This window comes from Ruegeria sp. ABF4_144 (assembly GCF_056160045.1).
In genome coordinates this window covers 171,813-287,155 of record NZ_JBSWWK010000003.1, presented here as the reverse complement: position 1 = coordinate 287,155, position 115,343 = coordinate 171,813, and the positions used below count along the sequence as shown (strand labels likewise).

The window sequence follows — 115,343 nt, the reverse complement described above, 5'->3', positions numbered from 1 at the left end:
GCCATGAGCGCAGCGGCTGTAGAGCAGGCCAAAAACGAGCTGGGCGTTAAGTTCATCGAGGTCGAAAAAGGCCCGTTCATCGAAGCGGTTCTGCCGATGCATGAAGAGGCTGCAGCCAAATCTCCGGTGGTGGCTGACCTGATCCAGCGCATCAAGGCAATGGCCCCTTAAGACAGGATCGGCGCGATGCTTGAACGGTCGGAATTGGCGGAAAACGCGCTTCAGGCGCTGCATGACGAGGCTTATGACGTGCCTCTGAACCCGCAGAACCTGAACGCTGACACGCTGTTGTTTGCTGGCGGTCGGGCATCGCGCCCCCTTGATGGGTTCTGGAATTTCTGTGTCGATCTGCTGGACACCGGGCTGCGCCAGAAATGGTATGAAATGCAGCCCTCGGCCCCCGAAGACCGGACCGAGCCCTGGGATTACGACCCGTTTGATGGTGAAACCGTGCGAGTTCCATCGAACTGGGCCATGCTGAAAGAAAAATGGTATTTCTTCGAAGGCAGCGCCTGGTACACGCGGGCGCTGGATATCGAAGAGATCGACCCCAAACGGCGACAATTCCTACGGGTGGGGGCTGCGGCCTATGCCTGTAAGATTTTCCTGAATGGAGAGTTTCTCGGTAATCACTACGGTGCCTCGACGCCGTTTTGCGTAGAACTGACCGGTAAGCTGCGGCAAGGGCGCAACTGGTTGATGGCATGCGTCAACAACACCCGGACGCTGGACCGCGTTCCGATGCGCAACACTGACTGGTTCAACTATGGCGGTCTTTATCGAGAAGTTGCGCTATATGAAACGCCTGCCACCGTGATCCAGAGGTTCGCCATTCATCTGGTGCCTGATGGCAGCTATTCCCGCATCAAGGTCGAACTGGAGGTAAACGGCCCCGACGCTGGTCTGGCACGTGTAGACATTCCTGAGCTTGACCTGTCGCAGGACATCACGATCCGGAATGGAAAGGGTGAAGCTGAGCTTTCCGCCCGTCCGGCGCTGTGGTCGCCCGAAAACCCGAAGCTCTATGATGTGAGCGTCACTTTGGACGCGGATCAAGTGACCGATAGGGTCGGCTTCCGACAGATCGAACGGCGAGGCACGGATATCCTGCTGAACGGAGAACCTATCTTCCTGCGCGGTATTTCCGTTCACGAAGACGATGCCACATTGGGCAAAGTCACGAATGAGGCCGACCTACGCCGTCGGTTCGACCACGCGCGCGAGCTTGGCTGCAACTTTCTGCGCTTGGCGCATTATCCGCATCATGAACGGGCAGCGGAAATTGCGGATGAGCTGGGCTTTCTGCTGTGGGAAGAAATTCCGGTCTACTGGGCCATCGATTTTGCCAACCCCGCCACCTATCGCGACGCAGAAAACCAACTGCGCGAGTTGATCTTGCGCGACCGCAACCGTGCCTCGGTCATCATCTGGTCGGTCGGAAACGAAAACCCCGACACTGACGCGCGTTTGGAGTTCATGCGCCGTCTTGCCGAAACCGCCAAGGCGCTTGATCCCACGCGCCTGACCTCAGCGGCATGCCTGGTCAACCACAGCCGGAACCGGATCGAAGATCGTCTTGCCGACCATATCGACGTGATCGGGCTGAATGAGTATTACGGCTGGTACGAAGAAGATTTCGAGGATCTGGCCCGGATCGGAGCCAACTCAGCGCCGGAAAAACCCGTGGTGATCTCGGAAACAGGCGCGGACGGGGTGATCGGCTCAAACGGCCCCAAGACTGGGCTGTTCAGCGAGGACTATATGGCCGAGGTCTATCGCCGCCAGATCGATACGCTGCGCCGTCTGGACTATATCAAGGGGATGTCGCCGTGGATTCTGTATGATTTCCGCGTAGAACGCCGCCAGAACAAGTTCCAGAACGGCTATAATCACAAAGGCCTGATCGCCGCCGACAAGCAGACGAAAAAGCAGGCGTTTCACATTTTGGCCGAGTATTACCACCAGATCGCCAACACGACCGACGACCACAATACGGAGACCGCATGAACGACGCCTCTAAACGCCCCTATCAGGAAGTTGCCGCGCAGCTGGTCGAACGGATCGCGCAGGGCGGCTTCAAACCGGGCGACAAATTCCCGACCGAGCGCCAGATCTCGAAAGAGATGGGGATTGGCCGGTCGCTGGTGCGCGAGGCGTTCATCATGCTTGAGATCGAGGGCTATCTGGACGTCCGCAAGGGCTCGGGCAGCTATGTGCGGGATCGTCAGCCTGGCCGTTCGGGCCTGACCGGCGGCGACTACGGCCCGTTCGAATTGTTACAGGCGCGGCAGCTGCTGGAAAGCAGCATCGCCGGGTTCGCGGCCACTACGGTGACCAAGGCCGATATTCTGTCTCTGCGTGAAACGCTTGAGTTGGAGAAACGCTCGATTGAAACCGGTCAAGACGACTATAGCGCGGATCGACAATTCCACTTGCAGATTGCCGAAGCGACACAGAATTCGGTTTTGGTCAACCAAATCGATACGCTCTGGCATTTGCGGGAATCCAGCCCGATGTGGGACAGACTGCATTCGAGGATTTTCGACATCAGCTATCGCAGTCAGTGGCTGGACGATCACGCAGCTGTCCTTGAGGCGCTGCGCCGCCGTGATGCGGAAGGTGCGCGACAGGCGATGTGGCAGCATCTTGAGAACGTCCGGCTGACGCTTCTGGACCTGTCGGATGTAGAAGATCCCGAATTTGACGGGTTTCTGTATTCCAAAACAGTTTCGGGCTAAGCGCGGGGAACAGGGGGCAGACATGCTGGAAAGTTGGCGTTGGTTCGGGCCGAAAGACCCCATTCCGCTGGCCCATGTTCGTCAGACCGGTGCAACGGGAATCGTCACTGCCCTGCATGAAGTGCCCAACGGGCAGGAATGGTCGGAAGTCGAGATCCAAACCCGGCGCGAGATGATTGAGGCGGCGGGGTTGCGCTGGGTCGTGACCGAAAGCATTCCGGTGCACGAGGACATCAAGACCGGCGCGTCGGGCTGGGAGCGTTACGCGCATATCTGGGCAGAAAACCTGCGTCGTCTGGCCCGTCAGGGCATCCGCAACATCTGTTACAACTTCATGCCGGTGCTGGACTGGACGCGCACCGATCTGAACTATGCACTGCCTGACGGGGCGCTGGCGCTGAGGTTCGATTTCGCAGCCTACGCCGCTTTTGATTTGTTTGTTTTGAAACGCGACAGGGCGCGCGACAGTTATACCCCAAAGGATTTAGCCGCTGCTGAAGATTGGTTTGCGCGGGCCGATCAGCAGAAGCTAGACCAGTTGACGCGAACGATCATCGCTGGGCTGCCGGGCTCTGAGGAAAGCTATACGTTGGATACGTTCCGGGCACGCCTTGCAGCCTATGATAGTTGCGATCACGCGTCGCTCAGGCAACAGCTTACCGCGTTTCTGGAGATCGTTCTGCCCGTGGCCGAGGCCGAAGGTGCAAAGCTGTCGATCCATCCCGACGATCCGCCCTTGGACCTGTTCGGCCTGCCGCGGATTGTCTCGACCCAGGCGGACCTGGAGGCCATTGCCGCGATCTCTGCGTCACCGGCATTAGGATTTACGTTGTGTACCGGATCGTTGGGGGCACATTCCGAAAACGATCTGGTGGCCATTGCGCGACTGCTTGGACCGCGCATCCATTTTGCCCATCTACGTGCGGTGAAACGGGAAGACGACTCCCGGAGTTTCCACGAAGACATTCATCTGGCCGGTGATCTGGACATGATCGGTGTTGTGCGCGAAATGATGCGCGTGGAGCGCGACAGCGGCGTTGAAATCCCAATGCGGCCGGATCACGGGCATCGTATCTTGCACGATCAGGAGCGGGACTCAGTCCCCGGCTATCCGGCAATCGGGCGACTGCGCGGGCTGGCAGAGCTGCGCGGAGTCATGCATACCCTGAATGCTGTCGGCATCTGACATGGTGCCCCCGTCCAAAACGCTTTTGTGCATTGGGGAATGCATGGTCGAGATGTCGCCACGGGGCGATGATGCGTTTCATCAGGGGTTCGCCGGAGACGTCTTCAATACGGCTTGGTACGCCCGCAAACTGATGGGCCAGGACTGGCGCGTTGCATTCTATTCGCGGGTCGGCAACGACGCCTTGTCTGACCGCTTCGTGGAGTTCACCAAGACCCATAGTATCGACCCCGGAATGATTGGGCGCGACCCGGACCGGACCATGGGCCTCTATCTGATTGAACTGAACGAGGGCGAGAGGAGCTTCATCTATTGGCGCGATCAAAGCGCGGCCCGGAAGTTGGCATCTGATCCGCAGCAGCTGGAACAGGCGGTAATGGGCAGCGACCTGATCTACTTTTCCGGGATCACGCTTGCCATTCTGCCTGAGCCGGATCGAAAAACACTGACGGGTGCGCTGGAAACTGCACGAGAACAGGGGCGGCAGGTAGCCTTCGATCCCAATATCCGACCAAGGCTTTGGCAAGACGAGGAGGAAATGCGCCACTGGACCGAGGCTGGAGCGCGGGTTGCGGATGTGGTTCTTCCATCCTTCGAAGATGAGCAGGCGGCGTTCGGAGATGCGGATCCCGAAGTTACGGCAAAACGGTACAGCGCTCTCAGCGGTGGCCTCGTCATCGTCAAGAATGGCAAGGGCGACGTCACTTGTCTTGAGCCGGGTTCCACCGTTGTCCGCGTTCCTGTGTTTCAAGTGCAGAAAGTTCGCGATACGACCGCCGCCGGCGACAGCTTTAACGGGGCGTTTCTGGCGTCGCGGGCAAATGGTGAGCCCCTGGAGCAATCTGTGCGTTTGGCTGCAGACAAAGCAGCGGAGGTTATCGGCAGCTTTGGCGCATTGGTTTGACGTCTCGACCTTGCGCGTCGCTTGACCTTGTCAGCGGATCAGAAGGACATCACACGCTCGACAAACCAAAAGGTTGCTACTGCGCCGATCCCATAGCTGACGGTGGTTGCGATCATATCGCCAGGACTGCGCCAATGCGCGGCGACACGCGGCAGAGCAAAGCGCAGGGCCATCGCGGTCACTAGGACAACGCCAACAAAGGCAAGCTGACCGGCCTCGACCCCCAGATTGAAGGCCAGCAGGGCAGTGGCGATGTCCTGTTCCGGTAAGCCGATTTCACGCAGGGCACCGGCAAAGCCCAGCCCATGCAACAGCCCAAAAGCGAACGCGATCAGCCATGGGTAGCGTTCCGACAGACGCAGTTCCCCGGCATTGGACTTGAGCGCCTCAACCGCCAGAAACACGATGGATAGCGCTATTATCGCCTCGACTGGCGGGCCGGGCACCGAGAGATGTCCCAACGCTGCAAGCGCTAGCGTGATGGAATGCGCAAGGGTAAAGGCCGTGACCGCCCCGACCAGACGCCAGAAATCTCGGATCAGCACCAACAGGGCAAAGACGAACAGAAGGTGATCCCACCCTTCGAGGATATGTTCAAAACCCAATGCCAGATAGCTGCCGAAAATGCTCCAATTTCCTGCCTGCGCCGGGATCAGGTAGTCGGGCTGGTCTGGTGTCAATCGAATGGTATCCGTCGCTCCGTCTTGCATCTGAACACGCACCAGAACGTCGGTACGCTGGCTGGAGAGGCCGTCGATAAACAGCTTGCCGTCGGTCAGTCCCTCGGGACAGTCCGCGACCCAGACCGAAATCCACGCGGACCCGTCGAACAAAGGCTCGGGCCCGGTTTGTGGCGTGCAAGCGTCGGGCAGCTGCAGCGTGATGGCCATGGGCTGGCCCGTGACGTCTGGCTTGCGCCAGAACACTTGCCAGGTTTGCGGGGTCAGTTGCCGGATATCCGCAAAGCCGGGCTCTAACGCGTGGCCAAAGGCCTGAAAGGCAGGCAGCAGAACCAGCAAAAAGGCCAGTAGCAGGCGTTTCGTCACGGGTTCAGCCTCCGGGCGATGTCATCCGGTGAGGGGGTGATCAGATCGTATTTCTGCTTCAACGCCTCAAATTGGGCCTCGGACAGGTCGGACTTCAGACTCCGGCGCCAATCGAACAGAACATCTTCGCGAATCTCGTCAAAGGCGGGAAGCTGGGCCGGTTCACGCGCGTCGATCCGCACAAGGTGATAGCCAAAACCCGATGGGATCGGGCCGACCCACTGGCCCAAAGGTAACTCGCTCAGTTCAGTATGAAATCCGCGCCCCATTGTGGCATCAACCGTCTGCGGCGGACTGAGCGGCACGGTAGCGGGCAGCAGGCTTGGCCCGGCAAACTGTGTCGGGTCCGTGCCCGCGTTCAAGGCGTCCAGGATCTGTCTTGTTCGGGCGGTGTCGGGCGTTGATCCCAGCGCGAGTTGCTGAAAGGCTACCCGCTCAGGGCGCAGGAAACGCGCACTGTTGTCGGCCAGATGGGCCTCTAGGGTGGCATCGTCCGGTTCCGAGGCCTGAGCCAGCGACAGGGTCAGAAACTCCATCTTTTGGGCCAGCCGATTGCGGATAATGCTGTCGCCCCAATCAAGGCCAAGCGCGCGGGCCTCGCGAACCAGAACTTCTTGGCGCAAAAAGGCGTCTTGAACCTCGGCCAGCTCTTCGGGTGTGGGCGGGCGTTGCCATGTGGTCTGAAACTGATCGATCAGACGGTTGATGTCCTGCATATCAACAACAATCTGATCCGCACTTTCGGGCTCAGCAGATGACGGGTTGAGATAGCTGAACCAGCCAAAGATCGCGACACCCAGCAGGAAGAAATGAAACAAGGGTTCTTTGAGAATGGACATGCGGAACCACGTATTGAAGGGCAGCGGGGGCGGATGCTAAAGACCTGCCCACTAGGGTTAACTTGTTGTGTCACAGATTGGCGGGATATGGGCGCGGTTTTGCACCGACACTGCACCATCTGAGCTCTTTATTATTCGCATGTTAGAATGAATTTACCACCCTGATGCTATGCCCCATCTCGGCGGGGGGCGAGATGGGGCGCATGGACTTGTTTAATCCGAGTTTAAACATGACCTCTGCGGAACGAGCAGGCCACCATCTTCTGCCCTGTAAGATGGGGGTCAGTTGCGTGTTAGCTAGTGGAACAGCGTATCCCCGGCGTCCGTTGAAATGGTCGTGCCTTTTTCCCCTTTCACAGCGGCGGGAACGTCGGCCAGAGCGCATATGACGGCCCGGCCACCGGTCGTACGCACGAAATCCTGCGCGGCCTGTACTTTCGGGCCCATTGATCCGGCTGGAAAATCATATGCATCCAAAGCGTCTGGCGTAATAGAACGGATACCTTTCTGGTCTGCCGATCCCCAGTTCAGGAACACGGCCTCGGCATCGGTTGCGACGACAAAGAAATCTGCGTCGAGGTTCTGGGCCAGCAGACAGGACGCGAAATCCTTGTCGATGACCGCTTCGACACCGATCAGTTTCCGATCGGCTTCCTTGTCGTACATCGTCGGAATGCCACCGCCGCCGGCTGCAATTACCGTAGCGCCCTTTTCCAGTATCCAGCGGATCGGCTCGACCTGAAAGATGCGTTTGGGCTTGGGAGAGGGCACAACCCGCCGCCAATAGTCGCCGTCTGGTTTCACCGTCCAGCCTTTGTCTGCGGCCTCTTTTTTGGCGTCAGCCTCGGAATAGACCTGACCGATGAACTTGGTCGGATTGTCGAAGGCCGGATCATTGGGGTCGACTTCAATCATCGTCAGCAGGGTGGCGATGTGGTGTTCGAAGGGCAGGATATTTCCCAGCTCCTGCTCAATCATATAGCCGATCATGCCCATCGTTTCGCCGACCAGAACGTCCAGCGGATATTCTTCGACATCGGTGTACATGATCTCTTGCAGGGCCAACATTCCGACCTGCGGGCCATTGCCATGGGTGATGACGGTTTCATGCGCTTCGCACAGCGGGGCGAGGGCTTTGGCGGCAATCTTGGCGTTCTTACGCTGATTGTCCGCCGTCATTGCCTCACCCCGTTTGAGAAGCGCGTTGCCGCCGAGGGCTACAACAACGCGTCCCATGGTTCAGGACCCCAGCGTGGCGACAAGGATCGCCTTGATGGTATGCATCCGGTTTTCGGCTTGCTCGAAGGCGATGTTCATATCGCTTTCGAACACCTCCTCGGTCACTTCCATCTCGGTGATGCCGAACTGTTCGTGGATGTCCTGACCGACCTTGGTTTCCAGATTGTGGAAAGCAGGCAGGCAGTGCATGAACTTGACGCCGGGGTTGCCGGTTTTCTTCATCATGTCCATGTTGACCTGATAGGGGCTCAGCAGCTTGATACGCTCGGCCCATACCTCTTTCGGTTCACCCATCGAGACCCAGACGTCGGTGTGGATGAAGTCCGCGCCCTCGACGGCCGAGGTGTCGTCGGTGATCGTCACCCGCGCGCCCGATCTTGCAGCGCGCTCCATTGCCAGTTCCCGCACATCGTCATGGGGCTGGGTTTCCTTGGGTGAGATCATTCGCACATCGCAGCCCATGATCGCGCCCAGCATCAGCAGCGAGTTGCCCATGTTCGAGCGGCAATCGCCAGAATAGGCATAGACGATGTCCTTGCGGGGTTTGTCGGCGTGCTCGATCATGGTCTGCATGTCGGCCAGCATTTGGGTCGGGTGCCAATCATCGGTCAGGCCGTTGTAGACCGGAACACCGGCATAGTCGGACAGGGTTTCAACCATGTCCTGACCGGCGCCGCGAAACTCGATCCCGTCGAACATGCGGCCCAACACGCGGGCCGTGTCCTTCATGGATTCCTTGTGACCGATTTGCGAGCCCGACGGATCGAGATAAGTGATGTTCGCACCTTGATCGTATGCTGCCACTTCAAAGGCGCAGCGGGTACGGGTCGAGGTTTTCTCGAAGATTAGACAGATGTTCTTGCCCTTCAGCGATTGCTGTTCCGCTCGGGCGTATTTAGCGCGTTTCAGGTCGCGGGCCAGATCCAGCAGATACAGCATTTCACGCTGGCTGAAATCGGCGATCTTCAGATAGCTGCGGCCTTTAAGATTGAATGCCATTTTTGTTTCTCCCTAACAAAAAGTCCTTGGGCGCAGGGGGCTGCGCTCATTGTAAAATCAATAGGCGGGGTCACGGTCGATCGGGCAGGTCATACAGTGCCCGCCACCACGGCCACGGCCCAGCTCTTGCCCCGAAATCTCGATCACTTCGATCCCAGCGGCCCGCATCTTGCCGTTGGTAAAGGTGTTGCGCGCATAGCCCACCACCACCCCGGGTGAGAGGGCGACGACGTTGTTGCCATCGTCCCATTGCTCACGTTCGGCTTGGAACTCGTTGCCACCGGTCGAGATGACATCCAACGAGTTCAGACCCAAGGCTTCTTGGTAGACATCGAACAGATGCCCTTTTTCCACACGGATATCCAAATCCCCGCGGTCGCCGGGGCGGATCGAGATGCAGGTGATCTGATCGGCGACCTCTTTGAATGCGGTTACCTTGTCGTGGTCGAGGCAGGTAAAGACCGTATCCAGATGCATTGCCGCGCGGCTTTTGGGCATTGCACAGGCCACTACGCGCTCGGCCCCGCCTTTGCGGAACAAGGCTTCGGCCAATTGAGCCACGGCCTGCCGCGTGGTGCGCTCGCCCATGCCGATAAAGACCGTGCCATTGCCAACCGGCTGCACATCGCCGCCTTCGACTGAGGCCATTCCAAAATCCCCGTCATTGTCGCCCCACCAGAACTCGAACTCGGCGTCCTTGAACATTTTGTGGTACCGATAGACGGTTCGCATGATTAGGGTTTCTGGCTTGCGTGCGGGCCAGTACATCGGGTTCGTTGTGACGCCATTGAAAATCCAGCAGGATGGGTCGCGCTGGAACTGGGCGTTCGGAATGGCGGGCAGGATGAAGTCGCCAAGCGTCACCAGATCGCCGAACTGCTCGTCGATCATGCCCTTGGGCAGGTCCGCAAAGATGATCCCGCCCAGCATATGGCGCGCCAGAAGTTTGGCGTCCATTTCATCCAGCCACGCGCGCATTTCGACCGAAAAGCCAAGCCCGACCATGTTTGGCGTGATCAGGCGGTCCAGCAGGAAGGCGCGCGCTGCCGGGTCCGTGGCAATCGCATCCGCAAGCAAGTCCTGAATGTCATACACCTCGACTCCGCGTTCGCGCATCAACGAACAGAACTCGGCGTGATCCTTGCGGGCCTGTTCAACCCAGATGACGTCGTCGAACAAAAGCTCTTCGCAATTGCGCGGCGTCAGACGATCATGCGCCAACGACGGGCGCGAAACGATCACCTTGTTCAGCTTTCCGATCTCGGAATGAACGCCGAATTTCATGGCTAATCTCCTTTCGAGGCATCATTTTTCTGAATGTCTTCTGCTTCCCTGGCCTGGTTCCATCGGACCCAGACATGGATGGGCACACCCGCCAGTAACAGGACCGTGCCGATCAATACGGTTTCGGCGCCAGATCCGATGAAGGCCCAGACGGAATAGATGAATCCCAGCGCACCAAGGATGATCACTTTGACTAGTTCGGGGCCTCGCAGCAGTTCTCCGCCCTTCAGGCGGATCATGATCTCGGCAACAGAACAGATGGCATAGGGAAGAAGGCTTGCCACCACTGCCAGCAGGATGACGAAATTGAACGCAGCGACCAGACCCTGGGCATAGTTCAGAATGATCAGCACCGAGGCCAGCACGTTTGACAGGATCAGCGCGTTCGCCGGTGTTCCAAACTTTGACTTCTGCGCAAACGTGGCGGGGAAGACCCGATCCAGCGCCGCGCCGTACGGGACTTGGCCGCTGAGCAATGTGAACCCGTTGAGGGTGCCGAACGTAGAGATCACCGCGCCGCATGCAATGAGAACGGCTCCGAACGGGCCGAACATGACCTCAGCTACCGCAGCCAGAGGGGCGGCCGATTCCGCAAGGAGATGGGGAGGCAGAACCCCCATCGAAACTGCGGTGACCGAGATATAGACCGCCGCGGCGATGATCACGCCGATGACGGTCGCCCGCGGGATGGTTTTTTCGGGCTCGATCACATCGCCAGAGGGCACCGTAGCGGATTCCAGACCCAGATAAGCCCAAAGCGTCAGCGCCGCCGCTGCCGAGATGGCCGAAAAAGCGGTTGTTCCGCTGTGGTTGATAGGAACGTAGTTTGCGGGTTCGATCCAGAAAACACCCAGAATGCCGATCAGAAGCAAGGGCGCGAGCTTCAGAACAGTGGTCACAATTTGCACTGCTCCGGCGCCTTCAACGCCGCGAATGTTGATCAGAGTGAGAGACCAGATCGCGACCAATGCGGTGGCCAGCCCGTACATCGGCACCTCAACGATGATGGGGAAAATGAACCCAAGATAACCAACCAGCGCGACTGCCACAGCCGCGTTTCCAGTCCAGAGGGCGATCCAATACCCCCAGGCAATAATGAACCCGGCGAAATCCCCGAAGGCTTCCTGCGAATAGGCATAAGGCCCGCCGGGTTTCGAGACGATACGGGACAACCGCCCGAAAATGATCGCCAGCACAAGAGCACCCGCCGAGGTCAAGACCCATCCGCCGATTGCAATCGGGCCAAGCGGGGCCAGCGAGGCCGGCAGCAAAAACACTCCGGACCCGATCATGTTCCCCACGACCAAAGCGATACATGCGGTCAGCCCGAGGGCGCCCGATGTCGTCTTGGCTGAGGATTGATCGGTCATGGCGAAACCTCAGTTCGCGGTGCTGTCCGAAGTCTCGGTCGCAGGTCCGTCTATGCCCGGGTCCACCATTGCGCCGACCGTCAGCGCTGCGCAGATGATTACGGCCAATACAAGCAACAGCGGAAACACGAAGCGCAGCCAGCGGTCATAAGACACGCGCCCAATCGCCAACCCGCCCATCACAACCGCAAAAGTTGGGTTGAACAGGTTCACCCATCCGTTTGCGGACTGATACGCAGTTACGACCAGATCACGCCCGACGCCCGCGAAATCGGCCAGCGGTGCCATGATCGGCATGGACAAAGTAGCCAGTCCAGAGGACGAAGGCACGAGGAACGACATCAAGATCTGAATGCCGAACATCGCATTGATAAAGGCAAACTCGCTTAGCCCGGCGACGAACCCTTCGGCGCTGGCAAGTATCGTATCGGTGATCTTACCCGCATCCATGATCACAACCACCCCACGAGCCACACCGATGATTAGTGCAACGGCCAGCAGATCGCGGGCGCCATCAACGAACGTGTCGACAAATGTCGCCTCATCCATCCGCGACCCTTCGTCCAGCTTGCCGACCCACCAGACGATGATCGCCATGACGAGAAACAGACCCGACATCTCGGCCATCCACCATCCCAGCGCGACAACGCCATAGATCATGATGGCGAATGTAAGGCCAAACAGCATCAGGATGACCGACCGGATGCGGGTCATCTCGGGGAAGGCGTCATCGCCTTGAGACCCTTTAAGGAAATGGGCCCGGTTTGATTCAGCCTGATCCGCAACAACGGACCGTGAAGGATCGGCCTTGACCCGTGAGGCATAGCGCATGACGAATGCGATCCCGGCACCCAGACACAAGGCAAGGATGATGAACCGTAGTACGATTCCGTTGGTGAACGGAATCCCGGCCCCTTGCGAGGCTACGACGGTGGCGAAAGCATTGAAGGTCGATCCCAGTGTGCCGATGCCCGCGCCCAGCATGATCACCGCGACACCGGTCAGTGAATCGTACCCCGCCCGGATAAAAACCGGAATGATCAGCGCGTAGAAGGCCAGCGACTCTTCAGCCATGCCGTAACTTGTTCCGCCAAAGGCAAAGGCGGTCATTAGGATCGGGATCATCAGGATCTCCCGTCCCGCAAGTCGGTGCAGCAACCACCCGATCCCCGCATCGATTGCGCCCGTTTTGGTCACAACCATGAGGAACCCGCCGATAATCAGCACAAAGAACGCAACATCGATTGCCGCGCTGGACGAGCTGCCAAGAAGGCCCGGGTCATACATCCCTGCGATGGGTGCAAGAATGACCGAGGTGATCCCTTGCGGGTTTGCTTCGACCTCGTGATAGGTGCCTGGGACCGGTGCTTCGCTGCCAAGCGCTTCGTTCATTTGACGTTCGTATTCACCGGCAGGAATGACCCATGTCAGGGCGGCCACAACGGCAATCAAGATGAATAGGATTGTAAAGGCGGTGGGGAATTTGAACTTCGACATAATAGACTCTCGCTGTATGGGAGCTATGCGGATTCTTCAAACATTCGAATTTTATGTTCTCAATTTAATACTAAAATGACAGTTTTTCATTCAGGTCAACAGTTTGTAGGGCTGACGTCGGAGAACATTGACGCCAGTACCTGCAACCGCAGGCGATTGCCTGAACGATGACGCATCACGCGCGAAATGCGCTGATTGGCCTCCCAAACTCTTTAGTGAACGAGCGCCCCAGTGCCGACGCGCAGGAAAAACCGCACCGCAAGGCAATTTGCTCGGTACTCAGTCGCGTTTCCTGCGCCAGATATCGCGCGTGCTGTAAGCGATAGAGCTTGTAGTACTTCCCGGTCGTCATCCCTAGTTCTTGTGCGAACGCCCGATTGAGGGTTCTTTCCGACAAGGAAACGCGCTCGGCCAGTTCAAAAGTGGTCAGTGGGTGTTCGACATTCTCCGCAATGATGTTCAGAGCATTTAGCAGTTTCGGCGACCCGCGGTCACGTAAACCCGCCGCGCCACGCTGTTGATCCTTCTGGCGGGCCGGATCGAAGAGGAACATGCTCGACGCATCGAAAGCCGCTGCCGGGCCAAAGGTGTCCTGAATGAGCTCCAGAACCATCTCCAACGCGGTGCTGGCCCCTCCGCACGTCATGAAGGACCCCGACCGCACAAATCGCGCATTGGAAACATCTACGTTTGGAAAGGCCTCGTCGAACGCATCCAGTTCTTGCCAGTGGATGGTCGCGCTAAGACCGTCCAAAACCCCGGCTTCGGCCAGCAGCCACGACGCGGTGTCTAGCGCCAGCACCCGCCGCGCGTTGCGGGACGCAGTCCGGATCATTGAAACAAGTTCTTTGGTGACCTGTTCGCGCACGCTGTAGCCGGCCACGATGACAAACGTTCCTCTGGTCCGCTCGGGGTCAAACCGTCTGTCCGGCGACAGCTTCAGCTTGCTTGAACTGGTTACGGTGAGGCCGTTAAGCGTGGTGACCTCCCAATCCAGACTGGCGAACACCGCGCGCATTTTGACGTCGCGCAGAGGTTCCAGCGCGCTGGCCAGAACCATGTTCGAAAACCCGTCCAACAGCAGGAATTCGAATTTTTCATGCGGGTTTGACGACAAAAGTATTCCTCCTGACGAAAATTGTATCGTTTCGGTTGGAAAGTTGAAAGTAGCTTCGCCGCAATTCGTCACCAGACGACTCAAACTTTCTGCCGACCCGGAGGCTCGTTTCACCATGCTGGATGCTGACCTTCTCTGGACACCCAGTGCCGAACACATCTCGCAGACCCGACTTGCCGCGTTCCGTGATCTTGCAAGTCAGCGGGCGGGGCTGCCGTTTGACGCGCACGCGGATTTGCACCGGTGGTCGGTGGACCAGCCCGAAGCATTCTGGCGTCTGGCGTGGGAGTTCTGCGATGTAGTTGGTGATGCAGGAGACAGGGCGCTGGTCCCCGATGCCGATCCTCTGAATGTCCGCTTCTTTCCAGAGGCACGCCTGAACATTGTCGCGACTTTCCTGAAAAACCCCGACGACCGCGATGCCATCATTTTTTACGGCGAAGACGGCCGCCGTCTGCGGTGGAGCCGCGCTGAGCTGAAGCGGGAAGTCGAGCGTTTGGCCGCCGCCCTGCAAGACGCGGGCATCGTCGCGGGCGACCACGTCGTTGGATATGTCCCGAATATGCCGCAAACCGTGGCGGCTATGCTGGCGACTGCGTCGCTGGGGGCCGTGTGGTCATCTTGCGCGCCGGAAAGCGGACCGGACGTGGTCGTGGATCGTTTCGGCCAGATCGCGCCGAAACTGATGTTCGCGGCGGATGGCTATTTCTACAACGGCAAAGTCTTTGACACGCGCGAGGCCATCGCCACCGTTGCAGCCCGCGTGCCGACTATCGAACGGGTTATTGTCTGGCCCTACGCGCAGGACGGTGCAGACCTGCCCGACAGCATGATTGCCTATGACAGCTTTAAACCAGCCAAAGCGCCAACGCTGGACTGCCGCCCGATGGCGTTTCGCGATCCGCTTTACGTCATGTTCTCATCCGGCACGACCGGTAAACCGAAATGCATCGAGCATTCGGGAGGCGGCACACTGCTGCGTATGCTGGTTGAGCAACAGCTGCATTGCGATCTGCGTGCGGGCGACCGGATGTTCTATTACACCACCTGCAACTGGATGATGTGGAACTGGCAGGTTGCCGCGCTGGCCTCCGAGGCCGCGATCATCTTGTTTGACGGAAACCCGGCCTATCCGGGCATCACCCGCCTGTTTGATCTGGTCGAAGCAGAGAAGGTCACGCATTTCGGAATCTCGGCGAAGTTTATTGATGCCGCGCTCAAACGCGGTGTACGGCCGGTCGACAGTCACTCTCTGCTTTACCTCCGTGTAGTGCTGTCGACCGGTTCGCCTTTGTCTCCGGATGGGTTTGACCATGTGTATCGAGACTGGAAGGCGGACGTGCAGTTGGCCTCGATCTGCGGCGGCACGGACATTCTGGGGTGCTTCATCGGTGGCTGCCCGGCACTGCCGGTGCACAAGGGTGAAATTCAGACCCCGATGCTGGGGCTGGATGTGGCGACGCTGGACACTGACGGGAATCCGGTGGCGGGCGTTGCAGGAGAGCTGGTCTGCCGCAATGCGCACCCATCAATGCCGACCCGTTTCTTGAACGATCCGGGGCAAGCGCGATACCGTTCCAGCTATTTCGAGACCTACCCGAATATTTGGCGGCAGGGCGACTTTACGATTCAGACGGATCACGGCGGCTATGTCGTTCTTGGTCGTTCTGATGCAACGCTGAACCCCGGAGGCATCCGGATCGGCACCGCCGAGATTTACCGGCAGCTGGACAAGATCGAGCAGGTCGAGGACTCGGTCGTTGTTGGTCAGAACATCAACAACGATGTGCGTGTCGTTCTGTTCGTGACCACACCCGAAAATGTGACGCTGGATTGCGAGTTGGTCTCGCGGATCAAATCCGAGATTCGCACCAACGCCTCGCCCCGGCATGTTCCGGCAAAGATCATCAAAGTCGTGGATATCCCGCGTACGAAATCGGGCAAAACCGCCGAACTTGCCGTTCGGGATGCCGTCAACAATCAACCCATCCGTGACCTGACCGGCCTGATCAATCCCGGCGCGCTGGCACAGTTCTCGGACCACCCAGACCTTAAATGCTGATCGAAGGATACCAATCATGCCTCTCGCAATGAATCGTGACGTTTTCATCACCTGCGCCGTGACCGGTTCGGGCGGTACGCAGGACAAATCCCCCCATGTACCGCGCTCGCCCGAGCAGATCGCCAACTCGGCCATCGATGCGGCCAAGGCGGGTGCCGCCGTTGTGCACTGCCATGTGCGCGACCCTGAAACCGGTGCGCCATCGCGTGATCTGGGCCTGTATCGTGAGTTGACCGACCGTGTCCGCGACGCAGAGGTCGACGTGGTTCTGAACCTGACTGCCGGCATGGGCGGTGACATCGTGTTTGGCTCGACCGAAAGCCCGTTCCCGGTCAACGAAGCGGCCACCGACATGATCGGCGCGACCGAGCGGATGGCGCATATCGCCGAATGTCTGCCAGAGATCTGCACCCTCGACTGCGGCACCATGAACTTTGCCGAGGCCGACTATGTGATGACCAACACCCCCGGCATGTTGCGGGCGATGGGTCAGATGATGACCGATCTGGGCGTGAAGCCGGAAATCGAAGCCTTTGACACCGGCCACCTTTGGTTCGCCAAGCAACTGGTGAAAGAGGGCATCCTGGAGTCCAACGCTCTGGTTCAGCTGTGTATGGGTGTTCCGTGGGGTGCCCCGAACGACATCAACACCTTCATGGCGATGGTCAACAACGTGCCGTCCGACTGGACTTGGTCGGCTTTCTCGCTGGGCCGCGATCAGATGCCCTATGCCGCGCAGTCGGTTCTGGCGGGCGGCAACGTCCGCGTCGGTCTGGAAGACAACCTGTTCCTGGACAAGGGCGTTCTTGCCACCAACGCGCAACTGGTCGAGCGTGCCGTGAGCGTGATCGAAAACATGGGCGCCAGGATCATCGGCCCCGATGCTGTACGTGAAAAGCTGGGTCTGACCAAACGCGCACCCGTTGCAAAAGGCGTCGCAGCATGAGCGCCCAGCAAAAAGCAACCATCGTCGGTGGCGGTGTGATCGGCGGGGGCTGGGTTGCCCGGTTCCTGCTGAACGGCTGGAATGTATCGGTTTTTGACCCGGACCCCGAAGCAGAGCGCAAGATCGGCGAAGTGCTGGCCAACGCCCGCCGCGCCCTGCCTGCGCTCTATGACAAGGCGATGCCTGCCGAAGGTACACTGACCTTTCATGATGATATGGGCGAGGCGCTGGCCGGTGCTGCATGGGTTCAGGAAAGCGTGCCCGAACGTCTGGACCTCAAGCACAAGATCCACGCACAGATCGACGAACTGTCACCTGCGGACGCGGTGATTGGGTCCTCGACATCGGGGTTCAAGCCCTCTGAACTGAACGAACACGGTGGACGCGTCGTCGTTGCGCACCCGTTCAACCCGGTCTACCTGTTGCCGCTGGCGGAACTGGTGGGCGACGTGGACACCTGCGCCAAGGCATCGAACATTCTGCGATCTGTCGGGATGTACCCGCTGACCGTCCGTAAAGAAATCGACGCCCATATCGGCGACCGTCTGCTGGAAGCCGTCTGGCGCGAAGGCCTTTGGCTGATCAAGGACGGCATCTGCACCACCGAAGAGCTGGACGAAGTCATCCGCATGGGCTTTGGTCTGCGTTGGGCGCAGATGGGTCTGTTCGAGACCTACCGGATCGCTGGTGGCGAAGCCGGTATGAAACACTTCATGGCGCAGTTCGGGCCGGCTCTGCAGTGGCCCTGGACCAAACTGATGGACGTACCCGAATTCACCGACGAATTGGTCGATCTGATCGCCGGTCAATCAGATGCGCAATCTGGCCATATGTCGATCCGAGAATTGGAGCGTCTGCGCGACGACAACCTGATCGGCATGATGCGCGCGCTGAAGAAGACAAATAGTGGCGCAGGCGGTGTACTAAATACGCACGAAGCCACCATGCCCGAGCCGGTGATTGATGATTTGCCCATCACCGTGGACCGCACCATCCCGCAAAGCTGGACGGATTACAACGGTCACATGAACGAGGCCCACTACCTTGAAGCTTCGGCGCAGGCGACTGACCGGTTCATGGAGATGATCGGTGCGGATGCGGACTATGTCGCGGCAGGCAGCAGCTATTTCACCGTCGAAAACCATATGCAGTTCCTGGACGAACTGCACGCAGGCGACCGACTAAAGATCACCACGCATGTGCTGCAGGGTGACGGCAAGAAAATGCAGCTGTTCCACTGCCTCTATGGCGAGAACGGCCAACTGGCCGCCACGGTCGAAACCTTGCTGATCCACATGGATCTGAACGCGCGCAAAACGTCTCTGCCGTCCGCGGCCGTGGCTGCAAATCTCGCAACCTACGCACAGGATCACGCAAAACTGCCTGCGCCTCAGGGCGTTGGCCGTCACGTGGGACTGCGGGGCTAAGAAACGCATGTGCCGCCTCTTCCTCTCCCCGATTTAGGGACGGCATTCACTGGCGGATCGGGTCAACAGAACCCGATCCGTTTTTTAGGAGAACCTATTCACCACGGCATAGCTTGGTCAGAAAGGGAGGGCTCAATGGACGAGCAACATCAAAACTCACATCTTGTGGCGAAGGAGGGTTTCTTTACCGGCCTTCACCCAGGAATGGGCATTGCGGCGAAAGGTATGATCGCAGCCTTTGTCATTTTCACGGTCATGAACGTGGAATTTGCTGGCGGTCTATACAAATCCATTCGCAGCTGGATCGAAAACGGCCTGAGCTTTTACTACATCACGCTGTTCGCCATCGCGTTCTTCTTTTGCCTCTGGCTGATGTTCTCGAAGTTCGGCTCACTGCGTCTGGGTGATGATGACTCGCGCCCAGAGTTTGGGAATTTCAGCTGGGTCGCCATGCTGTTCTCGGCCGGTATCGGTATCGGCATCCTGTTTTTTGGGGTAGCGGAACCGATCTTCTATTTCGACAACTCTCAGGTCTGGGGCTATCCGAACAACCCCCATGCCGATCTGGCGGGCCACACGGAAATGAACATGCAGCGCGCCATTGACGCTATGCGAGTTACATATTTCCACTGGGGTCTGCATGGTTGGGCGCTGTACGTTCTGGTTGGTTTGAGCCTGGCCTATTTCGGGTTTCGCAAGAAACTGCCGCTGACCATGCGCTCGGCTCTGTACCCGCTTATCGGTGAACGCATCTATGGCCCCTGGGGTCACGCGGTGGACCTGCTGGCGGTGTTTGGTTCGGTCTTCGGGATCGCCACCTCGCTTGGCCTTGGGTCAAGTCAGATGGTGACGGGCCTCAACGTGCTGTTTGGCATCGAAGGATCAACGGCGCTGCAGATCGGTTTGATCGTTCTGGTCAGCATCATTGCCATCGTTTCAACCGTTTCGGGCGTCGGTAAAGGCATCCGGATAATCTCGGAATGGAATATCTGGCTGTCGATCCTGCTGTTGGCGCTGTTCGTTATCATAGGGCCGTTCCAATGGCTGATGGGCTTTTTTGTGACGTCCATGGGTGACTACCTGTGGAACTTCGTTCCAATGGGCTTCTGGGCGGCGTCCTCTGACGAACATATCGCCTGGCAAGGCGGCTGGACCATCTTCTACTGGGGCTGGTGGATTGCATGGGCACCGATGGTCGGCATGTTCATCGCGCGCATCTCGCGCGGGCGCACCATCCGCGAATTCATGGTAGGCGTGCTGTTCGTACCGACAGTCATGGTGTTCTTCTGGTTGTGCATGTTTGGCGGCAATGCCATTTGGCAAGAGCTGCACATGGGCGCGGGCCCGGCCTCGGAAAACGGGGCAGGTGTGATTGCAACCGTGCGGAACTGGGATCTACCCGCCGCGCTGTACGGCACCATCGGCAACCTAGGTGCCACCTCGTGGATGGGCGACATGGAATGGATGGCGTGGCCGATGTCGGCACTGGCAACCATCCTGCTGTTCTCGTGGTTCGTCACATCGGCGGACTCGGGCACACTGGTCATCACCACGATGCTTTCCATGGGTGACGACAACCCGCCGAAAAAGTTCCGCATCATCTGGGGTGTCGGGATCGGGGCCACTGCGATCGCATTGATGCTGGCGGGCGGTCTGGCCGCATTGCAAACAGCCTCGATCGCCGCGGCCTTCCCGATCTCGTTCGTGTTGATCGCGATGGTATGGGGGCTGATGAAGTCGCTGAATGAGGATCCCTCGGCAGCTCCGATTCAGACGCAGAGTGTTGCGCCTGATGGCACAAGGCTGAAACAGGATCTGCACGCGTAACTGCTTGCGGTATAGAAAGCTCCACTGGGCGGTTGCGCCCAGTGGTCAAGGCAAAGGCCTTATCCATCCGGCCACGATGTCGAACGGTGCGCATTTGATGCGCAAACACTCTGGAAATGGTCAACTTAGGATGGACGGTGCCCAGCGTACTCTTTACCAATCATTGGAATATCAAAAGCACACGCTTATTGCTTGTGCAGGGGTATCAGAGACCGGAGCTACCAATATGGCCCAAGGCCAAACGATTTCTATTCAGGATGCCTTCAAACTGGCGATGTCGCACTATCAGAAGGGCGAGTTGAAACCGGCGGCCACGTTGTTCTCTGAGATTGTCAAAGCCGCCCCGGCCCATGCGCACGCGCATCAGATGGTCGGCCTCACAGCTTTTCTGGCTGGGCAGGGGGGTGTTGCCGTCAAGGCCATGCGCGAAGCGGTCCGGCTGCAGCCGAACGACGCCGTGTTTTTGGCGAACTTCGTGGAAATCCTACGCTCGGCAGGTGAGTTGGACGAAGCCGTCGAAATCGGTCAACGCGCGATCCGTTTGGCCCCGGGCAATGCCGCGGCGCATTCGAACCTTGGCCTTGTCTACTATGACCAGAAAAACCTGACCGAGGCCGAAGCATCGCAACAACGCGCACTGGCGCTGGACCCCGATTTTGATCGCGCCATCAATAACCTTGGCAGCATCGCTCGAGATAACGGTGACCGCGCAAGGGCTGCAGAATTGTACCGCAAGGCGCTGCGGATCAATCCAGCCTCGACCGAGACTGCCAACAACCTGATTTCCGTTTTGGTTGAGGCCGAGACCCCCTCTGACGCACGCAAAGTGGCCGAGGCGCAGATGCAGCGCACCCCGCAGGATGCGGAATTGCACCGGAACTTTGGCAGGATTTTCCTGCTGGAAAACGATCTGGACAAAGCCGAGGCCGCCTTTCGCAATGCGATTGCGATCAACGGACAAAAGGCCGAAAGCTACGTGGGGCTGGCACAGGTTCTGTTTGAAAAGAACCACCCGAAACTGGCCTTGATCGAGGCCGAAAACGCTGTGCGAATTGACCCGGATTGTGCCGTGGCCTTCCATCATTTGGCAATGGCCAAGGCGCATCTTGGTGATCTGTCTGGCGCCATTGCGAACTATGAAAAAGGGCTGGATCTGAAGCCGGACATGGCAGCAAGTCTGCTGGCGCTGGGGCATCTCGCGCTGGAACAAGGGGATGCCGATAGCGCCCGCGCCCGGTTCGAACAGGCGGCTGAAACCGCCGAGGACAAGCTGGGTGCGCTGCTTGCGCTGTCAAAGATCGACAAAATCACCCCAGACAACCCGGTCTTTCACCAGATGGAAGCCGCTTTGCCCAATGCCGCCAAAATGCTGCCCCAGAAAGCAGCAGCCTATCACTATGCAATGGGCGAATGTTACGAGCAGTTGAAAAGGCACGATGAGGCGTTCGGGCAGTTCGACACCGGCGCCCGGCTAAAGCGGAGCCTTGTGGACTATGATGCGGCAGAAACGGATCAGTTGACGGATGACCTGATCGCCACTTTCGACGGCGCGATGATCGACCGGCTGCGCGGTTGCGCCGTGGACAGTGACCGGCCGATTTTTGTGCTGGGCATGCCGCGTTCGGGCACAACTCTGACCGAGTCCATTCTGGACGCGCATAGCAAAGTCTTTGGTGCAGGTGAACTGAACGACCTGCAAAACCTGTTCAGCCGTATGGATGGCAACACGGCTACGGTGCCGGAAACCGTCAGGGCGCTTTCGAACGACCGGCTGAACCAACGGGCCGAAGACTATATCGAAACGCTGACTGGGCACGCGCGTGCAATGCCTCGCATTGTGGACAAGATGCCTGCGAATTTTCAGTTGCTGGGCCTGATCCACGGCCTGTTCCCGAATGCTAAGATTATTCACGTGGCGCGGAATCCGTTTGACACCTGCCTGTCCTGCTATACGCGCCTGTTCGAACGCAGCCAGTTGCACAGCTATGATCTGGTCGAACTGGGCCGCTATTACAAGAATTACGTGCGCCTCATTAACCACTGGCACAACACGTTGCCCGAGGGCGCGTTTCTGACGGTTCACTACGAAGCGTTGGTCGATGACATCGAGGCCCAGACCAAACGCCTGTTGGACTATTGCGGACTGGACTGGGACAGCAATTGCCTTGACTTTCATGCCCGGAAACGGCGGGTGCGGACTGCCAGCGTTCAGCAGGTGCGCCAGCCGCTTTATACCTCATCCAAGGCGAAATGGCTGAAATATGAGGACCAGCTTAAACCACTGGTCGAGACGATCGGCGATCTTGCGATAGACTTCTGAGCGTTGTTTTCGCCGGTGCCCAAAAAAAGGGGCTGAAGGTCGCGCAAAGTGACAACACACGGGACTTGCGCCCACTGTCACTGTGCAGTTGCATTCTTGTCTAAAACATAGTGCGAAAGGAACATGTTCACGCAGTCTTCCATTATGCCCGAAGTATCCTGACGCTCTCCCAGCAGGTAGACCGGCCAGAAGAAGAACGTCTTAACTAGACCAAGAAGTTGGCTGGCCGCATAGGCGGGGTCGGACTTGCGCATGGTTCCGGCCTCCATCGCCCCTGCGATGAGCTGCGTGATCGGGTAGTCATGCGTCGTCAACTCGGCATAAAACGCTCGTGCGCGGTCAAGATCCCGCAAAAGTTCCGCGTTGACCATGCGGTTCAATCCCAGTGTCTCTTTGTCAGTGATCACCACGACATATTGTTCAAGCGCGTCTATTAACTGTTCTTTCAGGTCACGATCCGAGTCATAGGGGACCGGTGCCATGACGCTGTTTCGCTCGATCATGATCTGGGCGATTGCCTCGAACAGCGCGTCCTTGCTTTCGAAGTGGTTGTATAGCGTTCGGCTTGAAACACCTGCGCGTTTGGCGATTCTTGTCGTGTTGGCGCCATGAAACCCGTATTCGCGGAACTCTTCTACCGCGGCTTCGATGATATTTTGTCTTTTTATTTCAGTCAGTTTCATAAGGCGGTCCACGGGGTGCAACTGCGCGTTATCTGTCATCGCGCATCCGGCATACAATGCGCAAAGCTTTTGATACACCGTTTGGCATCAGCTTGCCACCAAGACTCTTGCAGTGTGTCCGTGATGCGGTAACTGCTTAAACAATTATGATTGTTCGAGAAATCGCAGCGACACTGCCGAGGCTGAATTTGCGGCCTAACACTAGGTGGGGCACCCGCCTGACAACGCCTATTTCAAACGGGTCACGTCACATCCCAACCGTCAGGCCGTCAGTCTTTTCGATTTCAGTTCCTGATAGTGCGGCAGGTGATGAGCGAGATATTCGCGCAACTGTGGTGCAGTTGCGGCTTGTGCTTCGAATTTGTTGATCTGGCGTTGGCGTTCACCTTCTTCGATCGGGCGGATGCCGGACGCTTGGCTTACGTCACCGTGCCATCCTTCGACCTGGCCCCAGTCGCGTGGCACATCGCTTTGCCAGTCAAAGGCGTGATCCGCAGGCCCCAGATCCCACGCGCGCCACAGCCCGCCCATCACGCCAGTAGGGTTGTCCCGCATGTCCTCGGCCGAAATGACTGGCGCCGCCTGACCTGTGGCTGCTGTGATACCGTCATACAGCAACCGCTGCGCTTCCAGGCCGATTTCCTCGTCCGTCACCTCGGGGTCCAGCCGGTGAAACGACGCGATCGAGGCCACCGGATCACGCACCAGAAACCCGTGGGTCAAGCGATTGAGGAACGCCGTGTCCTCAAGAATCCGAGGCAAAACGTAATAAGCCATATCCTTGAAGAACACCGGGCGGGCTTCGGCGCGGGACAGGAGCATGTCACGAATGTCCTCATACCGCGTGGGGTGACCGTCCTGCACATCGAAGTGCGGCATGACACGCTTTTTGCGATGCACGTAATAGTCATACATGAAAGGCTCGTGGGCACAGTCCACATCGCCGCGTTCCCGCATGATCCGTTCCGTCGCCGTGGACATCGAGCGGGGATGAGACCAAAGCACAAATATCGGATGTGACACCATGGGAAGTCCTCAGGTTTTCATACAGTTATTGTCCGGATCGTAAGGCGGGCGGTCAAGGATTTGTGCAATGCGCCGCTGGCCGAGGACCTCGACGCTCAGATCGGTCCGCGCGGCCCGTTCGCGTAGATAGGCCAGCGCCAGTGTCTTGCCAGTACGATGCCCGAACGCGGCTGAGGTGACGATGCCGACAACCCGGTCACCCTGATACACACCATGGGCGTAGTACGGATCGACGTTTGCGGTTGCCACCTCCAGCAGTACCATGTTCCAGCGATCCTCGGCCTGCATCCGTTTGGCCAAGGCGTCCTTGCCGACGAACTCATGATCCATTTTGACCATGCTGCCAGCGCCGGTCTCTACCGGAGTGCGTTCGGTAGTGAAGTCCGCACCCCAGGCGCGATAGCCTTTTTCCAGTCGCATTGCATTCATCGCATAGGCCCCAAAAAAGCCCAGACCATGTGGCTTTCCGGCGTGTTCCACGGCGTCAAACAGGGCAGGCATGTCGTCGGCTTTTACATGCAATTCCCAGCCAAGTTCGCCAACATATGACACTCTCAGTGCCCGAACCGGAATTCCGGCCACGTCAATTTCACGCACGGATAGCCATGGGAAACCGACACCCAGGTCAGCATCGGTAAGCGCCGCCAGCACGTTTCGCGATTTTGGCCCCATCAAGCCGAGCACGCCGAAATCGTCGGTCACGCGGTTGATGGTGACGTCAAAGCCTTCGGCGCGGGCGCGCAGCAGGTCTTCGTCCATCTCTTCCGCCGCTGCGGCCGAAGTCAGGTAGACGTGATCTTCTGCCAGCACTGAGACGGTGAATTCGGACTGCGTGCCGCCTGCAGGAGTCAGGGCATGGGTCAGGCCGATCCGTCCGGGTTTGGGCGTCCGGTTCGCGCCGATACTATCCACAAAAGCACAGGCATCAGGGCCGGTGATGTCGAATTTGGCAAAGATCGACATATCCGCCAGACCAACGCGATTGGCGACAGTGTCACATTCCAGCGCCACACGGTTGAACCAGTTTGACCGGCGGAAGCTTGGTACGGTTTCGTCGCCTTGTTTTGCCGAGAACCAATTGGGCCGTTCCCAGCCATAGGCCGCGCCCATCACAGCGCCTCGGGCAACCATCCGGTCGTGGATCGGCGACAACCTTTTACCGCGCGCTGCGGGGCGTTCTTCGTGCGGGTAATGCACGCCGAATTGCAGGCCGAAACATTCGATGGCTTTCTGCACGCGATAGTCGCGGTCGGCCCAACTGCCGAAGCGGCGGCTGTCCACGGCCAGCGCGTCCATCGGAGGCGCCCCGTGCGTCATACAATGGGACAGGAACCAGCCCGCACCACCACCTTCCATCACGCCCATTGAGGATCCTGTCAGCAGCCAGGCGTTGGGCAACCCATGGGCGGGACCGATCAGCGGGTTGGCGTCGGGCGTGAAAGTGATGGGTCCATTGACGACCGATTTTACTCCACCTGTTTCCAGCGCTGGAATGCGCGCCATCGCCATCATGATGATGTCTTCAACCCGGTCCAGATCGGGCGGCATCAGATCGGCGCCGAAGTCTGGCGGGCAGCCGTCTATTGACCAGGCCTCGGCGTTCTTTTCATACGGGCCTAAGATCAATCCATCACGCTCTTGCCGCACGTACCAGCTTTCTTCCGGGTCGCGGATCATCGGCAGTTCGGGCAGGCCTGCTGCGATCCGGTCCGCAACCGCGCCCACAGTATCGGTCACGAGATACTGGTGCAGCACTGGGACCGAGGGGATGTTCAGCCCCATCATTTGCCCAATTTCCCAACCCCATGTGCCGGCTGCATTGACCAGATGGCGGGCTTGAATGGTGGTCTTTTCGGTCTCGACCACCCAGAACGCGCCCTCGCGTCGGATTGAAGTCACCGGGTTGTAACGCAGGATCGTGGCCCCGTTCCGGCGCGCCACTTGCGCCATTGCATTGGTTGCCAGTGTAGGGTCCACATGGCCGTCATCGGGTTCGTAAATCCCGCCCAGCAGGCCTTCGGTCCGCGCTAGAGGATGCAGACGCTCCACATCGTCAGGTGTCAGCATCTGCAGATCGTAGCCGGTGAAACGGCTCAGCCCAGCCACATGGGCGAACTCATCCATCCGATCCGGGTTCGAGGTAATCCGCATCGCGCCCGAGCGGTGAAAACCGCAGGTGCCGCCGGTCTCCTCCGGCAGAATATCGCGATACAGCCGGACCGAGGTGGCGCGCAGTTCTTGAATGGTCGGGTTGTGGGCAAAATGCGTGCACAGCCCTGCCGCATGCCAGGTTGATCCGTGGGTCAGATCGTTCTTTTCTGTCAGCACCACATCCGACCAACCCGCCTTGGTCAGATGGTACATCAGCGACACCCCCATGGCGCCGCCTCCGATGATCAGGACCTGAGCTTGCGTGACCGTCATGACTTCATCCGTTCGTTCTTTGGGTCAAAAGGCGGGCGCATTAGCGGGACCGCCGGAAAGTGTTTACCAGCCACTTCGATGGTGAAGCTGCGGGCGCAGGTCTGTCGCAGGGTTTCGCCCGGCGTGATTTCAACCAACCCAAGCGCGTAAGTCTTGCGGGTTCGGGCACCCCGCGCGCCCGAAGTGGTGGCACCGACCACGCGATCACCTTCAAGGATCAATTCGTCGTGCAGGATCAGCGGTTTGTCCGGCAGTTCAAAAATCACCGCGCGGCGACGCAGACCCTCGGCCTTTTGTCGCGCCAATGCCTCTTTGCCTAAAAACTCAGTGTCCCACGCAATGGCGAAGCCCAGCCCGGCCTCCAGCGGAGAAATATCAGGGCCAAGATCATGACCCCAATGTTTGAACCCTTTTTCGATCCGGCATCCATCCAGTGCGAAATGGCCCATCGGCCGTGCACCATGCGCGTAAAGCGCATCAAATACCCGCCCGCCTTGTTGAGCGGGTATGTAAAGCTCCCAACCCAATTCCCCTACGTAACTTACCCGCAGTGCACGACAGGGAATACCCGCCACTACAACTTCGCGGGCGGTGGAGAACGAAAACGTCTGCCAGTCGGCGTCAGAAACGGCTGCCAGAACATCCCGCGACCCGGCGCCCATCACGCCGATCACCACTTCGTCTTCGGTGACATCCCGGACCGTCACGTCCAAACCTGCGCCACGGCGCCGGAGCCACGCGAAATCTTTCTGCCGGGTTGCGGCCCCGGACACCATGCGGAAATGATCCGACCCAATACGCAGCACGGTGACGTCGGCCTCAACCCCTCCGCGAGCGTTCAGAAGAGGCGTATAGACCGCGCGTCCGGGGGCAACGTCCAGATCGGCAGTCACCAGATATTGCATCAACACCAGCGCATCCGGACCGATAATGTCAAACTTGCCGAACGGGGAAAGGTCGATCAGAGCCGTGCCGTGCTGCATGATCGCGGCTTCGCGGTGGGCGATCTCCTGCCAGGATTGTTCACCGGTGGAATACGGCAGCGCCCGTTCGCTGTCGTCCTGTGCATACCAAAGCCCACGTTCCCAGCCTGCAGTGAGGCCAAATTCAGCCCCTGCAGTCGCCCATCGGTCGTGCAGGGCTGATTTGCGCAGGCCCCGCCCGGCTTTGGATTGTTTGAACGGCCAGTGCAGTGCAAAGGCGTCGCTGACCGATTCTAGCATCCGGGTTTCGATATGGCTGGCGGCGGCGGTCAGCGGGTCGACGCGCGCCACATCAACCTCCCACAGGTCCATCGGCGCCTCGCCTGCGATCATCCAATCAGCCAACACCCGACCAACACCGGCCGACGACATGACACCCACCGAGTTCATACCCGCCGCCACATACAACCCATCCACCTCGGGGGTCTGGCCGATCAGCGGTCGGGTGTCGTGGGTAAAGCTCTCGGGGCCGTTCATGAAATGCTGGATTCCCGTCTCAGCCAGCGCGGGGATCAATTCCAGGGCACCTTCCATGAAGGGCATGAACTGATCCCAATCCTCGGGCAATTCCAAAAACGGGCGGTCGCCCTCGACGCCGAAGGCATCCCAGCATTTTGCGTTCGGCTCAAAGCCACCAATCACCAGCTTGCCTGCGTCGCCTTTGACGTAAAAACCGCGATCCAGATCGCGCAAAACCGGGTACGGATTGGGTAGCCCCACCATCGGTTCGGTAACCACATACATATGTTCTACAGCCTGCAAGGGCAGGGCCACGCCCGCTGCGTCAGCCAGTTTCTTGGACCAGGCCCCAGCGCACAGTGCTACGCGATCCGCTAACAGCTCTGTCCCGTCAGCCAGAGCGACGCCTTTGATCCGGCCACCCTCGACCAGCAATTGGTCAACCAGCACGCCTTCGCGGATGTTCGCCCCCTTGGCACGTGCGGCCTTGGCGTAGGCCATGCACAGATCCACTGGATTTACATTGGCGTCCTCTTCAACCCGCAACGCGCCGACAAGACCATCCAGATTGAGGTCGGGGATGTCGATCTTGTCGGGGAGAATGATGGATGGCGTCAACCCAAGATGCTGGCCCAGCGACGCAATGCGATGCAGTTCGTCCATTCGGTTGGGATCACGCGCCAGCCAGTACCCGCCGGTCTGACGATACCCGGTGGACAGGCCGCATTCCTCTTCCAGCTTGGGAAAAAGCGTTCCGGCATACATCGCTAAGTGGGTCATGTTCGGTGTCGCGCGCAGCGGGCCGACAATTCCGGCCGCGTGCCAACTGGTGCCCGAGGTCAGCTGATTACGCTCAAGAACCTGCACATCCGTCGCCCCGGCCGAGACCAGATGGTAGGCCAGGCTCAGCCCGATCGCGCCGCCGCCGATGATGATGGTTCCCGCCATGAATGGCACTCCTCAGTCTTGTCGCCCATGTTCTTCGCGACATGAATGGGATCAAGTGCCACCTATCATCATAACTACAACTAATGATAAGCAGAGCTTGCACCGTTCCTGCCCAAGCCCTTTACCGCAATCGGCTGCGAATATTGAGGAAAAAGAAAAAAATGACGCGCAATGAGGCTGAAATCAATCTGTTCCGGGCTATTGAGGTGTTCATGGCCGTCGCAGAAATGCGGCATGTGACAGCGGCGGCCCGTGCTTTGGGGATCACTCAGTCGGCGGCATCGCAGCATCTGAAAAATCTTGAAAGCGCCTTTGGCGTAACCCTGATTGATCGTTCTCATAGACCGCTGGGGCTGACCCATGCGGGTGAGGCGATGCAGCGGCACGGGTATCGCATCCTCAACGAAATCGAAGACCTGAAATCGGACCTGCGCCACCTGAAGGCTGCCACGTTGCCGGTGCTGCGTGTGGGGCTTCTTGCTTCGACCGCCACAACCCTCACCCCGGGATTATTCGCCTTTGTCGAACACGAGTTGAGGGTACCGGAACTGATCCTGTCGGCTGGCTTGGCCAGCGACCACCAAAGCGCGCTGACCGCGCGGAAGATCGACATTGCGGTAACCTCGGAACTGTTCGTGATGAGCGACGACTACGACACCTATCCCGTTATGGAAGAACCGTTTTTTCTGGTATTGCCCGAAGGTTACGACGGCCCTGAGGACGATATACACGCCATTTCCGAACGTCTGTCGTTGGTGCGGTTCGGGGCGCTTACCCCGGTGGGCCGACGCACAGATCAGCATCTGCAACGCTGCCGCCTGAACCTGCCCCGCGCGATTGAGGCGGACCGGTCCTCGATGGTGGTGGCCGGTGTGGTGACTGGTAAATGTTTCGCGATCCTGACGCCCTCACTGTTGATCGACGGCGTGGCCGAAGGCATGCCGCTGCGCATTGTGCCGTTGCCGTTTTCCAGCTTCAAACGCGGCGTGCAGGTGGTGTCTCGCAAGGAAGATCTGGGCGATATCCCGGCGCGTCTGGCCCATCAATGTGCCGATATTCTTTGCACGCATTTCAAACACCGCTTTCCGGACATCGCAGATCAGATCACATACTTCACCGGCACTAATCCCAATCATTAGGATTTCCGATCAAACGCCTCTCCCCCTGTTCGCGACCCGTTTCCGATGCATAGTCAGGGGACCGGCACGAACTTTCGCGCCGTATCCAACAGGAATTGGGGAGGCACCAGATGTCACGTCGTTCAGGCCGCAAATCGCGCGTTCAGGCGCGGGCTGCCAAAGGGGCGCTGTCCTCTCCCTACGTGACGCGCCGCATTGGGCTGGTCAGCCTGATCGACGACGAAGCTATTGCCATTATTGAACGCAATGCCGACCGGATTCTGGACGAGATCGGCATGGAATTCCGCGGTGACCCGGATACACTTGACGTGTTCAAGACCCATGGCGCGCGGGTCGAGGGTGAGCGGGTGCGGTTCGATCCCGGCTGGTGCCGCGACAAGATCAAAACCGCGCCATCTGTTTTTACCCAACACGCCCGCAACCCGGCCCGGTCCATTCAGATTGGCGGGCAAGCGCAGGTCTATGCGCCCAGTTTTGGTCCGCCCTTCGTGCATGACATGGAAAACGGGCGGCGCTACGCCACGCTGGAAGACTTTAAGAACATCACGAAACTGCACCATCAACTGGGCGCTGTTAACCATTCCGGCGGCGTGGTGGTGGAACCGGTCGATGTTTCCGTGCCGATACGACACCTGCACATGGCCCACACCCATCTGACCATGAACGACAAGCCCTTTATGGGGGCCGTGACTGCGCCTGAGCGCGCCCGCGACACGATCGAAATGTGCAAGATTGTCATGGGCGCTGACTTCGTCGACCAAAACTGCGTGCTCTATTCGGTGGTCAACACCAACGCGCCCTTGGTGATGGATGAGACCATGCTGTGGGCGCTGAAGGAATATGCGCGGGCCGGGCAGTGCACGGTGGTTTCTCCGTTCGTGCTGGGCGGAGCGATGTCGCCGGTTTCGGTGGCTGCGACGCTTGCGCAGGTCTTGGCCGAGGTGATGGCCTCGGTCGCGTTGATCCAGCTCATCCGTCCCGGTGCCCCGGCTGCTTTTGGGACATTCTTTTCACCCATATCACTCAAGACCGGAGCGCCGACATTCGGCACGCCCGAAGGCACTCAGTTCCAGATGTGTGCCAAAGCGCTGGCGGATCGTTTGGGTCTGCCCTTCCATTCGGTCGGGGGGTTGACTGCCGCCAAAGTGCCGGACGCTCAGGCGGGATACGAAAGCCAGGCGCAGTTGATGGGTGCCGCGCTGGCCGGAGTGAATTTCATCATCCACGCCACGGGTTGCCTCGAAGGGTTGCTGACCACTGGCTACGAAAAAATCGTCATGGACGCCGATCGCTGCGCGGCGATGCAGCGCTTTGTTCAGGGCGTCGATTTCTCGGAAAGCGCGCAGGCGATGGAAGCCTTTTCAGAGGTGGAACCGGGTGGCCATTTCCTTGGTGCGCAGCATACGCAGGACAATTTCGAAACCGCTTTCTGGATGGGCGACATGTCCGACAATGGCACCTACGAGCAATGGGCTGCCGAGGGTGCCCATTGGCAGCATGACCGCGCCACTGCCCGGGTAAAGCAGTTGATCGAAGACTACGAAGCCCCGGCCCTGGACGCCGATATCCGCGAAGCCCTTGATGAATTCGTCGCCCGCCGCAGCCGGGAAATCGAAGGAGAACAGCCATGAACATGCAAACCGACTGGACCCTGAACGACACCGCCCGGCGGCGCGATAGCTATTACGCCGCAAGCCAACGCAAATTCGTTCCGTTCAAAGAGCCGATGGTCTTCAAGAAGGGCTCCATGCAGTACCTCTGGGACGTTGAGGGGCGCAAATATACCGACCTACTGGGCATGAATGTCTGCATCTCGGTCGGGCATAGCCACCCCAAGGTGGTCGCCGCGGCGATGGAGCAGGCGCAGGAGCTGACCCATTGCACCACAATGTTCTACCACCCGGTGCCCGCGCATTTCGCCGAGGAGCTGGCTGCAACCATGCCCAACCCAAGCGGTGACATCGAATGGGTGGTGCATTTTACCAATTCCGGTTCCGAGGCGGTTGACCTCGCCATGACCATGGCGCGCAGCTATACCGGTAATCTGGACCTGCTGGCGTTGCGTTCGGCCTACCATGGACCGACGGCTGCGGCTCAGTCGATCACCGGTATTTCGGGCTGGCGCCATCCGGGGATGCCGGGCAACGTCGCCTTTGTGCCTGACCCGCATCAATATCGAGGCATCTTTGGCGAAAACGCTGGTGCGCAGCCCTATCTGGACGAGATCGAGCGCACCATACACGCCGCCACAACCGGAAGCGTCGCCGGGATTTTCGTAGAAAGCGTGCAGGGTTATGGCGGCATCGTCGAAATGCCTAAGGGGTATATGACAGGTGCCGCCGAACGGGTGCGGGCGGCCGGTGGTCTCTATATTGCGGATGAGGTGCAATCCGGGTTCGGGCGCACCGGGGATCACATGTGGGGTTTTGAGGCCGATGGCGTTATCCCGGATATCGTGGTCATGGCTAAGGGCATCGGTAACGGTTTCCCACTGGGCGCGGTTGTCGCGCGCAAGGAAATCGCAGCCCCTATGGCCGACAAGTTCATGTTCCACACTTACGGCGCCAATCCGACCTCTTGCGCGGCGGGCCGTGCCGTTCTGCAGGTGATCAAAGAGGACAAGGTACGCGAAAATGCCCGCGACGTTGGGGCCGCCTTACTGAAGCGCCTGCACGCGTTGAAGGACAAGTACCCAGTCATCGGCGATGTGCGCGGTCGCGGCCTGATGCTGGCTGTTGAGATGGTCAAGGACCGCAAGACCAAAGAGCCTGACCCGCAGACTACTGCCGCCGTTTTCGAGGCCACGCGCGAAACCGGGATCATCCTGTCGAAATCGGGCGCGTTCCAATCCTGCTTGCGCATGGTGCCGCCGATGTGCCTGTCGATGGAGGATGTCGATCACGTGGCGGATGGTCTGGATCAGGCCTTTAGCCGCGCCACGGGTTAACGCCTGAAAGAGAAGGAGCCAGCCGGCGCAGCTGGCTCTGTACTCAAAATGGGTTAGCTTAGCCCCGCAGGACTTTACCCGCTGCGTCAAAGGGTGGCTCGTGCAGGATTACCGCCTTGTGCGAGCGCCCGAGGACCATAACCTCAACCTCATCCCCCGGCTGGGCGTTCTTGACGTAACCTAAGGCCAGCGACATGCCGACGGTGTAGCCATAGGTGCCGGACGTCACGCGCCCGATGCCTGCGCCATCCATGAAGATCGGCTCGCCACCGGTTGCGTCCGCGTTCGAGGCAGTGACGTCGGCCTCGTCCAGATGCAGCAGGACCAACTGTTCGCGCGCTGGGTTTTCCAGAACCTTTTGTGCGGCCTCTTTGTTTAGGAAGTCTTTCTCAAACTTGCAGAGACGCTCCAGACCAACCTCATGCGGCCAGTATTCGGGGCTGTATTCGCGGCTCCACGAGCCATAGCCCTTTTCGACCCGCATCGACATCAGTGCACGGCTGCCGACTGGGCCAGCACCGAACTCTTTGCCGGCCTCGATCAGCGCGTCATACAAACGGGCCTGATCTTCGGTGGGGCAATGCAGTTCCCAACCCAGGTCACCAGTGAAGGACACACGAAGGGCCAGAACCTCGACGCCAGCCAGTTCGATCTTGGCCGATCGCATGAACGGGAAATTCTCGGTCGCCAGTGAAGCGTTGGTCAGGCGCTGCAGGATTTCGCGCGATTTCGGGCCAGCGACGTTGAAGCCGCACATCGCTTCGGTCTTGCTTTCGAAGCTGGTGCCTTCGGGCAGCGGGACCTGCTTAAAGAACCGCTTGTGGTAGCGTTCTGCCATGCCCGAGCCGATGATCCAGAACTCGTCCTCGGCCACACACGTGACGGTGAAGTCACCTGCGATACCGCCCCGCTTGGAAATCAGCGGTGTCAGGCAGGAGCGGCCAACCGCCTTGGGCATATTGTTGGCGAAAACAGCATTCAGCCAGTCTGCGGCACCCGGACCTTTGCAGATGTATTTGGCAAAGTTCGAGATATCGATGACTCCCGCGCGCTCACGCAGCATCTTGCATTCTTCGCCCACCGGCCCCCACCAGTTCTGACGGGTGAAGCCGTTGGCATCTACGGTGCCCGGCGCATCTGCGAACCACAGCGGATGTTCCCAGCCGACGTTCAGGCCAAAGACCGCGCCCATGGCTTTCTGGGTCTCGTAGATCGGGCGCACGCGTGCGGGACGACCTGCACTGCGTTCTTCGTTCGGGAAGTGGATAGCAAAGCGGTGCGCGTACTGGTCTTGCACTTTGGCCTTGGTGAATTCCTTGGTGGCCCAGGTGTCGAACCGCGCCATGTCCCAGGCGAACATGTCGTATTCGGTCTCGCCCTCGATGATCCACTGTGCCGCCATCAGGCCCATACCACCGGATTGCGAAAAGCCGGGGATGATGCCGTTACAGCAGAAATAGCCGTCCACTTCGGGGACTGGGCCCATCAGAACGTTCGAATCCGGCGACCAGATCATCGGGCCGTTGATGACCCGCTTGATCCCGGCCTCACCCACGGCGGGCAGACGCTCAATCGCGTTCATCATGTTTTCTTCGATGCGCTCAAGGTCATCGGGGAACAGGTCGTGCGCGAAGTCCAGCGGAGTGCCTTCTTCGGCCCAGAACTTCATGTCCTTCTCATAGGCGCCGACCAACAGGCCCTGACCTTCTTGACGCAGATAGTATTCGCCATCGCGATCCGAGACCGAAGGCAGGCGAGTGCCGTGCGACTCCACATCGGTCATGGTTTCGGTCACGAAATACTGATGTTCGGTCGGCTGCAGCGGCAGATCGATCCCGGCCAGTTTGGCAACTTCACGGCCCCACAGGCCAGCAGCGTTCACCACCCAAGGCGTCTTGATATCGCCTTTGGGCGTTTTGACGATCCAGGTGCCATCGGCCTGCTGTTCGGTCGCGGTAACTGGGGTAAAGCGGTGGATTTCGGCACCGCGCTGGCGCGCACCGACCGCATAAGCGTTGGTCACACCCGAGGGGTCGACATTGCCGCCATCGGGTTCGAACATCACGCAGCGGATGCCTTCGTAGTTGACCAGCGGGTTCAGCTTTTGCGCTTCCTCGATGCTGATTTCATAGAAGTTCATGCCATAAAGCTTGGCCTTGGCCGCCTGCAGCTTGAGCTGATGCTCGCGCTCTTCGGTCTGGGCCAAATACAGCGAGCCGGGTTGGAACACGCCGCAGCTTTGGCCTGTTTCCTCCTCAAGAGAGTTGTACAGGTTCATCGTATAGTGCTGGATACGGCTGATATTGGTGCTGTCATGCAGCCCGTGAATGTTCGCCGCCGCATGCCAGGTTGAGCCAGAGGTCAACTCATCCCGTTCCAACAGAACAACATCCGACCATCCTAGTTTAGTCAAATGATACAGGATCGAGCACCCAATTACACCGCCGCCGATGACTACGGCCTGAGCTTCTGTTCGCATTTTGCTATCTCGCGCGTTTTCGTGTCGTTGGTTTTCTTTCACAAACGGTGGTCCAACGACAACGTCCACAAAATTCAAGCTAAGGTGAGATTAGTTAAACCCATTAGGTGGAAAGCAGTCAGGGACACTGCCTGAAGCGCAGTGTCCCACCGCTGTTTCAAAACTCCAGACGATGTGCCCGACCGCGTTCAAATAGTTTTTGATTCAACTCATCCGCTTCGGGTGCGCCGTATTCTAGCGCAAAGACGAAGGCATGGGTCAGATAGAAACAGGCCGCGTCGTGATCCTGACGCAGTTCGGCCTGCTTTGACGCCTCGTGATAGAGGCGGATCAGGGCAGGCACATCGTAGTCCGCATGTGCCTGCAGCAGTTGCTTATCCAGTTCGACCAGATCCACGGTCAGCCTTTCAGCGAGATCGCAATGTTTTTGGTGCGAACATAGTTATACAGCGCCTCAAGCCCTTTTTCACGCCCGAACCCCGATTTGCCGACGCCCCCAAACGGGGTCGAGACGCCACCAGCGAACCATTCGTTCACAAAGACCTGACCGGCCCGCAGTTTGCGCGACACCCGATGCGCCCGCGCCAGATCGCGGGTGAAGATGCCGGCGACCAGCCCGAATTCGGTGCCATTGGCCATTGCTACAGCTTCTGCCTCGGTATCGAAGGGAGTGAAGCAGGTGACGGGGCCAAAGACCTCTTCCTGCGCTACCCGGCTTGCGGGGTCGACATCGGCCAGAATGGTCGGCGCCATGAAATAGCCCTTGCGGTCCAATCGTGCACCCCCCGCAGCAACGCGGGCACCGTCCTGACGAGCGGTCGAGGTGATCTCTTCGACGCTTTGCAATTGGCGGGCAGAGATGACCGGCGTGTGATCGGGGTTTTCCAGACCGTGGCCAACGCTCAGGCCGTTGGCCAGGTCTGCGGCACGTTCCACCGCCTGATCATAAATTGACCGATGTACCAGCACCCGCGCCATGGCCGAGCAAACTTGACCCGCATTGTAGAAAATTCCGCTTTGCAGGCTGGACATCAGCGTATCCAGATCTGCATCGTCAAAGGCCACCGCCGCGGACTTGCCGCCCAGCTCCATCAGTGAGGGAATCACATTGTTCGCCGCGGACCGAAGGATGCGTTGCCCTGTGGGCACCGAACCGGTGAATACAATCTGATCAACCTGCGAGCTTGCCACCAGCTTGGCGCCAATATCGGGACCTATGCCGTTCAGGATCGACACCGCACCTTTGGGAACGTCCGCGCGTTCCAGCGCAACACCCAGCATGGCCAAGCCAAGTGGGTCCAGTTCGGGCGACTTGATGATGGTCGAGTTGCCAGCGGCCATGGACGGGGCCAGCGACCGGCCCGCGATCGAAACAGGGAAGTTCCACGGAACGATCTGCGCCGAAACCCCAAAGGGTTCAAAAACGGTATAGTCGGCGTAATCCGGGCCTAGCGGGATCGACTTGCCTTCTATCTTGTCGGCAACACCGCCGTAGTATTCGAAGTACTGGGCCGCCTCGATGAACTCATCCTTTGCGGCTTCCAATGTCTTGCCGCTTTCGCGGCAAAGCAACTCCGCGCCTTCATCCGCAATGCTACGGATTTCTTCTGCTATACGGATCATCAACCGACCGCGTTCCGCCGGTTTCATATCGGCCAGATCGCCCCGTTCGAACGAAGCACGGGCGGCGTCCAGCGCCTTGCCAACCGATTCTTCACCAGCTCGGGCGCAATCTGCGACGTGATCCTCGTTGCCGGGGTCTTCGACAGCAATGGACGCACCTTTTTCGCCGTCGACCCACGACCCGGCCAGAAAGTTTCTGGCCAGACCGCCCTTCAGAAATTCGCTCATGCTTCCGCGCGACCTTTTTCGATCTGGGTCGCAATCCAATGGTGGAAGCAGTGCGTCGGCCCGTCCATCGCGGGCGAGAAGCGACCACCGTCGAATAGCACACCATGACGGCCTTTCTGCATACCTTCCACAACGAACACGTCTTCTTCGAATACGGTTTTCCACAGCTGCGAGTTCTCGGCGCGCAGGGGTTCATGCTCGGGCGCGTCTTCGGGCTTTTTCGCGTAGTACAGCTCGATATGCTCGATGGTTTTTTCGTGGGTCACGGGTTCCAGAATAAAGGCAAAGCCGTGGTCCCGCTGAACACCCAGCATCACGTTCGGGTAGACAACGATGTACTCCGCGCCTTCGTTCCACTTGTCGCTAAGGCCTTCGAAATCGTCCAGCTTTTCGCCGTCCTGACCTTCAAACTGGCGATAAACCAGCGTGCCCTGACCCGAATATTTACCAAGCTCGTTGATGTTGTAGTGGTCTTCCAGACGCGAATAGCTGTTCAGGCCGGGGTGGACCCAAGGAAGGTGGTAGCTTTCGCAGAAGTTTTCGACGGCCAGTTTCCAGTTCGAGTCCAGATCAAGACGTACGGATGCACCGGCGCCGCCGTGGTACATCGGCTGTTCGAACTCTTTCCAGCGTTCCATCAACTCGCCGTGAACCTCTTCGAATTCCGAGGCGTTGCCGTCTACGTTCACGAAGACAACGTCGCGCCAGACATAGGACCGGATGCGAAACAAGCCCAGTTGAGCGAAGTCCAGATCTTCATGGGTGTTTTGGCCGGGGCCGCCAACATGCGGGGCAGTGCGCAGCTCGCCGTTAAGGCCATAGCACCAGCTGTGGTAGGGGCAGCGGATTGCACCGCGGATTTTCTGAGGCTTGTCGACCAGGATCATGCCACGGTGACGGCAGGTGTTCTGGAACACGCCGATCTCGCCATTGCGGTCACGGACCATCAGGATGGGCATACCCAGAAAGTCGACCGGTTTTGCGTCGCCCGTTTCGGGGATGTCCTTGCCAAACCCGATACCGGACCAGTTGGCAAACAAGACGGACTCCCGTTCCTCGGCAAAAACGGCGGGGTCGATATAATGCTCGTTCGGCAGTCCCTTGGCTGTATTTACCGGGGTCAGAACGGACGAAAGCGAAGCATGCTTGTTCATCGGTCTCTCCTGAGTGTGTCTGTGTCTTTTTGGATTTCCTCACCATTGGCAGCGCAACCGGTACGCCTTCAATACCAAAAAATCTAACCGATGAGTTAACCTGCCTAAACCGATCCGCCGTGAACTTCGTCCAGCAGCCAGTTCTTTAGGGCCAAGGCTCCCTCGGAAAGATGTTCATCCTCACGCCCGACCAGATAGAAATTGCTTGGGGCCGGAATGCTGAACTCTTCAAGGGCTACCAGCTTGCCCGAGCTGAGCATCGGTTGAATCAAGCGCTGCCAACCCAACGCCAGGCCAGCCCCCTTGCGGGCAACTTGCAGGGCCAGCGCGTAGCTGTTGACCCGCGATTGCGCCGGTATATTGCCGCTAAACCCAAGTTCGTGAAACCACTCTGGCCAGGTGGTCCAGGTACTGTCTCTGGTTTCCAGATGAATAAGGCGGTGCTGAGTCAGGTCGCTGAGGCTGGCGCCTTTCAAATCAGCAGCAAGCTCAGGGCTGCACACGGGCGTCAGGGTATCCCGATACAGCTTTGTATGCGGCAACGAAGACTTCGGGTCCTGCCCGTAGCGGATAAAGAAGTCCAGATCGGGGCGATCAGCAAAGGTCGTATCCTGCGCCATTTGGTTCACTTTGACGTGCGGAAACTCCTGCCAGAACCGGATGACCGACGGGGACAACCACAGGGCAGCAACGGCAGTGGTCGATCCCACAGTGGCATGGTTTTCCGAATCCCCGCTACGGATCTGCTCCAGCACTTTGGACATATTTAGAAAGGATGCACCCAGAACCTCATAGAGCGCGGCGCCATCTTCGGTCAGCTCCACTCCGCGGTGTTTGCGGACGAAAAGAGCTGCACTCAGATCGGCCTCCAGCGCCTTGATCTGATGACTCACAGCCCCCGGAGTGACGGACAACTCGCTTGCGGCTTCTTTAAAGCTCAAGTGGCGGGCCGCGGCTTCAAAGGCGGACAGCGTGGCGAGTGGGGGCAAGTTATAGTGGCGGCGTGACATACGTTCTACATGGCTATGAAGGTTGGCTTGAGCTTGTTTCAACCGAAAATGAGAAATTTTGCAATTGAAAACCATGTTTTTTTCTGCAGCTTTGGTGCGGCCCGTTTTTACGTCCAAAACTGCCAGGCACTGGCCAAGAATCCGGCAACATTCGGGGCATATCGATAAACACATGATGGATAGCCAGATGAATACACAAGCTGCACGCCTTGTCCGTAAATCCGAACTGAGCCCGGACACGTCGGATTTCTGTTTCGAAATCCTCGGCGGACGGTTCACTGGCCTCGAGCCTGGCGCCCATGTGGATATTCACCTTAATGAGGATCTGGTGCGCCAGTACTCACTGTGGAGTTGGAGTCAGGACGGACGCATGATTAGTGTTGCCGTCAAACGCGAGGACGATGGGCGCGGCGGGTCGCGGAGCATGCACGATCTGGAAGAAGGCACCGAGCTTGCCATTGGCGGGCCCCGAAATCACTTCCCGCTGGAAAGCCATGATCGCCACGTCACCCTGATCGCGGGTGGCATTGGGGCGACCCCGCTGGTGGCGATGGCGCGCGAGTTGCTGAACCGGGGACAGGATTTCCGGGTCTATTACCTGGTACGGTCCAAGGAATACGCAGCCATGGACAAACAGTTCCGCGCGCTGGGTTTGGACGAATGGTACAACTTGCATTGCGACGATACTGATGGACAGTTCGATCTGTCGTCGGTGATGCAGTCCATGCCTATGGGTGCAGATGTTTATACTTGCGGCCCAGAACCAATGTTGAACGCTGTGTTAGAAGCTGGCACCGGCCTACGTGGCGGTGCGATCCATTTTGAACGGTTCGCTCCTGTATCCGACATCGAACATGCGCCCAATGACAGTTTTGAGATTGAGGTTCAGTCCACCGGCGCCGTCTACCCGGTGTCAAAGGACGAAACCATCCTCGACGTTCTCAAAAGCAATGGCGTTCACGTGGATTTCGGTTGTTCTGAGGGGCTATGCGGCTCGTGTATGGTTGATGTTGTTGAGGGCGAAGTAGATCATCGCGATGGCATTCTGACGCCCGAGGAACAGGCCACAAACGGCTATCTCTGCACCTGTGTGTCACGCGCCAAATCCGACCGTTTGGTGCTGGCACTGTAACAGTAGCACTTTCGACAGGCGCCTATCTGAACATTGAACGCCCCGCGACCTGCTTGTTCATCACATTGAAGGTCGCGGGACGTTCAGTTTGGTGACATCAGCGGGGGGTCTGACTGACGGCACCTGCAGGCACCACGAACTACGGGGTACCTGTACCGAGTTCCGATCACCGAAGATCAGGACGTCTTTTCGCAAATAGCTTTGGTCAAAGGGCCTGCTGCCAGCAGCCCATTGGCAAAGGTCATAGCCTTCTTGCCGGCGAAGCCGATGAACGGCGCGTAGACAAAGGGCGCATAGCTCATTTCATCGTCCATCATTGGTGCCTCCATCATGAAGGAGTGCGACAGGTGCGAATTGTTTGCGGAGGTCTCAGCGTCTGCGCGTTCGGTCATTTGGGCTTCACGTGTCTTGAGCTTAAGATAAATTTCTCTGTTTACATTTAGGCTCGACTTTACGGATAGTAAATGTTGTTTTTTACTTTTTGAGTTAAAAACGACGACTCGCCACGGAGAACCTCACTTCGGCAACGAACGTGCAGGGGTATCGAGGCGCGTTCAACAACACTGCGCAACGTCCGTCTTGGAACTTGCGCAGTGTTTTTGTCATTGATCAGGCCAGCACGGTCTGAACCTCTACGTTGCCACGAACGGCATTCGAATAGGGGCAGATTTTGTGGGCCGCCTCGGTCAGGCGTTCAGCTTCGGACTGATCGACACCTGGCAGCGTCACAGTCAGAGATACGGTCAGACCGAAACCGCCCGCCTCACGCGGGCCAATGCCAACAGCGGCTTCGACCGTAACGTCAGCGGGAACTTTCGGCAGGCTGCTGTCCTGCGACGCCGCAAATTGCATAGCGCCGATATAACAGGCCGAGTACCCAACCGCGAAAAGCTGCTCCGGGTTATTACCCTTGCCACTGCCGCCCATTTCCGTGGGCACGGCGAGGTTCAGAACCACATCAGAGCCGGAAATTGTGCCTTTGCCATCACGGCCGCCGGTTGCGGTGCCATGTGCTGTGTAAACGGGTGATACGGGCATAGTGCTCTCCTTAATCGTTGGCGATTTAATCGTGCACGATTTAATAAGGATTGGATTCTCATAAGTCAATCTCTTGCGATTAAATCGCTCACGATTTAAATGTTTGGTATGACCCAAAAGGCTTTCCCTCTGAACCAGCAACTTTGCTTTGCACTTTATGCCGCCAATAACGCGATGGGGCGGCTCTATCGCCCAATGCTGGCCGAGCTTGGGCTGACCTACCCGCAATACCTTGTTTTGCTAGCACTTTGGGAGACCGACAACCGCACCGTTGGCGCGTTGGGTGAGGCGCTCACACTGGAAAGCAATACGTTGACCCCGCTCCTCAAGCGGATGGAGGGCGCTGATTTGGTGCAACGGCTGCGTAACCCGCAAGATGAACGCAGCGTGACGGTTTCCTTGACCGAAAAGGGACGGGCCTTAGAAGGCAAGGCCTATGAGATCGGCCTGTGCATCACACGTGCAACAGGTCAGGATGAGGGCGAGCTTGGCGCGCTGCGGGATCAGATTCTGGCCCTTGCTGCCCGCTTGCGATCAGAGACATGACCGGCAAAGCCTGCTTCGATGCCGGTGTAGAGGTATTTCTCAATTTCCATGAGCCGAAACATCACAGGAATTCTGCGATATGCGTTCTGCCTCGAATGTTCAAATAGCGACCCCATAACGTAACGCGCTCCTGTTCAGCTGTTCGAAAATGCACAAGGGTCTGTTAAGCAAGGGGAGTGGACGGGCGCAGGGTAAAAAGTTTATTGCAATTCTCAAACAGGAATTTATGGGAGATAAGAGCGCTGCAGAATTCTGGCTGAAAGATTTCCCGCCTGCACCGCCTTGCCTGAAGAAATACCTGACACCCTGAGTGCCGCCAAACGCCGCTCAATTTACGACCATTTTGGAACTACAACACCGAACGGAGACGCAAAACATGCTCAGAACCCGAGCCTTCCTGCTTACGTCATTGACTGTATTGCTTTCCGGTTTGTCTTCATTGGCTGCCGCGCAATCCGAGAATCCTGTACCGGTGACCGTGGTAACGCTGGAAGCGGAGGACGTGACCCTGTTTTCAGAGCTGCCGGGGCGCGTCGCCGCGCTTGGTGTCGCAGAGGTCAGACCGCAGGTCTCTGGAATCGTCGTCGAACGTCTGTTTCAAGAAGGCGGCACCGTCCAGGAAGGCGATGCGATGTATCGCATTGACGACGACGTCTATGACGCGCAAGTCCAGCAAGCCTCTGCAAGCGTTGCTCAGGCCGAAGCTCGTCTGACCGCTGCGGAAAAAGAAGAAAAACGCGTAGCGGAGTTGTTGGCGCGCAACGTTGCCAGCCAGCAGGCGGTCGACAGCGCTGTGGCAGAACGGGATGCGGCCAAGGCCGCGTTGCTGGTGGCGAAGGCGCAACTGCAGACTGCCAAGATCGACCTACAGCATACCACAATCCGCGCGCCCCTGTCGGGCCGTGTCGGCCGGGCACTGGCCACGCAAGGTGCGCTCGTTACCGCCCAGCAGGCTGAACCGCTGGCCGTGATCAGACAGATTGACCGTGTTTATGTAGACGTTGCGGTATCAACCCAAGATGTGTTGCGTTTCAATCGGGCCGTCGCCTCGCAATCAGGCGCACTGCAATCAATTGATCCAACAGTGACAGTGTCGCTGGCGGATGGGTCGACCTTTGACCAGACCGGAACGGTCTTGGCTGCAGAACCGCAGGTGGACCCGCAGACAGGTGTTTCTGTTCTTCGGATCGAATTCCCGAACCCAAATCAGATTGTCCTGCCCGGCATGTATGTCACCGCGCATCTTCCGGTCGAAGTGCTGCGGGGCGCAGTGCTGGCACCGCAACAGGGCGTTGCACGCAATCGGCGCGGTCAACCGACAGCGATGGTGGTCGATGACAACAATACCGTAGCCGAACGGATCCTCACGGTCCGGGGCACCGAGGGCAATAAGTGGATCGTAACGGATGGCCTGAAGGCCGGCGACCGCCTGATCGTTATGGGGCTGCAAAAAATAGGGGTCGGCGCGACGGTTGCGCCTACCGAGGAACCAGAGTCCTGAACCGCGCTTACGGACTAAAGCGCTCAGTCTCTCGCAACCAGATGTGAAAGTTCCCCATGGCACGTTTCTTTATCGACCGACCTGTTTTTGCATGGGTCATTTCCATCCTGCTGATGGGCATCGGCGCATTGGCGGTTTTCAACTTGCCGGTCGCTCAATACCCACAAATCGCACCCCCGACGGTTGAGGTCAGCGCGTCTTATTCCGGTGCCTCGGCCCAGACTGTGAACAACACCGTGACCCAGGTGATTGAGGAACAGATGACCGGCCTTGATGGGCTGCGATACATCAACTCTTCCTCGACATCGACCGGGTCATCCACGGTGACGCTGACCTTTGAAACCGGCACCGACCCGGACATTGCGCAGGTGCAGGTCCAAAACAAGTTGAGCCAGGCTACCCCGCTGCTGCCGGAAACCGTGCAACGGCAGGGGGTTATCGTCGAGAAATCCTCGGGCGGGTTCCTGCTGGTGGCTGCGCTTGTATCCACCGATGACCGCCTCGATGCGGTGGATTTGTCGGACTACATGGTGTCGAACATGGTCGACGAATTCAGCCGATTGGAAGGGGTCGGCAACGTACAGGTCTTTGGCGCGCAATACGCCATGCGGATTTGGCTGAACCCCGAACAGCTGGCCGCATTCGAGCTGACACCTACGGACATCGTACGGGCTGTCTCGGAAGAAAACGCCCAGGTCTCGGCGGGCTCCTTCGGTGCCTTGCCTGCGGTCGAGGGGCAGGCCCTGAACGCCACGATCACCGCGCAATCGCTGCTGTCTACGCCCGAAGACTTTGAGCAGATCGTGGTGCGTGCCGAAACTGACGGCGGCCTTGTCTTGCTGCGCGACGTGGCGCGGGTCGAGATCGGAGCCGAAAGCTATACCACTTCCGCCTGGTTTAACGGCAAGCCCACCGCGGGCATGGCCATCCGGCTGGCCTCGGGCGCTAATGCGCTGGATACGGCCGAGAGGGTGAAGCACAAGCTGGAGGAAGTGTCCGCCTTTTTCCCGGACGGTGTGGAATATGTCGTGCCCTACGACACCACGCCTTTTGTCGAGATCTCGATCGAGGAAGTAGTCCACACGCTGATCGAGGCGATCGTTCTGGTCTTCCTCGTCATGTTCCTGTTCCTGCAGAGCTTGCGCGCGACGATCATTCCGACCCTCGCGGTGCCGGTCGTGCTATTGGGGACATTCGCGATCATCTCGGCCTTTGGCTTCACGATCAACACGCTGACCATGCTGGCGATGGTTCTGGCCATTGGTCTGTTGGTGGATGACGCCATCGTCGTGGTTGAAAACGTCGAACGGATTATGGAGGAAGAAGGACTTTCCCCCTATGAGGCCACCAAGAAATCCATGGGACAGATCACCGGAGCGTTGGTCGGGATCGCCCTTGTGCTGTCTGCCGTGTTCATCCCGATGGCATTCTTTGGCGGCTCGACCGGGGTCATTTACCAGCAGTTCTCGATCACCATCGTCTCGGCCATGATGTTGTCGGTCGTGGTGGCTCTGACACTGACGCCTGCCTTGTGCGCGACGCTTTTGCGCAATCCCGATCATGACAAGCGTAAACGTGGCCTGTTCGGGTGGTTCAACCGCGGCTTTGATCGGCTGACCGAGAGCTATTCGTCGCTGGTCGGGTTCTCAATCCGGCGGCCGCTTCGCGTGGGTTTGATCTATTTGCTGATCGGTGCCGCGATGGTGTTCCTGTTCGCCCGTACGCCTACCGGCTTTTTGCCCGAAGAGGATCAGGGCATCCTGTTCACTCTGGTGCAGGGCCCAACCGGGTCCACAGCCGAGGCCACCGAGGGCGTGCTTGAGCAGATCGAGCAATATTACATGGAAAACGAGGCAGAAAACGTCGAGTCGGTCTTTACCGTCCGTGGTTTCAGCTTTGCCGGGCTGGGTCAGAACATGGGTCTGGCGTTTATCAGCCTGAAAGATTGGGACGAACGCAAAACACCGGATCGCAGCGTTCAGGCCATCGCAGGCCGGGCCTTCGGCGCCTTCTCGCAGATTCAGGAAGCCTTTGTTTTCCCGATCGTGCCACCTGCAGTGATTGAACTTGGCAATGTCAGCGGTTTCGACTTCTATCTGCAGGCGCGCGATGGCCAAAGCCATGAAGAGTTGATGCAGGCGCGAAATCAGCTGATGGGGCTTTCAGCCCAAAGCGAGACCATCGGCTCGATCCGTCCGAACGGGCTTGAGGATGCTGCCCAGTTCAACATCAATTTGGACTGGCGCGCCGCCGGTGCGATGGGGCTGTCCGCTCAGGAAGTGGGTGAGCTTTTGTCGGTGGCCTGGGCCGGTCGTTACGTGAACGACTTCCTCGACCGGGGCCGGATTAAACGCGTCTACGTTCAGGGCGACGCGCCCTATCGCATGGTCCCCGAAGATATCGAAGCCTGGAGGGTTCGCAACGACTCTGGTGGACTTGTGCCCCTGTCGAACTTCTCGTCCGCGAACTGGCAATTCGGTCCTCAAGGCCTGTATCGCTATAACGGTGTGTCGGCCATTCAGTTGCAGGGCAGCCCCGCGCCTGGGTTCACCACCGGTGAAGCCATGGCCGAGATCGAGGCACTGGCCCAACAATTGCCGCCGGGATACCAGATCGCGTGGACAGGCCTGTCGCTGGAAGAGCGAGAATCCGGGGATCAGGCGGGGATGCTCTACGCCCTGTCTCTGGCAGCCGTATTCCTGTGTCTTGCGGCGCTCTACGAAAGCTGGACCATTCCTTTCGCGGTGATGCTGGCGATGCCAATCGGTGTCACCGGATCGCTGGTTGGGGCCTGGCTGGGCGGGTTTGAAAACGGCGTGTATTTTCAGGTTGCACTGCTGACGGTGATCGGTTTGACCGGCAAAAACGCGATCCTGATCGTCGAGTTCGCTCGCGATAAGGTCGTAGCTGGTGAGCCCTTGCTGCAGGCCGTCAAAGACGCCGCGCATCAGCGGTTCAGGCCGATCCTGATGACGTCAATGGCGTTCTCATTGGGCGTTCTGCCGCTTGTCCTGTCCTCGGGTGCGGGCGCCGGGGGGCGTACGGCGATGGGATCGGGCGTTATGGGCGGCGTCATCTCGGCAACCGTGCTGGGCGTGGTCTTTGTGCCGGTCTTCTTCGTGATGATCTACCGCGTGGTTCGGCGCGTCGCCACCGAATAAAAAAGCGCCACCCAAAGTCGGGTGGCGCCAGGTGGTCACAACTGACGGAAGGCAGTTGTGCGGGTCTTCAGAAGTGGACGTAAAGCTTGTCCCCTTCTTGCGAGACGTCAAAGCGGCGCGTCTTGATGGACGAATCCACTAGAAACTCGCCGCTGCGGATGTCGAATTCCCAGCCGTGCCAGGCGCAGCGGACAATCTCACCGGCGCGATCATAGACAAACTCGGTCGCATCGGTTTCGCGGGTGGTGCCGCAAACTGGCCCTTCGCAAAGGGCCGCTCCTTTGTGGGGGCAGATGTTCAGCAGGGCGTGATAGCCGTCATCCAGCTTGAACACACCGATTGGCATGTTCGACACGGTGACGATCTTAGCCGCATCGGCGGGAACTTCGTCGGTTTTGCAGGCGAAATGCTTGTTTGCCATTGTCGAAGGCTCCTTCTTTATTCAGCGGCGTGCGCCATCGGGCGCGGTAGGCGGGTGTATACGTCCAGCGCATTGAGGCCGAAGATCTTTTCGCGCCATGCGGGCGGAACGTGCAGCTTGTTGACGTCGTCGTAATCCCAGTGCGGATAGTCCGACGCGAACATGAGGGTGTTCTCGCCATCCATCGCCTCGAGCGTGGCCCACAGGTGCTGGATGTTCTCGGGCTGCTCCAGTGGTTGGGTCGACATGCGGATGTTCGACTTGAAGTATTCGGACGGCAAACGCTTGAGCCATGGGGTTTCTTTGCGCAGCGCCTTGTAGTTCGCGTCCAGACGCCAGAGGACCGACGGCACCCAGGCAACGCCACATTCGATGATTACCACTTTCAACTCGGGCCATTTTTCAAAAACGCCGTGGGCGATCAGGCTGGCCATATGGGTCATGGCCGTCTGCGGCAGGATCGCGTGGGTTTCCCAAAAGAAGGTAGAAGGCCCGGCCCCGACAGGGTTTGAGTTGATGCCGCCCTGTCCGCCAAGGTGCATGGCGAATGGCAGGCCCATTTCGGCACAAGCCTCGTAGATCGGGTGATAGAACGGATCACCATAGGGGCGCGCCGCGCCGTGGCTTACCAATACCTGGACGACGCGGGGATGCCCGCCAACCCGGCGGATTTCAGCAGCGGCCAGATGCGGATCCTGCGGTGCGACGACAATCGACCCCCAGAACCGCTCGTCCTTGGGTAGCCAGTAGTCGATCATGTAGTCGTTATAGGCCTTGCAAAGCGCGTTAGCGTAGTAGGGGTTGGCCAGTGTCGAGGCTTCGATCGGTTCGTCGCCGGTAAGGATCGCAACGTCGATATTGTATTTGTCGAGGTGCTTTTCCCTCATGATCAAATAGTTATCGTCTTCCTCAATTGGGTTGACATCATGGCGGGCGAAACCTTCGGGATGGAACCAGGGTCGGTGGCCATGGGGAAAGGCACCGCGCGGGCCGGTCCGCTCACCGCGGACAAACATGTCCTTGAAAAGACCTTCCATGTAGGGTTCCAGAACCGTGGCGCTGCACCAATAGTTGTGGCAGTCGCAATCGACGATGAACATGAACTTCTCCTGTTGCTGGCGCCAAAAGGGCGGGCTTTTATCTTGTTCAACAACGCTTGATATCTGCGAAACTTTGGCAAATAAATGCAATTGAAACGCATCTATCAATCGAGATTTTCGATTAAATGAACCGCCAGCTTTTAGTGACCTACATGGATGTTCTGGAAACGCGGAACTTCAATCGCACCGCCGAACGTCTGAATGTGACCCAATCTACGGTCAGCGCCCGCATCCGCCAGTTGGAGCAGGAGTTGGACACGCGCCTGTTCGAACGTGGGCGCGGCGGGGCTGAACCCACGGCCGCCGGACGACGCTTTGAAACCCATTGCCGGTCGCTGCTGGCTGCCTGGAGCCTTGCGCGTCGCGATGTTGGGGTTGGCGGCGGCGGCAACAGGCAGCGTCTGCGGATATCGGTTCAGTTCAGTCTGGCCCGTTCCGTGCTAATTGACTGGACGAAGGCGGTCCGGGAAAAGAATCCGCATCTGGACCTGTATCTCGAGGCTAACTTCTCACAACAGATACAGCGTGATGTGCTGACTGGCGAAACCGATATCGGGATTGTTTTTGTCCTGCAGCAGGCGCCGGACATGTTTGTCAGCGAATTGGGCAGCGAAAGCTATGTGATGCTGTCCACCGATTGCGAACAGTTCGAGGATGTCCAATGGTCACGCTACATTCAGGTCGCCTACACATCCTATTTTGACCGCCAGCATGACGAAGCGTTTTCGGATTACCCACAAAGCTCGACATTGGTGGGCAGCAATGACCTTGCGCTGGATTTTCTGAAATCCAACGGCGGAACGGCCTACTTCCCCGGCTTTGCTGCCACGGCACTGTGTTCTGAGCACCCGTCGCTGCAACGGGTAACGGATGCACCGGTGATCCCACAACCCATCTATTCGATCGCGCATGTACGAAAACGCCATGACCCGCTGGTTGCGCAGGCCGTCTCTGTGTTCAAGGAGCTTATCCAGCAGCGATCAATCGTTTTAACCGATTGATACCGCAATTCTGCGCCGTTTTTTAGATCCAACGCATCACTATCCTCGCGCGAACCCTATTCTGGAGGTTTCCGCAAGATGCTCGTTGCAACGGACAGTCCGTTTTCCCTGAGTTCAGCCAATAACCAACCGTGCTACGCGGGTGGGCCTGCCACTTTGACCTGCAAAGCGGTGATCGACGAAACGCATGATAGTAAGACCTTCGTCTTCGAAGACACGCAAAGCCGCAGTTTCGACTTCAAACCCGGCCAATACGTGACCTTCTGTTTCGAGATTGAGGGCAATCCGCATGTGCGCGCCTATTCGATCTCATCCACGCCGACCCGACCCCACAACATTCAGGTCACCGTCAAGCGCGTACCCGGCGGGGTAGTGTCCAACTATCTAAACGATCAGATGAAACCTGGGATGGAACTTGAGATCGCCGACATCACCGGCGGTTTCAACTGGGTGGATATTCCCAGCGAAAAACCTCTGTTTCTGTCTGGTGGCTCGGGCGTCACGCCGGTCATGTCGATGCTGCAATATGTCACCGACGTGACCCTGCCCAAAGACATCGTTTTTGTGCATTTCGCACGTTCGCCGAAAGACATCATTTTCCGCGACCAGTTGGAGTTTCTGGACCGTCGTTTTGCCAATGTGACCGTCCATATGGTCGTGGATGAAGCGGAAGACGGGTTCGAGGGTGAAACCGGTCAGATATCGGCTGACCTGCTTCGGCGTCTTGTCCCCGATCACGCCGAACGCAGCATTTTCATGTGTGGGCCCGAAGGTTTCATGAAAGCAGCCCGCGATGTGGCCTCGGTCATCTCGTTTGCTGCGGTGCACGAGGAAAGCTTTGGCGAAAAGATCACCATCGAAGAAAGCACCGGCACCGGAGGCGAGGTCTATTTCTCGTTCAGCGGGCTGCATGGTCACGCCGCCGAAGGCCAAACCCTGCTTGAGGCCGCGCTGAATGCCGGGGTCTGGATCGATTCCGCTTGTCAGCAGGGTGTCTGCGGCAACTGCAAAGTGCGCCTGACACAAGGCGATGTCGAAATGCAGGACATGGGCGGGCTGCAGCCCGGCGATACCGAACAAGGCTACGTGCTGGCCTGTTGCAGCTGGCCGAAAGGGCCGGTCGCGATCGACGCTTGACCGGCAAAAACCACAACAAAAACAAAAGAAAGCGGAGGAACCGCTTCCTCAGAAAACGGACTATCCAAAGGGAGAACTTAGGATGTCAAACGACGACACTAAAATCGCGGAGCCGTTGACGGACCTTCCGATTAAAACCGCAGATACTGGGTTTTATTCGGGGTTCAGCGTTGACGTGACCGTATCGGCAAAGCTCGCGGTAGGCGGCCTTGTGATCTGGGCGGTCGCCTTCCCCGAGCAGGCCGGAACGGTCCTGTCCGGGTTCAACAGCTTTATCCTGTCCAACTTTGCCAGCTGGTACATCTATGTGATGGCTCTGTTCGTGCTGGTCTGCATTGGGCTGGCGATCTGGCCTGCCGCAGGCCGGTTGAAAATCGGCATGGATGATGACGTGCCCGAATTCTCGAATTTCTCTTGGTTTTCCATGATGTTCGGGGCTGGTATCGGCGTGGGGATGTTGACCTGGGCCGTGGCCGAGCCGGTCTATCACTTCAAGAATAACCCGGATGTGATTCAGGGTCTTGCAACCGGGGCAGGGGCGGACAACGTGTTGAACGCCTATAAATGGTCGTACCTGCACTGGGGCTTCTCAGCCTGGGCATCCTATGCGATTGCCGGTCTGGGCCTGGGCTACTTTGCCTACCGCCGCGGCTTGCCGCTGACCATCCGATCCTCGTTGACGCCGCTGTTCGGCTCCAGCCTTTCGGGTTGGCTGGGTCACGCCATCGACATCGTTGCCGTGATCGCGACCATTCTGGGCGTTGCACAAACGCTGGGCTTTGGCGTCGAACAATTCGTGGCTGGCATGGCGCGGATCGGGATTGGCGACTGGCTGTTGAATGACCAAGGCACCGCCTCGTCGGTCGGCATCATCTTTGCCATTGTCGTCATCATGGGGGCGTCCACCTTGTCGGCCCTGTCCGGCGTTGGCAAGGGCATCAAATGGCTGTCTAACCTGAACATGGTCCTGTCCATCTTCCTCCTGTCGTTCTTCCTGATTTTCGGCTCGACATTCTTTGGTCTGCACGCGTTGTTTGTTGGAGTTTGGGAATATCTGCTGGCACTGCCGGGTATGCTGTTTACAGTCTTCCGCGGTGACGGTGCCGGAGGCGTCGCAGACAGTCTGGAAGGCTGGCAGGGTGGCTGGTCGGTGTTCTACTGGGCCTGGTGGGTTGCCTTCGCACCGTTTGTCGGCCTGTTCCTGGCGCGTATCTCGCGCGGCCGCACCATCCGCGAATTTGTACTGGGCGCTGTGATCGTACCTGCGATCATGTGTTTTGTCTGGTTCTCCTTTGCGGGCGGCACTGCAATTGATCTGGAACTGAACGGCGGCGCCAATGACGTCATCTTCAGCGCTTCTGACGGCGACAAGATCTTTGCGATGACCGGCTTCATGCTAGGCGAGCTGATGGGCTGGATGATGGCAATCGTGATCGTTGTGCTGCTGATGACCTATCTGGTGACCTCGGCGGACTCGGCGGTGCTGATCGTCAACACCATCAATGCGGCAGGCGACGAGGGTCCGAAGGCGCGGCCTCACATCATTTTCTGGGGTGTAGCCCTGGGAATGGTTGTGGCTGCTCTGCTGCTGGTCGGCGGCCTGAAGGCAATTCAGACCGCGATGGTGATCGGTGCACTGCCGTTCTCGCTGGTGATGGTTTTGATGTGCATTGCCCTGATCAAGGCAATCTGGCGCGACAGCATCAGGTCCTCGCATGGTGTACAGAGTACCTTTGCCGAGACCGAGGAAGTCAACTAACGAAACAAGGCCAGCCCCAGCGGGCTGGCCAATTCAACGCGATCAACCGCATGAATAAAACTGCGAGGGAAACACGCCCTCGCAGTTTTTCTTTTTCGGGCTTGAACAGATCAGGCTGCGGCGATCTGGCCTGCTTTTTCAACCAGCACTTCGGCCTGACGGATTGAGGCATAGTCGATCAGGCGACCGTCCAACGACACTGCGCCTTTTCCTGCAGCCTCAGCTTCAGCCATGGCCACCAGAATGCGCTGTGCTTTGTTGACCTCGGCGTCAGATGGAGACATTACCTCGTTCGCCAGTGCGATCTGGCTTGGGTGGATCGCCCATTTGCCTTCGCAACCCAGAACCGCCGCACGTTTTGCCGCGGCGCGGTAGCCGTCCGGGTCCTGGAAGTCACCGAACGGACCATCAATTGGGCGCAGGCCATTGGCGCGTGCCGCAACCACCATTCGCGCCAACGCATAGTGCCACATGTCGCCCCAATGGGTCATGCGACCACCATCTGCAACTGCGTCGGTCAGAACTGAATAATCCGGGTTAACGCCACCGATTATTGTGGTCCGCGCGCGGGTCGAAGCCGCATAATCGGCAACACCAAAATGCAGGCTTTCGTTGCGTTTTGAGGCCGCTGCGATCTCGCTGACATTCTGCATCCCCAGCGCCGTTTCGATGATGTGCTCGAACCCGATGCGTTTCTTGTATCCTTTGGCGTCCTCGATCTGAGTAACCAGCATATCGACGGCGTAGACGTCAGCGGCTGTACCGACTTTGGGGATCATGATCAGGTCCAGCCGCTCACCGGCCTGTTCGACCACATCCACAACATCACGGTACATGTAATGGGTATCCAGGCCGTTGATGCGCACCGACATGGTCTTGTTGCCCCAGTCGATGTCGTTCAGCGCTTCGACGATGTTCTTGCGCGCCTGTTCTTTTTCGTCGGGTGCAACAGCATCTTCCAGATCAAGGAAGATGACGTCCACATCAGACGCGGCGGCCTTTTCGAACATACCGGGCTGGCTGCCCGGAACGGCTAGTTCGCTGCGGTTCAGGCGGGCAGGGGCTTGTTCAATGGAATGAAAGCTCATGGTTCGGGTCCTTCAAATTACAGGTTAGGATAGATTGGGAATTTGGCGCAGAGGTCTGCGACCTCGGCTTTGACCTTGGCTTCGACGGCGGAGTTGCCGTCTTCGCCATTGGCGGCCAGACCGTCGACCACTTCGATGATCCAGTCGGCGATCTGGCGGAATTCAACCTCACCAAACCCACGGGTGGTGCCGGCGGGCGAGCCCAGACGGATGCCCGACGTGATGGTCGGTTTTTCCGGGTCAAACGGCACGCCGTTCTTGTTGCAGGTGATATGCGCTCGGCCCAGAGCCTTCTCGGTCGCGTTGCCTTTGACGCCTTTGGGGCGCAGGTCGACCAGCACCACATGGGTGTCAGTGCCCTGGGTCACCGTGTCCAGACCGCCTTTGATCAACTGATCCGACAGCGCTTGCGCGTTGGTCACAACCTGCTGGATATAGCTTTTGAACTCGGGGCGCAGAGCTTCACCAAACGCAACCGCTTTACCAGCGATGACGTGCATCAGCGGGCCGCCCTGAATGCCGGGGAAGATGGCCGAGTTTACTTTCTTGGCGATCGCCTCGTCATTGGTCAGGATCATGCCGCCGCGCGGGCCGCGCAGGGTCTTGTGCGTGGTGGTGGTCGCAACATGGGCGTGCGGGAAGGGCGAGGGGTGCTCACCCGCCGCAACCAGACCGGCGAAATGCGCCATGTCCACGTGCAGATAGGCGCCAACCATATCGGCGATCTCGCGCATGCGGGCAAAGTCGATCTGACGCGGGATGGCGGAACCACCAGCGATGATCAGCTTGGGCTGGTGCTCTTTCGCCAGCGCTTCGACCTGGTCGTAATCCAGCATGTTGTCTTCTTTGCGCACACCATACTGGACAGCCTTGAACCACTTGCCCGACTGGTTGGGCGCGGCGCCGTGAGTCAGGTGACCACCTGCATCCAGGCTCATCCCCAGGATGGTGTCGCCGGGCTGGATCAGCGCCTGAAACACGCCCTGGTTAGCCTGCGAGCCCGAGTTCGGCTGCACGTTGGCGAATTCACAGCCGAACAGCTGCTTGGCGCGGTCGATGGCGAGGTTTTCGGCGATGTCGACGAACTGGCAGCCGCCATAGTAACGACGACCGGGATAGCCCTCGGCGTATTTGTTGGTCATCACCGAGCCCTGCGCCTCCATCACGGCGGCAGAGACAATGTTCTCGGATGCGATCAGCTCGATCTCGTCGCGCTGACGGCCCAGCTCGGATGTGATCGAGCCAAAAAGCTCAGGATCACGGTCGGCAAGGGATTGGGTGAAAAAACCGTCGGTACGGTGCGGGGCATTCACGGGGCAATTCTCCTATAGAAGAGGGGCCGATGCCGCCGCTTAGGCCGCATCGGTGGTTATTGGCTGGTGCTTAAGTGAGTTTTCAGATCACCCGGTCGCGTGGTTCAAAGCCTTGGAAAAAGTCGTTGAGGTTATCCAGAACTCGGAACCCCATCGCCTCGCGTGCTTCACGCGTGGCGCTGCCCAGATGCGGCAGCATTACGAGGTTGTCGCATTGTAGAAGATCCGGATTGATGCGCGGTTCACCGTCGAACACGTCCAGCGCAGCCCCTCCGATCATGTCGAAGGACAGCGACTGAATCAGAGCGCGCTCGTCTATGACCTCGCCGCGTGCCGTGTTTATCAGGAACGCGTCGGGTTTCATCAAGTCCAGCCTGCGTGCGTTGATCATATGACGGTTTGCGGCACCTCCGGGGCAATGCAGCGAGACGAAATCGCATTGCGGCAATAGCTCATCAACCGTGTCCACCTGCGTCGCGTTGCACTTGGCCAATACGTCCGGCGCAATCGGGCTGCGGTTGTAGACAACGATATCCATGCCGAACCCGTGATGGGCACGTCGGGCCATTTCCTGACCGATGCGACCATAGCCGATGATACCCAGCGTCTTGCCACTGACCTTGGTACCGATCAGATGCGTGGGACGCCAGCCGGTCCAATTGCCAGCGCGCAGTTCACGCTCACCTTCACCGGCACGGCGGGCCACCATCAACAGCAGTGTCATGGCGATATCGGCGGTGCATTCGGACAGCACGTCGGGCGTGTTTGTCACGGTCATGCCCAGCCCACGCGCCGAGGGCTCGCAGATATGGCTGTAGCCGACGCCATAGTTGGCGAGGATCTTTGTCTGCGCGCCGGGCACGTCCAGCGCCTCGGCGCTTAACGTATCGGTGACGGTGGGCAGCACTGCGTCATAGGATTTCAGCGCCTGCCGGATTTCGGCCGGGGACATTGGCTTGTCCCCGGTGTTCAGCACGGTGTTATAGTTCTCGGCCAGCTGCGCCTCGACGGCAGCAGGCCAACGACGGGTAACAAGAACCGAGGGTTTGACCATCACGCGGCCTCCATCACTCGGGCAATTGTTTCACCGATCACGGCAGGGTTCTCCGCAACAGTCACACCGGCCGCCGACAGAATCTCGACCTTTTCGCTGGCGCTTTCGCCGAAGGCCGAGATGATCGCACCCGCGTGGCCCATTGTACGACCTTTGGGGGCGGTAAGACCCGCAACGTAAGCCACCACCGGCTTGCTGATGTGATCACGGATGTATTCGGCCGCTTCGGCTTCCTGCGGGCCGCCGATTTCACCGATCATAGCGATGATATAGGTGTCTTCGTCCTCTTCGAACCGCTGCAGGATGTCCTTGAAGGACGAACCGTTGATCGGGTCGCCCCCGATGCCGACGCTGGTCGAGACACCGATCCCGCGCTCTTTCAGCTGCGCCGCAGCTTCATATCCCAGCGTGCCCGAGCGACCGATGATACCAACATTGCCCGGCAGATAAATGTGCCCCGGCATGATCCCCAACAGGGCTTTGCCGGGCGAGATCGTGCCCGCGCAGTTCGGCCCGGTCAGAACCATGCGTTTCTCTTTGGGGTAGCGGTACATGTACCGTTTCACCCGGATCATGTCCTGTGCCGGAATACCATCGGTGATGCAGACGCAATAGCGGATACCGGCGTCTGCGGCTTCCATGATCGAGTCGGCAGCGAATGGCGGCGGCACGAAGACGAGGCTGGCATCGGCACCGGTTGCCTCAACGGCTTGTTTGACGGTGTCGAAGACCGGAACGCCTTCAACGGTTTCTCCACCCTTGCCTGGCACGACACCGCCCACAACGTTGGTGCCATAGTTCAGCATGTCCTTGGTATGGAACCGCGCCATACGGCCGGTGATGCCCTGTACGATGACACGCGAGTCACGATCGAGAAGAATGCTCATTACACAGCCCTCATCTTAGTGCCTTGAGTAAGGTCGTTTTTCCATGCGCCCACGGCGCGTTCTGCGGCTTCCATCAGTGTTGTGGCGCGAATGATCGGCAGGCCGGATTTGGCAAGGATTTTCTGGCCTTCCTCGACATTGGTTCCGGCCAGGCGCACGACCACAGGGATATCAAGGTCGAGTTCCTTCAGCGCCTGTACGACACCCTCGGCCACCCAATCACAGCGGTTGATGCCAGCGAAGATGTTGACAAGGATCGCCTGCACGTTGTCGTCGGACAGAACCAACCGGAAGGCTTTGGCCACACGTTCCGGTGAAGCGCCGCCACCGATGTCGAGGAAGTTGGCAGGCTCACCCCCGGCCAGCTTGATCGTGTCCATCGTCGCCATCGCCAGACCGGCACCGTTGACGATGCAGCCGATATTACCGTCCAGACCTACGTAAGAAAGGCCACGGTCCGCCGCGCGACTTTCGCGCGGGTCTTCCTGGCTTTTGTCGCGTAGTTCGGCGATCTGCGGGTGACGGAACAGGGCGTTGTCGTCAAAGCTCATCTTGGCGTCCAGCGCCAGCACGCGGTCGTCGCCCGTGATGACCAGCGGGTTGATCTCGACCATGGTGGCGTCCAGATCGCTGAACGCAGCGTAACAGCCCTGCAGTGTGCGTACCATCTGCTGCACCAGCTTCGGCTCCAGCCCCAGTTTGAATGCAATCTCGCGTGCCTGGAACTCCTGCAAGCCTACCGCTGGTTCCACGATCGAACGGACGATGCTTTCGGGACGGTCGGCGGAGATATCCTCAATCTCCATCCCGCCCTCGGACGAGGCCACGATCATCACCCGCTGGCTGGACCGATCGAGAACGAAACCCAGATAAATCTCGCGGTCAATTGGCACCGCGGATTCGACATAAACGCGGTAGATGCCCTTGCCCTCGGGACCGGTCTGATGCGTCACTAGCTTGCGGCCGAATAGATCATCACAGGCCTGATGGATTTCGTTCTCGGTGTTGCACAGCTTAACCCCTCCGGCCTTGCCGCGCCCACCTGCATGGACCTGTGCCTTGACGATCCACTTGTCGCCGCCCAGTTCGCGCGCGCGATAGGCGGCTTGCTCGGGGCTGTAGGCCAACGCGCCTGACGGCACGTCGACACCGAAATTCGAAAGAATCTCTTTCGCTTGGTATTCATGGATATCCATCTGCAATCCTCCCGTTCATGCAGTGTGATTATGCGGCGATCGACGTGCCATAGCGGCTTTCCAGCAAAGCCTCGATTGCGTCATGATCGACCTCGGCACCCAACTCACGCAGGGCCTCGGCGAAGAGGCGAACGATCCGGCTGACAGAGTCCCGGTTCAACTGGTTGAGAATTCCGATGCGGACCTGAACCGGTGCGCTGAGCGTTGGCCAGATGCCGAACCCGCGAGCGCGGCAGTTTTGCACCAGCTCCATCTCACGGCCCGCCAGTTCCGGCGGCAGATTCAGCACAACGAGGCTGGGCATGTCCGAGGTGACCTCGCATCCCATCTCGATAACGGAGTCGCGCAGAACTTTTTCATGCGTCCGATAGGACATTGAGCGTTTGGCCAGACCCTCTTGCAGGGTCAGGCGCAGGGATTCATGGAAGGCCGCGACCGCGTACCCCGAATGGGTGCGGTGATAGGTGCCTTTTTCCACGTCTTGCCCGTCAACGACGCCCCAATGGCGGGCTTCGAAAATCGGGTTATGCACATAAGTATAAGCACCGCTTGTCTTCAGGGTCTCGATATAGGCATCGGTAAAGCTGACGGGCGCATAGGTCAGTGGCAGGCAGCAAAGGCCTTTCTGCGGGCAGGAGGCCCAACCGGCGATGCCTGGGAAGTCATCAATCGAAAAGTCATCGACGCCCAGCGACGAGACAGCATCGATCAGGCCCATTGCGCCATGACGCGCGCAGGCATCAGAGAACCCGCGCAGGTCGTTGATACGGCCCGAACCTGTTTCCCAATGCGCCATGAAAGCCCATTTTGGCTGATGCTCGACCAAGGCGGATTCGACCAGCTCACCCGTCACCGGCTGGCCATGCGGAACCTCGATCACGGTGACGCTGGATGCCTGTGGGTCCAGCGGGTTGGCGGCGTGTTCGTCGGGTGTTGCGGCCTTGATCCGCAAGGTCAGCGCATCAATGCCCGAGAAGGTGCCATTGGTGAAAGCAACCACCTTGTCGCCGGGCATCACGGCCGAGAACATGCTGTCCAGCGCGCTCCAACCGGTGCCGGCCACGGCGAAGGTATAGGCATTTTCGGTGCCCCAGATCTTGCGCAGCATATGCTTGCACTCGACCATGCCGCGCAGGACGTCGCCCTGCATGTGATCCGCAACCCCTGCATTAGCAAAGGCCTGCAGAACGCGGGCGTCAGTGTTGCCCGGCCCCGGACCCGCAGCAAGCGTTTCCGGAATTTCGAGCGGTGGAAAAATCTGAAAGGTCATCGTTAGACATCCTTGGCGGTTATTCGGGCCCTGCGGCCGGTTGTGTTACGTTGCCGAATAGAAAACGCGGACTTGCCCAACAACGCAACGTAACTTACTACTGCTTTAGGATGGCTAAATGTATGGGGGTTTACCTACCCATTTAGGTAAAAATACTACTGTATACCAATTTAGCACCTACCCAAATGGATGGTTTTTGACAAAGGCAGGGTAAATCAGATGGCTGCTACCGCTAACGCTCCGATCGATGTCATGCTGGCGGACAGCAACCCGCTAGTCTTGTCCGCCATGTCAGAAATCTTCGAACGCGACCCGCGATTCTCACTCGTGGCGACCTCGGCCACGGCCGAGGGGTTTCTGGGCACCGTAATGAGGGTGCCAGTTCAGGTTGGGGTGGTGGATTGGAACCTGCCGGTGCTGGGAGCGGCAAAATTGATCGAAGTTTTGCGCGAACAGGCCAACGCGCCACGCTTTGTCGTCTACGGGGAAATGTCCGGAGAAATCCCGCGATTGGCGATGCAGGCCGGGGCCGCAGGATTTGCCGCTCGGTCCGGCGAGGTTGAGGTCCTGCTGGAAACCTGTGCCGACGTTGCAGCAGGAAAAATGGTATTCCCATTCATCGATGTCCGCAAAATGCAACAGGACCCGATCCAAAGCCTGTCCCGAAAAGAACGCACTATACTTGAGGCGTTGGCAAAGGGCATGTCGAACCGGGACTTGTCGAAAGAGCTGCAGATATCGACCAACACGGTCAAGTTTCACCTGTCCAACATCTACGAGAAGCTGGCGGTCAAAAACCGGGCTCAGGCCATTGCCTACTATTACTCCTCGCAGATGTCCGGCAGCTAGGCGAACGGTCTGACGTTATTCCACCTTGATCACTTTACGGGACAAGACGGCCTTGTTCGCAAGGTCCAGTAGCCGGATCTCATAAACGCCGGGCTCATCTGGCAAGGTCATTTCGACCGGCGACTCGCCGTTGATCTTCTGGGCTGAAATCCAGGTAAAGGTGGCTTGTTCGCCACGCGCCAACGTGATGCGCTGATCGGCGCTTCGACTGTCGGATTGCCAACCGACCGAAATGCTACTGCCAGCTGGCGCACTGTCGGGAGCGTCAAGCGATGCACCGGTATCGAGAGCCGCGTCTGCGTCCAGTACCTCGACCGCTTGACGAGCCAGCACCCGGTTGCCTTCGCGCAGTTGATAGCGGACTTCGTATAGACCGGTTTCAGCCGGTGCTTTCAGATCAAGTTCGGTCTGAGCGCGCACTTGCGCATAGACACCGTAATCGCCATCGGGCGTGCCCATCGGCACCAGATTGATATAGTCATTTGTGCTGACAGTTCCGGTCCAGGACACCCGCAACGTATCGCCCGCCCGCACTTCGCTTACTGTGGTGACCGTCACCTCGGGCTCGGTCACTTCAACCATGACCGTTGCAATGGTTTTTGAGCCTTCGCGCAAAACGTAGCGGATTTCATACAAACCCGTCTCGGCCGGGGCTTGAACGTCGTCGCTGCTGTTGTCACGGACCACGATGTAATTGCCGTATTTCCCCTCTTCAGTGCCCGCCGGGACGATGTTGATATAGTCTTGGGCGTTTGCGGCACCGGTCCAGGCAACCTTGAACTTTGATCCCGCGATGACCTTGTCTGGAGCATCGATTGTGACTTGCGGAGATACAACCTCGATCGTTGCGGTCGCCAGTGTTTTCGACCCCTCACGTAAGATATAGCGCAACTCATACAAGCCCGGTTCAGCCGGAGCGGTCAGCACCGCGGCATCGCCATCCCGCACCACGGCGTAATTCCCAAAAACCCCGTCATCAGATCCAGCGGGCACGATGGCGGCATAGTCCTGAGTGTTGACCCGCCCGGTCCAGGACACCTCGAACTTTGATCCGGTCACAACCTGTTCAGGGCCCGAAACCGTAACCTCGGGGGCGGTGATTTCCATCGCTTCGCTTGCCAGCGTTTTGCTGCCCTCGCGCAGAACGTAACGCACTTCGTACATGCCGGGTTCGGCAGGCGCCTTTAGCTTGCCTTTCGAAGCATCGCCAACAGTGAAGTAATTGCCAAACTTACCTTCACCCGTTCCGACCGGGACGATGTTGATATAGTCCTGCGGGCCGACAGCCCCGCCCCAGGCAACCTCGAACACGGACCCGGTCAAAGCACTTTCCGGGATCTGCAGAACGACCTGCGGATCGGTCACTTCAATCTGCTGCGCAGCCACAGTTTGCTTATCGATGTTCAGGATATAGCGCAGCTCGTAAAGACCCGGATCGGCCGGAGCGGTCAGCGACGTTTCCGTCATGCTGCCGACCGCCTGATAATTCCCGAAGGTACCCGGATCAGACCCGGCCGGAACAATCGCCACATAGTCCCGGCGATTGATCACCGGTGACCAAGCGACCTTGAATTTTGCGCCGGTCTGTACAGTTTCGGCTGCGGTCAACTCCACCTCTGGCCTGATCACTTCAAGCGTTGTTTGTCCCAGCACCTCTTTACTTTGGTTGTGCAAGTACCGGACCTCGTACAGGCCTTCACCACCGGGAACTGTGACCGAAACCTCTTTTTCCGCCCCAATACGTACATAGCTGCCAAAGACGCCGGGATCGGAACCGACCGGGACGATGTTGATATAGTCGCTTTCCTCGACCGTCGGCGTCCAGCGGACCACCAGGTCAGACCCGCCCACGGCTGTTTCCGCTGTCTCAATCACAACATTCTGTAGCGCAGGCTCGGGCTCGGGGTCAGGCTCTGCCTGTGCCACGGCGGTGCCCACGGCGCTGAGCGCAGCGCCTAGTTCCTGGGAATTGGCGGCGGTAATGTACTGGCCGCCGGTGTTTTCGGCTATACAGGCCAGCGAGCTTGCGTCCTCATCCGCGCCCAGACCAAACCCCACAACATGCGCGGTGAACCCCACACCCCCTTGTTCCAGCGCCTGCGCCAAGGCACAGGGATCACGCTCACAGCTTTCCAGCCCGTCGGAAATCAGCACCACAGTTGCAGGCTGATCCGTGTAAGACAGGGCCTTGGCCGCAGCCTCGACAGCGTCGGTCAGAGGCGTTTTTCCGATTGGTGAAATTGCATTGATCTGATCCAGAATGACCCCGCGCGCCTGTTGGCCGGGTTCGACCAGAACCTCGATATCCCCACAATCGCCTCGACGGCGGTGGCCATAGGCCATCAGCCCGACCTTGCGGTCTTCGACCCATTCCCCCAGTAGGTTTTCCATGACGCCCCGGGCGATTTCGATTTTTGCCGTACCGTCAATCTGGCCCCACATGGAATTCGAGCCATCAAACACCACCATCACATTTTCGTCCGCCGCAGCAACGGAGCCTGTCAGCAATGCGGTTGCCAAGATGGTTGCGGGAAAAAAATCGTTAAACATAGTAAACTCCTAAAGCGCATGAGCCGTCCGGGACAAACCGTTGTTCAATGCTCGTCGCGCGGCATCCCCACCACTGTGTCGAACTCGGATGAAACGCGCAATTCCGGCTAAAATAGTGCTGACTGGTTCGGTTCCGCTGCAATTCTACCGCGACTATATCAAATCAGGGCCCAAATTGGGGCTTTGATTGCCCTGGCGGCACCCTTTTGCCGACCCGAGCTCCAAGGGGTTGATGACGGTGGCAGACCATCTGATGTCGGCAACGCGAAAGATTGCATCCTCTCTGACAGTGACGATGATTGCCAAAGACTTTGCACCGCGCGCCACGCAAAACAACAGGACCGACCTATGATTCAGAACAACCCCGCCCTGATCAACGCCATCCGCGACCGGTTTGCGCATGTCGAAAGCTGCCCGTTTCAGGGTGAGCGTGTTTTCTTTGAAAACGCAGGCGGGGCGTTGACGTTGAAATCGGTGGCTGAGACGTCGGCATTTTATGCAGCCATTCCCGACAACCCGGGCCGCATCAATCAGGCAGGGCAGGGCACCCAGCAGGTGATCAACAAGGCCAAGGGTGATCTGGCCGTGTTTATGAACGCCTCATCCGGCCAGTTTTTCGCGGGTGAGAGCGGTACTGAATTGTTGTTCCGCCTGATCCGCACCGCCTGTTTGGCGGCACCGAAAGGGGGCAAAGTGATCGGCTCGTCCATCGAACATCCCGCCACCCGCAGCGCCGCGCGCCGCTGGGCAGGGATTGCCGGGCTGGATTATGTGAACGTGCCCCATAACGACGAAACCGGCCTGGTCACAGCCGCGGACTATACCGCGCTGATGACACCGGATGTGGCAGTGGCGACGATCCTGCACGCATCGCCTGTGACCGGAATAGGTATGGATGTGGCGGCGATTTCAGCCGCGATTCGTGAGGTGGCGCCGGACTGTATGATCATCGTTGACGGTATTCAGCACGCGGCGCATGGGCAGGTGGATCTCGATGCTTATGACATCGATGGATATGTGATTTCGCCCTACAAGGTGTTTTCGCGGCACGGTTACGGCATCGCCTGGATCTCAGACCGGCTCGGCGCTACACCCCATGATATGCTGATTGATGCCCCCGCTAATGGTTGGGAATTCGGCACCCGTGACACCGGTTCTTATGCGACTGTTTCCGACGTGGTAGCCTATTTCGACTGGCTGGGTGGTGAGGTTTCAGACGAAACCGACCCTCGCGCGCGCATCGAGGCTGCAGGCCGCGCCATCCACGCGTATGAAACCCATCTGACCAACACAGCCATCAACGGCACCGGCAACCTGCCGGGCCTACGGGACATGGACCACGTCACCATTCTAGCCGGGGCAGACAATGCCGCGCGCGAAGGGTTGGTGTCCATCGTGGTCGAGGGCAAGGCCTCTGAAGACGTGGTTGAAACCTTGAACCAACAGGGTATCCGCACTCATACGCGCAAGGCGGATCATTATTCCGGCAACGTGCTGGCGCCACTGGGCCTTCCGGATTGTATCCGCATCTCGTTCTGCCACTACAACACCGAGCAGGAAATCAGCCGTCTTCTGGCTGCCGTTAAAATGCTTGGAGATAGCGGCTGAACAAAACGTTCGAGTTGCTGTTGGGTGTGAGAAGTGTGTTACCCCTTAAACGATCAAAACCCCGGTTCGTAAGGATTTAGTTATTAACATAAGACAGATTATCGGGTTATCATTTCCAGGGCCGTGATTTCGTCGGGATACGTAAAAAATAGGGCTGAATTATTGAGAGTCGCCTCCCATTGAATTCAACATCTTAGGGTTTTTGCGCTTATTTGATGTTTCGATGGTTCAAGCGCTTCAAGTCTACGTCAAACGAACGCCAGTGAGCTTCTTCGCAACCTGGAAACCGGCGCAGTGTGTCTTACTTGAGTTTGGTTGATCAGCAGAATGCCCTGACCCAGCACACGGCCCAGACCAGACTCTGAGTGCGCAGCAACGCGGCGTTATTAGCCGCTATCCCTACCTGATGCAGTGAGAATTTGTCAGGGAATTCAACTGTACTGTGCCAGTGCTACCCTTGCAAACTGCCGCCAGTCAGTGAAGTTCGCCCGGTTAGTGCCATGGCGACACTTAACTCTTCACTAAGAGCGTCCCACAGTTGTTCCAGGCCTTGCTCTCCAGCAGCCGCGATCGCATATTGCAGAATTCTTCCGATGAAAACGAAGTTTGCGCCAAGTGAAAGAGCTTTGAGAACGTCTTCGCCCGATCGGATTCCACTATCGTAGAAGATAGGAAAATCCGGCCCAAGATCGTCGCGGATTTTTGCAAGAATCTCAATCGGGGCTGGCGCAGCCTCCAGCTGCCGCGCACCGTGGCTGGAGACCTGGATGGCATCAACGCCCGCAGACACCAGCGCGCGGGCGTCTTCGATATCCAGCACTCCCTTCACTACGAGTTTGCCGGGCCAGAAATCGCGCAGCCGGGCAAGCGTGTCCCAAGTCGCCCGTGCCCGGCTTTCGGTGCGGTTGAAGTCATAGCCCTCCATCTCAAAATTCGCCATCACTGGCTTGCCCTTAATCAGGGCCGCCAGCGACCAGCGCGGGTGCAGGGCAAAGTCGATGAACTGCCGCGGTCCGATGCGGAACGGCATTTTGAAGCCGTGGCGCAGTTCGCGCGGGCGGCGGCCGACCTCGGGCACATCAACCGTCAGCACCAACGTCTGGTAACCGGCTGCGCGGGCGCGCTCAGCCAGCTTGAAGGTGCCGCTGCCGTCGCCGCTGAAATAGAGCTGGAACCAGGCGTGGCCCTCCGCCGCCTCGAGAATGGTCTCCAGCGGAGTTGAGGCGACGGTGGAGACCCCGTGCGGCACGCTGTAGCGCGCCGCCAGCCGGGCCAGCATCAGGTCGGCGCCGGGGGCTGCTAGGTTGCACATGCCCATCGGCGCGATGCCAAAGGGCCGCCCGGCCTCGGCGCCAAAGAGCCTTACGGCCAGCGAACGCTCGCTGACATCGCGCAGGATACGGGGCCGCAGGGTGATGGCATCCAGCGCAGCGCGGTTGAGCGCCGCCCCGGTTTCCTGCCCGGCGGCCCCGTCGATGTAGTCAAACACCATCCAGGGCAGCCGCCGCCGCGCCAGGCGGCGGGCGTCCTCTGCCGAATGGATGACACCTGCGCCCATCAGCCGGCCACGGCCTTCATGAAGCGGTCGCAGATCACCACCGGGTCCATGGTGATCACCGGCATCTTGGCATTACCGCTGTCGCATTTGACCACCAGCACCGTTGCCTCCCCGCTGGACAGCGCCTCCTCCAAGGCAGGCCCGGTCTCCTTGTCCTGCACCTCCACCACCCGGGCACAGCCGGCGGCGCGGGCCATGCCGGCCAGATCGGTGCGTTGGCTGGTATAGGTCGGCTGATCACCGGTGGAGCCATAGGAGCCGTTGTCGATGATCATAAGGATGTAATTCCCGGGTGCGTTGTTGCCGATGGTGGGCAGCGTGCCGAGGTTGGTGAGGATCGAGCCGTCGCCGTCGATCACGACAACTGATTTCGGCTGCGCCAGCGCCAGACCCAGCCCGATGGAGGAGGCAAGCCCCATGGTGCCCAGCATGTAAAAATTGGTGGGCTGGTCGTCGATCGCGTGCAATTCTTGTGACGGAATGCCGATATTGCAGACCACCAGCTGTTCGCGCAGGATGGGCGCGATCTCTTTCAGGATTTCGGAACGGATCATTGGTCGCCATAGCCTCCCCAGAAATTGGCGTCGGTCAGGATGGCAACGGGCTTGTTGCACATGAAGGTGTATTTCAGGATGTTGTCCAGCTCTTCAGCGTCCTTCTGCCAGTGGAAGTGGTAGGTCGGGATGTTGAGCTGGGCCAGGAGCGCCTTGGTATGCACCGCCATTTCCACCTGGCAGGCCACCGGCTCACGCAGCTCTCCACGGTACGAAATCAACATGGGCAGCGGCATCCGGTAATATTGGATCAGCGTCGCCAGCGTGTTGATGGTGACCCCGATGGCGGTGTTCTGCATGATGATTGCCGGGCGCTTGCCGCCCATCCAGGCGCCGGCACAGAGCCCCATACCCTCATCCTCCTTGTTGGAGGGGATGTGAAAGATGTCGTCGCGCTGGTCGATCTCTTCGATCACGCCGGCTAGCTGCTTGCAGGGCACGGTCGTGACGAAGGAGACGCCATTGGCGGCCAGATCGTCAGCGATCCTCTTGTCTATGTTCATGGTCGGTGGCCTTTGCTTCGGGTGTCGTGTTTCGTTGTCATGCGGTTCGGCAGACGTGGACTGCGCACGGGGCATGGCGGACCACGCGGGCAGCTGTCGAGCCGAGGAAAAAGTCGCTTAGGCCGGGTTTGTGAGAGCCGACGACGATGCAGTCTATGCCGTGTTTCTCAGCGTATTCGACAATGGCGCGGTAAGAACGGCCCTTGACGATCTCTGCGGTCACATTGCGATGGTCTGCGGTCTTCTTGGCAAGCAACTGGCGGGCCTGGTCGAGGCCTTCGCGCACGGTGTCTTCGTCCAGATACGCGGTGACTGAACTGTGCGGTGCTTCGTAGACATGCAGCGCAGTGATCTGTCCGCCTGAATTGCATAGAGTGGCAGCAGCCTTGAGCGTTGTGCTGGAAACCCCGTGATCCAGGGCCATGGGAACCAGGATTTTGTCATACATGGTTGCTCTCCGTTTTGATTGGCGCGTGGGCTCAGGCCCAGGGGTCGAGGATGATCTTAGGCGCGGCTACCGCTCCGGACCGCAGGTCGCGAAAGGCGGCGGCGCCTTCCGACAGTGGCCGCTGTTCTGGCCAGTCCAACGGACCGAGGCGGCCGTCAAAGATTGCCTGCGCGGTGTCGCGGAAGTCCTGCGCGGTATAGGTGTAGGTGCCGATGAAGGTGATTTCCTGCAGGGTCATGCGCCTGATATCCAGGCCGCCGGCGTCCTCGCCCAGACCGACATGGGCAATCACCCCACCGGGCGCCGCGGCCAACGAAGCGGCCGCGCGGGTGGCGGCATAGCCGACGGCATCGACTACCAGCGGCACCATACCCTGGAAGTCGGGAACGACTTGCTGGTTGCAACAATCCGCCAGAAAGGCCCTGCGCGCGTCGTTGGGTTCCTGGATGCTCACGTCCTCTATCCCCATCGCTCGCAGCGCCAACGCAGCCGCCAACCCGATAGCGCCGCCGCCAATTACCAGCGCGGAGCGTTCCATTTCCGGCCGCAGCGCCTCTAGTGCCAACCGGGCGGCGTGCCAGCTTACGGCCAGCGGTTCTGCCAGTGCGGCTTTTTCCAGCGGCACCTCGTCCGGTACGTTCACCAGGTTGCTCTCTGGCATTGCCACGAACTGGGCAAACGCCCCCTCGCGCGGCGGCATCGAGATGATCTGGCGGCTGGAGCAGAGGTTCTCGCGCCCGGCGGTGCAAGCGACGCAACTGCCGCAGGTCACCAACGGGTTGATCGTGATCCGGCGGCCCGCCTGCGGTCCATCCTCGATCACTCCCGCGGCTTCATGCCCCAGGATCAGCGGCGCGGGCCTGCGATTGTCATGGCCCAGATAGGCGTGCATGTCCGAACCGCAGATGCCGGAGGCTTGGATGCGGATAAGATATTCGCCTGCCCGGACAGACGCCATCGGCACATCGCGGAACGCAAGACTCTCAACCCCTTCATAAACCAAGGCTTTCATTTTGCAGTGAACCCTCCGTCGACCATCAGGACTTGCCCGGTTACATAGGAAGAGGCGTCTGAGCACAGGAACAGTAGCGGCCCATCAATATCCTCCAGTCGGCCGTTGCGGCCGATGCAAGTCTGCGCCGCGTTGCGGCTGGCGCGGGCCTCATCGACGAACACCGCCTGAGTCAGCTCGGTCGGGAAGAACCCCGGTCCAATCGCATTGGCGGTGATGCCGAAGGGCGACCAAGCCTCAGCCATGGCACGGGTCAGCTGGCCGATGCCGCCCTTGCTGGCGCCATAGGCGATGCCGCCGGGAAAGGCGCGGGTGGTCTGGAGGGAGGCGAAATTGACGATCCGCCCCCAGCCCCGCTCCTTCATCGCAGGCACCAGCGCCTGGCTTAGGAAGAAAGGCACCGAGAGGTTCAGCGCCAGGGTCTGGTCCCAGCCCTCCGCCGTGACTTCATCTGCAGGTTGCCGCGTGTTGACGCCCGCTGCGTGGATCAAGATGTCCGGCGCTCCGAAGGAAGCCGCAACAACCTCACGCAGCGCATCCAGCGCGGCGCGGTCTGTCACATCCGCCGCCACATGAGCCGCACCGGAGCCGATCTCCGCACAGAGGCTTTCCAAAGCTTCCGTCCGACGGGCCACTGCGACCACCTGCGCCCCCGCAGCGGCCAGCGCGATCGCCGCCCGCCGTCCCAAGCCGGAACTGGCGCCGGTGATGCAGGCGGTTCGGCCTGCCAGGCTGAAAAGGGCGCGTGGATCAGCCATTTGCGGTGAGATCGAAGGTTTCGTCCGGGAAATACTTGGCCAGCCGCACGTCGGCGGCGCGGGCGTGGCCCTCCATTCCCTCCAGCCGGGCGATCCGCGCAGTGGCCTCTGCCACCGGTTTGGAGCCCTCGCGGGTAGCGCGCTGCCAGGTGACGATCTTCATGTATTTGTGAACCGACAACCCACCAGTGTAGCTTGCCGCGCGCGAGGTCGGCAGCACATGGTTGGTGCCGGCTGCCTTGTCGCCGTAAGAAACTGTAGTCTCTTCACCCAGGAACAGCGAGCCGTAGCAGGTAAGCCGCTCCAGCCACCAGTCCAGATCCCCTGCCTGCACGGTCAGGTGCTCGGGCGCGTATTCGTCGGAACAGGCCGCCATGTCCTCGCGGTTCGCACACAGGATCACCTCGGCATAATCGCGCCAGGCGGCTGCGGCGTTCTCACAGTTCACTTCGGGCAGGTCGTTGATGTAATCCGGCACCAGTCGCATCACGTCTTCCGCCAGGGCGCGGTTGTCGGTAACCAGCCAGACCGGAGAGTTGTAGCCGTGCTCTGCCTGACTCACCAGATCGGTGGCTACGATGTGGGAATCCGCCGTTGCGTCGGCAAGGATCAGGCTGTCTGTCGGGCCTGCGATCATGTCGATGCCCACGCGGCCAAACAGAATACGCTTGGCCTCGGCGACAAACTGGTTTCCTGGACCCACCAGGATGTTTGCCTTGGGCAAGCCAAACAATCCGAAGGTCATTGCCGCTACCCCCTGCACGCCACCCATTGCCATGATTTTGTCGGCACCGCAGATATGGGCGGCATAGATGATAGCCGGTGCCACGCCCACGCCGGGGCGCGGCGGAGAACATGCGGTGATATGCTTGCAGCCTGCAACCTTGGCGGTGGTCACAGTCATGATGGCGCTGGCGATATGGCTGTAGCGCCCGCCCGGCACATAGCATCCGGCCGCATCCACCGGGATCGCCTTTTGTCCGGTGATGAAACCGGGCGAGATTTCCATCTCCACGTCATGCACCGTGCCCTTCTGCAACTGAGCAAAGCGGCGAACATTGTCGTGCGAAAACCGAATATCGGCCTTCAGCTTTTCCGGCACCAAGTCGCAGGCTGCCTTGATCTCTACTGGGGTCAGCAGAACGTTGCCTTCATATTGGTCGAATTTGGCGGCGTACTCTAAAGCCTTGGCATCGCCTCCTGACTCAATGTCGTCGAGGATGCCCTGCACGATCTTATGAGTTTCAGACGCGTCCGACTTGGGGGTCAGAGCAGCTTTTTTCAGATATTCGCGGGTCATTTCCAGAAAGTCCTATTTATAGATATCAGGAAGCAGCGTGGTCGAGATCGCCGGAATGTAGGCGATTAGCAGCACGACGATCAGCATTGTCAGAACAAAAGGCACGGCACGGGCGGCGATCTTCAGGATGGACTCGCCGGTAATGCCGGAGACGACAAAGAGGTTCAGCCCCAAAGGTGGTGTGATGAAGCCAACGCCCAGCGCGGTGATCATCATGATGCAGAACTGGATCTCGTTCATGCCAATGTTGTCGGCCAGGGGCTTCAGGATTGGTGCCAGGATCACGATGTTGGGCGTTGTCTCCATGACGCAGCCCGCTGCGATCAGTATGCAGATCATCAACAGGATCAGCAGGGACGGATCATCGGTCAACCCAGTTACGGCGGTTACAAAGCCCTGCGGCACGCCCATGATTGCCAGTGCCTCAGCCAGCGGAGCCGAGAAGGCGATGATCGGCAGGATCACCCCATTCACCTTGGCAGAACTGACAAGCATGGCCGGAAAGTCCGACAGTTTCAGCGTGCCCAGGATGAAGCCCATCATGATAGTGACGACAACCGCCGTAGCACCGGCTTCGGTCGGGGTCAGACGGCCGGAAAAGATACCGTAGAAGATGATCCCCGGCACTATGAAGGCATACCAGCCGGACTTCAGCGCGTGGCCCAGGTTGCCCAGCCACTCCAGCAAGCCCATGTTGCCGCCTGTCTCGTAGGTATAGAGCCGGTTCATGATGATATTAGTGATCAGGATCGACACCAGGATCGCCAGGCCCGGGATCAGCGCCGCAAGGAACAAGGTGGAGGCGGAAATGCCCAGCACCAGGCCAATGATGATATAGGCGATCGAGGGCGGGATCAGGATGCCGGTACAGGCGCCCGCCGCCACCAGCGCGCAGGCATAGGGGCGCGGATAGCCGCTTTCGACCAGCCGGTTGATTGTCATCCGCCCGACCGCTGCGGCACCGGCCGCGTCAGAGCCGGAGATCGCAGCGAACATGCCGCAGACTAGCACCGTGGCGGAGCCGAAGCCGCCCCGCGTCCAGCAGGTCAGCGCCTCCGCGACATCCAGGAATTTCTTGCTGAGACCGGTTCGCACAAGCACGTCTCCGGTCAGAATGAAAAGCGGCACCGCGGTCAGCGCAAAGGCGTCAATGCCAGTGAACAGGCTTTCGCCGATAGCGCTCAGTGGCAGGTCTCCGGACATGACCAGCATGGTGATTGCTGCGGCTCCAATCGCGGCCCAGACCGGAACCGCGAGCGCGATCAGAGCAACGAACATGATCACCGGAACATAGAAATCCCAGCCGAGCTCGACCGTTTGATTAAGTGAATTCCACAGCATCGCTCAGGCCTCTCAATCAAACAGCTTGTCACCTTCGAAGACGGGCGTACCGTCACGAAGGCTGCGCAAGTCTCGCCGGAAAGACTGGAGCAATCGCCAGACCATCAAGGTGAATCCCAGCGGTACTGCCGCCAGGAACCAGACCATCGAAATCCGGAGGCCATGGCTTACGGATCCGAACTTGGCTGAGACATGCACCGTTTCGAAGGACCAATAAAGCGCCACTAGCGCGACTACGAACATCACCAGATCACCGAAGATGTAGATCAGCGCCTTGGTTCGCGGGCCGAGATAATGCAGGATCACATCGATACGGATATGGGCGCGCTCTTTGACTGCCGCCGCAGCGCCGATCCAGGCCAGATAAATGAATGAATAGCGGACGATTTCCTCGCCCCAGATTGAGGAATAGGCAAACAACTCGCGTCGTATCACTTCAATCGCCATTGTGACGACCAGCATTGTGTAGAACACCAGAAGCAGCCAACGTTCTGCGTTCTGGTCGATGGTTCGCAGGATGTTCATTGCCATTCCCGGTGTTCAGGCACACCCTCGAATCCAACTCGGCGGACTGCAGCGAAGGTGGCTGTTGAAGAATAGGGCGGGCGCTTTTGCGCCCGGGCCCGGTAATGCTCAGGCGTCGTGCACGTAGTATTTTCCTTGCGTGCCTGCGGCCTCCTCGAGCTTGGCGAAATTGTCCATTGAGCCTGCAAGTTCAGTCTTGAAGGAATCCCATTCGCTCAGCTGATAACCGCCAGCCTCTTTCCACTCACCCAGTTGGTCATCGCTAAGGGCATGGAATTCGACACCGGCCTTGGCCAGTTCCGCCATTGCATAGGCACGGGCCGAAGGCACTTTGGCCAGGTTCTGATGCGCCGTCAGCTCAGATCCCCACATCACACCTTCCTGAACATCGGCAGGCAACGAGTTAAACCACTCGAGGTTACAGGAATAGACTTGGCTGTCCGGCACTGCCTGAGTGAATGTCACGTGGCTCAGGATGTCTTTGAAGCCAAAGACATAGAGTGCCCCGACAGATGGATCGAGCGCATCCGCGACGCCCTGTTTGATAGCCGAAGGCGTCTCACCCCAGGCCACAGGTGTCGGATTGGCGCCGACCATGCGGTAATACTGCTGCAGCATTTTCGAACCCGGCACTCGGAACTTCACTCCGGCCATGTCACCGGGTGACATCACGGCATTGCCACCTTTGCGCACCGCGACAACACGGGGATCGATGTTCACATAGAACAGAGCTTTGAATCCGTTGGCTTCCACGTTGGGGTGTACCTCAGACTTCCAGAAGTCTGAATTCACTAGGTTGGTGAACCGCTGGTTGGAGCCGCAAAGATAAGGCATGTTGATCAGGTCAACGGTGGAAGCAAAGGGCGCGAAATTCGACAGCGAATGCTGCGCCGCCTGGATGGTGCCACCCTGGACCTTTTGCACCAACGCACCACCGGCGCCCAACTGGCCGCCCGGTGCCAGTTTGACATAAATTTTGCCGTTGGTTGCGTTCTGGATGTTTTCCTTCAGATCCAACTGCATGATCGGATAGCTGCGCGATGCCCCCAATACATAGGCAGTGGCAACGGTCATAACATGATCTGCTGCACTCTCGCGTTCTTTCTCTTCCTTGGCGGTTTGAGCAGCGGCTTCTGAGGACCACAGCACACCGCCAGCACCGGCCACCACAGCCGCAGTGAATGAACCGGTTGAGGCCAGTTTCAGAAAATTCCGGCGCTCAGCAGATTTGAGGCCATCCTTGGCATTCGTCATTGTCTTCCTCCCTATTGATCCGTCAGCTGCCGTTTTTGTTCTTTTGGTCAGCTTCGCGTTTGAGAATGGCCGCAACGAACAATATCGAGGCGGCAAACAGAACCAGCATTTCTCCAACGTCCCCTAAGAAAGCACCGCCGCCAAAGGCGCCCAACGCGACATTGGCAAAAAACACCGCAAAGACGGCAGCAGCAGCCCAAAGGATCATCTTAGAACTCCGGAATCGTATCTCAAATCTATTTGTAAGCGCTTACATTGATAATGCAAGCGCTTACATATATGGATGGCAGGCCCAGGTTTTTATGTTATGAAAAGGTTCAAAATCACAGCGGGCAACACATGGGAAAAAACCGTTCAGTTCCGACACTTAACGATGTCGCCAAGGCGGCGGGCGTATCAACCGCCACGGTTTCTCGATGCCTGAATTCACCGGATCAGGTCATTGAAGCCACCCGACAGCGTGTCATGCAGGCAGTCGAATCGCTGGGCTACACGCCAAACTTCGCGGCCCGGGTTATGGCGGCGAAGCGCAGCTACACTATTGGCGCCATTATTCCCACTATGGACAACGCTATCTTTGCCCGCGGGTTGCAGGAGTTTCAGGACCAACTTCGCGAGAGCGGCTACACACTCCTGGTGTCCAGTTCGGCCTACGACCCCGAAGTGGAATGGGAGCAGATCCGCGCGCTGGTTGCGCGTGGCGCAGACGGTCTGCTGCTGATCGGGTACGCACGCGACGCGGAAATCTACACCTATCTGGAGCGACATCAGGTTCCGTCAGTGGTTGCTTGGTCTTATGACCCGGATGCGCAGCGACCGTCTGTCGGTTTCAGCAACGCGGATGCCATGCGCGAACTGGCGCGCAGTGTGATTTCCGCCGGCCACCGACGGATTGCCATGATCTCGGGTATCACTCAGGGCAACGACCGGGCGCAAGGCCGGGTGGAGGGCGTACAGCAGGCGATGGCCGAATTCGGGCTTGATACCAGCACCTTGACACTGATCGAGACCGCTTACGAGATTGACAAGGGCGCTGAAGCCTTCCAGCGGTTGATGGCTCTGGCACCACGCCCGACGGTGGTCATGTGCGGCAACGATGTTCTGGCCGCCGGTGCTCTGCGCGAGGCGCGCAGACTGGAAATCCAGGTGCCTGAGCAGGTTTCAATAACAGGGTTCGATGACATCGAACTGGCAGAAATCGTCAGCCCCACCCTGACTACCGTTCATGTTCCGCACCGTGAAATGGGACGCAAGGCAGCCTGTGAACTGACAGCAATGGTGGAAGGCAAATCGGAAGGCCGGTCGATCTGTATTAATATCAGAGTTGTTAACCGTAACTCTTTGGCAAAGCCGCCTCACCAATCATAAGGAACTTGGTTGCTGTTGATGCTGGTGCATCTTGCGGATTTGGCAGCTTTTTCCTCTCGAGCGTGAAAGGCTGCTCGTTTCCAGTTCGAAAGGGTTGGCCCCGCGGATGCAGCCCACTGTCAATTTGCCCCACTACTAGGCTGCAGGGGCAGGTCCCGGAAAGTGGGTGAATTGGAAATCGCGCTTAAGGTGTAAACGTAAAATCTTGTCAACTCAGACGAAGTAAGCTAGCACGACCCAGGGTGGTACAATGTAAGTTCTTGCAACCTGGGCATATTCACACAGTTGGGTTCAAAGGACGTCTGACAAGAATTGAAAGAATGTTGGCGGAAACTGAGAGTTTTGAACCGGTCACCGTAAAACCGATACAAAGAAATGCATCAGCCTTTTCAGTACTCAGGAAGGTAATGCAAAACCCCGTCGAGGGCTGGCCGGAATCCTTGTACGAAGATTTCATCTTCGAAAAACAGATCCTGGGTAACCGTGTTGTCCTGACTAGCGATCCAGAAATCGTAAAGGGTGTATTGCTTAGTCAGCAGCCGATTTTTCCAAAACCGGAAATCGCACAATCGATAATGTCGCGATCCATAGGACGGGGCTTGCTGACGGCAGAGGGCGCAGAGTGGAAGTTTCTACGCAAGGCGACGGCCCCGGTCTTTCAACACAAGAGCCTATCAAACCTGCTTCCGCATATGATTGCGGTGGGCGAAGAGGTTGCACAGCAGTTTAGATCCAAACCCGGCGAAACTGATGTATTGCCTTCTATTTCAAAGGCGACTTTTGAAACGATTGCAAACACGTTACTCTCAGGAGAAGAAGGTAATCTGGACTATGCACGCATCTCTGACGATGTGCATAAGCTTCTGGCTTTTGTTGCAAAAGTCGACCCATTGGATTTGTTCGAAGCGACAAGAAATCTTCCCAAACCGTGGGCGCGCGCGGGGATGAAAGCGGCAGAACGGCTTAGAGGCGATGCCATGAAGGCACTGTCCAACCGTAGAAAGTCCAACAACGCAGCCGATGATCTTCTGACTCTTTTGTTGGCTGCGCAAGATCCGGAAACCGGAAAGAAACTGTCTGAAGCTGAGTTGAGGGATAATATCGTGACGTTTATCGGCGCAGGCCGGGAGACGACCTCACACGCAATCGCATGGACATTCTATCTGTTGGCGAACAGCCCCTATTGGCAAGAGCAATTGGTGGATGAACTTTCAGAGGTCTTGGGTGAAGCCCCATTGACTGCAGATAACTTAGGGCGACTAAAAAAACATGAGATGGTTCTGAAAGAGGCGATGCGATTGTATCCTCCGTGCCAGGGCATGCACCGCGTTGCCGCAGCAGATGTCGAGATCAATGGGTTGAAACTCAGAAAAGGTGATATGGTCTTTCTGGCCACATATCCGATGCACAGACACAAAAAGCTCTGGGAACGACCCAACCACTTTGAACCGTGCCGGTTTGATGTGAAAAGAATGTCGTCATACCATCGATTTCAGTATATCCCGTTTTCGGCTGGGCCGCGTATTTGCAGTGGCTTAAAATATGCGATGTTCGAAGCCACAGCCATCCTCGCCAGCGTCATCCGCGCGGTAAGGCTGGCTCCGGTCGAAGGCTTTGTCCCATATCCCAATTCACGCATAACCCTTCACGCAGAAGGTGGTATGAAACTGCGCGTTTCGCCACGCTATTGACGCTTTGGGCTCGAAAGCGATCAGATCAGGACACGTTATGAAAAACGATCACAAGCCTTTTGAACCAGTCACAGTAGACACCCTGCCTGAAGGCGCGTCGAACTTTGCCCTTCTCAGGAGAATGTTCAGAAATCCTGTCGAGATATGGCCTCGCAAGCTCTACGAAGACTTCACGCATGAAGTTAACTTCTTCGGCAAGCGCTATGTGCACGTAACCGATCCAGACATTGTTCAGGATGTGCTATTAAAGAACTACACCCTATTCCCACGTTCGGAAATCTGGCAGTCAATTCTCAAACGTGCGGGTGGCGAGGGGTTGCTTACAATCGAAGGGGAACGATGGAAGTTTCAGCGCAAGGCCACGTCTCCGATTTTCCGCTCGATTCATCTGAACAAGCTCTTGCCCGGCATTATCCGCATCGCGGACGAGACAGCCGAATTGCTTTCATTGGAACAAGGTCCAGTCGATGTATTCGAAAAGATGGACAGGGCATCGCTCAAGGTTATCGTGCAAACGCTGCTGTCGGGTGAAGGGTCTGATTTGAACACCGAAGCGATATCCAAAGATATCGACCTGTATCTTGAGTATAACGGCCGAATTGATTTCTTTGATCTCTTCAAGGCTACGCGCGACTTGCCTAAACCCTGGGCCCGAAAAGGTCGGCACGCGGTTGAGCGACTTCGGGAGGAGTGCTCAAGGATCATCGGGCGCCGCCGCCGTTCCGGCGTGGAAAGTGATGACTTGCTGAGCATGCTGATTTCAGCAAGCGACCAAGACACAGGGACTGGTTTGTCCGACATCGAAGTCAGAGACAACCTTATTACTTTCATTAGTGCTGGCCATGAAACGGTAGCGTTGACCCTTTCTTGGGCAATGTATCTGTTAGCCAACACTCCGGAGTGGCAGGAGAAGCTGCTTGAGGAAGTGAACGAAATCTGCGGCGATGCCCCACTGCAACCGGGTCATATCGGCAGACTGAAAAAACACGAAATGGTCGTGAAAGAGGCGATGCGACTATTCCCGCCGGTCTATGCGCAGGAAAGGTTCGCGTTGGAGGACGTGACGTTCCCGGATGGCACCACTGTTCGCCGCGGCGACACCGTGGTTCTGGCTACATATCCGATGCACCGGCACGAAAAGCTCTGGGACAATCCCAACAGGTTCGACCCTGAGCGGTTTGCACCGGACCGAGCCAAAGGTCATCATCGCTTTCAGTTTATTCCGTTCTCGGGCGGACCGAGGATTTGTATTGGAATGGGGCTTTCGATGCTGGAGGCTGTCTCTATCCTGGCCTCGATAGTCAGGTCTAATGAGATTAAACCTGTCGAAGATCAGACACCTTATCCGACATCTCGTATCGTGCTTCGCCCGGCAGGAGGGGTAAAGCTGTATGTGACGCCAAGAAAGTAGTCTTTGTCATAAATGGCGGTGTGCTAGACAACCCTGTCAAACGACCAACTGAACAATATGCCACATGCTCAGTTGAGTGCTTTGTTTATCAGCGCCATCGTATCAACCCAGGCTTCGCGGGCGCCCCGTGATAACTCGGACATGCCGGTGAACCCGTGGATGAGACTCTCGTAGACCCGCATTTCTACTTTGGCGCCGGCCTGTCGCAGACGCTCAGCATAGGCCAGATTGTCGTCTAGATACGGGTCGAATCCCGCTGCCAAAAGGATGACTGGGCACACGCCAGTCAAATCGTCGGATGCGGGTGTTGCAAGCGGATTTACTAAGTTCTTCGGATCTGACGAGTAGGCATCGTTGAATTCCTGAATCTCGTTCAAGTCTAAAAGGAACCCGGAACCGAGAGTTTCAAAAGACCGCCGTGCCGTTGATCGCTCGGTATTTGGATACCAAAGAATTTGCAGGCATGGTGAGACGTGGGCTGATCGGCGATGATTGGCAACCACGGCCGCCAAATTACCACCAGCGCTGCCGCCTGCTAAAGCGATCTTGTTTGGATCGACGCCTAACTCCTTATGGTTTTCGGCCACAAAATCAAATACCGCGAGACAGTCCTCGATCGCTGCGGGAAAGGGGTTTTCCGGAGCTAGACGATAGTCAGGCACAACCACCACACTTTGCGTATCCTTGGCCATTCGATTGCTGGTTCTGCGATGGCTTTGAGGTGATCCCATAACATGCCCCCCTCCGTGAAAGTGAATTATGCTACACGCCGGAAAAGGCAGCCCTGTAGGACAATGTAGCTCACACTTGATGTCGCCACCCGGCCCAGGAATGGTCAGGGTTTTGATTGGTACATCCGGATCTATTCGATGAGCCAGCCATGCTCCGCGGATATCCAGATCCTGTCGTTTGGCTTTCAGAGGTGGAGGATTTTGTGGATCTGGCGCAAATTTCTGGCAAACAATCTGCATTATCGGGTCAAGGCGTTTGCCTTCTATTTCTACCGGCTTCCCCGCAATTATCTTTAGTATCGGCATTGGCACGCGTGCAAACGCACGTACCACATGCTCCAACAATTTGTGTCGGAAAGTAACGGGAGTGGATGTAATCAGTTCACTCGATAGGACAAGATTTTCAGGCAGGTTGTCCCCTCGCTCACGTTTGATTGTTTAGTTGTCAAAACAGACTGTTAGCAAAACCTGGTTTTGTCGGCAACAAACTGGAAGTCTAAAATTGTCTTTCCACTTCCGGAGTTCACGCCGACACGGAACACGATGGTTTTCATGCGCCGCGACTTCGAAGATTCAATGATCAACTTCAAGCGAACTCAGCACCGTGTCGAGGCGCACGGCTTACGTAACACTGGAAATTATACTTCTTTCAGACCCACGCACATCGTAACTAACTTCATTGAGATGTCTGGCGCTCTTTTTCCGGCCAGAATTCATCCACCACGACATACGCGATGATCACAAAAAAGGCGGCGCTGGCAACCTGCAAAACTCGAGTGATGCTCTTGACGTCAGCCTCGTCTGAAAACGGTGCAACCGACCCGCCATATACGATCAACGCTGTCGTAATAGCTGAGCCGGCGGCGGCGGCGAGCGGGGCTTGAGATTTCCCGAGTGCTCCGAGTGTTAGGCAAAAGAAAAAACACAGCAGAATGGGGGTGACAATAACCGGAGCTATTACGTTTATTTCATAGCAAATGATGGATACCCCTGCCCCAAGAAGGTTTGCTGTGAGCATAGCTTTTGCAACTGTTTTGCCTGCAGCGGGGATTGCCGCAAGTTGCTGGCTCAGCAGGGCGACAAAAAACAGAACTAGTAGTGCAGATGCGCCAGAAACAAAAAAAGCCAAGGCAAACGGCACTGTTACAAGCGACATCCTGACTATTCGGCGATATGGATCGAAGTTCGGCGGTGATGCGGCCTTCTTTTGAGCGGGCGTTTGAGGTTCAGCGGGTATCAACACGAACATTAGCGTCGACACGAAGCCTGCAAACAGCAGGTTCAACGGTATCCAATACACGAGCACCAAGGCCAGATCCTGTGATTGCAGAACCAAGTTCGGGATCATCAATGCTCCCATCAGGGCAATGACACCCGGTAAAACTCCGGCTCCGGAAACCGACCACATGAAAGACAGGATTATTCCAATGGCCACCAGAATGAGAAAAACAAGAGGATATGGTGAGAGGATTGACGACACCAGAAAAGAAACAAACATCAATCCAATCGAAAAAACAAACAGCTTAGCAAATGCTGCCAGAGGCAATGCGGCGGGCGCCTGCAAAAAAAGTGCGGTGAACACCGCCCCAACGACGGCGAGTGGCCAGCCAAGAAACAAGCCCAAGGAAAAGACGCCGGTAACACCCACCGCAAGCCGGGCGACAGAGCGTTGGTCCTCAGTACGCATAGGACAGTATTGAAACCACGCGGATGTAGGTGCGGCCTACCAGGTTCAGCAACGAGTTGTCACTTAGATACATGATCACATCGGCCTGCCCGTTCAGCTGAAAGCGAAGATCATCTTCGGCACTTCCAGCTTCATAGCCTGGCAATACGATCCTGACTGGGAACCTTTCCGGCTCCCGCAAGAAACCTTTGGTACTGGGCGGACTCGCCAGTTGCCCCGGCTCATCACCGCCACTTAGGGAAACGGCCGCGCTAAAGCTCTCAATGACGCCAGGAACAATCTGACCGGGATGCATATCCAGCACCACATCAACTGGAGAACCTACCGAAGCTCTTCCTAGGTTATTCTCGGTAAAATACGCCTCGATCCAGACGTCAGTTGCGTCCAGAAATGTCAACAGATCCTGACCGGATCGCGCATACGTTCCAGGCGCTATCAACAGATTAGAGATCACACCTGTCGCCGGAGCACGCAATTCGGTCCATTCAAGGTTCAGTTCCGCATCCGCCAAGGCCGCCAAGGCGCGCTGGATTTTTGGGTTTTCAATCCCATCTTCACCAAGCCTCTGCTTTGCTTTTTCCAAATCCGCTTTTGCGTTCTCATAGTTTGCCTCGGACTCTGCCAATTGCCCTCGTGCGTCGTCAGCCTTTGAGACAGCAATCAGTCCTTTCTTTTCGAGCGCAAATACGCGTTCCGTCTGAATGCGCATCGTATCCAGATCGCTTTGCGCCCTTGCTAGTTTGGCCTGCGCCGCTCTTACTTCTGCCGAAGATGCACCCACTTCTTGAGTGGCGGCTTCGAGATCAGCTTCCGCCTTGTCGCGCTGAATCTCATAGGGTCGCGCATCGATCCGGACAAGGACATCTCCTGCCGAAACAATCTCACCATTTTCGACCAAAACTTCAGTCACAGTGCCAGTCACCTGCGGCACGATCTGAGTCGCCACGGCTTTTACTCTGGCATTCCCGGTAAATGGCGTTTTCCGATCAGCGACCAGGTACCAGACAAGGAAAATTAGAATGACAGCCAAGGTTGTCCATATCGTCTTCCTCATTTCGCCGCACCTTCAGCAGCGCCCTCGGCTTCGGGCGAAGTATCAATCCAAACTTTGAATAGTTCATAGAAAACAGCAAAGAGAACCGGTCCCATAAAGACGCCGATCAAACCATACGCCATCATACCTCCGAGAACACCGATGAGGATGACCAACATAGGGGTCTCAAGGCCTTTTGAAATGAACACGGGTCTTAGGAAGCTGTCCATTATCATGACGGGAACGGCCAATATGGTGAAAATCAAAGCAGTTCCGCCGGACATGGAACTCCATGCGTAGATAATTACCGGTATAAGAACCAATCCGGGCCCGATTTGGATAATCGAGAGTATCAGGCAGATAAATGCCAAAGTGGCGGCCGAAGAAATCCCGAACAAAGCCAACAGTATCCAAACGAAGACCGCCTGAATGGCTGCTACGCCGATCACGCCTTTTGTCACGTTCCGGATCGTTGCGCCTGCCAGTGTTACGAACTCACCGCCGCGTGGTGCGAAGACGCGGTTGGCGAAGCGCTGAAGACCCTGGACCAAACTTGGCCCGGGGCTGAACAAAGCCCCCATTATCAATACTGACAGAGCTAAGCCAAGCAGCCCTATACCGATGCCCAGCACCTTTCCGAAGAGCGATTTGGTGATCTCTAGGATTTGCGTTCCATATTTTGCAAGCGCGCCGTCAAGATTGCGTTCGAACATTCCCCAGACATCGGCAATTTTGTCTCCCACCAAGGGCAATTCCTTGAGGCCCTCGGGCGCAGGTGGGACTTTCAACTCACCCTTGTCTGCTTGTTCCGCGAATTCAGACCCAAGTTCTGCGGCTCCAGATACTGCGGTAGCGACTGGTCCGAGGGTCAGAACGAGGCCCAACAAAACCAAGATCGTCGTGGCAAGTTTTTTCCGCCCTCCCAGCTTGGACTGAAGCCAATCAAATGCCGGGTAAAGCGCCACACAGAGGATCGTTGCCCAGATAACCACGCTCGCAAGCGGGGCCACCATGACCAGGGCGCTGTAAAGGAATAGTCCGAGAAAGAGCAATCGTATCGCTAGATCGACAATCTTTGCGTCCTGTGTCTTTTCCATTCCATCCCTCCGTGTATTTTTTTGAATATTATACTCAAAAAACATAATATGTATATTTTTTCGAGTTTTGATGGCCATCTATCAGCTTGAAGACGCAAATAAATCTGGATCACGGCTTGAGGTGCACAGGCAGACAAATGCCCGAACACGAACTCGGCTTGGCTCAATTGAGTGCGATATGTTAGTCCGCTTTTTTGTCGTCTTGGGACAGGATTGTATCTGCCACTGTGGTCGCTGCCGTTACGAAGACACCGAGACCCACGATGATATATACCATTGTGAAAATCTTTCCTGCCGCAGTCTCAGGTGAGAAGTCACCAAACCCCACGGTCGAAATTGTCACCACAGAAAAGTAGATTGAGTCGAGCCAACTCCAACCTTCGACAAAGCGGTAAAAGATCGAGGCCCATAAAATCATTCCAATTGTGAAAGCAAGAATGCCTTTCACTCTACCGTCCTTGAAGGCGACGCTTATCCCTCTTGTTATTCTGGTCAGTGAGTTCATCGTATCCTCGTCGATTAAAGAATTCACATATAGCAGTAATTAGATGAAACTGAGAAATAGAAGGAGTCTGACTGACTTTAGTTTGGAAGATGCGTCCAAGCACCATAGGCAAAGCTCACGCACCTGTCCGTTTCTGGCTATTGAGAATTACTTCAAGCCAGCTGGTTAGGGTCAGGACCCTTTGATTTCCGCAGGGTGGCGTGATTCACGGTTCGAAAACGAGCGGTGATATGCCTGAAGTTTTTTAGCTAACGTATGCGCGGATGTCGCGTTTTGAGCCTTATCTTCTGAAATGCCACAGCAGACCGCGTGTCGATGATCAGCATTTTTTAGCGGCATTCCTGCACTACCGAACACTTGGGCGATGTCGAATGTCTGATTAGGGCTCATTGCGGACATTATCTGCATCCTGAACGAATTGCCGGGTTTGGGACATAGTGTCCGGTCCCGTGATGCGATCCAACAGCACTACCGACTTTTCTGCCGCTCGCAATCTACTTGATATACCTAAACATTCATGTAGCGCTGTTGCGTTACAATCCGCCACTTATTGGGGTCAAAAAATGGCAGCACTTTTAGGAAAGACAGCTATTATCACAGGTGCGTCGGCTCCTCAGGGGATCGGTCGAGCAATCGCGTTAAGGTTGGCGATGGACGGAGCTAATATCGTCGTCACGGACGTTGATGGTGAACTGGAAGTGCAAGGCAAGACTCGCTCCAGAGCGATCCTGCTTGACGACCTTGTTGCGGAGATCAACCTAGGCCCGAGTCGGGCGATTGCCGTGAGGCTGGATGTGACGTGTCCATCGGATGTCGAGGCGTGCATCGCTCAGACCAAATCAGCGTTCAACCGAATAGACATTTTAGTCAATAATGCAGGTTCGCTGGCCGGATCAGACAATTTCCTTTCGACAACACCCGACCAGTGGGAAACCAGCTTTCGTGTCAACATGTTGGGCCCAATGATGATGGCTCAGGCGGTGATCCCCGAAATGAGAAAGATTGGTGGTGGACGGATCATTAACATCGGTTCTACAGGAAGTCTTGGTGCGGAACCGGGGTTCGGTGCCTACACGGCGATGAAGCATGGGCTTGCCGGCTTCTCCAAGACGTTGGCTGCCGAATTTGGTATTGATGGTATTCTCTGCAATACGGTTTGCCCGGGCTATATCGCGACAGATATGCATATGGCTGCTAACGTTCGGCTCGCCGCAGAAAGCGGCATTTCCCTCGACGAAATAAAGGCAAAACGCTACGCCAATGTTGCGCTACGAAATGCGGGTTTGCCAACCGATGTGGCGAACGCTGTGGCCTATCTTGCAGGACCGCAGGCAAACTATGTCACTGGTATTAATTTGCCTGTGACAGGAGGCGTACCCGCAGGAATTTGACCAGCGAGAAGGTAATAGCGGAGCTCGCTGTTGCCATTCACTGCGGTGCGCTTGTACTGGCGGTAAGAGCCCGTTGCCGCCGTCGGGCAAGCTTCGGTCTTTCGCATGTGCGGTAGGTCCCGAACCGCATAACTCCAGGCATTCAGAACTGGATCGCGAAAGGCGGATGAGCGGACATACCCGATATTCGCTGCGCCTTCATCAATGTTGGCTTTCGTTTAGTCGGGAAAAAGAGCGGCGAACTGAACCACCGCTCAAGTCGATTTGCGTACGCTTAGAGTTCAGACCCGCCGTGCTTCTGGAAGAAATCGTCGATCTTGTCGGCGACCTCAGCGACAAAGTGCGGGTAATCATATAGATCGACATGCCGCGCGCCTTTGACCTCATATAGCTCCTTGGGCTCGGTGGCCTCGTTGTAGAAGTCCAGCGTTGCCTGAGCCGTGTTGTCCATGGCCGCTGATCCATAGATGCCAAGGAATGGTGTGTTGAGATACGGAGCCCACTGCCGGGCACTGACGAGAGGCTGTGTTTCGAACATGGTCGCTTGAACACGGTAGTCATAGTTGGGGAAGGTTTGCGAACCCGCCCGTGCGGTCTGGTAGTAGTCGTAACCTTGGCCGTTGATCGAATCCGGATCGAGGGTTGCGGGATCATTCTTCTCAAAGCCGATCAGATCAACCGGATCGAGCGCGCCCTGCTCATAGAGGCTCTGACGCGCTGCGTTGGATGCTTTAATCAGCGTCAGCAACATCTCTTTGGGCATTCCTCCACCGAAGAAGCGAGAGTGGCCATCCAGAAGCCCGCTGACGGCTGCCAGCGCCTTGATCCGTTTGTCGGTTACAGCGACGACGGGCATATAGCTCGCGCTAGCGCACCCAGCTATGCCGAACAGCCGATCACGATCCACAAAGGGCAACGTTCCAAGATAACTGACGGCATCCCGGATGCCTTCCATCTTTTTGTATGGGTTTTCGTCCTGACGGAGATCACCGTCGCTATCGCCAAAGCCGATGTGATCAAATGCCAAATAGACATAGCCACGCTCAACCATGGCATCGCCGTAGTTGGCGGCCATCTGTTCTTTCACCTGACCCAATGGACCTGAGAATACAATTGTCGGGTACTTCTCTTCAGGATCGAATCTATCTGGCAAGTAGAGGTTGCCGACAAGGTTTACACCTTGTGATTTGAACGTGACGGCGTTTATGCCGGAAGCGAGATCAAGCATTTTGGTTTGTCCGTGGTTTGTGATTTGAACCGGTGTCGAGGCCTGCGCGCGGAAACCCATCATAGGCAGCGTTAGGGCTGCGGTCGTGCAAGCGAGCACGCTACGTCGTGTCATGAGTGTCGTCATGGTTTCGTCCTTCCTAATCTGAGAGAACAAAGGTGGAGGCGGACTGGAGGCACCAGTCCTGCATCCCGTAGGTTCTTTGGGATGAGGGTTCGGGTCAGTTAGCCGGAGGCAGAGACGTAAAGTTGTCGGCGTTGTAGGTGATCAGGATTTTGTTGATCCGCCAGCCGTCGTCAGCCCGAACAACGCCATATTCATAGTTGTTCCAGCGTTCGATCCGGAGGGTTCCGCCGTCTTCGGCGAATTCACCGGCCGGGGAGTTCATGACAATAATGGAACCACGCGCATAGGCAGTCGCATTGTCCTTGTCATGAAAGAAGATGCGGTAGCCGGAGTTCGTGTGCTGCGTTAGGAAGTGATCCGCGTTTGCGACGTAGCCTTTTGCCCGGCCAAGAAAGTCATCAGCACGCATCATGCCTGAACCGTCCTGACCGACCGTCGTTTCGAATTCCTCGGTCATATAGAACCGCGCCAGTTCCCAGTCCTGTCGATCATAGGCATCGACCTGAGCATCGATGATGCGTTGGATGTTCAGGACGTCGACGAGGTTTTCCGCCGTGATGGGCGTGCCTGATTGTTCGGTTTCGTTTGCCTGTGCTGCACCGGTTGCAATCACGGCTGCCACCAGCAAAGCGGAGAACTTTGAGAGTCCATGTTTCATCTGTCCTGCACCATCCTTGAAGCGTCTTGCTACGGTAGAATCTATGTTCTACAAAAAGGTATAACTTACATTCTACTAAAAAGTATAGTGCAGATTATACTTTCTTGAACAAGAGCCTGTGAGCGCCATGAAACTAACTGAAAAAAAACGAAAAGATATTATCGACGCAGCCATCGTCGAGTTCAGTGAGAAGGGATATTCTGGGACAACAATGAACCAGATCGCCAAACGGGCGAACGTCGCGATTCGCACACTTTACAAGCATTTTGAAAGCAAGGACGTTCTGTTCGAGGCGATCACAGAGATTATCGTCTCACGGAAAGCGACAACCGCACCTGTCGCCTATGATCCTGATCGTGACCTCACAGAACAACTTGTGGACGCTCTAAAGGTCTACATTGAGATGGTCACTGACCCAGAGGCCATGGGAGCTATGCGTCTCATCGTTTCGGAGTACTTGCGTGACCTGGAAAAGTCCCGCGCGTTCTTCACGCAGCTTGGTTCATACGACTATCCCGTGGTCGAAATGATCAGAGAAGCGATGGATGCTGGTGCACTGGAAAAAAGCGATGCGCAGTTCGCCACTGGTCAGTTGCTGGCTTTGGTCCGAAACTACTACTCATGGCCAGTACTGCTGTTCGGTGAGCCTCAGGCAGCTGACAACACGTTGGATGAGTGTGTCTCTATGTTTATGGCGCGCTATGGGCGCAAACTGAGTAACGCAGATTGACTTCCGCAAAGACCATCCTCCATTGCGTCACGTTTATTGCTGACTTCGAATAACCCGGGCTTTAGTGCGCAATGGAGCACCCGGTATTCGGGGCACGAAACAGTCATTCTCTGCGGTACGCCTGGTTGGCTGATGGCAACCTTAACAAGACACTTCCAACTGAACTTTGCAATTCCTGAAAAGCGGAGCTAACTCCAATTCGCTGCCGCGCAGTATGCTAACTTTGGGACGTCAGAGATGCGCAAAAAGCCCATTCTGCAGAGTTTAACGAACAGCTCATAACCGCCGTTCGGCAGTAGGTGATAAGCTTTCGACGCAGCATTTCAAAGCGACGTCCAAAGGTCGCGACCTAAAGCGTGACCACCGGTTTCTTCCTGCTGAGAAAACTTGACTGCAATGTGTTTTGCCTACATCCCCGAAAGCCCAGCATTGGTATTCAATAGAAATTGGCGGAATATTGGGCTGCTAGCCGCCCCAATGCCACGGGCGTTTTCCCCAACCGCTGCGGCTTCCACGACCGGAGGAATCAAACCTCGTTTATCTTGGTTGATTAAGTAACGGCGAACCCTTGCCACTAGCTCTTCCCTAACGTCAGGCGGGAACGCGCCATCGATGAAAATGGCCTCAAAGTCGATAACAGCGCAAATTGAAAGAGCGGCCTTGGCTAATTCTTGCGCCGTGGTGCCAATCCACGGCTCGACATAGCGAGAAATGCTACTCCAATCCTGCGGCTTGCTCCATAGAACTCCCGGGTCGACACCCGCTTCGATCAATCGGTCCTCGAGCAGAAACAGCGACGCAGTGTCGATCAATTGTTGGCTTTCACCCAAAGGACCCGTCGTGCGCATGGCACCCAATGCACCAGCATTGCCTTGGTTGCCTTCGAACACGGTGCCGTTCAGTGCAACACCGCCGCCGATCATTGAGCCAATAAAGAAGTAGAAGTAGTCACGGTATTCAGCCCCACGCCCATAGAGATGCTCTGCGTGGCATGCGGCTGTCGCGTCGTTGACCACAAAAACCGGCAAATCACTAAACTTGGCGACCTCGGAAAAGAAGTTCACGTTTCTCCAAGACCGGAATTTTTTAGCGGCAAGCCCAGACAGATCGTGCCATTTCCAGAGTTCGAATGGGGTTCCGATCCCGATCCCACAAATACGATCACGAAGCCTCTGAGGCTCCTGGGACAGAAGCGTTTCCAAACCAGACTCCAAAAAACCGAAAATGACCTCTGGAAGCGGATAGTCATAAGTCGTGGAAAGTTGGCGGCGCGGCGTGCCTGTAAAGTCAATCAAGAGCAGATCGGCGCTTCGCCGCCCTATCTTCATCCCAACCGACAAGATGCCTTCCGGGTTTAATTCCATAGGGATTGAGGGCTTTCCAACCTTCCCGCGCAGTGGGGTTCCACGCTTGAGAATCGCGTCCTTTTCAAGTTTGCGCAGAATGATTGATACAGTCTGAGGAGACAGACCCGTCAATCGCGCGACATCGGCGCCTGCGGCGGGCCCATGCCGTTGTAAAACGGTTAAAATTAGACGTTCGTTGTGATCGCGAACCCCGCTTTGACTTACCCCACCGGTCAGTGTGTTGAGCGCCTCTCTCTCCATAAGCCCGAACATAAACACCTTGTTTTCTTATGAAAAGGTGTCCAAGCAAATTAATAAATAAACTTTATTTATTTATTGACAGGAAGACCAGAATCACAGTTTCTTGAACTAGACCTTCATTGGAGGATGAGGGCGAGTCTTGTTGGCGTGCCATGCGAGGCATCAACAATTTTCTGGGAGGACTACATGAAAAATCTATTCAAGATTGCCGCATCTGCTACAGCACTTACGATGGCTGCTGCATCTGCTCATGCGGCCGGAGAAACCGTTTGTCTGATCACGAAGACAGATACCAATCCATTTTTTGTAAAGATGAAGGAAGGCGCGACGGCCAAGGCCGAAGAGCTTGGCATGACACTGAAGGCCTTTGCCGGTAAAATCGACGGCGACCACGAAACTCAAGTTCAGGCCATTGAAACTTGTATTCTCGACGGCGCAAAGGGAATTCTCCTGACGGCCTCGGACACAAGCTCGATTGTCCCCGCTGTTCAGCAGGCGCGCGATGCTGGCCTTCTAGTTATTGCTTTGGACACGCCGCTGAGCCCGATTGATTCCGCTGACGCAACCTTTGCGACAGACAACTACAAAGCTGGCCTGTTAATCGGGCAATGGGCGAAGGCAAAGATGGGCGACGCAGCGGCTGACGCCAAGATTGCGACGCTTGATCTTAACGTCAGTCAACCAACCGTGGACGTTCTCCGCAATCAGGGCTTCCTCGACGGCTTCGGTGTAGACCTTGCAGACCCCAATGTCATTGGCGATGAATCTGATGCACGATTAGTCGGCAGTGACGTGACCGACGGTAACGAAGAAGGTGGGCGCCGCGCCATGGAGAACCTTCTGGCCAAGGACGCGACGATCAACGTTGTTCACACGATCAACGAACCGGCAGCAGCAGGTGCCTATGAAGCTCTGAAATCCATTGGACGTGAAAACGATGTGCTGATCGTTTCGGTCGACGGCGGCTGCCCCGGTGTACAAAATGTGCAGGCCGGAGTTATTGGAGCCACAAGCCAGCAGTATCCGCTATTGATGGCTTCGCTTGGTGTCGAGGCTGTCAAGAAATGGGCTGAAGAGGGCGTAAAGCCTGAAAATACGCCCGGAAAAGACTTCTACGATACCGGAGTCGCGCTGATCACGGACCAGCCTGTCGAAGGCGTGGAATCGATTTCGGTCGCCGAAGGTTTGGAGCTCTGCTGGGGCTAAAGGAGACCTAATGTATGAGGCGCTCTCATGCGCCTCATCACTCCGTTCACCTGTAAACCGAAACTTCCTGTACACTCATCTCGTAGGCGTTACGCCGCCCGCGAATAGGGGGAGATATGTCCGAAGCAAACCAAAGAGCCCAGGAATTTGAATCCGCTGCTAACAGGACAGAAACTGTCGCGGAGTTTGAGGACCATCGGCGTGGCATATTGGGGAAGCTACAGCATCTTCTCCACGTCAACCCGTCCTTTGTGCCACTTATCGTTTTAGTAGGTGCAATGTTGATTTTCGGCCTGCTTTTGGGCTCAAAATTCTTCTCGCCATTTGCTATGACTCTGATCCTTCAGCAGGTTCAAATTGTCGGCATCGTGGCGGCGGCGCAAAGCCTTGTTATTCTGACAGCAGGTATTGATCTGAGTGTCGGTGCGATCATGGTTTTTTCTTCTGTGATCATGGGGCAGTTCACCTTTCGATACGGCATTCCAGTACCTATTGCCGTTATGTGCGGACTTGCAGTTGGAACCATGATCGGAGCGCTCAACGGCTGGCTCGTCAGCCGTGTTAAGCTTCCTCCGTTTATTGTCACACTCGGGATGTGGCAGATCGTTCTTGCGACAAACTTCCTGTATTCCGCGAATGAGACTATTCGCAGTCAGGACATAGAAGCCAACGCGCCCTTCCTTCAGTTCTTCGGAACCAAGTTCAGCGTCGGTGGAGCGACCTTTACTGTTGGCGTCATTTTCATGCTCGCCCTGATTTTTGTGTTGGCCTATGCACTTAAACACACAGCTTGGGGAAGGCATGTCTATGCCGTGGGTGACGATCCTGAGGCGGCCGAACTGTCAGGTGTAAACGTCCATCGTACACTCATGTCCGTCTATATGTTGTCTGGCCTGATCTGTGCCTTCGCGGGATGGGCTCTGATTGGGCGCATCGGATCAGTCTCGCCAACGTCCGGCCAATTGGCCAACATTGAAAGTATCACCGCTGTCGTGATCGGCGGCATCTCTCTATTCGGCGGGCGAGGCTCCATTCTGGGATCACTGTTCGGTGCATTGATCGTTGGCGTATTCACACTTGGACTGAGGTTGCTCGGCGCGGATGCGCAGTGGACCTTCTTACTCATCGGTCTTCTCATCATCGCAGCGGTCGCAGTCGACCAATGGATCAGAAAGGTATCGGGCTAATGTCAGACGCAACTCCAGTCGTCCAAGGCCGCGGGATTGTAAAGCGCTATGGCCACGTTACCGCCATTGACCATTCCGACTTTGAACTGCGGAAAGGAGAAATCCTTGCAGTAATCGGAGACAACGGCGCAGGCAAATCGTCCATCGTCAAGGCGATATGCGGTGCTACAATCCCGGATGAAGGTGAGATTCTGATCGAAGGAAGGAAGGTAAACTTTACCTCTCCAATCGACGCACGGAATATGGGTATCGAAATCGTCTATCAGCAGTTGGCCATGTCCCCTGCCCTTTCGATTGCAGACAACATGTTCATGGGGCGCGAGATCCGCAAAAAGGGCTTCATGGGCAAGTACATGCGTCAGCTAGACCGGCCAGCTATGGAAAAGTTCGCCCGTGAAAAGCTAACTGAGCTTGGGTTAATGACCGTACAGTCGATCAATCAGGCGGTTGAAACCTTGTCTGGTGGCCAGCGTCAAGGCGTTGCCGTTGCGCGCGCAGCCGCCTTTGCGACCAAGTTCATCATCATGGACGAACCCACAGCAGCTTTGGGCGTGAAAGAGAGCCGCAAGGTGCTTGAACTCATCCAAGACGTACGCGCACGCGGTATTCCGATCATCCTGATCAGCCACGACATGCCACATGTCTTCGAAGTCGCTGACCGAATCCATGTGCATCGGCTCGGTAAAAGGCTCTGCACGATTGATCCCAAGGATTACACGATGTCCGACGCCGTAGCGTTTATGACCGGCGCCAAAGAACCGCCAAAAGAAGACGCCGCGTGATCGAGCAGGATGCAACGCGCGTGTGCGAACTGATCTCCTCTCGGAGGCAGGTTGGGGTTCGGACGATTGTCGCAATCGCCGGCCCCCCTGCATCCGGAAAGTCGACCCTGGCAGAAACCGTTGTGCAATCGCTGAATGCACAACAGAGTTCGGCGGTTCCGTTAGCCGCGCTGGTGCCTATGGATGGCTACCATTTGGACAATCGTATACTTGAAGCGCGAGGATTGCTGGCGAGAAAAGGCGCACCAGAAACCTTCGATGCAATTGGGTTTTGCAATGCAGTCAAAGGGTTGAGATCCTCACAACATGCGTCCTTTCACCCCAAATTTGACCGTCAAATGGATTTAGCCATTGCCAACGCGATTGCGGTTCACCCGGAAACTCAGATTGTAGTTGTTGAGGGGAACTACCTTCTAATGGATAGCGAGCCGTGGAGAATACTGGCGGATGTCTATACCGTAACGGTTTTTGTCAGCCCAACTTTAAAAGAGCTCGAAAATCGGCTGCAACAACGCTGGATCGAGCATGGCTTTGACCCGCAAACCGCGTTGCAACGCGCAAAAATGAACGATCTGCCCAACGCTAAACGTGTCATTTGTGATAGCCGAAAAGCCGATCTTACGCTGAACCAGAACTACACTGAATTCGGGATCAGCTACGCGTTCTGAACCTGCGCACTGGCTTCAGCCAGCTATTAATACAGCACCTCTAGGCGAATTCAGGTGCACCCAATGTCACTCCATACGCGATGAGGAAACGTCCTGAAGTTTTTTTGTGGACACAGCAGAAGTAAACTAGATCAACGACCCGATAGGCTTCGGACTACTGGATCGCGCCAGCATCAATCCAAGCCTGGTTGCCGAGTCCGGCCGCGATTTCAAAGAGGTCGCTGCTGAAACTTGCACTCTGACGAATGCGCGGGTTTAGGCGGAAGTTGCAGTTTTGGACACTTCGGGAATGACTACAGAGGGAGTGCATCTAGCAGTCGCTGAAAACGTTGCTATCAAATTGCTGCTTACACTGGATGGGCTCAGAGCCTGTTAACATTTCAAAAAGCAAAGGAGCAGCACGAACGTCACACTCTGTTTCGCAGCCAATCAGGCACTCTTGGCCGCAAAAGCTAGCGCAACCAATGTATAGCCTTTCATTGGCAGATTGGACGACATCAATCTGGATGGGGTCGATCTCATCAGTGATATCCGGAGCATCTTCAACAACTTTGACATTGAAACTGAAATCACTGCAGCATCCATCAGAAGTCCCAATCACATAACTGAGGCTGCTTTGGCCGGTCAGACGTTGCTACGATACTTCCGCCCGTCATCCGCAAACTAGTCACGTATTCTCTGACCAACGCCGATATTGAACAGTTTCTTTTTGATTGGAGGTCTACAGGGCAACCAACTCTTTAGTGGGCTTTCACTTGACTGAAGCGGGATGACCTAGATCAGACCTTGAACGGCTGAGTAGCAAGGCAGTGTTTCGGGAACTAAAACTAAATGAGAGTCTTCTCAATTTGACAAACTGTCTGACTTTAGCGTGAAACGACCGCTTTGGGCTGGGGGCGGTCATTTACTTTGAGTACGGAGGTGGGAACCCTAGGTGAAACCAACTATCCCTCTGCTGTTTCAATTTTCCACGCCTCCAGCAGCCTCGGAAGCGCAACGTCCCAATCCATAACACCTGTCCGTTTGGCCCAATTATAGTATTGGCCAATCAAGTCTGCCTCCAGTTCGGCGTTGCTCCCTCTCAAATCAGTCAACTCCGTGCGGTCTGCTTCGATGTCATAGAGTTCCCAATCTTTTCCATGCTGTCTGACAAGTTTGAACTGACGTAGCCGCACCGCCGAATTTCCTTCATGTTCGAAAAAGATGGGCTCTTCTCGCGCCCAATCTTTGCCGTGGAACAAGTCCATCAATGACTGCCCTTGCATCGGCTGAATTTCGTGACCACCAACCTCACTTTGGTACTGGCATCCGGTTGCCTCCAAAATAGTAGGTAAAACATCAACGACATGGCAGGCGGCGTGCGCGTTTGCCCCAGAGACAAACTCTTTGGGCCAATGCGCTATAAGCGGCGTCGATATCCCACCTTCATGGACGTAGTGCTTGAACAACCGAAATGGCGCATTCGAGACATTTGCCCACGGTTTGTCATAGCTCTGATATGTCTGAGCACCACCCGGCATCACGTCGGGGCGGTTTCCCATTTCGATTGGGCGACCGTCATTTGTGGTGTCCGGGAAGAATTTTGCCCACCCGTCTTCCGCCATGAATTCCGCGCAGCCACCATTGTCGGACAGGAACAAAATCAAGGTGTCTTCAAACTGACCTAAACGTTTTAACGAGGCGATGAGCCTGCCTGTAGATTGATCCATCCGGTCTACCATCGCAGCATAGGTGGCCATCTTTCGTGCCTCCCAATCGGTATTCTGTTCGGTCTCCCAAGGATGAACAGCAACATCACGCGGAGATATTTCCCAGTTCCTCTGAAACAGGTTCATGCTGTTCATGGTTTCGTGTCGTGCGGTACGGATTGTGTCCCAACCGCCTGAATACACTCCGTCATAGCGAGCGATGTCCTCGGGATGGGCGTGTAGCGGCCAATGCGGAGCGGTATGCGCGAGATAAAGAAAAAAAGGCTGGTCGTCGGGTGTTTCTTCGATCATTCCAATCGCCTTGTCCGTGATCGCGTCGGTGAAATAGAAATCATCAGGGAATGTCATGACACGGCTGTCATCTTCGAGCATGTAGTGCGGCGAGAAGAAGTGGGTGACGCCATCGACGATCCCGTAGAAGCGATCAAACCCGCGCTGTCTCGGCGTCGGATGCTCAACATCTCCAACTCTCCAGCTATCAACTTCACGCGCCATGAAATCTCCGGCGACATGCCATTTGCCGGACATCAAGGTCCTATAGCCACCTGCACGTAGGTGCTCTGCTATGGTGGCGCTGTCATTACGCAAAAAACCCTGGTACGCGGGCGTTCCCAGATCTGCCCCCATGTGGCCCACGCCGGCGTTGTGCGGGTACAATCCTGTCAAAAGAGACGCCCGCGTAGGACAACAGCGGGCACAGTTATACATTGCCGTAAGCAGCACACCATCCCTTGCAAGGCCATCGATATTTGGTGTGCGTATTTCCGATCCGGTGGCACCCAAATCTGCAAAACCCAGATCATCGGCCAAGATCAATATCACATTCGGTCGTTTTCCTGTCGGCATTCAGAGGCTCCATCGCTGCACATTTGAGCTTACCTCACTATCGCAGATGATCTTGTCCCCAAGCGACCCGTCAACAGAGGGGTAGAGTCAAGGTTCTTTGACCATCATGTACAAGCGACTAGTTTGAGGACATGGCCTCCGTACGACAACTAACCGACTGGATGATAACTGAAGGACGCCGCTCAGGCGATCCGGTGAAAGTAGTTTCACATTTCTGCTCGTCCTTAATTGACGAAGGTGTGCCACTCTGGCGGGTGAATATCGGTCAGCGGTTCGCCAATCCGCTACTGATTGCATGGGGGGTCGTTTGGACACCTGATGGGACAGAAAGTTACGACGTAACTCATGAAACGATGTTGACAGAAGGTTATGTTGGCAGCTCATTTGAGTACATTCTGGAGCGCAGAAAACCTCTGCACAAAAGTCTGCTACAGCTGGATCCAAAGACTGAGCATTCATCGTATCTTGAATTCGCTGAGTTAGGTGGCACAGATTACTATGCGACTCTGATGTACTATGGCGATGAATCTCTGCACGGCTGCACATTTGTCACGCAGGAACCAGACGGCTTTTCACCGCAACATCTGGAATTGATTGAGGCAGCACTGCCTGCTCTGTCTTCCGCTTTGGAACCTGTCACGATGCGCAAGTCTGCCAAGGGGCTATTACGAACATATCTTGGCGATGGGCCCTCCGACGCCGTATGGAACGGGCGGATCAAGCGAGGCGAGCGAACGACCCTAGATGCAGTCGTCATGTTTTCTGATTTACGAGGATTCACGGCACTTTCAGAAGCCGCACCAGAGGCAGATGTTTTTGACGCGCTTAGCGTCTACTTTGATCTGGTTGTTCAATCTGTGGAAGATAACGACGGCGATGTTCTCAAATTTATGGGTGACGGTATTCTTTCGATTTTCACCATCGCAACTCAGGCTGGTTACGCCGGCCGATGCCGAATGGCTGCGCAAGCTGCACAAAGTGTATTGGCGGGTTTGACGGCTCTCAACCGTCACCGCTTTGATGCCAAAAAACCATCATTGGATGTTGGGATCGGGATCAATGTTGGGCAAGTCAGTTATGGTAACATCGGCAGTCCTGGAAGACTTGATTTCACGGTTCTCGGGGGCGCAGTGAATGTTGCCAGTCGGATTGAGGGTTTGACTAAATCTATTGGCCGAAGAGTGCTGGCAACATCTGCGATTGCAGACGCCTCCCCTGATCTGTTTTCCCCTTGTGGGTTTCACGAAGTTCGTGGTCTTACTCGTCCAATCGAATTGTTTTCTCTCGTCGAAGGAGAGATTTGATACTGTATTTTTTTGGCGGCATCGCAAAAAGCAGAAACCGGGTATTGGGCGCCAAGTGTCAAAAGGCTGGTTTGTCCCGCATTTCGGGGTTTGCAAAGCCCAACGATGAAGGCCCGGTTTGAGCTACGACTAAGCAATAGTGCTCGCTGCGGAGAATGAAAAATCTGAGTCCCAAGCGGTATTTGGCACTTGCCACAAAGCCCGCCCTACTATGATCGGGAAACCTTGGCGCGTATTCCAAGGTCGATTGGAATTTTCCATTCCTGGTTCGAACATCCTGATGCTAGGCTCAGACCAGCTGCATCTTATTGAGTATTTATAATTATGACCACACTGACTGTAACCCGCCGCACGGCAATGACCATCCTTGGCAGCGTGTCGATGATCGCGATTGCTAAGGCCAGTTCCAGTCATGCGGCCTCATCTTTGCAGGACTTTGGGAGCCAGCTCCAAACACTGCCGGAAATCACGGTTTACACAGCGCGGCGGGTCATCACTATGGTGGACAATGCCCCTGCCATCAACGCGGTAGCTGTCGTCGGAGACCGTGTTCTGGCTGCGGGTCCGCAAAAAGAAATTGTTGATAGGATCGGTTCGCAGCCCTATCGACTGGACGAGCGGTTCTCTGAAAAAGTCATCATTGCCGGTTTGATCGACCAGCACGTACATCCATTCCTCGCTGGATTGACCCTAACGTCCGAGATCATATCGATAGAAGATTGGAATATTCCGACCGGATTTTCAGACGCTGCTAAGAGCGAGGCGGACTATCGATCCCGTTTGAAGGCAGCCGAAGCGGCTATGGATGATCCTGACGCCCTGTTGCTGACATGGGGTTACCACCATTTCTTTCATGGGGAGATCAGACGAACGCAACTCGACGAGATAAGCAGCACGCGCCCAATCATCATCGTGCACCGATCGGCGCACGAGTTGATCTTTAACACACCGGCGTTGGAACTTCTGGGCATCACCCAAGAGTTCGTCGATAGCTTTGAGGGGCTCGCGCTTGAGCAATCGAGTTTCGAAGATGGATATTTCTTTGAGGCAGGAATGTTCGCCGTTCTTCCGGCGGTCGCACCGGTTCTTGCAACGCCAGAGCGTTTGGGGGCTGGTCTCAGGCTGGCGCGCGAATATATGCATCGCTCTGGCGTAACGGTTGCCGCGGAGCCGGGAGGGGTGCTGTCCCGGCCTCTTCAAGAGGTGACTAACGCTGTCTTTTCGGGGCCCGACGCACCGCTTCGAACGTATTTCATAGCTGATGGTAAATCACTTGCTGCCGCGCACTTCCAAAGTGGCTCCTTGATCGAGGAGACCGAAAAGCTGCTCGGTTGGGGAGAGGGCAAGACTGCTTTCATGCCAAAGCAGGTTAAACTCTTCGCCGATGGTGCCGTTTACAGTTTGGCCATGCAGGTGTCGGAGCCTTACATAGGAGGCGATTTCCATGGTGAGTGGATTATGCAACCAGACGAATTCAACCCGGTGTTTGATGCATATTGGGAGGCGGGCTATCAGATACATGTTCACCAGACCGGCGACCTTGCCGTAGATTTGATTTTGAACGCCGTTGAACGGAACATGCGTCAGACGCCACGCGCAGACCATCGAACCACACTGGTCCATTTTGGGTATGCTCGTGAAGATCAGGCGGATCGGATTGCCGAACTAGGCTGCATTGTCAGCGGAAATCCTTACTACGTTACCGCATTATCAGATCGATACAGCGAGCTTGGATTGGGTCCAGAACGTGCAGATGACATTGTGCCCCTTGGCCCAATCAAGGCCAACGGTACTCCTATCTCTTTTCACTCTGACGTGCCGATGGCCCCTGGCGAACCGCTATTCCTCGTATGGGCTGGTGTAAACCGGACGACCTTCTCTGGCCGCATCGCGGGTCCCGAACACCGCTTGTCGGTCGAAGACGCTTTGCGGGCCGTGACAATTGATGCGGCCCAATCCTTGCGATTGGAGGATGAGATTGGCTCTATCGCTCCTGGTAAGTTTGCGAACTTCACCATCCTTGAAGAAGACCCGTTTGAGGTCGAGGCGGGCAAGATAAAAGACATCGGTGTCTGGGGGACCGTGCTGGAAGGTGACGTTTTTCCCGTATCAGCCGACTTCGATCTCGACCGCGCGTCATTATCGCCGCCTAGGGATACCATAACTCCACCGACGAAGCCGCTATACGCGCTTGCTGACGTATCGGGCATCGCAAAAAAAGGCATGCTGGCCGGATGCTCATGTTGCGCTTCGCCTGTATCACAGTCGTGCACACCATCTGTGGCGGGACAAGTCTCGGCAGTCAGCTGTTGCGGGACCTACGCTTTGGGGTGGGCAGTTGTGTCCGAATGGGCCGCGAAAGCGTAGATTTTCACCTTGTTGAGCGCAGATTCAAACGACAGCATTGTTAAGTATCTCAGAGATTGCACGCTTCGGGCTGCGAACTACCGCATGCAAGTGCTGCATGCCTTTAACTTAGCGTGTTAGGTAAGGGCTCGAAGCGGTCGTTCGCTGTAACTCTCACTAACGACTGTTGTGCGGACAAAGCCGCCGGTAGCCGCACAGCAGCGTTCAAATACCTTCTAAGCGTCGCTCAGCGGACACAGTGAACAAAGAGACCTTGAAAAACTGGAATATCCGTCCGGCCTCAACTGCAAGGCTGCTTTCTCGCCCCATGGTTCCAGCTTTTCCATTTCACGCAAATCAGTAGACTAAATCTGAAGCAAACATGTGCTCTGGACACGATTTAAGCCTGCCTTATTTAGCTTGGTTGGTACGGAATACGCCAACTAGATCGCCAGATATTCCTCTCGAAGGTTGGTGTCCTCAAGCACCTCTTTCGCAGTGCCATCAAATACAATAGTCCCGGTATCTAGAATGATCGCACGATCTGCCAACTCCAAAGCGCGTACGGCGTTCTGCTCAACAATTATCGTGGTCATACCCTGTTGTTTAACGTGAATGAGGGTCTTTTCGATTTCATCAACAATGACAGGAGCCAATCCCTCATATGGTTCATCCAAAAGTAAGACCTTGATGTCCCTCGCCAAGGCTCTGGCGATTGACAGCATTTGCTGTTCGCCTCCTGAAAGTGTAATTCCCTCTTGTTTTCTACGCTCCCCTAACCTTGGGAACAACTCATAGAGCCGTTCCAGTGACCATCCGATTGGCGGGGCAATCTGAGCAAGCTGTAGGTTTTCTTCAACAGTCAGGCCGGGAATAATACGCCTATCTTCCGGTACGAGACCCAGGCCTACTGCCGCAGCTTCGTAGCTTGTCATGTTGTGTAGTGGCTTATGGTCTAGCCAGATTTCGCCATGTCTTACTTCAGGCTCTCCAACTCTCGCTATCGAACGAAGTGTTGAGGTTTTACCCGCACCGTTGCGCCCGAGAAGGGCGAGAATTTCGCCTTCATGCACATTAAAGCTGATCCCTTGTACAATATAGCTTTCGCCATAGTAGGAGTGCATGTCCCAAACCGAAAGAAATGCTGGCGCAGTGCTGGCCAAATTGGCGTTCTTCGAAAAGTCAGGTTTCTCGTTCATAGCTTTTCCTTACGCAGCCTCGCCCAAATAGGCTTCGCGGACTTTGGGGTTTCCGCGAATATTTTCCGGAGTGTCTTCAACCAAGGGTGTCCCCTGTGCCAAAACAGTGATGCGTTCGGCAAGGCTGAAAACTACATGCATGTCATGCTCGATGATTGCGATGGTGATGTCGCGCTCATCTTTAATCTGTTTTAGCAGGTCGATCGTGTTGTTGGTATCGGCACGCGCCATACCGGCCGTGGGCTCATCCAAAAGCAACAGGCGCGGATTTTGGCTTAGGCACATACCGATCTCCAGTCGCCGTTTATCCCCACGAGACAATGAAGCTGCGTGCATCTCGCGCTTGTCGGCCATGTTCATTTCTTCCAACATCGCTTCGGCCTGCTCTACAATTTGGCGTTCATTTGCGATGGTCTCATAGGCGTGCATTCTGAATGCCCCATCCCGCATTGCGAAAATCGGGATCAGCATATTCTCCATTACTGTCAGTTCGCCGAAAATCTCTGGGGTTTGGAAAACACGACTAATACCCATCTGATTGATTTGGTAAGGTTCAAGTCCCAAAACCGAGGCATTGTCGAATAAGACAGACCCGGTGTCTGGCATGAGCTTACCCACCAGACAATTCAGTAAGGTCGATTTGCCTGCCCCATTAGGTCCAATAATTGCGTGAACTGAGTTTTCCTCCACGTTGAGGTTCACATCCGTCAACGCTTTGAGGCCACCGAAGCGTTTGCTTATGTCTTTGACTCTGAGAATTGCCATGGTTCGCCCCTTACTCCGCCGGTTCCGTTTTTCCCGATGGTGCGTCATCGGAGCCTGTTTTCTTTTTCTTGATTCTATTCAGCAAGCGTTGGCCGCCTTCAACTAGACCGCCCGGCAGATAGATAACGACAAGCATGAACAGGATGCCCAGCGTCAGATGCCAGCCTTTGCCTATGAAGGGGTGGATCAGAAACACGACCGCGTCCTCCAACCCGTCGGGTAGGAATGCAAACCAACTATGCAGAACGTTGTCGTTGATTTTCGAGAAGATGTTCTCGAAATACTTGATGAAACCAGCGCCCAGAACCGGACCGATCAATGTGCCGGTGCCGCCCAGGATGGTCATCAAAACAACCTCACCCGAAGCTGTCCATTGCATGCGTTCGGCCCCTGCCAAGGGGTCCATAGCTGCCATCAGGCCACCGGCGAGACCGGCATACATTCCAGAGATAACAAAGGCAGCTAACGTATACGGCTTTGAGTTCAGGCCCGTGTAGTTCATCCGTTGCTGGTTCGACTTCACCGCGCGCAGCATCATGCCAAACGGCGAACGGAAGATGCGGATCGCCAGATAAAAGACCACCATCATTATCACTGCGCATAGGTAGTAGCCCGCATTAAAGTCAAAGCTCCAAGCGCCCAGATCCATCGTATAGGTCGCGCGCATGGGTAATCCAAACAGGTGCGGCAGGTCCGGTGAATTCGCGCCCTGCAGGATTTGTGGATCGTCCGCATAGACCTGCAGACCGGTTTCCCCGTTGGTCAGGTTAAACTTGGGGTTCGAGAGCACCGAATAGGCCAGCGCGAAACTCATCTGCGCGAAGGCCAGCGTCAGGATCGAGAAATAGATGCCCGACCGGCGCAGGCTCACAAAACCGATCAGCAGCGAGAACAGTCCAGCGACAACCACACTTAGCGCAATGGCCGGAATGACGTTATAGCTGAGCAGCTTGAACATCCACACGGCCGAATAGGACCCAACCCCAAGAAAGGCCGCGTGGCCAAAGGACAAGTATCCGGTCAAACCGAACAGGATGTTGAACCCGATGGCAAAGATGCCAAAGATCACGAAACGCTGCATCAGATCCGGATAGCCCGCGTTGAACTGCGCCATGGCGCTACCCTCGGGGAACGGGTTCAGGATGAAAGGGGCCAGCAAAGTCAGAAGCGCGACGATGATCAGCAGGCTGGTGTCTTTTTTGTTCAGTCCCAACATTGATTATTCCTCCATCACGCCTTTACGCCCCATCAGCCCGCGTGGGCGCGTCAGCAGCACGATGATGGCGACAAGGTAGATGATGATCTGGTTGATGCCCGGGATCGTTGTCGTAGCCCAAGTGGTCGAGGCAAAGCTTTCGAGAATACCAAGAAGGAACCCGGCCAAAACCGCACCAGGCAATGAACCCATGCCCCCGACGACGACAACAACAAAACTCAGCACAAGGAAATCCATGCCCATGTGGTAGTTGGGCGGATTGAGCGGCCCGTACATTACACCGGCCAAACCTGCCACCGCTGCAGCGATGCCGAACATGATAGTAAAGCGGCGATCGATGTTGATGCCCAGCAATCCTACGGTTTCGCGGTCCGCCATCCCTGCCCGCACGACCATTCCAAAGGTGGTGAATTGCAGGAACGAGAATACAGCCCCGATAATAGCCACGGCAAACCCAAAATAGACCAACCGCCAGATCGGGTAGATAATTGCGTTCGGATCAAAACCTATCATGGTGCCAAGGTCGACCGATCCGCTCAGCGCATCCGGCGGCGGGGTCTGGATCGGGTTCGCGCCGAAGAAGTACTTAACGATTTCCTGCAGAACGATCGCCAGGCCAAATGTCACAAGGATCTGGTCCGCGTGCGGGCGCTTGTAGAAATGCTTGATCAGCCCTCGCTCCATCACATATCCGACCAGCAGCATGATCGGGATTGCGAACAGAATGGCCAGCGGTACAGACCAATCGATGATTGTTGCTCCAACCTCCGGCCCGAACCAGGCTTCGATGTAAGGTGTTTCCACCTTCAACGGATTGCCAAGAAAATCGGTCTGGGATTCATCAACGGTTTCGAAACTCAGATTCATGAGTTTCTGCAACGTTACGGCGCAGAATGCCCCAATCATGAACAAAGCCCCATGGGCAAAATTCACGACGCCCAGGGTTCCGAAAATTAGTGTCAGCCCCAGGGCAATCAGGGCATAGGCCGATCCTTTGTCCAGACCGTTCAGAATTTGCAATAGGATGGCGTCCATTGGGCCCACCTCAGGTCTATTCAGCTTGTTTTTGAAGCGCGGCAGGAACAACCCTGCCGCGAGGGTCTGGCAGCCTACTCAGCGGCCAGACTAAGGCACAAAGCCTTATGCGCCCGGGTTGCACTCACCAAGGCTACCGCCAGCAAACATCGGATGCTCCGGATCATATTCCACTTGTGCGCGCGGAGTGATCTCGACGATTTCCAATGTGTCATAAGCGTTAGTCGGGTTCTCATTGCCCCTAACAACCAGTACATCCTTAAAGCACTGGTGATCTGCACCACGATACCAGGTCGGACCGTTGCCCAAACCGTCGAACTCGAAGTCTTCCAGAGCTTCGACAACACCGCAGGGGTTAAAGGTGCCCGCACGCTCAACCGCATCTGCATACAACAGCACTTGCGCATAGCAGGTCTGAGCCGAGTTTGACGGTGGTTTACCATACTTCTCACCAAAGGACTTAACGAAAGCTTTGGTGCCCTCGTCCTGCAACTGCCAGTTCCAATTCATCGAACCCAGCACGCCCTTGATGTTTTCGCCCGCGCCCGCGGCCATTAGTTCGGAGTACAGCGGCACGACGATCTTGAAGTCCTTGCCGTTGGCCACTTTGTCGAGCAGGCCGAACTGGATCGCGTTCGTCAGCGAGTTTACCATGTTGCCGCCATAGTGGTTCAGAACCAGCACGTCCGCGCCCGAGTTTAGGACCGGAGCGATGTAGGATGAAAAGTCCGTCGACGCCAGCGGTGTCTTGACCGTGTTGACCGTTTCCCATCCCAAGGCTTCGGTCGAGGCGACGATCGACTCTTCCTGAGTCCAGCCCCAGTTGTAGTCGGCGGTCAGGTGATACGCGCGACGTTCTTTGCCCATCTCGGCTGCCAACACAGGCGCTAGCGCGGCACCCGACATGTAAGCGTTGAAGAAATGGCGGAACCCGTTGGCTTTCTTGTCCTTACCGGTGGTGTCGTTGGCGTGGGTCAGACCCGCCATAAAGATCACGCCGGCCTCTTGGCACAGACCCTGAACCGCAACGGCAACGCCCGAAGACGACCCACCGTTGATCATGATCGCACCGTCTTTTTCGATCATCGACTTGGCCGATGCCCGCGCGGCGTCCGATTTGGTCTGGGTGTCGCCGGTAACGAACTCGACCTTCTTGCCGAGAATACCGTTACCCTTCAGCGCCTTCGACGTGAAGGTGTTCAAACAACCGCCATCGCCCTCGCCGTTGAGATGCTCAACCGCCAACTGTTGCGCCAGTAGCTCATCATTGCCTTCTTCGGCATACGGGCCAGTCTGCGGAACGTTGAAACCTAGGGTTACAGACCCTCCGGTTGGTTCGTTGGTAAAAGCAGCAGCCGACGAAGCCGTAAAGATCGTAGGCAGGGCCAGACCGGTACCTGCAACGGCACCAGACTTCAACACGCCGCGGCGTGTGACAGATTTATTGGTCATTAATTCCTCCCATTTCTTTTTCTTTCGTCGTTTGGCTCCTCTTCCAGCAGACGAAAGCGCACTTATGTGCAAATCAATAATGGAAAGCCGATAGAAAATTTCACAACAAATTACTGGATTTGAAATAAAATTTTGTAAACTCTTTCACCATTCGTGTCAGTTTGTGTAAATATTCTGCGGCCTTGAAGTATTAATTCTTCATATTCCATATAGTTAAATGCAAAACGCTGACCTTAATACTTTTGTGTGAATGGTATCGTCCGCTTTTGTGGGCAGACACTGAGGTTAATTCGCAAGTGTAAACCAGCATTTTCTGTTCCAATTTGACACTAGACATTCTCAGACACTGGATGCCCACGGGCAAGGGAGCCTTTTTTACTATTTGTTAGCTTTGGCTTCGAAGCGGTCGTTCGCTGCAACTCTCACCAACGACTGCTGTGCGGACCTAACTCCAATTCGCTGCCAGGCAGCATTCTGACTTTGGGATGTCAGAGATGCGCAGAATCCAGACATTGCAAAGTCCGGCGTGCCTCCCAAAGCAGAACCTGAACCTTGTTTCGAACAACGAGGACTTTGAAACAAATCAACTCGCAAGGAGAAGTAGTCTCAACTCTCATTCCGCCACAAGCGCGACAGTCGCTTCCGGAGGCTGGGAATGTTGGTTGTTTGCCTCGAGCGATCTGCCGAGCTTTCCACGATGTACCAAAGCGAACACTGGCGGAGTGAAATAAAAGGATACGACAGTCGACAACAGTACGCCTCCGGCGATTGCAACGGCGAATGGCGGCCAAAACGCACCGCCGCCAATAATCAGGGGTAGGAAGCCGCCAAAGGTTGTTAACGTTGTCGAGATGATGTGTCGACTTGAACCAGTTACAACACGCGCCATGGCCGCTCGGTCGCCTTGGCTTGCGTCAGGGTCTTGTTGCAACCCGGTTAGAATTATGATCGCCGCGTTGATCGAAACCCCGATTGAGCCGATGACCCCGATGATTGCCGTTATTCCAAACGGGAATTGCATGACGGCCAGCGACAGCATTGAAAGGCCTGCGGACAACACGCAAACGGCCAAGGTCACAAGGGTCAGCCGGAACGAGTTAAAGGTCAGCACGATGGTCGCAATGGAGAGTGTGACGATCAACCCGACTGAGGCGAGCAAATTTCCCACGGTATTAGATCGCGCATCACTGTCGCCGCCCAGGGACATCGCATAGCCTTGCGGCAACACAAACCCGGACGCATCAAGCGCTTCTAGTACGTCCTGCAACGCTTCTTCGGGTAAAACACCGGGTACGATAAACGCTTGGATAGTGTTTTCGCGCACGCCATCCGTTCGGGTTATTACGCTCTCCGCAGGTTCGATTACCGGTCTGGCTAGTTCCGACAACGGCACAGCAGGGAAAACACCAGTGGCGGATATGGCGGCAGCGTTCGGCAGCAGAATGGGCATACTTACAATGGCGCTTAGATCTGATCGCACCTCGTCACCTAAGCGAACGCGAACTGGCAACTGTTCGGTCCCTTCGATCAGTGATCCACCAGTGATGCCAACAAGCGCCGTATCCAGCTGACCAGCTATGTCCGCTACGTCCAGCCCCAGCAGACGGGCTTTTACCTCATCAATCTCAAACCGGATTTGAGGGTTGCCGCCGTTCACGCTGGCGCGCGCCTGCGTCACTAGGTCGAGATTGGCCATAACTGAACGTACCTCGTCGCCCAGATTGCGCAAAACCGTGATGTCCTGCCCCTGAATTTTGACTTCAACCGGTGCGGCGACCGGAGGGCCCTGAACAAGATTGCGAACGATGATTTGCGCGTCTGGAAAATCGATATCCAGACGGCTCTGCAGCGCTCCGACAAGGCGGCCAGCGTCGTCAGCCGTGTCGGTCGTGATCATGGCCTGTGCAAAACCGGGCTCGCGAGAACGGTTGCCAACGATGTTGTAGTAGAATGCAGGACCGGACTCTCCGACTGTCCAATAGACACTCTTAACGCCGTCATCGGCCAGCAGCATTTCGTCAATCTGGCGGGCCGTTGCTTCGGTGGTGGCAATTGAAGTTCCACCCGGCATGTCGACCTCGATATAGAATTGGTTTCGGTCGACGCCCGGGAAGAATTGCGCGGTCAGCGTTGGAAAGGCAGCAAAGCCAAGCACGGGCAAGACCAATGCCAGCGCGATGGATCGCACCGGATTAACGACTGACAACCGAATTGAGGCTTCAAACAACCGGGCAAGCGGCGGGATGCTGATACCGCGGCTCAGCATTCCTGCGTCTGGGCGATCAGACAGTAACCAGCCAGCAACCGCCGGAGTCACCGTCAAGGCCACAACAAGCGACCAAACAAGCATAAGCACGACGGCGATCGCGATGGCACCGACGAAGTCGCCGGCGGGTCCCGGCAGCAAGATCATCGGTGTGAAGGCAAGCGCCGTTGTGACGGTCGACGCCAGCAAAGGGGCTGCCAACCGACGAACAGCATCCCGCACCGCTACAAGCCGCTCCATCCCATCCTGCAAACGGCGCCGAATTTCATCGGTCATCACGATGGCTGCGTCAACGAGCAGACCGAGGGCAACAATCAGGCCAGTCACGGACATCTGATGAATTGGCAATCCAATCATGTTCATCGTCGCCAGAGTTGCCAATGAGACAACCGGTAACACCAAAGCCACAATCGCAGCTGCCCGAACCCCCAACGTAACAAACAAAACTGCCACGACCAGAACGACACCAATGGCCATGTTGATCCCAACCTCTGACAAACGATCTGTCGTGTACTGGCTTTGATCAAACAGCAGTATTTCCTGCATGCCCAAAGGTACTGATGCAGCGCCGGCGTCAAGCTCATCCCGAAGAAAGCCTGTCCAGCGGTCGATCTGTACGCCGTCCTGCGCCAGTACCCCTACCAAAACGGCGGGCCGTCCGTTTGCAAACGCGATTGACGACTGCGGTTCGCGCCCGCCGCGGTCTACGCTAGCAATATCTCCGAGCTGCACCACGGCACCTTCTGCGTTTTCACGCAGGACGATGTTCCGAATGCGGTCCAAAGTCTGAATTTCACCGCTGATGCCTATGGTCAGGTCGACATCGGATTGCAGCCGCCCAGACTGAACCTTTCCATCTGCTTCGGCGATCCGCTGGGAAATCTCGGCAGCGCCAAGCCCAAGCGCAGCGGCCTTGTCCATATCGACACTTACGAGCACCTCTTCTTCCGGCTGACCGAAGTAGTCCACTGCTCGCGTCACAGGTATCGCGCGCAATCTGTCACCCAATGCTTCGGCATGACGCGACAGCAGAGTTAACGGAAAGTCTGGATCCTCGGCCGCAACTGCAATGACAGCGGAATAGGCAGAAATCCCCTCAGCATCGAATTCCGGCGGCGACACTCCAGTCGGAAAATTCTGCCGAGCATCTTCAACGGCATCCCGAGCCTCGGCCCAAACCTGCTCAATGGTGGCTTTGTCCAGCGTTTCCAGCAATTCTACCGAAACGACCGACACGCCCGAGCGAGATACTGAACTGATCTCATCCACTTCGGCGATTTTTCGCAGCTCTTCTTCGATTTCTGCAGTAACCAGCGCTTCCACCCGTTCCGGGTCTGCACCCGGGAACTGCGTCGTCACAGTGGCGAAGAGGTTGGTGATCGTTGGGTCTTCCTGCCGCCCCAGCGATAGGAACGAAGACAGACCAGCAGATACAAGCACCAAAATGATGAGTGCAACCAGCCGGGGATGGCGAAAGGTAAGAGTTTCCATCAGATCGCTCCGTTACTCGCCAGTATTGAATGCGACGCGCTGTCCGACAGTAACGCGCTGCGGTCCTTGGTCGATCAGAACAGTACCCTCTGGAAACGCACCACGTACGAAAACCCGGTCATCTTCGGCATGCAGCACTTCGACCGTTGCTAAGCGCACAATCTTCTGTGCGTCGGCTACCAGCAGTGTCCATTGCCCACGCGTACCTTCCTTCAAGGATGTCGTGGGCACCCAGGTTCCCGCACTATGGACAGGATCAATTACATGCACACGAGCGGTTTGTCCGAAGGTAACGTTGGGTCCGTTCCTTAGATCGAAAAGTGCGGTTCTGGTGCGGGTTACCGGGTCAATATCGGGCCGCAAGGTTACAATGTCAGCCCAATAGCCTTGACCCCCGATCTCGATTTCAACATTGGACAGCAGCGCCGGGTCAACGTCGAGCGGGATACCAATCCGAACTTGCGGTGACACAACTTCGACCATGCCGAGCACCAATTCGCCCGAACGCAGAGTTTCCCCGCCGTCCACGTGACGAGCGGTTACTTGACCAGAAAAAGGAGCCAAGATGCTAGATTTCTTGATCCGAACGGTTACGTCCCGCAGCGCTGCATCCAGCTCCCCAATTCTGGACAGCAATTCATCTTGTCGGGAAACTGCCTCATCCAGACGGGCTTGACTGGTAAAGCCCTGTTCGATGAGTTTAGCGTTTCGCTCGACCGTTTTCTTGGCAAATGAAAGCTGGGCTGCAATGGCATCACGTGATGCTGTCAAACGGTCGCGTTCGACTTCAAACAGAGCTACGTCCAACGTTGCGAGAAGTTGGCCCTTAGCAACCTCGTCACCCTCATCCACCAGAATTTGATCAAGCGTCCCATTCAATTCGAAAGAGATATCTGCCGAACGCTGAGGTTCGACCTGACCTATGAACACACGGTCGACTGTGTAGGCGTCCTCCGATGTGATTGGTGTAGCGGAGACCGGTGTCACTGCGGCCGCTTCCGGCGAGGGAACAGCATCTGCCCTGCGAGTTAGCTCGGACGTGCCGAAGTAAACTGCAGTCACTGCGGCGGCTATAAAGCTGACGGTCACCCCAAGACGCAAGGTACCGCGCAGCATACGCGTGAATAGGTTAGGCTTGGTTGCTTCATTTGATAAATTCGCGGGACTCGACATTTGGGGGCCTCATCAAGTTAGCGTCTCTAACATATGTTAGAAGTTCTTACTTTGACAAGGGATACGTGATCTGGCACATGTTGGATCATGAGCAGCACTGAAAAAAGTCTTTCAACAACAAGCCAGGCGACCGGTCATTCAGTGAGCAGGAAAGCCTACCATCACGGCGATCTCCGCGCTGCGCTGATCGAAGCAACCCGACAGTTGGTTGAAGAGAAAGGACCGGACAGTTTTTCCGTATCCGAGGCTTGCAGGCGGGCTGGCGTCTCGACTGCGGCACCTTACAAACACTTCAAAGACAAGACAGAAATGTTGGTCGCGACTGTTCTGGAAGGAATGGATCGGCACCGAAACAAAATGCTTACTGCGCTGCAGGGCGTACCTGAAGGATCTCCTGAACGCATTACTGCCATCGGGATGGAATATGTTGACTTCGCCTTAAATGAGCCCGGGATCTTCAGACTGAAATTTGGCGGCTTCACAGACCGCATCGCGGATCCCCTGCTGGAGGAAGGCGGCCAGCAAAGCTTTGCGATTCTGCTAGCTGAGGTTGCAAAATGTCTCGGTGAACCGGGAATCACAGACGAAGTTCGCCGCCGCGGTTTTTTGTTATGGAGTTTCGTGCACGGGTTGTCGTTTATTCTGCATGACAAAGGACTTGCGGACAAAGGAGGAGAGTTCGACTTACGTACCCTTCTCGAGGACGTTTCAGAAAGAATGCTCAGATGATCGTTCTCGAGCCAAAACAAACGCGGCTGACCTTTGATGGCTGACAAGCTAAAGCAGTAAATCGCCTACGCCCATACGACTGCTTTGGTTCAAGCAAAGGGCACTCACGGAAAGCGCAGCAAATGTCCGCTAACCAGCGCCGCAAGGTCTCGTCGTGAATGTCGGCTTCAGATTGAGCTAGCAGTACCAGGCGGGTTTTAAGCAGAATCTTTAGTCCAAAGCCTCCGTTTCGCAACCCGGAGTTATGCATCCGCTGGCGCCAGGATAGTCATGCCCACTCGACCTGCCACGGCCATGATCGACGGAATGTCTGGTGGGCCATCTGGCGCCGGGATGTCTGTCGTTCCGTCAGGCATCGCCTCTCCGGCTTCAGTAAAGAATATGTCATGCATCGCCCCGGGGGCATTGATGCATAGTAACCGGCCAGGCTGTTCCCCGGTACAAGTAAAAGCGTGCACTGCGCCGTCCGGGACTTTGACGAAGTCACCACCTTTGACATTGACCGTCTCCCCATTCAAAAAGAACTCGAATTCACCATCGAGCACATAAAAACTCTCGTCTTCGCCGGCATGATGATTGGGCGGCGCACCGGCACCCGGCGCCGTTTTTATCTCAACGATTGTGCAACGATCTCCGGTCTCACTAGGAAAGGCGTGAAAGGTCAAAAGGTTCCCAAGAAGATGATAAACTCGCGGGCGAGGTTCAGTCATTGCTGCGACTCCCTTTACTTGAAACACACTACTCTTATGATACATATATCCACTTATGAGACAAGTGTATCACAAAAGGCTTGGAATTGGCGCCTCGAACAAATCAAATCAACCGAACGCGCGAAGCACTTCTTTCCGCTGCTCGTGACCTGATGTCGGAAGGCAAGGAAGTCACGCTGGCAAGAGTCGCTGAACGGGCCAAAACCAGCCGTGCGACAGTCTATCGTTACTTTTCTGATCCAAGTGTCTTGGCTTTGGATGCGACGCTTGATCTTGACGTCATTCCGACGTCAGAACTTCTTGAGGGATTGGATGACGCCAGGAGCCGTGTACATGTCGTCGCCCGCTACTATCTGGATTTTTCTCGGGTTCATGAGGCGCACTTCCGGCAGTTTCTGGCTGAATCACTCAAGGCATCACTTGAGGATGGAACTGTCAAAATGCGTGGCGCCAGAAGAGTGGCGGCTTTTTCGGAAGCACTTGCGCCAGTTCACTCATTAATGAAACCGAAGGAAATTGACGACCTGGCGAAGCGATTATCTATGACGACGGGCATGGAGCAACTTATCATTCTTGAAGATATTTTGCGTGTGGAAGAAGCAACTGGTTACCTACTTCAGGAAGGGTTGGTTGATGCACTGTTGGATCGATATTTGCCAAATGACTGAGGCAAAACTCAGATGCCTACTTTATCCTTAAACTGCTAGAAAAAAGGCACCAGTTTAACGTCCGCTTTGGGCTGCGACCTACCGAATGCAAGTGCTGCCTTATTTTTAGCGTGGTAGGTGTGGGCACATTGCAGCCGTTCTTTGTGTGGTAAATGAAGGACTGCTTATTAAGTGTTCGGTCAGAAAGTCACGGATACTGGAGTCTCAAAAATTCAAAACTCTAAGTAGCTGATTTTGTTGGAACCGTAGTCTCACCATTGAGGTGATCCGACAGGTTTTGTCGGAGTACGTAAATAATGGGACCGAAATATTGAGACTTCGCTTCCCATTGAATTCAACACCATGTGATTTTGCGTTTTCTGAATGTTTCGACGGTTCAAGCGCTTCAAGTCTACGTCAAGCGGAAAGCCAATGAGCCACTTCGCAACCTGAAAACCAACGCAGTGTGTCTTAAAAGCACTTGGTTGATCGGCAGAATTCCCTGCCCTGAACACGGCCAATGTCAGCCGTTTACTAAGAACCGCCATTCGCTGCAGCTAATAAACTCGGATGCTTGCCAATCTAATAGTCTGCAGACGAGAGCAACCATCTGTGGCACCACTGCGGAGCAAAGTTTCAGGTATGAGTCCATTGCCAACACAGTAGACCTTTCTCAGCATTGTGTTTGTCTCATTCAGGCTCTCATCTCCAGGAAACTTATGGACTAGTTCGATCAAGCAACTGGGAGTTCAGGTTCACCACCTGCGACACCCTAGCAAACTCCTGATATTTGCGTATGGTTCTGAATACTACCGCCTGTGAATAACGCAACAGATGTTCTCGCAACCTGTGTCATATGGATGTTGCGGATAACCTACAAAACACGCGTTGACCAACCAACTTGAGAGGTGTCCGATGTTGTTCTCTAACCGTCCGCTATTTTCGCGTCGCCAGTTTCTTTACACGACAGCTGCAAGTGCCGCTGCCGTTACGCTTCACCCCTATTCGGCTGCTGCGGCCGACAATCAGGCGCATCTTCGGATCATGGAAACAACAGACATCCATGTCCATGTGTTCCCCTATGATTACTACGCCGACAAGCCCCGCGACACGGTGGGGTTGTCCCGTACGGCTTCGATCATAAATGAAATCCGCTCCGAGGCGACGAACTCACTCCTGGTTGATAACGGAGACTTTCTGCAAGGCAATCCGATGGGTGATTACATCGCCTATGAACGCGGTATGAAAGAAGGGGACAGCCATCCAATTATCACTGCATTCAACACTGTTGGTTATGATGCAGCCACACTGGGCAATCACGAATTTAACTATGGGTTGAGCTTTCTTGAGACCTCTTTGGCAGGTGCGGATTTCCCTGTAGTGCTTGCCAACGTAGCAAAGGAGAAAGGCGCGGGCCCGCGCGATGACAAGACGCTCGTCCAGCCTTACGCTATTCTCGACCGAGAGATTGAAATGGGTGACGGCACGAAGCATCCGATCAAGATCGGCGTGATCGGATTTACCCCGCCGCAGATCATGAACTGGGATCGCAAGCATCTCGAGGGCTACGTCGAAGCGCGGGACATAGTTGAGACAGCAAAGGCCTATGTGCCTGAGATGCAGGAACAGGGCTGCGACCTGATCATCGCTTTGTCGCATTCCGGAATTGGTGACGCTAACCATGCAGATGGCATGGAAAACGCGTCGGTGGTGCTTGCAGGTGTTAAAGGGATCGACGCGCTGGTCACAGGTCACAACCACTTGGTCTTTCCGTCGCCAACATTTTCAGACCGCCCCGGAATTGATGTTGATAAAGGCACGCTTATGGGCAAGCCCGCCGTCATGGGCGGATTCTGGGGATCGCATCTTGGTCTGCTTGATCTGCTGTTGGAACGGGATGGAAATGAATGGCGGGTGGTGACGACCACATCCGAAGCGCGTCCAGTTTCCCAAAGGAACGAAGACCGATCAATCACCGCGTTGGTCGGAGATGATCAGCGAGTCCTCGACTCGGTTGCGACAGATCACGACGAAACACTTGCCTATGTTCGCCGCGCTGTTGGAAAGACTTCGGCCCCGCTGCACAGCTACTTCGCGCTGGTCGCAGATGATCCCTCAGTTCAGATCGTCTCAATTGCACAAAAGTGGTATGTCGAAGAAATGCTGAAAGGCACCGACCATGAAGGCTTGCCGATCCTGTCCGCGGCAGCACCTTTCAAAGCTGGTGGCCGCGGTGGTCCAGAGTATTACACCGATGTACCCGTGGGTGACGTTGCCATCAAGAACGTCGCGGATCTCTATCTCTATCCGAATACGGTACGAGCGGTCCGCGTCAACGGTGCGCAGGTCAGAGGCTGGTTGGAACGTTCGGCCGGAATGTTCAATCAGGTGGAAGCGGGCTCAAAAGATGCAATCCTGCTGAACCCGGAATTTCCATCCTACAACTTCGACGTGATGGATGGCGTGACCTACCAGATCGACCTGTCCCAGCCCTCGCGCTTTGGTCCCAAAGGCGAAGAGGTAAACCCCGATGCAGCGCGGATTATAAACCTTTCCTACAACGGTGAACCGGTTGCGGATGACATGGAGTTCATTATCGCCACCAACAACTATCGTGCATCAGGTGGTGGGTCGTTCCCTGGAGCATTAGGCAACACTGTCGTTTTCGAAGCCCCGGATACCAACCGCGACGTTATCGTTCGCTACATTGTCGAGCAGGGTACGATTGATCCAAAGGCAGATGCCAACTGGTCTTTTGCTCCGCTTGCGGACACGACTGTGTTGTTCGAGACAGGCCCTAAAGCAAGAGACTATATTGGCGACGTCAAGGGCGTCACAATCGAGGACGCCGGAGAAGGCACAGACGGTTTCGCAGCTTTCCGTATCAAGCTCTGACCCAATATCAGTGCGAAATTCGCCCGCCACCAAATTACACCGGTGGCGGGCGTGAATCTGATGCCTCGCGACCCAAACCAGCCATTGGCCGAGGTACTTCGTTGCTGATATACCCCAATTTAGTCGGCGGCTCGACAGACTACGGTGGGGCGAAGTTGCAGTTATTGCTTAATCTAAAATGGCTGTCGATTTAAGTGGGAGCGATACTGAGCTGAATTTGCGAATGTGCAGAACACTTTTTGTGTCGTTCTCGGTCCGCAAAAACCTGCCTAAAAGCCATCACTTGTACAGTCCAGGTCTCAATAGGTCAGTATTTCTGCGGAGGAGGGTTTAGGATGATCGGCACTAAGACAGCAGCATCTGAACTCTGGAGTCCAGGTCTTGCTGCATGCGTTCGCCGCTCCAACCAGCGCGCCCTCTGAACATGTAGCCCTGCCTTAGATCATAGAGAAGTGCAGCCCGTTCTCGGGACGGGAAATCTGCGGGCAACGTTCCCTTTTCGATTTCCCGGCCGAAACGAGAGGCAAGGCGTTTTTCGGTGTCATCAATCGCTGCTTCTACACGTTCGGCCACACCTTCAACCTGGCCGACCGTCGTGACCACGCTTGAGGCCAAAAAACACCCTTTTGCCCCGCTTTCATGTTCGGTCGCATAGTGCACGACCTCGGACAGAAACCCTTTGATGG

At 56.6% G+C, this 115,343-nt stretch carries 94 protein-coding genes and 1 pseudogene (2 of these 95 cut by a window edge); 37 read left to right on the top strand and 58 right to left on the bottom strand.

What is annotated here, in order from left to right:
* The 5 genes in view from ACXAGD_RS21720 to ACXAGD_RS21700 are tightly spaced (at most 22 nt apart) and all read left to right on the top strand, a layout consistent with a single transcriptional unit that may run on beyond the window.
* Positions 1-171, top strand: partial view of a TRAP transporter substrate-binding protein gene (locus tag ACXAGD_RS21720; protein ID WP_475213976.1) — the final stretch only. 810 nt of this gene lie to the left of the window's left edge; the window shows 171 of its 981 coding nt (coding positions 811-981); its start codon lies beyond the left edge, outside the window; its stop codon occupies positions 169-171.
* Between the two features lie 15 nt (positions 172-186).
* The gene (locus tag ACXAGD_RS21715) at positions 187-2,007 is read left to right on the top strand and encodes a glycoside hydrolase family 2 protein (protein ID WP_475213974.1); all 1,821 of its coding nucleotides are present in this window, start codon (positions 187-189) and stop codon (positions 2,005-2,007) included.
* Positions 2,004-2,738 carry an FCD domain-containing protein gene (locus ACXAGD_RS21710; protein ID WP_475213972.1) on the top strand — a complete coding sequence of 245 codons (735 nt, stop codon included), beginning with the start codon at positions 2,004-2,006 and terminating at the stop codon, positions 2,736-2,738. The genes ACXAGD_RS21715 and ACXAGD_RS21710 overlap by 4 nt, the downstream gene beginning before the upstream one ends.
* A 22-nt stretch (positions 2,739-2,760) precedes the next feature.
* The gene (uxuA, locus tag ACXAGD_RS21705) at positions 2,761-3,924 is read left to right on the top strand and encodes a mannonate dehydratase (RefSeq protein ID WP_475213971.1); all 1,164 of its coding nucleotides are present in this window, start codon (positions 2,761-2,763) and stop codon (positions 3,922-3,924) included.
* Positions 3,908-4,828: a sugar kinase gene (locus tag ACXAGD_RS21700; RefSeq protein ID WP_475213969.1), complete on the top strand. Its 921-nt coding sequence runs from the start codon at positions 3,908-3,910 to the stop codon at positions 4,826-4,828. Before uxuA ends, ACXAGD_RS21700 begins: the two co-directional genes overlap by 17 nt.
* 38 nt (positions 4,829-4,866) lie before the next feature.
* Here the strand turns inward: ACXAGD_RS21700 and ACXAGD_RS21695 are convergent, their stop codons facing one another.
* From ACXAGD_RS21695 to ACXAGD_RS21660, 8 genes are all read right to left on the bottom strand, one after another.
* Complete coding sequence (locus ACXAGD_RS21695; protein WP_475213967.1) at positions 4,867-5,874, bottom strand: HupE/UreJ family protein; 1,008 nt, start codon at positions 5,872-5,874, stop codon at positions 4,867-4,869.
* Positions 5,871-6,713, bottom strand: a complete 843-nt coding sequence (locus tag ACXAGD_RS21690) for a peptidyl-prolyl cis-trans isomerase (RefSeq protein ID WP_475213965.1) — start codon at positions 6,711-6,713, stop codon at positions 5,871-5,873. Before ACXAGD_RS21690 ends, ACXAGD_RS21695 begins: the two co-directional genes overlap by 4 nt.
* A 297-nt stretch (positions 6,714-7,010) precedes the next feature.
* Entirely contained in the window at positions 7,011-7,949 is a 939-nt protein-coding gene (gene arcC / locus ACXAGD_RS21685) for a carbamate kinase (RefSeq protein ID WP_475213963.1), read from the bottom strand.
* Between the two features lie 3 nt (positions 7,950-7,952).
* Positions 7,953-8,951 carry an ornithine carbamoyltransferase gene (argF, locus tag ACXAGD_RS21680; RefSeq protein WP_475213961.1) on the bottom strand — a complete coding sequence of 333 codons (999 nt, stop codon included), beginning with the start codon at positions 8,949-8,951 and terminating at the stop codon, positions 7,953-7,955.
* A 57-nt stretch (positions 8,952-9,008) separates the two neighbouring features.
* Positions 9,009-10,235 (bottom strand): arginine deiminase, encoded by a 1,227-nt coding sequence (locus ACXAGD_RS21675; RefSeq protein WP_475213959.1) that lies wholly within the window; start codon positions 10,233-10,235, stop codon positions 9,009-9,011.
* A 2-nt stretch (positions 10,236-10,237) separates the two neighbouring features.
* A complete protein-coding gene (locus tag ACXAGD_RS21670; RefSeq protein ID WP_475213957.1) occupies positions 10,238-11,605 on the bottom strand; it encodes an amino acid permease in 1,368 nt (455 codons plus the stop codon).
* Positions 11,606-11,614: 9 nt separating this feature from the next.
* Positions 11,615-13,102: a YfcC family protein gene (locus tag ACXAGD_RS21665; protein WP_475213955.1), complete on the bottom strand. Its 1,488-nt coding sequence runs from the start codon at positions 13,100-13,102 to the stop codon at positions 11,615-11,617.
* Between the two features lie 175 nt (positions 13,103-13,277).
* On the bottom strand, positions 13,278-14,219 hold the full coding sequence (locus ACXAGD_RS21660) for a GlxA family transcriptional regulator (RefSeq protein WP_475213953.1): 942 nt from the start codon (positions 14,217-14,219) through the stop codon (positions 13,278-13,280).
* 115 nt (positions 14,220-14,334) lie between these two features.
* On the opposite strand from ACXAGD_RS21660, the gene ACXAGD_RS21655 reads away from it, so the two are divergent.
* From ACXAGD_RS21655 to ACXAGD_RS21635, 5 genes are all read left to right on the top strand, one after another.
* On the top strand, positions 14,335-16,281 hold the full coding sequence (locus ACXAGD_RS21655; RefSeq protein WP_475213951.1) for an acetoacetate--CoA ligase: 1,947 nt from the start codon (positions 14,335-14,337) through the stop codon (positions 16,279-16,281).
* 16 nt (positions 16,282-16,297) lie between these two features.
* The gene (gene bcoG / locus ACXAGD_RS21650; RefSeq protein ID WP_475213949.1) at positions 16,298-17,227 is read left to right on the top strand and encodes a 3-dehydrocarnitine:acetyl-CoA trimethylamine transferase BcoG; all 930 of its coding nucleotides are present in this window, start codon (positions 16,298-16,300) and stop codon (positions 17,225-17,227) included.
* Positions 17,224-18,654 carry a carnitine 3-dehydrogenase gene (locus ACXAGD_RS21645; protein WP_475213946.1) on the top strand — a complete coding sequence of 477 codons (1,431 nt, stop codon included), beginning with the start codon at positions 17,224-17,226 and terminating at the stop codon, positions 18,652-18,654. Before bcoG ends, ACXAGD_RS21645 begins: the two co-directional genes overlap by 4 nt.
* 135 nt (positions 18,655-18,789) lie before the next feature.
* Positions 18,790-20,481: a BCCT family transporter gene (locus ACXAGD_RS21640; protein WP_475213944.1), complete on the top strand. Its 1,692-nt coding sequence runs from the start codon at positions 18,790-18,792 to the stop codon at positions 20,479-20,481.
* Between the two features lie 226 nt (positions 20,482-20,707).
* Positions 20,708-22,801, top strand: coding sequence for a sulfotransferase (locus tag ACXAGD_RS21635; RefSeq protein WP_475213942.1), 2,094 nt, complete (start codon positions 20,708-20,710; stop codon positions 22,799-22,801).
* A 77-nt stretch (positions 22,802-22,878) separates the two neighbouring features.
* Here the strand turns inward: ACXAGD_RS21635 and ACXAGD_RS21630 are convergent, their stop codons facing one another.
* The 4 genes from ACXAGD_RS21630 to ACXAGD_RS21615 form a co-directional block, all read right to left on the bottom strand.
* Positions 22,879-23,523 carry a TetR/AcrR family transcriptional regulator gene (locus ACXAGD_RS21630; RefSeq protein WP_475213940.1) on the bottom strand — a complete coding sequence of 215 codons (645 nt, stop codon included), beginning with the start codon at positions 23,521-23,523 and terminating at the stop codon, positions 22,879-22,881.
* A 222-nt stretch (positions 23,524-23,745) separates the two neighbouring features.
* Positions 23,746-24,510, bottom strand: a complete 765-nt coding sequence (locus ACXAGD_RS21625; protein ID WP_475213938.1) for a sulfotransferase-like domain-containing protein — start codon at positions 24,508-24,510, stop codon at positions 23,746-23,748.
* Between the two features lie 9 nt (positions 24,511-24,519).
* Positions 24,520-26,934: a GcvT family protein gene (locus ACXAGD_RS21620; RefSeq protein WP_475213936.1), complete on the bottom strand. Its 2,415-nt coding sequence runs from the start codon at positions 26,932-26,934 to the stop codon at positions 24,520-24,522.
* Complete coding sequence (locus ACXAGD_RS21615) at positions 26,931-29,324, bottom strand: GcvT family protein (protein ID WP_475213935.1); 2,394 nt, start codon at positions 29,322-29,324, stop codon at positions 26,931-26,933. Before ACXAGD_RS21615 ends, ACXAGD_RS21620 begins: the two co-directional genes overlap by 4 nt.
* 161 nt (positions 29,325-29,485) lie before the next feature.
* Between ACXAGD_RS21615 and ACXAGD_RS21610 the strand changes: the two genes are divergently transcribed.
* From ACXAGD_RS21610 to ACXAGD_RS21600, 3 genes are all read left to right on the top strand, one after another.
* On the top strand, positions 29,486-30,463 hold the full coding sequence (locus ACXAGD_RS21610) for a LysR family transcriptional regulator (RefSeq protein WP_475213932.1): 978 nt from the start codon (positions 29,486-29,488) through the stop codon (positions 30,461-30,463).
* A 110-nt stretch (positions 30,464-30,573) separates the two neighbouring features.
* Positions 30,574-32,094, top strand: coding sequence for a trimethylamine methyltransferase family protein (locus tag ACXAGD_RS21605; protein ID WP_475213930.1), 1,521 nt, complete (start codon positions 30,574-30,576; stop codon positions 32,092-32,094).
* Positions 32,091-33,410 carry an aspartate aminotransferase family protein gene (locus ACXAGD_RS21600; protein WP_475213928.1) on the top strand — a complete coding sequence of 440 codons (1,320 nt, stop codon included), beginning with the start codon at positions 32,091-32,093 and terminating at the stop codon, positions 33,408-33,410. Before ACXAGD_RS21605 ends, ACXAGD_RS21600 begins: the two co-directional genes overlap by 4 nt.
* 58 nt (positions 33,411-33,468) lie before the next feature.
* Here ACXAGD_RS21600 and ACXAGD_RS21595 read toward each other — a convergent pair whose 3' ends face one another.
* The 5 genes from ACXAGD_RS21595 to ACXAGD_RS21575 form a co-directional block, all read right to left on the bottom strand.
* Positions 33,469-35,889 (bottom strand): GcvT family protein, encoded by a 2,421-nt coding sequence (locus ACXAGD_RS21595; protein WP_475213925.1) that lies wholly within the window; start codon positions 35,887-35,889, stop codon positions 33,469-33,471.
* Between the two features lie 157 nt (positions 35,890-36,046).
* Entirely contained in the window at positions 36,047-36,286 is a 240-nt protein-coding gene (locus ACXAGD_RS21590) for a hypothetical protein (protein WP_475213923.1), read from the bottom strand.
* A 2-nt stretch (positions 36,287-36,288) separates the two neighbouring features.
* Entirely contained in the window at positions 36,289-37,740 is a 1,452-nt protein-coding gene (locus ACXAGD_RS21585) for an aldehyde dehydrogenase family protein (RefSeq protein ID WP_475213921.1), read from the bottom strand.
* Positions 37,737-38,894 carry an aromatic ring-hydroxylating oxygenase subunit alpha gene (locus ACXAGD_RS21580; RefSeq protein WP_475213919.1) on the bottom strand — a complete coding sequence of 386 codons (1,158 nt, stop codon included), beginning with the start codon at positions 38,892-38,894 and terminating at the stop codon, positions 37,737-37,739. Before ACXAGD_RS21580 ends, ACXAGD_RS21585 begins: the two co-directional genes overlap by 4 nt.
* 104 nt (positions 38,895-38,998) lie before the next feature.
* Positions 38,999-39,904, bottom strand: coding sequence for a LysR substrate-binding domain-containing protein (locus tag ACXAGD_RS21575; protein ID WP_475213917.1), 906 nt, complete (start codon positions 39,902-39,904; stop codon positions 38,999-39,001).
* Positions 39,905-40,091: 187 nt separating this feature from the next.
* Between ACXAGD_RS21575 and ACXAGD_RS21570 the strand changes: the two genes are divergently transcribed.
* The gene (locus ACXAGD_RS21570; RefSeq protein WP_475213914.1) at positions 40,092-41,036 is read left to right on the top strand and encodes a PDR/VanB family oxidoreductase; all 945 of its coding nucleotides are present in this window, start codon (positions 40,092-40,094) and stop codon (positions 41,034-41,036) included.
* Between the two features lie 176 nt (positions 41,037-41,212).
* Here the strand turns inward: ACXAGD_RS21570 and ACXAGD_RS21565 are convergent, their stop codons facing one another.
* Positions 41,213-41,428, bottom strand: coding sequence for a hypothetical protein (locus ACXAGD_RS21565; RefSeq protein ID WP_475213912.1), 216 nt, complete (start codon positions 41,426-41,428; stop codon positions 41,213-41,215).
* A 217-nt stretch (positions 41,429-41,645) separates the two neighbouring features.
* Entirely contained in the window at positions 41,646-42,074 is a 429-nt protein-coding gene (locus tag ACXAGD_RS21560; RefSeq protein ID WP_475213910.1) for an organic hydroperoxide resistance protein, read from the bottom strand.
* Between the two features lie 108 nt (positions 42,075-42,182).
* On the opposite strand from ACXAGD_RS21560, the gene ACXAGD_RS21555 reads away from it, so the two are divergent.
* The 3 genes from ACXAGD_RS21555 to ACXAGD_RS21545 all read left to right on the top strand — a co-directional run bounded on the left by ACXAGD_RS21555 (position 42,183) and on the right by ACXAGD_RS21545 (position 47,282).
* Positions 42,183-42,620, top strand: coding sequence for a MarR family winged helix-turn-helix transcriptional regulator (locus ACXAGD_RS21555; RefSeq protein ID WP_475213908.1), 438 nt, complete (start codon positions 42,183-42,185; stop codon positions 42,618-42,620).
* A 376-nt stretch (positions 42,621-42,996) separates the two neighbouring features.
* Positions 42,997-44,121 carry an efflux RND transporter periplasmic adaptor subunit gene (locus tag ACXAGD_RS21550; protein WP_475213906.1) on the top strand — a complete coding sequence of 375 codons (1,125 nt, stop codon included), beginning with the start codon at positions 42,997-42,999 and terminating at the stop codon, positions 44,119-44,121.
* Positions 44,122-44,177: 56 nt separating this feature from the next.
* Positions 44,178-47,282, top strand: a complete 3,105-nt coding sequence (locus tag ACXAGD_RS21545; RefSeq protein WP_475213904.1) for an efflux RND transporter permease subunit — start codon at positions 44,178-44,180, stop codon at positions 47,280-47,282.
* Positions 47,283-47,349: 67 nt separating this feature from the next.
* On the opposite strand, the gene ACXAGD_RS21540 is transcribed toward ACXAGD_RS21545, so the two are convergent.
* Both ACXAGD_RS21540 and ACXAGD_RS21535 read right to left on the bottom strand, forming a co-directional pair.
* The gene (locus ACXAGD_RS21540; protein WP_475213902.1) at positions 47,350-47,703 is read right to left on the bottom strand and encodes a Rieske (2Fe-2S) protein; all 354 of its coding nucleotides are present in this window, start codon (positions 47,701-47,703) and stop codon (positions 47,350-47,352) included.
* A 17-nt stretch (positions 47,704-47,720) separates the two neighbouring features.
* Positions 47,721-48,803 (bottom strand): amidohydrolase family protein, encoded by a 1,083-nt coding sequence (locus ACXAGD_RS21535; RefSeq protein WP_475213901.1) that lies wholly within the window; start codon positions 48,801-48,803, stop codon positions 47,721-47,723.
* Between the two features lie 125 nt (positions 48,804-48,928).
* Between ACXAGD_RS21535 and ACXAGD_RS21530 the strand changes: the two genes are divergently transcribed.
* The 3 genes from ACXAGD_RS21530 (at position 48,929) to ACXAGD_RS21520 (ending at position 52,700) form a co-directional block, all read left to right on the top strand.
* Entirely contained in the window at positions 48,929-49,804 is an 876-nt protein-coding gene (locus tag ACXAGD_RS21530) for a LysR family transcriptional regulator (RefSeq protein WP_475213899.1), read from the top strand.
* A 78-nt stretch (positions 49,805-49,882) separates the two neighbouring features.
* Positions 49,883-50,941: an FAD-binding oxidoreductase gene (locus ACXAGD_RS21525; protein WP_475213897.1), complete on the top strand. Its 1,059-nt coding sequence runs from the start codon at positions 49,883-49,885 to the stop codon at positions 50,939-50,941.
* An 82-nt stretch (positions 50,942-51,023) separates the two neighbouring features.
* Positions 51,024-52,700 (top strand): BCCT family transporter, encoded by a 1,677-nt coding sequence (locus ACXAGD_RS21520; RefSeq protein ID WP_475213895.1) that lies wholly within the window; start codon positions 51,024-51,026, stop codon positions 52,698-52,700.
* A gap of 110 nt (positions 52,701-52,810) precedes the next feature.
* On the opposite strand, the gene ACXAGD_RS21515 is transcribed toward ACXAGD_RS21520, so the two are convergent.
* From ACXAGD_RS21515 to ACXAGD_RS21490, 6 genes are all read right to left on the bottom strand, one after another.
* Positions 52,811-53,788, bottom strand: a complete 978-nt coding sequence (locus ACXAGD_RS21515) for an HpcH/HpaI aldolase/citrate lyase family protein (protein ID WP_475213893.1) — start codon at positions 53,786-53,788, stop codon at positions 52,811-52,813.
* Positions 53,789-53,805: 17 nt separating this feature from the next.
* A complete protein-coding gene (gene glyA, locus ACXAGD_RS21510; RefSeq protein ID WP_475213891.1) occupies positions 53,806-55,101 on the bottom strand; it encodes a serine hydroxymethyltransferase in 1,296 nt (431 codons plus the stop codon).
* Positions 55,102-55,183: 82 nt separating this feature from the next.
* Positions 55,184-56,155, bottom strand: a complete 972-nt coding sequence (locus ACXAGD_RS21505) for a 2-hydroxyacid dehydrogenase (RefSeq protein ID WP_475213889.1) — start codon at positions 56,153-56,155, stop codon at positions 55,184-55,186.
* Positions 56,155-57,042, bottom strand: coding sequence for a succinate--CoA ligase subunit alpha (gene sucD / locus ACXAGD_RS21500; protein ID WP_475213887.1), 888 nt, complete (start codon positions 57,040-57,042; stop codon positions 56,155-56,157). The genes ACXAGD_RS21505 and sucD overlap by 1 nt, the downstream gene beginning before the upstream one ends.
* On the bottom strand, positions 57,042-58,238 hold the full coding sequence (locus tag ACXAGD_RS21495) for a malate--CoA ligase subunit beta (protein ID WP_475213885.1): 1,197 nt from the start codon (positions 58,236-58,238) through the stop codon (positions 57,042-57,044). Before ACXAGD_RS21495 ends, sucD begins: the two co-directional genes overlap by 1 nt.
* A gap of 28 nt (positions 58,239-58,266) precedes the next feature.
* The gene (locus tag ACXAGD_RS21490) at positions 58,267-59,508 is read right to left on the bottom strand and encodes a pyridoxal-phosphate-dependent aminotransferase family protein (protein ID WP_475213883.1); all 1,242 of its coding nucleotides are present in this window, start codon (positions 59,506-59,508) and stop codon (positions 58,267-58,269) included.
* Between the two features lie 219 nt (positions 59,509-59,727).
* Here ACXAGD_RS21490 and ACXAGD_RS21485 point away from each other — a divergent pair, with 219 nt between their 5' ends.
* On the top strand, positions 59,728-60,357 hold the full coding sequence (locus ACXAGD_RS21485; RefSeq protein WP_475213881.1) for a response regulator transcription factor: 630 nt from the start codon (positions 59,728-59,730) through the stop codon (positions 60,355-60,357).
* 15 nt (positions 60,358-60,372) lie between these two features.
* Here the strand turns inward: ACXAGD_RS21485 and ACXAGD_RS21480 are convergent, their stop codons facing one another.
* Complete coding sequence (locus tag ACXAGD_RS21480) at positions 60,373-62,907, bottom strand: VWA domain-containing protein (RefSeq protein ID WP_475213879.1); 2,535 nt, start codon at positions 62,905-62,907, stop codon at positions 60,373-60,375.
* A gap of 348 nt (positions 62,908-63,255) precedes the next feature.
* Between ACXAGD_RS21480 and ACXAGD_RS21475 the strand changes: the two genes are divergently transcribed.
* Positions 63,256-64,515 carry an aminotransferase class V-fold PLP-dependent enzyme gene (locus ACXAGD_RS21475; RefSeq protein WP_475213877.1) on the top strand — a complete coding sequence of 420 codons (1,260 nt, stop codon included), beginning with the start codon at positions 63,256-63,258 and terminating at the stop codon, positions 64,513-64,515.
* 451 nt (positions 64,516-64,966) lie between these two features.
* Here ACXAGD_RS21475 and ACXAGD_RS21470 read toward each other — a convergent pair whose 3' ends face one another.
* The 11 genes from ACXAGD_RS21470 to ACXAGD_RS21420 form a co-directional block, all read right to left on the bottom strand.
* The gene (locus ACXAGD_RS21470) at positions 64,967-66,073 is read right to left on the bottom strand and encodes an alpha-hydroxy acid oxidase (RefSeq protein ID WP_475213875.1); all 1,107 of its coding nucleotides are present in this window, start codon (positions 66,071-66,073) and stop codon (positions 64,967-64,969) included.
* The gene (gene comE / locus ACXAGD_RS21465; RefSeq protein ID WP_475213873.1) at positions 66,073-66,627 is read right to left on the bottom strand and encodes a sulfopyruvate decarboxylase subunit beta; all 555 of its coding nucleotides are present in this window, start codon (positions 66,625-66,627) and stop codon (positions 66,073-66,075) included. The genes ACXAGD_RS21470 and comE overlap by 1 nt, the downstream gene beginning before the upstream one ends.
* A complete protein-coding gene (gene comD / locus ACXAGD_RS21460; RefSeq protein WP_475213871.1) occupies positions 66,624-67,130 on the bottom strand; it encodes a sulfopyruvate decarboxylase subunit alpha in 507 nt (168 codons plus the stop codon). Before comD ends, comE begins: the two co-directional genes overlap by 4 nt.
* A gap of 37 nt (positions 67,131-67,167) precedes the next feature.
* A complete protein-coding gene (locus ACXAGD_RS21455) occupies positions 67,168-67,578 on the bottom strand; it encodes a universal stress protein (RefSeq protein ID WP_475213869.1) in 411 nt (136 codons plus the stop codon).
* A 31-nt stretch (positions 67,579-67,609) separates the two neighbouring features.
* Positions 67,610-68,590 carry an alcohol dehydrogenase catalytic domain-containing protein gene (locus tag ACXAGD_RS21450; RefSeq protein WP_475214177.1) on the bottom strand — a complete coding sequence of 327 codons (981 nt, stop codon included), beginning with the start codon at positions 68,588-68,590 and terminating at the stop codon, positions 67,610-67,612.
* Positions 68,587-69,348: an SDR family NAD(P)-dependent oxidoreductase gene (locus tag ACXAGD_RS21445; RefSeq protein WP_475213867.1), complete on the bottom strand. Its 762-nt coding sequence runs from the start codon at positions 69,346-69,348 to the stop codon at positions 68,587-68,589. Before ACXAGD_RS21445 ends, ACXAGD_RS21450 begins: the two co-directional genes overlap by 4 nt.
* A complete protein-coding gene (hisD, locus tag ACXAGD_RS21440) occupies positions 69,341-70,648 on the bottom strand; it encodes a histidinol dehydrogenase (protein ID WP_475213865.1) in 1,308 nt (435 codons plus the stop codon). The genes ACXAGD_RS21445 and hisD overlap by 8 nt, the downstream gene beginning before the upstream one ends.
* A 12-nt stretch (positions 70,649-70,660) precedes the next feature.
* Positions 70,661-71,989 carry a TRAP transporter large permease gene (locus ACXAGD_RS21435; RefSeq protein ID WP_475213863.1) on the bottom strand — a complete coding sequence of 443 codons (1,329 nt, stop codon included), beginning with the start codon at positions 71,987-71,989 and terminating at the stop codon, positions 70,661-70,663.
* A gap of 12 nt (positions 71,990-72,001) precedes the next feature.
* Positions 72,002-72,514 (bottom strand): TRAP transporter small permease, encoded by a 513-nt coding sequence (locus ACXAGD_RS21430; protein ID WP_475213861.1) that lies wholly within the window; start codon positions 72,512-72,514, stop codon positions 72,002-72,004.
* A 108-nt stretch (positions 72,515-72,622) separates the two neighbouring features.
* The gene (locus tag ACXAGD_RS21425; protein ID WP_170332096.1) at positions 72,623-73,768 is read right to left on the bottom strand and encodes a TRAP transporter substrate-binding protein; all 1,146 of its coding nucleotides are present in this window, start codon (positions 73,766-73,768) and stop codon (positions 72,623-72,625) included.
* Positions 73,769-73,790: 22 nt separating this feature from the next.
* Complete coding sequence (locus tag ACXAGD_RS21420; RefSeq protein WP_475213859.1) at positions 73,791-73,976, bottom strand: hypothetical protein; 186 nt, start codon at positions 73,974-73,976, stop codon at positions 73,791-73,793.
* A gap of 131 nt (positions 73,977-74,107) precedes the next feature.
* On the opposite strand from ACXAGD_RS21420, the gene ACXAGD_RS21415 reads away from it, so the two are divergent.
* From ACXAGD_RS21415 to ACXAGD_RS21405, 3 genes are all read left to right on the top strand, one after another.
* Positions 74,108-75,136 carry a LacI family DNA-binding transcriptional regulator gene (locus ACXAGD_RS21415; protein ID WP_475213857.1) on the top strand — a complete coding sequence of 343 codons (1,029 nt, stop codon included), beginning with the start codon at positions 74,108-74,110 and terminating at the stop codon, positions 75,134-75,136.
* Between the two features lie 320 nt (positions 75,137-75,456).
* Positions 75,457-76,827 carry a cytochrome P450 gene (locus tag ACXAGD_RS21410; RefSeq protein WP_475213855.1) on the top strand — a complete coding sequence of 457 codons (1,371 nt, stop codon included), beginning with the start codon at positions 75,457-75,459 and terminating at the stop codon, positions 76,825-76,827.
* Between the two features lie 37 nt (positions 76,828-76,864).
* Positions 76,865-78,238, top strand: a complete 1,374-nt coding sequence (locus tag ACXAGD_RS21405; protein ID WP_475213853.1) for a cytochrome P450 — start codon at positions 76,865-76,867, stop codon at positions 78,236-78,238.
* Between the two features lie 68 nt (positions 78,239-78,306).
* On the opposite strand, the gene ACXAGD_RS21400 is transcribed toward ACXAGD_RS21405, so the two are convergent.
* The 6 genes from ACXAGD_RS21400 to ACXAGD_RS21375 all read right to left on the bottom strand — a co-directional run bounded on the left by ACXAGD_RS21400 (position 78,307) and on the right by ACXAGD_RS21375 (position 83,690).
* A complete protein-coding gene (locus ACXAGD_RS21400) occupies positions 78,307-79,209 on the bottom strand; it encodes an alpha/beta hydrolase (protein ID WP_475214175.1) in 903 nt (300 codons plus the stop codon).
* Positions 79,210-79,645: 436 nt separating this feature from the next.
* The gene (locus ACXAGD_RS21395) at positions 79,646-80,656 is read right to left on the bottom strand and encodes a DUF2955 domain-containing protein (protein WP_475213851.1); all 1,011 of its coding nucleotides are present in this window, start codon (positions 80,654-80,656) and stop codon (positions 79,646-79,648) included.
* A complete protein-coding gene (locus ACXAGD_RS21390) occupies positions 80,646-81,710 on the bottom strand; it encodes an HlyD family secretion protein (protein WP_475213849.1) in 1,065 nt (354 codons plus the stop codon). Before ACXAGD_RS21390 ends, ACXAGD_RS21395 begins: the two co-directional genes overlap by 11 nt.
* The gene (locus tag ACXAGD_RS21385; protein WP_472724435.1) at positions 81,707-82,786 is read right to left on the bottom strand and encodes an AI-2E family transporter; all 1,080 of its coding nucleotides are present in this window, start codon (positions 82,784-82,786) and stop codon (positions 81,707-81,709) included. Before ACXAGD_RS21385 ends, ACXAGD_RS21390 begins: the two co-directional genes overlap by 4 nt.
* A 181-nt stretch (positions 82,787-82,967) precedes the next feature.
* Positions 82,968-83,291, bottom strand: coding sequence for a potassium channel family protein (locus ACXAGD_RS21380; protein ID WP_475213846.1), 324 nt, complete (start codon positions 83,289-83,291; stop codon positions 82,968-82,970).
* Positions 83,292-83,462: 171 nt separating this feature from the next.
* Positions 83,463-83,690 (bottom strand): hypothetical protein, encoded by a 228-nt coding sequence (locus ACXAGD_RS21375; RefSeq protein ID WP_475213844.1) that lies wholly within the window; start codon positions 83,688-83,690, stop codon positions 83,463-83,465.
* A gap of 164 nt (positions 83,691-83,854) precedes the next feature.
* Here ACXAGD_RS21375 and ACXAGD_RS21370 point away from each other — a divergent pair, with 164 nt between their 5' ends.
* On the top strand, positions 83,855-84,682 hold the full coding sequence (locus ACXAGD_RS21370; RefSeq protein ID WP_475213842.1) for an SDR family NAD(P)-dependent oxidoreductase: 828 nt from the start codon (positions 83,855-83,857) through the stop codon (positions 84,680-84,682).
* 274 nt (positions 84,683-84,956) lie between these two features.
* On the opposite strand, the gene ACXAGD_RS21365 is transcribed toward ACXAGD_RS21370, so the two are convergent.
* Together ACXAGD_RS21365 and ACXAGD_RS21360 are read right to left on the bottom strand one after the other, a co-directional pair.
* Positions 84,957-85,910 carry an alpha/beta hydrolase gene (locus ACXAGD_RS21365; protein ID WP_475213840.1) on the bottom strand — a complete coding sequence of 318 codons (954 nt, stop codon included), beginning with the start codon at positions 85,908-85,910 and terminating at the stop codon, positions 84,957-84,959.
* A 220-nt stretch (positions 85,911-86,130) separates the two neighbouring features.
* Complete coding sequence (locus tag ACXAGD_RS21360; protein ID WP_475213837.1) at positions 86,131-86,694, bottom strand: nuclear transport factor 2 family protein; 564 nt, start codon at positions 86,692-86,694, stop codon at positions 86,131-86,133.
* A 127-nt stretch (positions 86,695-86,821) separates the two neighbouring features.
* On the opposite strand from ACXAGD_RS21360, the gene ACXAGD_RS21355 reads away from it, so the two are divergent.
* Positions 86,822-87,424, top strand: coding sequence for a TetR/AcrR family transcriptional regulator (locus ACXAGD_RS21355; protein WP_475213835.1), 603 nt, complete (start codon positions 86,822-86,824; stop codon positions 87,422-87,424).
* 407 nt (positions 87,425-87,831) lie between these two features.
* Here the strand turns inward: ACXAGD_RS21355 and ACXAGD_RS21350 are convergent, their stop codons facing one another.
* Positions 87,832-89,031 carry an ROK family transcriptional regulator gene (locus ACXAGD_RS21350; RefSeq protein ID WP_475214173.1) on the bottom strand — a complete coding sequence of 400 codons (1,200 nt, stop codon included), beginning with the start codon at positions 89,029-89,031 and terminating at the stop codon, positions 87,832-87,834.
* 186 nt (positions 89,032-89,217) lie between these two features.
* On the opposite strand from ACXAGD_RS21350, the gene ACXAGD_RS21345 reads away from it, so the two are divergent.
* From ACXAGD_RS21345 to ACXAGD_RS21325, 5 genes and pseudogenes are all read left to right on the top strand, one after another.
* Positions 89,218-90,237, top strand: a complete 1,020-nt coding sequence (locus ACXAGD_RS21345; protein WP_475214172.1) for a substrate-binding domain-containing protein — start codon at positions 89,218-89,220, stop codon at positions 90,235-90,237.
* A 116-nt stretch (positions 90,238-90,353) separates the two neighbouring features.
* The gene (locus ACXAGD_RS21340; protein WP_475213833.1) at positions 90,354-91,424 is read left to right on the top strand and encodes an ABC transporter permease; all 1,071 of its coding nucleotides are present in this window, start codon (positions 90,354-90,356) and stop codon (positions 91,422-91,424) included.
* Complete coding sequence (locus ACXAGD_RS21335) at positions 91,400-92,206, top strand: ATP-binding cassette domain-containing protein (protein WP_475213831.1); 807 nt, start codon at positions 91,400-91,402, stop codon at positions 92,204-92,206. The genes ACXAGD_RS21340 and ACXAGD_RS21335 overlap by 25 nt, the downstream gene beginning before the upstream one ends.
* Entirely contained in the window at positions 92,203-92,874 is a 672-nt protein-coding gene (locus tag ACXAGD_RS21330) for a nucleoside/nucleotide kinase family protein (protein ID WP_475213829.1), read from the top strand. The genes ACXAGD_RS21335 and ACXAGD_RS21330 overlap by 4 nt, the downstream gene beginning before the upstream one ends.
* Positions 92,875-93,004: 130 nt before the next feature.
* Positions 93,005-93,618 (top strand): annotated as a pseudogene (locus ACXAGD_RS21325) (transaldolase family protein).
* Positions 93,619-93,818: 200 nt separating this feature from the next.
* On the opposite strand, the gene ACXAGD_RS21320 reads toward ACXAGD_RS21325, so the two are convergent.
* Positions 93,819-95,429 carry an arylsulfatase gene (locus tag ACXAGD_RS21320; protein WP_475213827.1) on the bottom strand — a complete coding sequence of 537 codons (1,611 nt, stop codon included), beginning with the start codon at positions 95,427-95,429 and terminating at the stop codon, positions 93,819-93,821.
* 161 nt (positions 95,430-95,590) lie between these two features.
* Here ACXAGD_RS21320 and ACXAGD_RS21315 point away from each other — a divergent pair, with 161 nt between their 5' ends.
* Positions 95,591-96,733, top strand: a complete 1,143-nt coding sequence (locus tag ACXAGD_RS21315) for an adenylate/guanylate cyclase domain-containing protein (RefSeq protein WP_475213825.1) — start codon at positions 95,591-95,593, stop codon at positions 96,731-96,733.
* Positions 96,734-97,057: 324 nt separating this feature from the next.
* Positions 97,058-99,100 carry an amidohydrolase gene (locus tag ACXAGD_RS21310; protein ID WP_475213823.1) on the top strand — a complete coding sequence of 681 codons (2,043 nt, stop codon included), beginning with the start codon at positions 97,058-97,060 and terminating at the stop codon, positions 99,098-99,100.
* Between the two features lie 422 nt (positions 99,101-99,522).
* On the opposite strand, the gene ACXAGD_RS21305 is transcribed toward ACXAGD_RS21310, so the two are convergent.
* The 7 genes from ACXAGD_RS21305 to ACXAGD_RS21275 form a co-directional block, all read right to left on the bottom strand.
* A complete protein-coding gene (locus ACXAGD_RS21305; protein WP_475213821.1) occupies positions 99,523-100,278 on the bottom strand; it encodes an ABC transporter ATP-binding protein in 756 nt (251 codons plus the stop codon).
* 9 nt (positions 100,279-100,287) lie between these two features.
* Positions 100,288-101,043 carry an ABC transporter ATP-binding protein gene (locus ACXAGD_RS21300; protein ID WP_170429389.1) on the bottom strand — a complete coding sequence of 252 codons (756 nt, stop codon included), beginning with the start codon at positions 101,041-101,043 and terminating at the stop codon, positions 100,288-100,290.
* Positions 101,044-101,053: 10 nt separating this feature from the next.
* Complete coding sequence (locus ACXAGD_RS21295; RefSeq protein ID WP_475213818.1) at positions 101,054-102,259, bottom strand: branched-chain amino acid ABC transporter permease; 1,206 nt, start codon at positions 102,257-102,259, stop codon at positions 101,054-101,056.
* Between the two features lie 3 nt (positions 102,260-102,262).
* Positions 102,263-103,294 carry a branched-chain amino acid ABC transporter permease gene (locus tag ACXAGD_RS21290; RefSeq protein WP_475213816.1) on the bottom strand — a complete coding sequence of 344 codons (1,032 nt, stop codon included), beginning with the start codon at positions 103,292-103,294 and terminating at the stop codon, positions 102,263-102,265.
* A gap of 105 nt (positions 103,295-103,399) precedes the next feature.
* The gene (locus ACXAGD_RS21285; protein WP_170463549.1) at positions 103,400-104,746 is read right to left on the bottom strand and encodes a substrate-binding protein; all 1,347 of its coding nucleotides are present in this window, start codon (positions 104,744-104,746) and stop codon (positions 103,400-103,402) included.
* Positions 104,747-105,359: 613 nt separating this feature from the next.
* Entirely contained in the window at positions 105,360-108,503 is a 3,144-nt protein-coding gene (locus ACXAGD_RS21280; protein WP_475213813.1) for an efflux RND transporter permease subunit, read from the bottom strand.
* A gap of 12 nt (positions 108,504-108,515) precedes the next feature.
* On the bottom strand, positions 108,516-109,619 hold the full coding sequence (locus tag ACXAGD_RS21275) for an efflux RND transporter periplasmic adaptor subunit (protein WP_475213811.1): 1,104 nt from the start codon (positions 109,617-109,619) through the stop codon (positions 108,516-108,518).
* Between the two features lie 144 nt (positions 109,620-109,763).
* On the opposite strand from ACXAGD_RS21275, the gene ACXAGD_RS21270 reads away from it, so the two are divergent.
* Complete coding sequence (locus ACXAGD_RS21270; RefSeq protein WP_475213809.1) at positions 109,764-110,405, top strand: TetR/AcrR family transcriptional regulator; 642 nt, start codon at positions 109,764-109,766, stop codon at positions 110,403-110,405.
* A gap of 242 nt (positions 110,406-110,647) precedes the next feature.
* Here ACXAGD_RS21270 and ACXAGD_RS21265 read toward each other — a convergent pair whose 3' ends face one another.
* Positions 110,648-111,115 (bottom strand): cupin domain-containing protein, encoded by a 468-nt coding sequence (locus ACXAGD_RS21265; protein ID WP_475213807.1) that lies wholly within the window; start codon positions 111,113-111,115, stop codon positions 110,648-110,650.
* A gap of 80 nt (positions 111,116-111,195) precedes the next feature.
* On the opposite strand from ACXAGD_RS21265, the gene ACXAGD_RS21260 reads away from it, so the two are divergent.
* Together ACXAGD_RS21260 and ACXAGD_RS21255 are read left to right on the top strand one after the other, a co-directional pair.
* On the top strand, positions 111,196-111,783 hold the full coding sequence (locus ACXAGD_RS21260) for a TetR/AcrR family transcriptional regulator (protein ID WP_475213805.1): 588 nt from the start codon (positions 111,196-111,198) through the stop codon (positions 111,781-111,783).
* Positions 111,784-112,677: 894 nt separating this feature from the next.
* Positions 112,678-114,657, top strand: coding sequence for a bifunctional 2',3'-cyclic-nucleotide 2'-phosphodiesterase/3'-nucleotidase (locus ACXAGD_RS21255; RefSeq protein ID WP_475213803.1), 1,980 nt, complete (start codon positions 112,678-112,680; stop codon positions 114,655-114,657).
* 345 nt (positions 114,658-115,002) lie between these two features.
* On the opposite strand, the gene ACXAGD_RS21250 is transcribed toward ACXAGD_RS21255, so the two are convergent.
* Positions 115,003-115,343 carry the 3' portion of a TetR/AcrR family transcriptional regulator gene (locus ACXAGD_RS21250; protein ID WP_475213801.1) on the bottom strand. The gene runs 265 nt beyond the window's last position, so only the last 341 of its 606 coding nucleotides appear in the window; the start codon falls outside the window, past its right edge — the gene reads right to left on this strand; the stop codon is at positions 115,003-115,005.

Coding starts and splice junctions, on each gene's coding strand:
- ACXAGD_RS21715 (WP_475213974.1), top strand. CDS start 187: ATGCTTGAACGGTCGGAATTGGCGGAAAACGCGCTTCAGGCGCTGCAT.
- ACXAGD_RS21710 (WP_475213972.1), top strand. CDS start 2,004: ATGAACGACGCCTCTAAACGCCCCTATCAGGAAGTTGCCGCGCAGCTG.
- uxuA (WP_475213971.1), top strand. CDS start 2,761: ATGCTGGAAAGTTGGCGTTGGTTCGGGCCGAAAGACCCCATTCCGCTG.
- ACXAGD_RS21700 (WP_475213969.1), top strand. CDS start 3,908: ATGCTGTCGGCATCTGACATGGTGCCCCCGTCCAAAACGCTTTTGTGC.
- ACXAGD_RS21690 (WP_475213965.1), bottom strand. CDS start 6,713: ATGTCCATTCTCAAAGAACCCTTGTTTCATTTCTTCCTGCTGGGTGTC.
- arcC (WP_475213963.1), bottom strand. CDS start 7,949: ATGGGACGCGTTGTTGTAGCCCTCGGCGGCAACGCGCTTCTCAAACGG.
- argF (WP_475213961.1), bottom strand. CDS start 8,951: ATGGCATTCAATCTTAAAGGCCGCAGCTATCTGAAGATCGCCGATTTC.
- ACXAGD_RS21675 (WP_475213959.1), bottom strand. CDS start 10,235: ATGAAATTCGGCGTTCATTCCGAGATCGGAAAGCTGAACAAGGTGATC.
- ACXAGD_RS21670 (WP_475213957.1), bottom strand. CDS start 11,605: ATGACCGATCAATCCTCAGCCAAGACGACATCGGGCGCCCTCGGGCTG.
- ACXAGD_RS21665 (WP_475213955.1), bottom strand. CDS start 13,102: ATGTCGAAGTTCAAATTCCCCACCGCCTTTACAATCCTATTCATCTTG.
- ACXAGD_RS21655 (WP_475213951.1), top strand. CDS start 14,335: ATGCTGGATGCTGACCTTCTCTGGACACCCAGTGCCGAACACATCTCG.
- bcoG (WP_475213949.1), top strand. CDS start 16,298: ATGCCTCTCGCAATGAATCGTGACGTTTTCATCACCTGCGCCGTGACC.
- ACXAGD_RS21645 (WP_475213946.1), top strand. CDS start 17,224: ATGAGCGCCCAGCAAAAAGCAACCATCGTCGGTGGCGGTGTGATCGGC.
- ACXAGD_RS21640 (WP_475213944.1), top strand. CDS start 18,790: ATGGACGAGCAACATCAAAACTCACATCTTGTGGCGAAGGAGGGTTTC.
- ACXAGD_RS21635 (WP_475213942.1), top strand. CDS start 20,708: ATGGCCCAAGGCCAAACGATTTCTATTCAGGATGCCTTCAAACTGGCG.
- ACXAGD_RS21630 (WP_475213940.1), bottom strand. CDS start 23,523: ATGACAGATAACGCGCAGTTGCACCCCGTGGACCGCCTTATGAAACTG.
- ACXAGD_RS21625 (WP_475213938.1), bottom strand. CDS start 24,510: ATGGTGTCACATCCGATATTTGTGCTTTGGTCTCATCCCCGCTCGATG.
- ACXAGD_RS21620 (WP_475213936.1), bottom strand. CDS start 26,934: ATGACGGTCACGCAAGCTCAGGTCCTGATCATCGGAGGCGGCGCCATG.
- ACXAGD_RS21615 (WP_475213935.1), bottom strand. CDS start 29,324: ATGGCGGGAACCATCATCATCGGCGGCGGCGCGATCGGGCTGAGCCTG.
- ACXAGD_RS21610 (WP_475213932.1), top strand. CDS start 29,486: ATGACGCGCAATGAGGCTGAAATCAATCTGTTCCGGGCTATTGAGGTG.
- ACXAGD_RS21605 (WP_475213930.1), top strand. CDS start 30,574: ATGTCACGTCGTTCAGGCCGCAAATCGCGCGTTCAGGCGCGGGCTGCC.
- ACXAGD_RS21600 (WP_475213928.1), top strand. CDS start 32,091: ATGAACATGCAAACCGACTGGACCCTGAACGACACCGCCCGGCGGCGC.
- ACXAGD_RS21595 (WP_475213925.1), bottom strand. CDS start 35,889: ATGCGAACAGAAGCTCAGGCCGTAGTCATCGGCGGCGGTGTAATTGGG.
- ACXAGD_RS21585 (WP_475213921.1), bottom strand. CDS start 37,740: ATGAGCGAATTTCTGAAGGGCGGTCTGGCCAGAAACTTTCTGGCCGGG.
- ACXAGD_RS21580 (WP_475213919.1), bottom strand. CDS start 38,894: ATGAACAAGCATGCTTCGCTTTCGTCCGTTCTGACCCCGGTAAATACA.
- ACXAGD_RS21575 (WP_475213917.1), bottom strand. CDS start 39,904: ATGTCACGCCGCCACTATAACTTGCCCCCACTCGCCACGCTGTCCGCC.
- ACXAGD_RS21570 (WP_475213914.1), top strand. CDS start 40,092: ATGAATACACAAGCTGCACGCCTTGTCCGTAAATCCGAACTGAGCCCG.
- ACXAGD_RS21565 (WP_475213912.1), bottom strand. CDS start 41,428: ATGACCGAACGCGCAGACGCTGAGACCTCCGCAAACAATTCGCACCTG.
- ACXAGD_RS21560 (WP_475213910.1), bottom strand. CDS start 42,074: ATGCCCGTATCACCCGTTTACACAGCACATGGCACCGCAACCGGCGGC.
- ACXAGD_RS21555 (WP_475213908.1), top strand. CDS start 42,183: ATGACCCAAAAGGCTTTCCCTCTGAACCAGCAACTTTGCTTTGCACTT.
- ACXAGD_RS21550 (WP_475213906.1), top strand. CDS start 42,997: ATGCTCAGAACCCGAGCCTTCCTGCTTACGTCATTGACTGTATTGCTT.
- ACXAGD_RS21545 (WP_475213904.1), top strand. CDS start 44,178: ATGGCACGTTTCTTTATCGACCGACCTGTTTTTGCATGGGTCATTTCC.
- ACXAGD_RS21540 (WP_475213902.1), bottom strand. CDS start 47,703: ATGGCAAACAAGCATTTCGCCTGCAAAACCGACGAAGTTCCCGCCGAT.
- ACXAGD_RS21535 (WP_475213901.1), bottom strand. CDS start 48,803: ATGTTCATCGTCGATTGCGACTGCCACAACTATTGGTGCAGCGCCACG.
- ACXAGD_RS21530 (WP_475213899.1), top strand. CDS start 48,929: ATGAACCGCCAGCTTTTAGTGACCTACATGGATGTTCTGGAAACGCGG.
- ACXAGD_RS21525 (WP_475213897.1), top strand. CDS start 49,883: ATGCTCGTTGCAACGGACAGTCCGTTTTCCCTGAGTTCAGCCAATAAC.
- ACXAGD_RS21520 (WP_475213895.1), top strand. CDS start 51,024: ATGTCAAACGACGACACTAAAATCGCGGAGCCGTTGACGGACCTTCCG.
- ACXAGD_RS21515 (WP_475213893.1), bottom strand. CDS start 53,788: ATGAGCTTTCATTCCATTGAACAAGCCCCTGCCCGCCTGAACCGCAGC.
- ACXAGD_RS21505 (WP_475213889.1), bottom strand. CDS start 56,155: ATGGTCAAACCCTCGGTTCTTGTTACCCGTCGTTGGCCTGCTGCCGTC.
- sucD (WP_475213887.1), bottom strand. CDS start 57,042: ATGAGCATTCTTCTCGATCGTGACTCGCGTGTCATCGTACAGGGCATC.
- ACXAGD_RS21495 (WP_475213885.1), bottom strand. CDS start 58,238: ATGGATATCCATGAATACCAAGCGAAAGAGATTCTTTCGAATTTCGGT.
- ACXAGD_RS21490 (WP_475213883.1), bottom strand. CDS start 59,508: ATGACCTTTCAGATTTTTCCACCGCTCGAAATTCCGGAAACGCTTGCT.
- ACXAGD_RS21485 (WP_475213881.1), top strand. CDS start 59,728: ATGGCTGCTACCGCTAACGCTCCGATCGATGTCATGCTGGCGGACAGC.
- ACXAGD_RS21480 (WP_475213879.1), bottom strand. CDS start 62,907: ATGTTTAACGATTTTTTTCCCGCAACCATCTTGGCAACCGCATTGCTG.
- ACXAGD_RS21475 (WP_475213877.1), top strand. CDS start 63,256: ATGATTCAGAACAACCCCGCCCTGATCAACGCCATCCGCGACCGGTTT.
- ACXAGD_RS21470 (WP_475213875.1), bottom strand. CDS start 66,073: ATGGGCGCAGGTGTCATCCATTCGGCAGAGGACGCCCGCCGCCTGGCG.
- comE (WP_475213873.1), bottom strand. CDS start 66,627: ATGATCCGTTCCGAAATCCTGAAAGAGATCGCGCCCATCCTGCGCGAA.
- comD (WP_475213871.1), bottom strand. CDS start 67,130: ATGAACATAGACAAGAGGATCGCTGACGATCTGGCCGCCAATGGCGTC.
- ACXAGD_RS21455 (WP_475213869.1), bottom strand. CDS start 67,578: ATGTATGACAAAATCCTGGTTCCCATGGCCCTGGATCACGGGGTTTCC.
- ACXAGD_RS21450 (WP_475214177.1), bottom strand. CDS start 68,590: ATGAAAGCCTTGGTTTATGAAGGGGTTGAGAGTCTTGCGTTCCGCGAT.
- ACXAGD_RS21445 (WP_475213867.1), bottom strand. CDS start 69,348: ATGGCTGATCCACGCGCCCTTTTCAGCCTGGCAGGCCGAACCGCCTGC.
- hisD (WP_475213865.1), bottom strand. CDS start 70,648: ATGACCCGCGAATATCTGAAAAAAGCTGCTCTGACCCCCAAGTCGGAC.
- ACXAGD_RS21435 (WP_475213863.1), bottom strand. CDS start 71,989: ATGCTGTGGAATTCACTTAATCAAACGGTCGAGCTCGGCTGGGATTTC.
- ACXAGD_RS21430 (WP_475213861.1), bottom strand. CDS start 72,514: ATGAACATCCTGCGAACCATCGACCAGAACGCAGAACGTTGGCTGCTT.
- ACXAGD_RS21425 (WP_170332096.1), bottom strand. CDS start 73,768: ATGACGAATGCCAAGGATGGCCTCAAATCTGCTGAGCGCCGGAATTTT.
- ACXAGD_RS21420 (WP_475213859.1), bottom strand. CDS start 73,976: ATGATCCTTTGGGCTGCTGCTGCCGTCTTTGCGGTGTTTTTTGCCAAT.
- ACXAGD_RS21415 (WP_475213857.1), top strand. CDS start 74,108: ATGGGAAAAAACCGTTCAGTTCCGACACTTAACGATGTCGCCAAGGCG.
- ACXAGD_RS21410 (WP_475213855.1), top strand. CDS start 75,457: ATGTTGGCGGAAACTGAGAGTTTTGAACCGGTCACCGTAAAACCGATA.
- ACXAGD_RS21405 (WP_475213853.1), top strand. CDS start 76,865: ATGAAAAACGATCACAAGCCTTTTGAACCAGTCACAGTAGACACCCTG.
- ACXAGD_RS21400 (WP_475214175.1), bottom strand. CDS start 79,209: ATGCAGATTGTTTGCCAGAAATTTGCGCCAGATCCACAAAATCCTCCA.
- ACXAGD_RS21395 (WP_475213851.1), bottom strand. CDS start 80,656: ATGCGTACTGAGGACCAACGCTCTGTCGCCCGGCTTGCGGTGGGTGTT.
- ACXAGD_RS21390 (WP_475213849.1), bottom strand. CDS start 81,710: ATGAGGAAGACGATATGGACAACCTTGGCTGTCATTCTAATTTTCCTT.
- ACXAGD_RS21385 (WP_472724435.1), bottom strand. CDS start 82,786: ATGGAAAAGACACAGGACGCAAAGATTGTCGATCTAGCGATACGATTG.
- ACXAGD_RS21380 (WP_475213846.1), bottom strand. CDS start 83,291: ATGAACTCACTGACCAGAATAACAAGAGGGATAAGCGTCGCCTTCAAG.
- ACXAGD_RS21375 (WP_475213844.1), bottom strand. CDS start 83,690: ATGTCCGCAATGAGCCCTAATCAGACATTCGACATCGCCCAAGTGTTC.
- ACXAGD_RS21370 (WP_475213842.1), top strand. CDS start 83,855: ATGGCAGCACTTTTAGGAAAGACAGCTATTATCACAGGTGCGTCGGCT.
- ACXAGD_RS21365 (WP_475213840.1), bottom strand. CDS start 85,910: ATGCTTGATCTCGCTTCCGGCATAAACGCCGTCACGTTCAAATCACAA.
- ACXAGD_RS21360 (WP_475213837.1), bottom strand. CDS start 86,694: ATGAAACATGGACTCTCAAAGTTCTCCGCTTTGCTGGTGGCAGCCGTG.
- ACXAGD_RS21355 (WP_475213835.1), top strand. CDS start 86,822: ATGAAACTAACTGAAAAAAAACGAAAAGATATTATCGACGCAGCCATC.
- ACXAGD_RS21350 (WP_475214173.1), bottom strand. CDS start 89,031: ATGGAGAGAGAGGCGCTCAACACACTGACCGGTGGGGTAAGTCAAAGC.
- ACXAGD_RS21345 (WP_475214172.1), top strand. CDS start 89,218: ATGAAAAATCTATTCAAGATTGCCGCATCTGCTACAGCACTTACGATG.
- ACXAGD_RS21340 (WP_475213833.1), top strand. CDS start 90,354: ATGTCCGAAGCAAACCAAAGAGCCCAGGAATTTGAATCCGCTGCTAAC.
- ACXAGD_RS21335 (WP_475213831.1), top strand. CDS start 91,400: ATGGATCAGAAAGGTATCGGGCTAATGTCAGACGCAACTCCAGTCGTC.
- ACXAGD_RS21320 (WP_475213827.1), bottom strand. CDS start 95,429: ATGCCGACAGGAAAACGACCGAATGTGATATTGATCTTGGCCGATGAT.
- ACXAGD_RS21315 (WP_475213825.1), top strand. CDS start 95,591: ATGATAACTGAAGGACGCCGCTCAGGCGATCCGGTGAAAGTAGTTTCA.
- ACXAGD_RS21310 (WP_475213823.1), top strand. CDS start 97,058: ATGACCACACTGACTGTAACCCGCCGCACGGCAATGACCATCCTTGGC.
- ACXAGD_RS21305 (WP_475213821.1), bottom strand. CDS start 100,278: ATGAACGAGAAACCTGACTTTTCGAAGAACGCCAATTTGGCCAGCACT.
- ACXAGD_RS21300 (WP_170429389.1), bottom strand. CDS start 101,043: ATGGCAATTCTCAGAGTCAAAGACATAAGCAAACGCTTCGGTGGCCTC.
- ACXAGD_RS21295 (WP_475213818.1), bottom strand. CDS start 102,259: ATGTTGGGACTGAACAAAAAAGACACCAGCCTGCTGATCATCGTCGCG.
- ACXAGD_RS21290 (WP_475213816.1), bottom strand. CDS start 103,294: ATGGACGCCATCCTATTGCAAATTCTGAACGGTCTGGACAAAGGATCG.
- ACXAGD_RS21285 (WP_170463549.1), bottom strand. CDS start 104,746: ATGACCAATAAATCTGTCACACGCCGCGGCGTGTTGAAGTCTGGTGCC.
- ACXAGD_RS21280 (WP_475213813.1), bottom strand. CDS start 108,503: ATGGAAACTCTTACCTTTCGCCATCCCCGGCTGGTTGCACTCATCATT.
- ACXAGD_RS21275 (WP_475213811.1), bottom strand. CDS start 109,619: ATGCTGCGCGGTACCTTGCGTCTTGGGGTGACCGTCAGCTTTATAGCC.
- ACXAGD_RS21270 (WP_475213809.1), top strand. CDS start 109,764: ATGAGCAGCACTGAAAAAAGTCTTTCAACAACAAGCCAGGCGACCGGT.
- ACXAGD_RS21265 (WP_475213807.1), bottom strand. CDS start 111,115: ATGACTGAACCTCGCCCGCGAGTTTATCATCTTCTTGGGAACCTTTTG.
- ACXAGD_RS21255 (WP_475213803.1), top strand. CDS start 112,678: ATGTTGTTCTCTAACCGTCCGCTATTTTCGCGTCGCCAGTTTCTTTAC.